Annotated in this window: 72 protein-coding genes, 21 pseudogenes and 1 riboswitch (1 of these 94 cut by a window edge); of the genes and pseudogenes, 39 read left to right on the top strand and 54 right to left on the bottom strand. The window is 56.2% G+C overall.

Translation table 11 applies throughout. From position 1 onward, the window contains the following. Together ampE and ampD are read right to left on the bottom strand one after the other, a co-directional pair. The coding region (ampE, locus tag GM30_RS18670; RefSeq protein WP_155484009.1) for a regulatory signaling modulator protein AmpE at nucleotides 1-490 on the bottom strand (490 nt) is incomplete at its 3' end. Then, nucleotides 487-1050, bottom strand: a complete 564-nt coding sequence (gene ampD, locus GM30_RS18665; RefSeq protein ID WP_049849848.1) for a 1,6-anhydro-N-acetylmuramyl-L-alanine amidase AmpD — start codon at nucleotides 1048-1050, stop codon at nucleotides 487-489. The genes ampE and ampD, both read right to left, overlap by 4 nt. 142 nt (nucleotides 1051-1192) lie before the next feature. On the opposite strand from ampD, the gene nadC reads away from it, so the two are divergent. From nadC to hofC, 4 genes and pseudogenes are all read left to right on the top strand, one after another. After that, a complete protein-coding gene (gene nadC / locus GM30_RS18660; RefSeq protein WP_049849847.1) occupies nucleotides 1193-2086 on the top strand; it encodes a carboxylating nicotinate-nucleotide diphosphorylase in 894 nt (297 codons plus the stop codon). A gap of 184 nt (nucleotides 2087-2270) precedes the next feature. Next, complete coding sequence (ppdD, locus tag GM30_RS18655) at nucleotides 2271-2669, top strand: prepilin peptidase-dependent pilin (protein WP_049849846.1); 399 nt, start codon at nucleotides 2271-2273, stop codon at nucleotides 2667-2669. An 11-nt stretch (nucleotides 2670-2680) separates the two neighbouring features. Then, on the top strand, nucleotides 2681-4066 hold the full coding sequence (gene gspE / locus GM30_RS18650) for a type II secretion system protein GspE (protein WP_049849845.1): 1386 nt from the start codon (nucleotides 2681-2683) through the stop codon (nucleotides 4064-4066). Next, nucleotides 4056-5100: pseudogene (hofC, locus tag GM30_RS24855) on the top strand (protein transport protein HofC); the annotation flags it as partial. The gene gspE and the pseudogene hofC, both read left to right, overlap by 11 nt. Here the strand turns inward: hofC and GM30_RS18645 are convergent. After that, a pseudogene (locus GM30_RS18645) lies at nucleotides 5099-6034 on the bottom strand (GMP reductase); the annotation flags it as partial. The pseudogenes hofC and GM30_RS18645 overlap by 2 nt on opposite strands. Before the next feature lie 228 nt (nucleotides 6035-6262). Between GM30_RS18645 and coaE the strand changes: the two are divergent. The 3 genes from coaE to yacG are packed head-to-tail and all read left to right on the top strand — an operon-like array spanning nucleotide 6263 to nucleotide 7830. After that, nucleotides 6263-6883, top strand: coding sequence for a dephospho-CoA kinase (coaE, locus tag GM30_RS18640; RefSeq protein ID WP_049849843.1), 621 nt, complete (start codon nucleotides 6263-6265; stop codon nucleotides 6881-6883). Further along, entirely contained in the window at nucleotides 6883-7626 is a 744-nt protein-coding gene (gene zapD / locus GM30_RS18635) for a cell division protein ZapD (protein ID WP_049849842.1), read from the top strand. The genes coaE and zapD overlap by 1 nt, the downstream gene beginning before the upstream one ends. Nucleotides 7627-7635: 9 nt before the next feature. Then, complete coding sequence (yacG, locus tag GM30_RS18630; protein WP_049849841.1) at nucleotides 7636-7830, top strand: DNA gyrase inhibitor YacG; 195 nt, start codon at nucleotides 7636-7638, stop codon at nucleotides 7828-7830. On the opposite strand, the gene mutT is transcribed toward yacG, so the two are convergent. From mutT to leuO, 23 genes and pseudogenes are all read right to left on the bottom strand, one after another. Then, nucleotides 7827-8219, bottom strand: a complete 393-nt coding sequence (gene mutT / locus GM30_RS18625) for an 8-oxo-dGTP diphosphatase MutT (RefSeq protein ID WP_049849840.1) — start codon at nucleotides 8217-8219, stop codon at nucleotides 7827-7829. The two genes, yacG and mutT, sit on opposite strands and share 4 nt — an antisense overlap. Nucleotides 8220-8277: 58 nt before the next feature. Beyond that, the gene (gene secA, locus GM30_RS18620) at nucleotides 8278-10983 is read right to left on the bottom strand and encodes a preprotein translocase subunit SecA (protein WP_049849839.1); all 2706 of its coding nucleotides are present in this window, start codon (nucleotides 10981-10983) and stop codon (nucleotides 8278-8280) included. Nucleotides 10984-11044: 61 nt separating this feature from the next. Continuing rightward, nucleotides 11045-11548, bottom strand: coding sequence for a secA translation cis-regulator SecM (gene secM / locus GM30_RS18615; protein WP_072094171.1), 504 nt, complete (start codon nucleotides 11546-11548; stop codon nucleotides 11045-11047). 260 nt (nucleotides 11549-11808) lie between these two features. Beyond that, nucleotides 11809-12726: a UDP-3-O-acyl-N-acetylglucosamine deacetylase gene (gene lpxC / locus GM30_RS18610; RefSeq protein ID WP_038155623.1), complete on the bottom strand. Its 918-nt coding sequence runs from the start codon at nucleotides 12724-12726 to the stop codon at nucleotides 11809-11811. A gap of 100 nt (nucleotides 12727-12826) precedes the next feature. Further along, entirely contained in the window at nucleotides 12827-13978 is a 1152-nt protein-coding gene (ftsZ, locus tag GM30_RS18605) for a cell division protein FtsZ (RefSeq protein WP_038155625.1), read from the bottom strand. A 108-nt stretch (nucleotides 13979-14086) separates the two neighbouring features. Continuing rightward, nucleotides 14087-15343, bottom strand: coding sequence for a cell division protein FtsA (gene ftsA, locus GM30_RS18600; protein ID WP_049849838.1), 1257 nt, complete (start codon nucleotides 15341-15343; stop codon nucleotides 14087-14089). Next, entirely contained in the window at nucleotides 15340-16167 is an 828-nt protein-coding gene (gene ftsQ / locus GM30_RS18595) for a cell division protein FtsQ (protein ID WP_049849837.1), read from the bottom strand. Before ftsQ ends, ftsA begins: the two co-directional genes overlap by 4 nt. A gap of 1 nt (nucleotide 16168) precedes the next feature. Then, the gene (locus GM30_RS18590) at nucleotides 16169-17089 is read right to left on the bottom strand and encodes a D-alanine--D-alanine ligase (RefSeq protein WP_049849836.1); all 921 of its coding nucleotides are present in this window, start codon (nucleotides 17087-17089) and stop codon (nucleotides 16169-16171) included. Then, a pseudogene (locus GM30_RS18585) lies at nucleotides 17082-18445 on the bottom strand (UDP-N-acetylmuramate--L-alanine ligase). The gene GM30_RS18590 and the pseudogene GM30_RS18585 overlap by 8 nt, the downstream one beginning before the upstream one ends. A gap of 57 nt (nucleotides 18446-18502) precedes the next feature. Then, a pseudogene (locus GM30_RS18580) lies at nucleotides 18503-19341 on the bottom strand (UDP-N-acetylglucosamine--N-acetylmuramyl-(pentapeptide) pyrophosphoryl-undecaprenol N-acetylglucosamine transferase). Further along, nucleotides 19338-20582, bottom strand: coding sequence for a cell division protein FtsW (gene ftsW / locus GM30_RS18575; protein ID WP_049849835.1), 1245 nt, complete (start codon nucleotides 20580-20582; stop codon nucleotides 19338-19340). The pseudogene GM30_RS18580 and the gene ftsW overlap by 4 nt, the downstream one beginning before the upstream one ends. Continuing rightward, nucleotides 20582-21898: a UDP-N-acetylmuramoyl-L-alanine--D-glutamate ligase gene (murD, locus tag GM30_RS18570; RefSeq protein ID WP_049849834.1), complete on the bottom strand. Its 1317-nt coding sequence runs from the start codon at nucleotides 21896-21898 to the stop codon at nucleotides 20582-20584. Before murD ends, ftsW begins: the two co-directional genes overlap by 1 nt. Before the next feature lie 2 nt (nucleotides 21899-21900). Next, nucleotides 21901-22983 carry a phospho-N-acetylmuramoyl-pentapeptide-transferase gene (gene mraY / locus GM30_RS18565; RefSeq protein WP_049849833.1) on the bottom strand — a complete coding sequence of 361 codons (1083 nt, stop codon included), beginning with the start codon at nucleotides 22981-22983 and terminating at the stop codon, nucleotides 21901-21903. Beyond that, nucleotides 22977-24192: pseudogene (locus GM30_RS18560) on the bottom strand (Mur ligase family protein). Before GM30_RS18560 ends, mraY begins: the two are co-directional and overlap by 7 nt. Then, nucleotides 24189-25356 (bottom strand): annotated as a pseudogene (locus GM30_RS18555) (UDP-N-acetylmuramoyl-L-alanyl-D-glutamate--2,6-diaminopimelate ligase). The pseudogenes GM30_RS18560 and GM30_RS18555 overlap by 4 nt, the downstream one beginning before the upstream one ends. Then, entirely contained in the window at nucleotides 25343-27109 is a 1767-nt protein-coding gene (gene ftsI / locus GM30_RS18550) for a peptidoglycan glycosyltransferase FtsI (protein ID WP_049849832.1), read from the bottom strand. Before ftsI ends, GM30_RS18555 begins: the two are co-directional and overlap by 14 nt. Before the next feature lie 15 nt (nucleotides 27110-27124). Further along, nucleotides 27125-27490: a cell division protein FtsL gene (gene ftsL / locus GM30_RS18545; protein ID WP_038155644.1), complete on the bottom strand. Its 366-nt coding sequence runs from the start codon at nucleotides 27488-27490 to the stop codon at nucleotides 27125-27127. Beyond that, nucleotides 27487-28400: pseudogene (gene rsmH, locus GM30_RS18540) on the bottom strand (16S rRNA (cytosine(1402)-N(4))-methyltransferase RsmH). Before rsmH ends, ftsL begins: the two are co-directional and overlap by 4 nt. Continuing rightward, nucleotides 28401-28859, bottom strand: coding sequence for a division/cell wall cluster transcriptional repressor MraZ (mraZ, locus tag GM30_RS18535; protein WP_049849831.1), 459 nt, complete (start codon nucleotides 28857-28859; stop codon nucleotides 28401-28403). It abuts the pseudogene before it with no gap. Nucleotides 28860-29427: 568 nt separating this feature from the next. Then, on the bottom strand, nucleotides 29428-30432 hold the full coding sequence (gene cra / locus GM30_RS18530; RefSeq protein WP_049849830.1) for a catabolite repressor/activator: 1005 nt from the start codon (nucleotides 30430-30432) through the stop codon (nucleotides 29428-29430). A 179-nt stretch (nucleotides 30433-30611) separates the two neighbouring features. Further along, on the bottom strand, nucleotides 30612-31103 hold the full coding sequence (ilvN, locus tag GM30_RS18525; RefSeq protein ID WP_049849829.1) for an acetolactate synthase small subunit: 492 nt from the start codon (nucleotides 31101-31103) through the stop codon (nucleotides 30612-30614). Nucleotides 31104-31105: 2 nt separating this feature from the next. Next, on the bottom strand, nucleotides 31106-32830 hold the full coding sequence (gene ilvI, locus GM30_RS18520; protein WP_049849828.1) for an acetolactate synthase 3 large subunit: 1725 nt from the start codon (nucleotides 32828-32830) through the stop codon (nucleotides 31106-31108). Nucleotides 32831-33202: 372 nt separating this feature from the next. After that, nucleotides 33203-34153: a transcriptional regulator LeuO gene (gene leuO, locus GM30_RS18515; RefSeq protein ID WP_072094170.1), complete on the bottom strand. Its 951-nt coding sequence runs from the start codon at nucleotides 34151-34153 to the stop codon at nucleotides 33203-33205. A gap of 790 nt (nucleotides 34154-34943) precedes the next feature. On the opposite strand from leuO, the gene leuA reads away from it, so the two are divergent. The 4 genes from leuA to leuD all read left to right on the top strand — a co-directional run bounded on the left by leuA (nucleotide 34944) and on the right by leuD (nucleotide 39445). Further along, a complete protein-coding gene (leuA, locus tag GM30_RS18510; protein ID WP_049849826.1) occupies nucleotides 34944-36515 on the top strand; it encodes a 2-isopropylmalate synthase in 1572 nt (523 codons plus the stop codon). After that, nucleotides 36515-37606 (top strand): 3-isopropylmalate dehydrogenase, encoded by a 1092-nt coding sequence (leuB, locus tag GM30_RS18505; protein ID WP_049849825.1) that lies wholly within the window; start codon nucleotides 36515-36517, stop codon nucleotides 37604-37606. The genes leuA and leuB overlap by 1 nt, the downstream gene beginning before the upstream one ends. Nucleotides 37607-37608: 2 nt before the next feature. Beyond that, nucleotides 37609-38829, top strand: a complete 1221-nt coding sequence (leuC, locus tag GM30_RS18500; protein WP_049849824.1) for a 3-isopropylmalate dehydratase large subunit — start codon at nucleotides 37609-37611, stop codon at nucleotides 38827-38829. A 10-nt stretch (nucleotides 38830-38839) separates the two neighbouring features. Beyond that, nucleotides 38840-39445, top strand: a complete 606-nt coding sequence (gene leuD, locus GM30_RS18495; RefSeq protein ID WP_049849823.1) for a 3-isopropylmalate dehydratase small subunit — start codon at nucleotides 38840-38842, stop codon at nucleotides 39443-39445. A gap of 77 nt (nucleotides 39446-39522) precedes the next feature. Here leuD and GM30_RS18490 read toward each other — a convergent pair. Together GM30_RS18490 and sgrT are read right to left on the bottom strand one after the other, a co-directional pair. Beyond that, nucleotides 39523-40588: pseudogene (locus GM30_RS18490) on the bottom strand (MFS transporter). Between the two features lie 104 nt (nucleotides 40589-40692). Further along, nucleotides 40693-40848, bottom strand: coding sequence for a glucose uptake inhibitor SgrT (sgrT, locus tag GM30_RS24850; RefSeq protein WP_072094169.1), 156 nt, complete (start codon nucleotides 40846-40848; stop codon nucleotides 40693-40695). Nucleotides 40849-40935: 87 nt separating this feature from the next. On the opposite strand from sgrT, the gene sgrR reads away from it, so the two are divergent. The 4 genes and pseudogenes from sgrR to GM30_RS24845 all read left to right on the top strand — a co-directional run. Continuing rightward, entirely contained in the window at nucleotides 40936-42591 is a 1656-nt protein-coding gene (sgrR, locus tag GM30_RS18485; protein WP_049849822.1) for an HTH-type transcriptional regulator SgrR, read from the top strand. A 35-nt stretch (nucleotides 42592-42626) separates the two neighbouring features. Next, a riboswitch (TPP riboswitch) is annotated at nucleotides 42627-42719 on the top strand. A 31-nt stretch (nucleotides 42720-42750) separates the two neighbouring features. Next, nucleotides 42751-43722: pseudogene (gene thiB / locus GM30_RS18480) on the top strand (thiamine ABC transporter substrate binding subunit); the annotation flags it as partial. A gap of 5 nt (nucleotides 43723-43727) precedes the next feature. Next, a pseudogene (locus GM30_RS18475) lies at nucleotides 43728-44744 on the top strand (thiamine/thiamine pyrophosphate ABC transporter permease ThiP); the annotation flags it as partial. Then, nucleotides 44728-45282, top strand: a pseudogene (locus GM30_RS24845) (ATP-binding cassette domain-containing protein); the annotation flags it as partial. The pseudogenes GM30_RS18475 and GM30_RS24845, both read left to right, overlap by 17 nt. On the opposite strand, the pseudogene GM30_RS18465 reads toward GM30_RS24845, so the two are convergent. After that, a pseudogene (locus tag GM30_RS18465) lies at nucleotides 45249-45881 on the bottom strand (DedA family protein); the annotation flags it as partial. The pseudogenes GM30_RS24845 and GM30_RS18465 sit on opposite strands and share 34 nt — an antisense overlap. Nucleotides 45882-46006: 125 nt before the next feature. Beyond that, on the bottom strand, nucleotides 46007-46852 hold the full coding sequence (gene araC / locus GM30_RS18460) for an arabinose operon transcriptional regulator AraC (protein ID WP_049849819.1): 846 nt from the start codon (nucleotides 46850-46852) through the stop codon (nucleotides 46007-46009). Between the two features lie 339 nt (nucleotides 46853-47191). Here araC and araB point away from each other — a divergent pair, with 339 nt between their 5' ends. From araB to rluA, 7 genes and pseudogenes are all read left to right on the top strand, one after another. Beyond that, on the top strand, nucleotides 47192-48883 hold the full coding sequence (araB, locus tag GM30_RS18455) for a ribulokinase (RefSeq protein ID WP_049849818.1): 1692 nt from the start codon (nucleotides 47192-47194) through the stop codon (nucleotides 48881-48883). Between the two features lie 10 nt (nucleotides 48884-48893). Beyond that, nucleotides 48894-50366, top strand: a complete 1473-nt coding sequence (gene araA, locus GM30_RS18450) for an L-arabinose isomerase (protein WP_049849817.1) — start codon at nucleotides 48894-48896, stop codon at nucleotides 50364-50366. Then, on the top strand, nucleotides 50359-51054 hold the full coding sequence (gene araD, locus GM30_RS18445) for an L-ribulose-5-phosphate 4-epimerase (RefSeq protein WP_049849816.1): 696 nt from the start codon (nucleotides 50359-50361) through the stop codon (nucleotides 51052-51054). The genes araA and araD overlap by 8 nt, the downstream gene beginning before the upstream one ends. Before the next feature lie 168 nt (nucleotides 51055-51222). Beyond that, nucleotides 51223-51645 carry a hypothetical protein gene (locus GM30_RS18440; protein WP_049849815.1) on the top strand — a complete coding sequence of 141 codons (423 nt, stop codon included), beginning with the start codon at nucleotides 51223-51225 and terminating at the stop codon, nucleotides 51643-51645. 82 nt (nucleotides 51646-51727) lie between these two features. Further along, a pseudogene (gene polB / locus GM30_RS18435) lies at nucleotides 51728-53907 on the top strand (DNA polymerase II). A 128-nt stretch (nucleotides 53908-54035) separates the two neighbouring features. Beyond that, nucleotides 54036-56942 carry an RNA polymerase-associated protein RapA gene (rapA, locus tag GM30_RS18430; protein WP_049849814.1) on the top strand — a complete coding sequence of 969 codons (2907 nt, stop codon included), beginning with the start codon at nucleotides 54036-54038 and terminating at the stop codon, nucleotides 56940-56942. Nucleotides 56943-56955: 13 nt separating this feature from the next. Next, nucleotides 56956-57615, top strand: a complete 660-nt coding sequence (gene rluA, locus GM30_RS18425; protein ID WP_049849813.1) for a bifunctional tRNA pseudouridine(32) synthase/23S rRNA pseudouridine(746) synthase RluA — start codon at nucleotides 56956-56958, stop codon at nucleotides 57613-57615. Between the two features lie 33 nt (nucleotides 57616-57648). Here rluA and djlA read toward each other — a convergent pair whose 3' ends face one another. After that, nucleotides 57649-58467, bottom strand: coding sequence for a co-chaperone DjlA (gene djlA / locus GM30_RS18420; RefSeq protein ID WP_049849812.1), 819 nt, complete (start codon nucleotides 58465-58467; stop codon nucleotides 57649-57651). Nucleotides 58468-58690: 223 nt separating this feature from the next. On the opposite strand from djlA, the gene lptD reads away from it, so the two are divergent. From lptD to apaH, 6 genes are all read left to right on the top strand, one after another. Beyond that, on the top strand, nucleotides 58691-61078 hold the full coding sequence (lptD, locus tag GM30_RS18415; protein WP_049849811.1) for an LPS assembly protein LptD: 2388 nt from the start codon (nucleotides 58691-58693) through the stop codon (nucleotides 61076-61078). Nucleotides 61079-61132: 54 nt separating this feature from the next. Next, nucleotides 61133-62419, top strand: a complete 1287-nt coding sequence (surA, locus tag GM30_RS18410) for a peptidylprolyl isomerase SurA (RefSeq protein WP_049849810.1) — start codon at nucleotides 61133-61135, stop codon at nucleotides 62417-62419. Then, the gene (gene pdxA / locus GM30_RS18405; RefSeq protein WP_049849809.1) at nucleotides 62419-63405 is read left to right on the top strand and encodes a 4-hydroxythreonine-4-phosphate dehydrogenase PdxA; all 987 of its coding nucleotides are present in this window, start codon (nucleotides 62419-62421) and stop codon (nucleotides 63403-63405) included. The genes surA and pdxA overlap by 1 nt, the downstream gene beginning before the upstream one ends. Further along, complete coding sequence (rsmA, locus tag GM30_RS18400) at nucleotides 63402-64223, top strand: 16S rRNA (adenine(1518)-N(6)/adenine(1519)-N(6))-dimethyltransferase RsmA (protein WP_049849808.1); 822 nt, start codon at nucleotides 63402-63404, stop codon at nucleotides 64221-64223. Before pdxA ends, rsmA begins: the two co-directional genes overlap by 4 nt. 3 nt (nucleotides 64224-64226) lie before the next feature. Beyond that, nucleotides 64227-64604: a Co2+/Mg2+ efflux protein ApaG gene (gene apaG, locus GM30_RS18395; RefSeq protein ID WP_049849807.1), complete on the top strand. Its 378-nt coding sequence runs from the start codon at nucleotides 64227-64229 to the stop codon at nucleotides 64602-64604. A gap of 4 nt (nucleotides 64605-64608) precedes the next feature. Next, nucleotides 64609-65460 (top strand): bis(5'-nucleosyl)-tetraphosphatase (symmetrical) ApaH, encoded by an 852-nt coding sequence (gene apaH, locus GM30_RS18390; RefSeq protein WP_049849806.1) that lies wholly within the window; start codon nucleotides 64609-64611, stop codon nucleotides 65458-65460. A gap of 33 nt (nucleotides 65461-65493) precedes the next feature. Here apaH and folA read toward each other — a convergent pair whose 3' ends face one another. The 8 genes and pseudogenes from folA to fixA all read right to left on the bottom strand — a co-directional run bounded on the left by folA (nucleotide 65494) and on the right by fixA (nucleotide 73139). Continuing rightward, the gene (gene folA / locus GM30_RS18385; RefSeq protein ID WP_049849805.1) at nucleotides 65494-65874 is read right to left on the bottom strand and encodes a type 3 dihydrofolate reductase; all 381 of its coding nucleotides are present in this window, start codon (nucleotides 65872-65874) and stop codon (nucleotides 65494-65496) included. 196 nt (nucleotides 65875-66070) lie between these two features. Then, a pseudogene (locus GM30_RS18380) lies at nucleotides 66071-67808 on the bottom strand (monovalent cation:proton antiporter-2 (CPA2) family protein). Next, nucleotides 67801-68331 (bottom strand): glutathione-regulated potassium-efflux system oxidoreductase KefF, encoded by a 531-nt coding sequence (kefF, locus tag GM30_RS18375; RefSeq protein WP_049849804.1) that lies wholly within the window; start codon nucleotides 68329-68331, stop codon nucleotides 67801-67803. The pseudogene GM30_RS18380 and the gene kefF overlap by 8 nt, the downstream one beginning before the upstream one ends. Nucleotides 68332-68406: 75 nt before the next feature. Next, nucleotides 68407-69732 carry an MFS transporter gene (locus GM30_RS18370; protein ID WP_049849803.1) on the bottom strand — a complete coding sequence of 442 codons (1326 nt, stop codon included), beginning with the start codon at nucleotides 69730-69732 and terminating at the stop codon, nucleotides 68407-68409. 69 nt (nucleotides 69733-69801) lie between these two features. Beyond that, entirely contained in the window at nucleotides 69802-70089 is a 288-nt protein-coding gene (fixX, locus tag GM30_RS18365; RefSeq protein WP_049849802.1) for a ferredoxin-like protein FixX, read from the bottom strand. Continuing rightward, entirely contained in the window at nucleotides 70086-71372 is a 1287-nt protein-coding gene (fixC, locus tag GM30_RS18360; RefSeq protein ID WP_049849801.1) for an FAD-dependent oxidoreductase FixC, read from the bottom strand. The genes fixX and fixC overlap by 4 nt, the downstream gene beginning before the upstream one ends. A 58-nt stretch (nucleotides 71373-71430) precedes the next feature. Then, nucleotides 71431-72354 (bottom strand): FAD-binding protein, encoded by a 924-nt coding sequence (locus GM30_RS18355; protein WP_049849800.1) that lies wholly within the window; start codon nucleotides 72352-72354, stop codon nucleotides 71431-71433. Between the two features lie 11 nt (nucleotides 72355-72365). Continuing rightward, complete coding sequence (fixA, locus tag GM30_RS18350) at nucleotides 72366-73139, bottom strand: putative electron transfer flavoprotein FixA (RefSeq protein WP_049849799.1); 774 nt, start codon at nucleotides 73137-73139, stop codon at nucleotides 72366-72368. A 445-nt stretch (nucleotides 73140-73584) separates the two neighbouring features. Between fixA and caiT the strand changes: the two are divergent. The 5 genes and pseudogenes from caiT to caiD all read left to right on the top strand — a co-directional run bounded on the left by caiT (nucleotide 73585) and on the right by caiD (nucleotide 79824). Then, nucleotides 73585-74978 (top strand): annotated as a pseudogene (caiT, locus tag GM30_RS18345) (L-carnitine/gamma-butyrobetaine antiporter). 42 nt (nucleotides 74979-75020) lie between these two features. After that, a pseudogene (gene caiA, locus GM30_RS18340) lies at nucleotides 75021-76158 on the top strand (crotonobetainyl-CoA dehydrogenase). 60 nt (nucleotides 76159-76218) lie between these two features. Next, nucleotides 76219-77439: an L-carnitine CoA-transferase gene (caiB, locus tag GM30_RS18335; protein ID WP_049849798.1), complete on the top strand. Its 1221-nt coding sequence runs from the start codon at nucleotides 76219-76221 to the stop codon at nucleotides 77437-77439. A gap of 62 nt (nucleotides 77440-77501) precedes the next feature. Continuing rightward, nucleotides 77502-79037, top strand: coding sequence for a crotonobetaine/carnitine-CoA ligase (gene caiC / locus GM30_RS18330; protein WP_049849797.1), 1536 nt, complete (start codon nucleotides 77502-77504; stop codon nucleotides 79035-79037). A gap of 20 nt (nucleotides 79038-79057) precedes the next feature. Further along, nucleotides 79058-79824 (top strand): annotated as a pseudogene (gene caiD / locus GM30_RS18325) (crotonobetainyl-CoA hydratase). A gap of 64 nt (nucleotides 79825-79888) precedes the next feature. Here the strand turns inward: caiD and caiF are convergent. The 6 genes and pseudogenes from caiF to GM30_RS18295 all read right to left on the bottom strand — a co-directional run bounded on the left by caiF (nucleotide 79889) and on the right by GM30_RS18295 (nucleotide 87612). Beyond that, a complete protein-coding gene (gene caiF, locus GM30_RS18320) occupies nucleotides 79889-80284 on the bottom strand; it encodes a carnitine metabolism transcriptional regulator CaiF (protein ID WP_049849796.1) in 396 nt (131 codons plus the stop codon). 209 nt (nucleotides 80285-80493) lie between these two features. Then, complete coding sequence (locus tag GM30_RS18315) at nucleotides 80494-80727, bottom strand: YgdI/YgdR family lipoprotein (protein WP_049849795.1); 234 nt, start codon at nucleotides 80725-80727, stop codon at nucleotides 80494-80496. A 140-nt stretch (nucleotides 80728-80867) separates the two neighbouring features. Further along, nucleotides 80868-84026 (bottom strand): annotated as a pseudogene (gene carB / locus GM30_RS18310) (carbamoyl-phosphate synthase large subunit). Nucleotides 84027-84043: 17 nt separating this feature from the next. Continuing rightward, a complete protein-coding gene (carA, locus tag GM30_RS18305; protein WP_049849794.1) occupies nucleotides 84044-85192 on the bottom strand; it encodes a glutamine-hydrolyzing carbamoyl-phosphate synthase small subunit in 1149 nt (382 codons plus the stop codon). Nucleotides 85193-85648: 456 nt separating this feature from the next. After that, nucleotides 85649-86470: a 4-hydroxy-tetrahydrodipicolinate reductase gene (gene dapB, locus GM30_RS18300; RefSeq protein ID WP_049849793.1), complete on the bottom strand. Its 822-nt coding sequence runs from the start codon at nucleotides 86468-86470 to the stop codon at nucleotides 85649-85651. A 134-nt stretch (nucleotides 86471-86604) separates the two neighbouring features. Further along, nucleotides 86605-87612, bottom strand: a complete 1008-nt coding sequence (locus GM30_RS18295) for a LacI family DNA-binding transcriptional regulator (protein ID WP_049849792.1) — start codon at nucleotides 87610-87612, stop codon at nucleotides 86605-86607. A gap of 188 nt (nucleotides 87613-87800) precedes the next feature. Here GM30_RS18295 and GM30_RS18290 point away from each other — a divergent pair. From GM30_RS18290 to GM30_RS18270, 5 genes and pseudogenes are all read left to right on the top strand, one after another. Next, nucleotides 87801-89364, top strand: a pseudogene (locus tag GM30_RS18290) (class I mannose-6-phosphate isomerase). A 2-nt stretch (nucleotides 89365-89366) separates the two neighbouring features. Further along, complete coding sequence (locus tag GM30_RS18285; protein ID WP_049849791.1) at nucleotides 89367-89795, top strand: PTS sugar transporter subunit IIA; 429 nt, start codon at nucleotides 89367-89369, stop codon at nucleotides 89793-89795. Nucleotides 89796-89805: 10 nt separating this feature from the next. After that, nucleotides 89806-90300: a PTS sugar transporter subunit IIB gene (locus tag GM30_RS18280; protein ID WP_049849790.1), complete on the top strand. Its 495-nt coding sequence runs from the start codon at nucleotides 89806-89808 to the stop codon at nucleotides 90298-90300. A gap of 10 nt (nucleotides 90301-90310) precedes the next feature. Then, the gene (locus tag GM30_RS18275) at nucleotides 90311-91108 is read left to right on the top strand and encodes a PTS mannose/fructose/sorbose/N-acetylgalactosamine transporter subunit IIC (RefSeq protein WP_049849789.1); all 798 of its coding nucleotides are present in this window, start codon (nucleotides 90311-90313) and stop codon (nucleotides 91106-91108) included. Beyond that, nucleotides 91108-91926: a PTS system mannose/fructose/sorbose family transporter subunit IID gene (locus GM30_RS18270; protein ID WP_049849788.1), complete on the top strand. Its 819-nt coding sequence runs from the start codon at nucleotides 91108-91110 to the stop codon at nucleotides 91924-91926. Before GM30_RS18275 ends, GM30_RS18270 begins: the two co-directional genes overlap by 1 nt. A gap of 34 nt (nucleotides 91927-91960) precedes the next feature. On the opposite strand, the pseudogene GM30_RS18265 reads toward GM30_RS18270, so the two are convergent. From GM30_RS18265 to GM30_RS27410, 8 genes and pseudogenes are all read right to left on the bottom strand, one after another. Beyond that, a pseudogene (locus GM30_RS18265) lies at nucleotides 91961-92694 on the bottom strand (glucose-6-phosphate isomerase family protein). Next, nucleotides 92687-93250: a glucose-6-phosphate isomerase family protein gene (locus tag GM30_RS18260; RefSeq protein WP_049849787.1), complete on the bottom strand. Its 564-nt coding sequence runs from the start codon at nucleotides 93248-93250 to the stop codon at nucleotides 92687-92689. Before GM30_RS18260 ends, GM30_RS18265 begins: the two are co-directional and overlap by 8 nt. A 127-nt stretch (nucleotides 93251-93377) precedes the next feature. Continuing rightward, nucleotides 93378-94328 carry a 4-hydroxy-3-methylbut-2-enyl diphosphate reductase gene (gene ispH, locus GM30_RS18255; RefSeq protein WP_049849786.1) on the bottom strand — a complete coding sequence of 317 codons (951 nt, stop codon included), beginning with the start codon at nucleotides 94326-94328 and terminating at the stop codon, nucleotides 93378-93380. Then, nucleotides 94329-94778 (bottom strand): FKBP-type peptidyl-prolyl cis-trans isomerase, encoded by a 450-nt coding sequence (gene fkpB, locus GM30_RS18250; protein WP_049849785.1) that lies wholly within the window; start codon nucleotides 94776-94778, stop codon nucleotides 94329-94331. Nucleotides 94779-94832: 54 nt separating this feature from the next. Next, a complete protein-coding gene (gene lspA / locus GM30_RS18245; protein WP_049849784.1) occupies nucleotides 94833-95333 on the bottom strand; it encodes a signal peptidase II in 501 nt (166 codons plus the stop codon). Further along, nucleotides 95333-98149 (bottom strand): isoleucine--tRNA ligase, encoded by a 2817-nt coding sequence (ileS, locus tag GM30_RS18240; protein ID WP_049849783.1) that lies wholly within the window; start codon nucleotides 98147-98149, stop codon nucleotides 95333-95335. The genes lspA and ileS overlap by 1 nt, the downstream gene beginning before the upstream one ends. A 37-nt stretch (nucleotides 98150-98186) precedes the next feature. Then, complete coding sequence (gene ribF, locus GM30_RS18235; protein ID WP_049849782.1) at nucleotides 98187-99125, bottom strand: bifunctional riboflavin kinase/FAD synthetase; 939 nt, start codon at nucleotides 99123-99125, stop codon at nucleotides 98187-98189. Nucleotides 99126-99132: 7 nt separating this feature from the next. Next, nucleotides 99133-99336 (bottom strand): annotated as a pseudogene (locus GM30_RS27410) (DUF2575 domain-containing protein); the annotation flags it as partial. 118 nt (nucleotides 99337-99454) lie between these two features. Between GM30_RS27410 and rpsT the strand changes: the two are divergent. Further along, nucleotides 99455-99718 carry a 30S ribosomal protein S20 gene (gene rpsT / locus GM30_RS18230; RefSeq protein WP_049849781.1) on the top strand — a complete coding sequence of 88 codons (264 nt, stop codon included), beginning with the start codon at nucleotides 99455-99457 and terminating at the stop codon, nucleotides 99716-99718. A 64-nt stretch (nucleotides 99719-99782) separates the two neighbouring features. Here the strand turns inward: rpsT and nhaR are convergent, their stop codons facing one another. Beyond that, nucleotides 99783-100680: the 3' portion of a transcriptional activator NhaR gene (gene nhaR / locus GM30_RS18225; protein ID WP_049849780.1), read on the bottom strand. It continues 2 nt past the right edge of the window; the window shows 898 of its 900 coding nt (coding positions 3-900); the start codon is cut by the window's right edge — 1 of its three bases falls inside, at nucleotide 100680; the stop codon is at nucleotides 99783-99785.

Here is a 100680-nt window from a genome sequence, read left to right as displayed (position 1 = left end):
CGGTGAGCGTCACCGGGCCGAGCGGCCCGCCAACCACAAACCAGAACAGCGGCGCGAGGTAAAAACGGTAGTTAATCCACAGCAAGGCGTTTTGCAGTTCACGGAGGTATTCGCGTTCGTCGCAGCCCGGCGGCACGCCGTGGATCAGCGTCAGCTCGCTCGCCATTGAATCGCAGGCATGGCTGTCTTTGCGCGCGGCGGCTTTCAGGTAAGCGTGATAATGCACCCGCGATTTCCCCGCCCCGATACACAGCAGGCCGAGCAAAATCCACATAATCAATAGCGGGACGTTAAACAGCAGGCCATACAGCGCGCGCTGCAACAAGTAAACCACTACCATCGCGACGAGGGTCATCAACAGTGTGCTAAAGAGGGAATACCGTTTAGTGCGGCGGAACAGGACTTCCAGTCGGTGATCGAGCTGCCAGTGCTCGCCCAGCTTGAACAACCGCTCGGCGATCAGCACCAGCAACGTAGTAAACAGCGTCATGTCATCTCCTTATCTGACGAGGGGGTGACCAGTGCACGAAACCGCGCCCAGTCGAACGCCGGACCGGGATCGGTTTTGCGTCCTGGCGCAATATCACTATGGCCTGTCATATTATCGGCAAGCGCGGGGTAAACACGGATTAATAATTGTGTTAACGCCGCCAGTTGCTGGTACTGCGCCGGGGTAAACGCCAGCGTATCCGTGCCTTCCAACTCGATACCTATCGAAAAATCGTTACAGCGCTCGCGCCCCTTATAGCTCGACACGCCAGCATGCCAGGCACGCTTATCAAAAGGGACGTACTGCACAATTTCGCCATCCCGGCGGATCAGGCAGTGCGCGGACACCCGCAAGTGGGCGACTTCAGCAAAAAAAGGATGAGCAGCAGGATCTATCGTTCCGGTGAATAGAGCGTCAATCCACGGCCCGCCAAACTCGCCGGGTGGCAGACTGATATTGTGCACCACCAGCAACGACGGGGTTTCATCATCAGGACGGCAATCCTGGTGCGGCGACGGCACACGTCGCGCGCCCACCAGCCATCCCTCTTCTAACTGCATGCAAAAATCTCCTCATTCAGACACAACATCATTCAGGACGCATCGACGCCGTGCGAAGGATGAAGTCTATATATGGTACTGATACCCGGTTCAGAGTAGCATGTTTCAATCTTATGATTCGTTACCATTTTGGAGTTTTATCATGCCGCCTCGCCGCTATAACCCCGAGCATCGACGTGACGCGCTGCTTGAACGCATCAACCTTGATATTCCCGCCGCGGTGGCTCAGGCCCTGCGTGAAGATTTAGGCGGAGAAGTGGATGCCAGTAACGATATTACCGCGCAATTGTTGCCGGAAAATACGCGCGCTCACGCAGTGGTGATCACTCGTGAAGAGGGCGTTTTCTGCGGTAAGCGCTGGGTAGAAGAAGTGTTTTTACAGCTCGCGGGCACGGACGTCTCCATCACCTGGCACGTCGCTGACGGTGACAACATCACCGTTAACCAGCCGCTGTTTGAGCTGGACGGCCCGGCGCGCGTCCTGCTGACCGGCGAACGCACATCGCTCAATTTCGTGCAAACTCTCTCCGGTGTCGCCAGCGAGGTTCGCCGCTATGTTGCGCTGCTGGAGGGCACCCACACCCAGTTGCTCGACACGCGTAAAACGCTGCCGGGCCTGCGCACCGCGCTGAAATATGCCGTGCTGTGCGGCGGCGGGGCCAACCACCGTCTGGGGCTCTCCGATGCCTTCCTGATCAAAGAAAACCACATCATCGCCTCAGGCTCTGTTCGCCAGGCGATTGAGAAAGCCTTCTGGCTGCACCCGGATGTGCCGGTGGAAGTGGAAGTCGAAACGCTGGATGAACTGAGCGAGGCACTGAAAGCGGGCGCTGACATCATCATGCTGGATAACTTCACCACCGAACAGATGCGCGACGCCGTGAAACTGACCAACGGCCAGGCGCGCCTTGAAGTCTCTGGCAATGTGACCGTCGAGACCCTGCGTGAATTTGCCGAAACCGGCGTGGATTACATCTCCGTCGGTGCGCTGACCAAACACGTTCGCGCGCTCGACCTGTCAATGCGGTTTAAATAAGCCTCGCCTTCTTTTCCCCTCTCTGCCTGAGAGGGGAGCTATTCTCCGATCCGCCTCGTATTTTTCCGTAACGCCGCTGCACAGATATAAAAACAGCTGAATCCGTTATCCTGATTTTTGTTTTGCCATTCGCACTGTGCCTGGGTTGCTGACAGAGTGGCTGCGACCAAAACAGGAGCAGCTTATGAGCAGACAACACGGATTTACGTTGATTGAACTGATGGTGGTGATTGGCATTATTGCCATTCTTAGCGCCATCGGTATTCCGGCTTACCAGAATTACCTGCGCAAAGCGGCGCTGACCGACATGCTGCAGGTGTTTGTTCCCTGCGTCTCCGGCTGCAACGGCAGCACCAACGGTATTCCCTCACCTGCCACCAGCCGCTACGTCTCCGCCATGAGCATTGCACAGGGCGTCGTCACGCTCAGCGGGCAGGAGAGCCTCAACGGACTGACGGTCGTGATGACCCCAAACTGGGATAACGCTAACGGCATCACCGGCTGGCAACGCGTTTGCGACGTGCAGAACGACAGCGCGCTACAACAGGCCTGTGAAGACGTTTTCCGCTTTGACGCACAGTAAAAGGAGATGTGATGAAACAGGAACAACTGGACGCGCTGTGCAAACGCCACGATGCCGTGCTGCTGAACAGCAGCGAACAGATGCTCAGTATCGCGGTCGTGGAAACCCCTTCGCCGGAACTGATGGAAGCCCTGCGTTTCGCCACACAAAAGCGGGTGGATATTGAATGCTGGAGCCAGGAAGCGTTGGATAAACACCGGCAGATGGTGTCGCAAACCCGGCTTCCGGCTGTCGCCGACGAAGGCGGAAATGCCGTTGAACTGATCAACCAGACGCTGCAACAGGCACTGGTGCAGCGGGCCTCAGACATTCACTTTGAACCGGACGATGAATACCTGCGCATTCGTCTGCGGGTGGATGGCGTCCTGCATACGCTACCACGGGTACCCGCCTCGCTGGCGCCAACACTTATCGCACGTCTGAAAGTGCTGGGAAATCTCGATATTGCCGAGCGCCGATTACCACAGGACGGGCAGTTTACGGTGACGCTGTCCGGCAAAGCATTGTCTTTTCGCATCGCGACGCTTCCCTGCCGCAACGGTGAAAAAATCGTGCTTCGCCTGCTGCACCGTCAGGAGCAGGCGCTGGATCTTCAGGCCTCGGGCATGTCGCCCGCACAGCTGTCAATGTTCACCCAGGCGCTGGAAAATCCGCAGGGGCTGATTCTGGTGACAGGCCCCACAGGGAGCGGTAAAACCGTAACGCTGTACAGTGCCATGCAACAGCGCAACACGCCGGACGTGAATATTTGCAGCATTGAGGATCCGGTAGAAATCCCCATCGTCGGGCTGAATCAAACGCAGATCAACCCGCGCGCGGGCCTGACGTTTCAGAGCGTGCTGCGTGCCCTGCTCCGCCAGGACCCCGATATTGTCATGGTGGGGGAAATCCGCGATGGCGAAACCGCAGAAATTGCCATCAAAGCCGCGCAAACCGGGCATCTGGTGTTGTCGACGCTGCATACCAACTCCACCAGCGAAACACTGATTCGCCTGCAGCAAATGGGCATTGCGCCGTGGATGATCTCCTCCGCCCTGCAACTGGTGGTGGCTCAGCGCCTGGTGCGCAAGCTATGCCCGCACTGCCGTAAGAAAATGCCCGACACCATCACGTTGCCGGCAACCCTCTGGCCCCGCCCGCTTCCCCACTGGCAGGCTCCCGGCTGCGAACGCTGCTATCACGGTTACTATGGCCGGATGGCATTGTTCGAACTGCTGCCTGCCAGCCCGGAAATGCGCCAGCTGATTGCCGCCGGGGTGACAGCGTCTGACATCGAACGGCAGGCTCGCCGCGCAGGAATGACCACGCTGTGGGAGAGCGGCTGTCAGGCCGTTGAACAGGGGTTAACCTCGATGGAAGAACTGCTGCGGGTGCTGGGAATGCCGCATGGCGAATAACCAGCTCTGGCGATGGCGCGGCCTCAATGCGGATGGCGAAGGCACTGGCGGCACGCTGTGGGCAGCGCATCGCACCGCGGTGCTGTTTCAGCTACAGGCGAGTCAGATANCACCCCAGCGCACAATGGCAGGCGCTGTTGCTCGCCCTTGCAGAGGAGCTACGTCAGGGCATCGCCCTCTCGGAAGCGTTAAAACAATGGCCTGCCGTGTTCCCGCCGCTGTTTGTGTCGATGATCCATACCGGTGAACTCACCGGTAAACTGGACGTGTGTTGCCTGCATCTCGCCGCGCAACAGAATGCACAGCAGCAGTTGTCCATGAAGGTGAAAAAAGCGCTGCGTTATCCGCTGATTGTCTTGTCTGTAGCCTTACTGGTGGTGGTGGCGATGCTGTGGTTTGTCCTGCCGGAATTTGCCGCTATCTACCAGACGTTTAACACGCCGCTACCTGCGCTGACACGCGGCGTGATGACAGCGGCAAACCTTCTGCATCAGGGCATGCTGCCGCTGCTGGTTTGCCTGGGCATCGTTATCGTACTGGCGCGGCGGTATAAAAATCATCCTCGCTGGCAATGGTTGCGGCAAAAGCATTTGCTGCGCATCCCGGTGGCTGGAGCCCTGGTTCGCGGGCAAAAACTCAGCCAGATTTTCACCATTCTGTCACTGACGCAAAATGCCGGCATCGCGTTTTTGCAGGGGCTGGAGAGCGTGGAAGATACGCTGGAAAACGGCTGGTGGCGGGATGTTGTTCAGGATGCACGGCAGGCGATCACCTTCGGTAGCCCTGTCTGGCAGGCGCTCCAAAAGACAGGCGCGTTTACGCCGCTATGCCTGCAATTAATCAGAACCGGTGAAACCTCAGGGTCGCTGGATCGTATGCTCGATAACCTTTCCCGCTACCATCGCGAGAAAACAGAACAGCTGGCGGATAATCTGGCGACTTTACTGGAGCCCATCATGCTGTTAGTCACAGGGATAATTATCGGGACGCTGGTGGTCGCCATGTATTTGCCCGTCTTCCGCCTGGGGGATGCAANCCGCCGAGAATATCGCGCGCGGTGTTTTCGACCGGGCCACGCAACGGCAGCTTCACCGTTTTGCCTTCTGCGGCACGATATCCGGCAACGCCACCCACGTGGCGCTTCATTGCGGACTCGGAGCTCATGCCGTAGAACAGCATGAATTTCTCGCCGTTCTCTTCGACGATACTGCCGCCGCTCTCTTCATGACCGGCCAGCATGCCGCCGAGCATGACGAAATCTGCGCCGCCGCCGAACGCTTTCGCGACATCGCCAGGCATGGTGCAACCGCCATCGCTGACGATCATGCCGCCCAGACCGTGCGCCGCGTCAGCACATTCGATAACGGCGGAAAGTTGTGGATAGCCCACGCCGGTTTTGACGCGCGTGGTGCAGACCGAGCCAGGGCCGATGCCGACTTTAACGATATCAGCGCCGGAAAGGACCAGCTCTTCACACATTTCGCCGGTCACCACGTTGCCTGCACAGATGGTTTTGGTCGGCCACGCCTGACGCGCTTTCGACACAAACTGCACGAAATGCTCGGAGTAACCATTGGCGACATCAATACAAACAAAGTTCAGTTGCGGGTTCTGATCGAGAATCTGTTGGGTTTTCTCAAAATCAGAGTCAGACGTGCCGGTGGAAACCATCACGTGTTTCAGCACCTTCTCAGAGGCTTCCTGAACAAATGCGTTCCATTCGGCGACACTATAGTGTTTATGCACTGCGGTCAGAATATCGAATTCGGCCAGCGCCGCCGCCATGGCAAATGTGCCCACGGAATCCATATTCGCCGCAATAATCGGCACACCAGACCATGTCTGACCGGAATGCTTAAAGGTAAATTCGCGTTCCAGCTCAACATCGGAACGGCTTTTGAGGGTAGAGCGTTTCGGGCGGATAAGAACGTCTTTAAAACCCAACTTCAGATCTTCTTCAATACGCATGTGCGGATTCCTGGGGTTAGAGGCAAAAATGGACTAAGCACAACTCCAGTGACGTTATCATACGCAGTAATCAGGGCTTCGCAAGACTGCGATTTTCACTTTTTTTACGCTACAATCCTATAAATTTACCTGGCGAAAGGTGTTGTTAACACTTGTCATCTGAGGTGAAAACGGTACTCTTTTTAAACGATTGATTTGTCTGGTTTATTAATCCAGTAAAAGGGCTTTATGACGTATACGGTAGCGTTAACCGGCGGCATCGGCAGTGGCAAAAGTACGGTTGCAGAGGCATTTTCTCGCCTCGGGGTTAACGTTATTGATGCAGATGTGATCGCCCGCCAGGTTGTTGAACCTGGAACACCCGCGCTGAAAGCCATTGCAGAACGCTTTGGATCACAAATATTGACTCCCGAAGGCGTTCTCAACCGCCGCGCATTACGCGAGCGCGTGTTTGCGCATCCGGACGACAAACACTGGCTCAACGCGCTGTTACACCCGCTTATTCAACAGGAAACCCAGCGTCAGATTGAAAAAGCCACCTCGCCTTACGTGCTCTGGGTTGTTCCACTTTTTGTTGAAAACCGGCTTTTTGATAAAGCCGATCGCGTTCTGGTGGTGGATGTCACACCGGAGACGCAGATTTTCCGCACCATGCAGCGCGATAATGTTACGCGCGAGCATGCGGAGCATATCATTGCCGCTCAGGCCTCGCGCGACGCGCGACTCGCTGCGGCCAACGACGTTATTGATAACAATGGCGCACCAGATGCGATTGCATCGGATGTTGCCCGTCTGCATGCGCATTATTTGCAGTATGCGCGTCAGGCTGTTTTACAGGAAAAATCGTAATGCACACCCACGTCCTTTTTGAACATCCTCTCAACGAAAAGATGCGTACCTGGCTGCGTATAGAATTTTTAATTCAGCAACTGGAAAGCAAGTTGCCCATTGTCGATCACGCCAGCGCCCTGCATTTTTTCCGCAATATCGGTGACCTGCTGGACGTGTTTGAGCGGGGTGAAGTCCGCACGGAACTGCTGAAAGAACTTGAGCGACAGCAGCGTAAACTGCAGGCATGGGTGGAAGTGCCGGGGGTGGATCAAAACCGCATTGACGCGCTGCGTCAGCAGTTGAAAAACAGCGGCGCGATTCTGATGACGGCTCCGCGCATGGGGCAGATACTGCGTGAAGATCGGCTGATTGGCCTTGTGCGCCAGCGGCTGAGTATTCCCGGCGGCTGCTGCAGTTTCGATCTCCCGACGCTGCATATCTGGCTGCACACTTCGCAAACCCAACGCGACGCGCAGGTACAACGCTGGATTGACAGCCTGCAACCGCTGAATCAGGCGCTGACGTTGATCCTCGATCTCATTCGCAATTCCGCCCCGTTTCGCAAGCAAACCAGCCTCAACGGTTTTTTTCAGGATAACGGCGACGATGCTGACCTTTTACGTCTGCAACTGGCGCTGGATGAGCAGCTTTATCCGCAAATTTCCGGCCATAAGAGCCGTTTTGCGATTCGTTTTTTACCGCTGGACAGTGAAAATGGCCTCGTGCCTGAGCGTCTGGATTTTGAACTGGCCTGTTGCTAAGGAGCGAGCATGTCTGAACACACTATCGTAAATTGCCCGACCTGCGGCAAAGCCGTTATCTGGAATGAACAAAGCACATACCGCCCCTTCTGTTCCAAACGTTGTCAGTTAATTGATTTGGGCGAGTGGGCGGCCGAAGAGAAAAGGATCCCCAGCAGCGGGGACCTGTCTGAAAGCGATGACTGGAGCGAGCAGCAGAACTAAGCCTGCGCGAGCAGTTTAGCAATTACCGGTTCGTTGGCAGGCGGAAACGCGTCTGCCTGCAACGCGTTCTGCGCTACCCAGCGCCCAGGTTGCCCCTCTTTTCCCCAGGGCTCGCCCTGCCAGTGTTCCACCAACCAGAACCACAGCGTAATGTGTCTGTCAGGGAACTGATATTCCAGCTTATCGAAGAACACCGGCGTTGCGGCTTCAATGCCGACTTCTTCAGCCAGCTCGCGCATGACCGCCTGTTCCGGCGTTTCGCCCTCTTCAATTTTACCGCCAGGAAACTCCCATTTGTTGGCCATATGGGCATCTGCGGCGCGCTGAGTGATGAAAATTTCACCTTGTGGATTGCGAATAATCCCCACGGCGATTTGCAGTTTTTTCATAGCGTCTTTCCATAAAAAAGGCGCAGATGTCTGCGCCTTTGTGTCTTTATCAGAAACCTTAGCTCAGACGGCCATGGCACTGTTTGTATTTTTTACCGGAACCGCACGGGCACGGATCGTTACGACCCACTTTGCGATCGCCGGTCTGTGAGGCGAGCGCCACGGCAGCTGCGGTATCGTCATCCTGATGACTCAGCTGCTGCATCTGTGCCAGACGCTCAGCTTCTTCACGACGCTGTTGCTCCATCGCTTCGACTTCTTCCGGCATGCGCACCTGTACTTTACACAGGGTGCTGATCACTTCGTATTTCAGTGATTCCAGCATCGCCGCAAACATAGAGAAGGATTCGCGCTTGTACTCCTGCTTCGGATCTTTCTGCGCGTAACCACGCAGATGGATGCCCTGACGCAGGTAGTCCATCGCTGCCAGGTGCTCTTTCCACAGGGAATCCAGCGTCTGCAGCATCACGCCTTTTTCAAAGTGACGCATCATCTCTGCGCCAACCACCTCTTCTTTGCGGTGATAAACGTCAATGGCGCTTTGCAGAATGCGCTCACGCAGCGTCTCTTCATGCAGCTCCGGCTCTTTGTCCAGCCAGTCGGAGATCGGCAGATCGAGATCGAAATCGTTTTTCAGGCGTTCCTGCAAGCCCGGGACGTCCCACATTTCTTCCAGCGACTGCGGCGGAATGTGTGCATCGATGGTGGCTTTGAAAACGTCTTCGCGAATACTGTTGATGGTTTCGCTGACGTCGGTTACGTCCAGCAATTCGTTACGCTGAGTGTAAATCGCGCGACGCTGGTCGTTGGCGACGTCATCGTATTCCAGCAGCTGTTTACGGATATCGAAGTTGCGACTTTCCACCTTACGCTGTGCGTTAGCAATGGCCTTCGTCACCCATGGGTGCTCAATTGCTTCGCCGGGTTTCATTCCCAGTTTACGCATCATGCCGGAAACACGGTCAGAGGCGAAAATACGCATCAGCGCATCTTCCATGGAGAGATAGAAACGTGAAGAACCCGCGTCCCCCTGGCGACCGGAACGGCCACGCAACTGGTTGTCGATACGACGCGATTCGTGACGCTCGGTACCGATAATGTGCAGACCACCTGCTTTCAGCACCGCTTCGTGACGAACCTGCCAGTCGGCTTTAACCTGCTCAATCTGTTCCGGTGTCGGATCTTCCAGCGCAGCCAGTTCAGCCTGCAGACTACCGCCCAGCACGATATCGGTACCACGACCCGCCATGTTGGTGGCGATGGTGACGGTTGACGGGAAGCCCGCCTGCGCCACAATCTCTGCCTCGCTGGCGTGGAATTTGGCGTTCAGGACGTTGTGCTTGATGCCCGCTTTATCGAGTTCACGTGAAACCAGTTCAGATTTTTCAATCGAGATCGTCCCCACCAGAACCGGCTGGCCGCTGGCGGTACGCTCTTTGATGTCTTCAATAATGGCCTGAATTTTTTCCGCTTCGGTCATATAGACCAGATCCGCCATGTCTTTACGGATCATCGGGCGGTTGGTCGGCACCACGACGGTATCCAGCTTATAAATAGAGCTGAATTCAAAGGCTTCAGTGTCCGCAGTACCGGTCATGCCTGCCAGTTTTTCGTACAGACGGAAGTAGTTCTGGAACGTGATAGACGCCAGCGTCTGGTTTTCGTTCTGGATCTCCACGCCTTCTTTGGCTTCAACCGCCTGGTGTAAACCATCAGACCAGCGACGGCCCTGCATGGTACGGCCGGTATGTTCGTCGACGATGATCACTTCGCCGTCTTTGACGATGTAATCCACGTCGCGGGTGAACAGCGCATGGGCGCGCAATGCGGCGGTGACGTGGTGCATCAGCATGATGTTAGCTGGCGAGTACAGGGATTCGCCTTCGTCCATAATGCCTTCGTTGACCAGCAGCTCTTCAATCAGCACCAGACCACGTTCGGTCAGGTTAACCTGACGCGCTTTCTCATCCACGGAGAAGTGACCGTCGCCCTGGAAGGTGTCGGAATCTTCTTTTTCCTGGCGAACCAGGTGCGGGATAATTTTGTTCACTTTGCGGTACAACTCGGAGCTGTCTTCCGCCGGGCCGGAGATGATCAGCGGCGTACGCGCTTCATCAATGAGAATGGAGTCGACCTCATCCACCAGCGCGTAGTGCAGTTTACGCTGTACGCGCTCTTCCGGGCTGAACGCCATGTTATCGCGCAGGTAGTCGAACCCGTATTCGTTGTTGGTACCGTAGGTGATGTCTGCCGCGTAAGCTTCGCGCTTTGCCGGAGCAGGCATGCCTGGCAGGTTGATGCCAACGGTCATACCAAGAAATTCAAACAGCGGACGGTTGTTTTCGGCGTCACGTTGCGCCAGATAGTCGTTGACCGTCACCACGTGTACGCCTTTACCAGACAGTGCGTTAAGGTACGCGGGCAGCGTCGCGGTCAGGGTTTTACCTTCACCGGTACGCATTTCAGCGATGCAGCGATCGTTCAGCACCATACCGCCCAGCAGCTGCACGTCGAAGTGACGCATGCCAAACACGCGCTTACTGGCTTCACGTACCACGGCGAACGCTTCCGGGATCAGGCTTTCAACGCTTTCACCTTTTTCCAGACGGGCGCGGAACTCGGCGGTTTTGCCCTTCAGTTCTTCATCAGAAAGCTTTTCGAATTCCGGCTCCATCGCGTTGATCTGAATAACTGCTTTGCGCATACGGCGCAGAGTACGATCGTTACGACTGCCGAAAACTTTAGTTAATAATTTGATTAGCATAATAAAATCTCAAACGCCCCGCGCTGCGGAGTCAAAAAATGTCGTTAAGGAATCCGTTTTTTTAGCTAAGGCGTTGAGGACCGGCGCGGATGCCCTGCACCTGGCTTATCCAGGCGGCAACACGGAAGGCGGAAGGAAGTGGGCTGGTATCCAGCGCAACTTGTTTAACAATGACCGGTGGTTTGCGCTCTTGCGTCAGCAGCGCACTGAGCGTGTCGAGCAGCGCCAGATGTTGCGCCTGCTGAAGCGGTGACGCCTCTTCTGCGCTCGGCAGCACCTGAGGGGCCATCGCAAAAGAGAGATGACGGATCACCGTCCGAATAGCATGCTGATGCCAGTAATCAACGGTAAACGTCGGGCGACGGTTCGCCTCCAGCAGCGCGAGCTGAGTGAAATTGACCGTCGTGGCGTTATGGTTGCTGGCGGAAGTGTTTGCGGGTGCGGTGGTCTCTGCACTTGCGTTTAGCGCAGGCAAACCGAAACTCGCCGCGACCATCCCCAACAGGAGATGCGGCCAGAAGTATCGTCTACCTAACTGTCGCCAGCGCGTCAGTATTCCGCTCACTTACGTCGTCACCTTGAATTAACCAACACCACGAGAATTTTTGCGCATAAATCTTACCATTAATAGACGAGCACAGCAGCAGGAATGAAAGATAACGCCCTGTTAAAATGGTTAATAAAACAGCGAACGCATCAAATCAGAGAGTTAGCGAAGAGAGTTATGCGCGAAAGTGACTAAACGGAATTGCAGAAATAAAAAACGACTGGTTTCCTGACCGGAGAGAGTGCCAGGTTGCCAGTCGAATTTTTAGGGGTTCAGGCTTACGCCAGAACCATTGAAGGTGCTTTGAATGCCAGCGGCAGTTCAGCTTCGTCTTCGTAGGTCACATATTCCCAGGCTTCCTGTTTTGCCAGGACGGCCTGCAGAAGTTTGTTATTCAGTGCGTGACCTGATTTGTACGCCGTAAATGCACCGATGATGTTGTGACCACACATAAACAGGTCGCCAATCGCATCAAGCATTTTGTGACGGACAAATTCGTCTTCGAAGCGAAGACCGTCTTCGTTCAGTACGCGATAATCGTCAACAACGATGGCACAATCGAAGCTACCGCCCAGGGCCAGGCCACGGGACTGCAGATATTCGATATCACGCATAAAACCGAAGGTACGTGCACGGCTGATCTGGCGCATGAACGCATCCGCAGAGAAGTTCATTGCATAGCGCTGGTTACTGGCATCAATCGCCGGATGGTTAAAATCGATGGTAAAATCCAGCGAAAAACCATTGAACGGTTTGAATTCAGCCCATTTGTCGCCATCTTCAACGCGAACGGTTTCTTTAATGCGCACAAATTTCTTGGCGCAGTTCAGTTCATCAATGCCGGCATCCAGCAACAGATAAACGAACGGTGCAGCACTGCCGTCCATGATCGGGATTTCCGGCGCATCGACTTCAACAATAATGTTGTCGATACCCAGACCCGCCAGCGCGGCGTTAAGGTGCTCAACCGTAGAAATCCGCACGTCATGCTCATTGACCAGGCAAGTACAGAGCATGGTATCACGCACAGATTTGGCATCGGCCGGAAAATCTACCGGTGGATTCAAGTCAGTGCGACGATAGATGACCCCGGTATTTGCCGGCGCAGGGCGTAACGTCAGTGTGACTTTCTTGCCGGTATGCAAACCGACGCCAGTCGCCTGAACGATACGTTTAAGAGTCCTTTGTTTGATCATCGTATAATCTCGCCAAATTAACTATCCAACCGAAGTGTACACCACATTCGGCAGGGCAGTTTAGCACAAAGAGCGCAGATTCCCAACTTCCAGCCAATTCTTAGTCAGCTTGCTTGCGCAGGAACGCCGGGATATCCAGATAGTCCGGTTCTTTCGTGGTTTGCGGCGTATTGTCGTTAACCACTTTAGCGGCCGGTTTCTGCTCTTGCGTCAACGGAGACATCCCGTGCTGCTGGTAGCGATCCATCACCGGTTGCTGCGACTGCTTGTTCGTCACCAGGGTAATTTCCGGACGTTTGTCCATACCAATACCGGTGGCAACAACGGTCACGCGCAGTTCGTCGTTCATGTCCGGATCCAGAGAAGTACCGATAACCACGGTCGCGTTATCCGAGGCAAACGCACGGATGGTGTTACCCACGGTTTCGAACTCATCCAGACGCAGGTCGAAGCCCGCCGTGATGTTGACCAGCACGCCACGCGCGCCAGACAGATCGATATCTTCCAGCAGCGGAGAAGAGATAGCCATTTCAGCCGCTTCTTCCGCACGGTCTTCACCGCTCGCCACACCAGAGCCCATCATCGCGTAGCCCATTTCGGACATCACGGTGCGCACGTCGGCGAAGTCGACGTTCATCAGCCCCGGGCGGGTAATCAGTTCCGCGATCCCCTGAACCGCGCCTTTCAGCACGTCGTTCGCCGCGCCAAACGCGTCAAGCAGGGAGATACCGCGACCCAGCACTTTCAGCAGTTTGTCGTTCGGGATGGTAATCAGAGAGTCCACGTGCTTGGACAGCTCGGTGATACCCTGCTCCGCGAATGCCATGCGCTTTTTGCCTTCAAAATTGAACGGCTTAGTCACCACAGCAACGGTCAGAATACCTAAATCTTTCGCCACTTCGGCGACAACCGGTGCAGCACCCGTACCGGTACCACCGCCCATACCTGCAGCGATGAACACCATGTCGGCGCCTTCCAGTGCCGTGCGCAGTGCTTCACGGTCTTCTTCAGCCGCATTGCGGCCCACTTCCGGGTTAGCCCCGGCGCCCAGACCTTTGGTGATGCCACCACCGATCTGAATCGTCTGGCCTACCGCGGTTTTACGTAGTGCCTGCGCGTCGGTGTTGACTGCAAAGAATTCAACACCTTCGATGCGCTCGCGCACCATGTGTTCGACAGCGTTACCGCCGCCGCCACCGACGCCGATGACTTTAATCACCGCGTCGTTGGTCAGTTCCATAGGTTCAAACATAGTTTCTCTCCGTCTTATACACTTCGCCCTTCAGGTAACCTGAACGACTGATGTATTGTGCCTGTTGTCGCCTGAGACCGCCAATTTTCTGCGCTCTCTTTAAAAAAATTAAAACTCTTTTCGCAGCCACGAGTTCAGTCGTTTGATCCACGACCCCACCGTGACGCGTTTTTCCACTTCCGCTTCACCACTCAAATGGGACTCTTTCCCGTAGTGCAGCAGGCCCACGGCCGTTGAGTAATACGGCTCCTGAGCGTAATCCGTTAAGCCAGTGATGTTCAGTGGCGCGCCAATACGCACCTGGGTATGAAACACCCGCTGAGCACAGGCGGCAAGGCCTTCAATCTGCGCCGCACCACCGGTAAGGACAATCCCCGCCGCCAGGTGATGTTTTACCCCTTGCTGGCGAAGCTGTTCCTGTAACTGCAAAATCTCTTCGTTCACCAGGTTCAGTAACTCGGTGTAACGCGGTTCGATGACTTCTGCCAGCGTCTGACGCTGCAGGCTGCGCGGTGGACGTCCGCCCACGCTCGGCACTTCGACGCTTTCGTCTTTGCCAACAATCGAACCCAGCGCGCAACCATGGCGCACTTTAATGGCTTCTGCGTCGCTGGGCGGCGTACCAAATGCATACGCGATATCGCTGGTCACCACGTTCCCTGCGTAGGGAATCACTTTGGTGTGGCGCAGCGCGCCGCCCGTATAGACGGCAATGTCCATCGTACCACCGCCAATATCGACCACGCAGACCCCTAATTCACGCTCATCTTCCGTCAGGACGGAATAGCTTGAGGCAAGTCCTGCAAAAATAAGTTGGTCAACTTTCAGGCCACAACGTTCAACGGCTTTGACAATGTTTTTTGCCATATCGTTGTGACATGTGATCAAGTGCACTTTTGCCTGCATACGCACGCCTGACAAGCCCACCGGGTTTTTAATCCCTTCCTGATAGTCGATCGCATATTCCTGCGGGATCACGTGGAGCACACGATGCTCGTCACGGACACGCACGGACTTCGCAGTATGGACGACGTTTTCAACGTCTTCCTGCGTCACTTCCTCTTCGGAAATCGGCACCATCCCGATTTCATTCTGACAGCTAATATGCTTACCCGAAAGCGCAAGATAGACAGAGGAAATCTGGCAATCCGCCATCAGTTCGGCCTGGTCAATGGCGCGCTGTACGCACTTAACCACGGATTCCAGGTCATTGACTCCGCCTTTATCCATACCGCGGGAAGGACAACTGCCTACCCCAATGATATTGACCATACCGTCGGGCAGAACTTCCCCTACTAAAGCGGCAACCTTCGCTGTGCCAATCTCCAGTCCAACTACCAGTTTTCTGTCCGTCGCCTTGATCATTGTTGTTCTGCCTGTGCCTGATTCTGTTGTTGATTAATGTCCTCAACGGGTGCAGGTTCCCAACCCACCGCCGCGCCTGAGTCATAGCGCAAATCAACGTAGCTTATCCGTTTTCCATCGGTCTGCGCCTGTTGCTGTAATACCGGATAGAGTTCAACAAAGCGCTGAAGACGTTTCATCGTGTCGCCTCGTCCCAGGTTGAGCCGAATATCGTTACTCAGCGTCAATTGCCAGGAACGGCGCGCGGTCATCGCCGCCATCTTTAGTACGAACTTCTCTTTCGCCAGCACTTGTCCCATGTCGCGATATCCCTGAAGCACTTCGCTTTCGCTGCCCTCAGGGCCGTACAACATCGGCAAATTTTGTTTACTGGTACGATCCGCCGGTACGCTGAAAGAGTTCCCTTCCGCGTCAACCATATGTTGATCATTCCAACGTGCAATAGGCACATATTCAACCAGATGAATCTTCAATTCGTCCGGCCACTGCTTTCTGACGCTCGCCTGCTTGATCCACGGCAGGCGTTCGATCTGGCTCTGAATGATATTCACGTCCTGCGTCATAAAGGTGCCAGGAGCCCCCAGCGCCAGAATCGACTGGCGAATATCATCATTGCGGGTGTAATGACGATCGCCTGTCACCACCAGCTTCGACAACGGCAACCGTTGCGCGTCTTCCATCCAGCCCAGCACCATCCAGCCACTCACTAGCACGGTACACAGCACCGCCAGCAGGAAGATGATCCCTGCCAGACGCGTTCCATTATTGCGTCGTGAAGAGGGTTCCTCTTCCCGGTTCCGCGTATTCAGCGCAGCCTGCGACATATCACCCCGCCAGGTCCAGAATCCGTACAACCAACTGCGAGAAGCTCATCCCTGCCTGACGTGCAGCCATCGGCACAAGACTATGGCTGGTCATTCCCGGCGAGGTATTGGCCTCCAGCAGATAAAACTGGCCATCATTGTCCAGCATCACGTCAATTCGACCCCAGCCACGGCAACCCAGCACATCCCATGCTTTGGCGACCAGCGACTGCATTTCTGCCTCCTGAGCCGTATCTTCTACACCAGGGCAAAAATATTTCGTCTCATCAGAGAGATACTTGGCCTCATAATCATAGAAGGTTCCCGCTGGCTGAATGCGGATTGATGGTAAAATTTCATCACCAAGCACAGCAACGGTAAATTCCGGCCCGCTCAGCCATTTTTCGATTAAAACCTCGTCATCGTGCTGAAATGCCAGCACTAACGCGTCATGCAGTTTGTCACTTTCGTTGACTTTCGACATGCCGACGCTGGAGCCTTCACGGCTCGGCTTCACAATCAGCGGCAGACCGAGCGCGGCAATTTGCTGCTCAACTTCAGCCTGTAATCCCTTAGCGAATTCAGACCGCGTCAGCGCCACCCACGGCGCGACCGGTAAGCCCGCGCCCTGCCACAGCAGCTTGCTGCGCAGCTTGTCCATTGAGATAGCTGAAGCCATCACGCCGCTACCGGTATAAGGCATGCCAATAAGTTCCAGCAAGCCCTGTAATGTTCCATCTTCACCGCCACGACCGTGCAGCGCAATAAACACTTTCTGAAAACCCATATTTTTCAGCTGGGTAACATCCACTTCACTCGGATCGATCGGATGCGCGTCCACGCCACCTTCGCGGAGTCCGGCGAGCACCGCCGCGCCAGAATTAAGCGAAACCTCACGTTCTGCAGAAGATCCACCCAGCAGAACAGCGATCTTATCAGTCATGATGCGGCTCCTCCTGGGTTTGCGGCTGCAGTTTGATTTCAGCTAAGTTACGCGCGATTTTGCCGACATTTCCCGCACCCTGAACCAGAATCAGGTCGTTGCCCGTCAGTACCGGTGCTAACATCTCGGCGACCTGCGCCGGATCGGAAACCAGAATCGGGTCAACTTTACCGCGACCGCGAATCGTCCGGCACAGCGAGCGGCTGTCCGCGCCCGGAATGGGCGCTTCGCCCGCCGGGTAAACATCCAGCATCAGCAACGCGTCAACCTGCGTCAGCACGTTGGCAAAATCGTCATACAGATCGCGCGTACGCGTGAAGCGGTGCGGCTGGAATAGCATCACCAGATTTTTGTCCGGCCAGCCTGCGCGAGCAGCTTTAATCGTTGCATCCACTTCCGTCGGGTGATGACCGTAATCATCCACCAGCATCGCCGTGCCGCTTTTACCGTTTACGTCCGTCAGCGGGAATTCGCCGAGGAAATCGAAGCGACGCCCGGTGCCCTGGAAGCTCGCCAGCGCGCGTAAAATCGCCTCATCGTCGATGCCTTCTTCCGTCGCCACGGCCACCGCGGCGGCGGCATTCAGCGCGTTGTGACGGCCTGGCGCGTTCAGCATCACGCGCAGATTCTCTTTCTCATGACGCACCAGGGTGAAATGCACCTGCGCGCCTACCTGCTGATAATCTTCCACGCGCACGTCAGCGTCATCGCTGAAACCGTAAGTGGTGATCTGACGACCCACGCGCGGCTGCAGCTCGCGAATTACCGGATCGTCCACACACATCACCGCACGACCATAAAACGGCAGGTTATGCAGGAAGTTGATAAACGTCTGCTTCAGATTCNCCGCTTCCGCAATCAGATAACGGCTGCTGCCCAGACGCGCATGCACGCCTGCGGCTTTCACCAGACCGCCATTTACGAAGGTCGGATCGAGTCCGGCTTCGGCGTAAATACTGGCCACCATCGCCGTAGTGGTGGTTTTACCGTGAGTACCGGCAATCGCGATACCGTGACGAAAACGCATCAGCTCCGCCAGCATTTCCGCATGCGGGCTTCGTGCGCCGCGACAATCTCCGGGTTATCGGCAGCGATCGCCGTCGACACAACAACCACGCTCGCATCGCGCACGTTTTCCGGGCGATGGTTGAAATAAATGGTGGCGCCCAACGCCGCCAACTGCTGCGTCACCGGATTCGGCGCCAGGTCGGAACCGCTAATCTGATAACCTTCGTTGGCCAACACTTCGGCAATACCGCCCATGCCAGCACCGCCAATGCCGACAAAGTGGATGTGCCGGACGCGACGCATCTCGGGCACAATGGAACGCAGTTTCGCCAGTTGTTGTGTATTCATTCTTTAAACGCCATCAACTTCTTCAAAATTCATGCAGCGCAACACGCGCTGCGAGGGTTAAGCCTGAGCTGCCAGGCTTACTTCTTTCGCTTCAGCCATCTCCAGCAATGTCTTTCTGCCCCAGCCGGCAAGCGTGGTCGCCACCGCGTCCACCGTAAACTGCGGCTGTTCGAAAATCTTCGCGGCGCCCGCTTTTTCCAGCGGCAGCGCATTCCAGTACTGCTGTCGGTCTTTGTGCTGGAACGGCACAAACAGCGCCGGGAGCCCTGCGGCGGCGATTTCGCTCACCGTCAGCGCGCCAGAACGGCACACCACCACATCTGCCCAGGCATAGGCGGCGGCCATGTCATCGATAAATTCAGTGACCTTATGCTGCGGTTGCCCTGCGTCGGCATAGGCCTGCTCAACGGTCTGCTGCGCGCCTTTNCATCGGCATTCGGGAAAGCGCCAGGAAACGCCTGCATCACTTTTTTGGCGATTTTCGCCAGCCATTTGTTGGTCAGGCCAGCAATGCCATTTTGTTCGTGCAGGACAACCGGAATGCCCAACGACCACGCTGCCAGACCGCCCGGGCCAGAGACGTATCCGCCCATGCCCAGCACCACGTCGGGTTTAAAGCGTTTCATGATCGCACGTGCCTGTCGCCAGGCATTGAAAATGCGGACCGGAGCCAGGAGCTGCGCTTTAATGCCCTTCCCGCGCAGGCCGGAAATACGGATAAAATCGATCCCGATACCGTGTTTAGGCACCAAATCCGCTTCCATACGGTCAGCGGTTCCCAGCCAGCGCACCTGCCAGCCTTCATCCATTAAATGGTGCGCGACCGCCAGCCCCGGGAACACGTGCCCGCCGGTACCGCCCGCCATCACCATTAACCGCTTCGCCTGACCACTCATCGAACACCCCGCGTAAACGCCTGAGCCTTTTCCAGACGCGTTTCATAATCAATGCGCAGCAAAAACATGATTGCTGTCGACATAATCAACAAACTCGAACCACCGTAACTGATCAGCGGCAGCGTCAGCCCTTTGGTCGGCAGCATGCCTGCGGCTGCACCGACGTTCACTAACGCCTGAAAACTGAACCAGATACCGATAGAACAGGCGAGGAAACCCGCAAAACGTTGGTTAATCTCCAGTGCTTTTCGCCCAATCGACATAGCACGAAAAGCGACGAAGAATACCATTAAAAGTGCCAGTACCACACCGATATAACCTAATTCCTCACCAATAATGGCGAAGATGAAGTCGGTATGCGCTTCCGGCAGATACTCCAGTTTCTGTACGGAGTTCCCCAACCCCTGCCCCCACATTTCGCCGCGGCCAAAGGCCATGAGCGACTGAGTGAGCTGATAACCGCTGCCGAACGGATCTTCCCACGGGTTCCAGAAGGAGGTCACGCGGCGGATACGATACGGCTCGGCGAGGATCAGCAGCACCACCGCTGAAATCCCCATGCCGATGATGGCAATGAACTGCCACAGCTTGGCGCCTGCAAGGAACAGCATTGCCAGGGTGGTGACAAACAGCACCACCACGGTGCCGAGGTCCGGCTGCGCCAGCAGCAGAATGGCCAGCACAAAAATCACCCCCATCGGTTTCAGGAAGCCGCGAAGGTTGTTACGCACTTCGTCAGCCTTCCGCACCAGATAGTTGGCGATATAGCAAAACAGCGACAGCTTGGTAAATTCCGCGGGCTGAATACGCAGCGGGCCAATCGCGATCCAGCGCGACGCCCCGTTAACCGAGCTTCCCACCACCAGTACGATAAGCAGCATGACAATCGAAATAATGAGCATGGTCGTACTGTGACGCTGCCAGAAATCCATCGGCAGACGCAGGGTAATCAGCCCCAGACACAGCGCCAGGATCAGGTACAGGCCATCACGTTTGGCAAACAGGAACGGATCGTTCGCCAGACGTTGCCCCACCGGCATCGAGGCCGAGGTCACCATGATGAAGCCGATAGCCCCGAGGCCCAGCGTCAGCCACAGCAGCGTACGGTCGTACATCACCAGGCTGTCGGTGTCTTTCTGCCGCGAGCCCATCACCCAACCTTTCAACGCGTTGAATACCCAGACCAGAATTCCTGATCCAGGCAGTCGCGGCATTCTCAGGCGAGGGAGAGATAAGCGCATCAGCCTAACTCCTTCGCCAGACGCGTAAAGACATCGCCACGCTGCTCAAAATTCTTGAACTGATCGAGGCTGGCGCAGGCCGGCGACAGCAATACCATGTCACCCGCTTTCACCTGCGGCGCGATCAGACGCATCGCCTGTTCCATGGTGTCGGTTTGCGTTGCCACCTCAGGGCGCAGTGCCGCCAGCTCGCCGCCATCGCGACCAAAGCAGTAGAGACGAACGTTATTACCGCCCAGATATTGCTTCAGCGCACTGAAATCGGCGGATTTGCCGTCGCCACCCAGCAGCAGATACAGCGTACCGTCAACATGCAGACCGTTCAGCGCCGCTTCGGTGCTGCCGACGTTGGTCGCTTTCGAGTCGTTAATCCAGCGCACGCCGTTGTGATCCAGCGCCAGCTGGAAACGGTGCGGCAGACCGGTAAAGGTCGTCAGCGCTTTCAGGCTGCTGGCGCGCGGTAACCCGACGGCATCCGCCAGCGCCAGCGCAGCCAGCGCGTTGCTGTAGTTATGCTGCCCGGAGAGCTTCATCTCTTTGACGTTCAGCACTTTCTCACCCTTCACCCGCAGCCAGGTTTCGCCCTGCTGGCGGTTCAGGTGATAGTCGCCCATGTTGACGCCAAAACTGACGCAACGCTCATCGGCGCCGCGTACCGGCATGGTCAGCGCGTCGTCCGCGTTCACCACGCAGACTTTGGCATTTTCATAGACGCGTAATTTAGCCGCGCGGTACTGCTGCAGACCTAACGGATAACGATCCATATGATCTTCAGTCACGTTCAGAATGGTCGCCGCAGCCGCCTGCAAACTGGTGGTGGTTTCCAGCTGGAAGCTGGAAAGTTCCAGCACGTACAGTTCACGAGTCACATCCAGCAGCATCAGCGCGGGCAGACCAATATTGCCGCCCACGCCAACGTTCACACCCGCAGCTTTCGCCATTTCGCCAACCAGCGTCGTGACGGTGCTCTTGCCGTTCGAACCGGTGATCGCCACGATCGGCGCCTGTGCTTCGCGGCAGAACAGCTCAATATCACCGACGATCTCCACACCGGCATCCGCCGCCGCGCTCAAAGAAGGATGCGCGAGTGCGATCCCCGGGCTTGCCACGATCAGATCGGCGTTCATCAACCAGCTGTCGTTCAGGCTGCCGGTATGATGTTCAACCTCTTCCGGCAGTTTATCGAGACCAGGCGGCGTCATGCGGGTATCCATGACGCGCGGCGTGACGCCACGCGCGAGGAAGAAATCGACGCAGGAAAGTCCGGTCAATCCGAGACCGATAATGACGACTTTTTTACCCTGGTAATCTGCCATGATTAACGTACCTTCAGCGTTGCCAGGCCAATCAGGACCAGCATCAGCGAAATAATCCAGAAGCGCACGATGACGCGCGGTTCTGGCCAGCCTTTCAGTTCATAGTGGTGGTGAATTGGCGCCATTCGGAAGATGCGCTGACCGCGCAGCTTAAAGGAACCAACCTGCAGGATCACCGACAGGGTTTCCACCACAAACACACCGCCCATAATCACCAGCAGGAACTCCTGACGCAGCAGCACGGCGATAATACCCAGCGCGCCGCCCAGTGCCAGTGAACCCACATCGCCCATGAAAACCTGGGCCGGGTAGGTGTTAAACCACAAAAATCCTAAACCTGCGCCGACAATCGCCGTGCAGACAATCACCAGCTCACCCGCATGGCGTAAATACGGAATGTGCAGATAGCTGGCGAAATTCATGTTACCGGTCGCCCACGCCACCAGCGCAAAGCCGCCCGCGACAAACACGGTTGGCATAATCGCCAGCCCGTCGAGGCCATCGGTCAGGTTGACGGCGTTACCGGTACCGACGATGACAAAATAAGCCAGCAGAACGTAAAACAGCCCCAGTTGAGGCATCACGTCTTTAAAGAACGGCACCACCAGCTCGGTGGCTGGTGTGTCTTTACCGGCGAGGTACAGTGCGAACGCTACGCCCAGCGCAATCACCGACATCCAGAAATATTTCCAGCGCGCAATGAGCCCTTTGGTGTCTTTGCGCACCACTTTGCGGTAGTCATCGACAAACCCGATGATGCCGTAGCCGATCAGCACCACCAGCACGCACCAGACGTACGGGTTAGACGGATAAGCCCACAGCAGCACCGACACCACAATCGCGGTGAGGATCATAATCCCGCCCATGGTGGGCGTACCGCGTTTACTGAAGTGTGATTCCGGACCATCGTTACGCACAACCTGGCCAAAAGAGAGTTTTTGCAGACGGGCAATCATGCGCGGGCCCATCCACAACGAGATGAACAGCGCAGTCAGCAGGCTGACGATGGCGCGAAACGTCAGATAAGAAAAGACGTTAAAGCCGGAATAATATTTGACCAAATGTTCGGCCAGCCACACTAACATGTCCCGTTCTCCTGTAATGCGCGTACTACCTCTTCCATGGCGGCACTACGTGAACCCTTCACTAAAATAGTTATCATTTGTTTTTCTTCTACGACGTCACGAAGACGGGCAATTAACGACGCCTTGTCGGCAAAATGTTCGCCCACACAGCTGGCCGCACTGATAGCCTGGCTCAGTTTGCCCACGCTCAGCACGCTGTCGAGACCGGCAGCTTTTGCCGCTTCACCGACCTGAACGTGGCAGGCGTCGCTTTCAGCGCCCAGTTCTGCCATATCGCCCACCACCAGCACGCGGTAGCCCGGCATTTCCGACAGCACCTGTACCGCAGCGGTCATCGAGCCGACGTTAGCGTTATAGGAGTCATCCAGCAGCAGCTTGTTCTCGGCCAGCGGGATCGGGAACAGACGCCCCGGCACCGACGTTAAACTTGCCAGCCCCGCTTTTACCGCCTGGAGATCGGCACCCANTGGCGGTAAAGTCGCTGTTCGCCGCATTCGGGGAAAAACGCCAGACTTTACGACTGCCAATCACGCTCTGCCAGTTCAGCCAGTCATTGTTATCGGCATTCATAATGGCGATGCCGTTTTCTGACAGACCGGTATAAATCTCACCTTTCGCTTTTGCCACACCGGCCAGCGAACCAAATCCTTCCAGATGCGCCGCCGCCAGGTTGTTGACCAGTGCCGCTTCCGGGCGAGTCAGCCCCACGGTCCAGGCGATTTCACCCTGGTGGTTTGCTCCCAGTTCAATCACCGCAAACTGGTGCGCTTTTGTCAGACGCAACAAGGTCATCGGCACGCCGATGTCATTATTGAGGTTTCCGGCGGTATAAAGCGTATTTCCGCACTGATTGAGAATGGCCGCCGTCATCTCTTTCACGGAGGTTTTGCCGGACGAGCCGGTCAGCGCCACCACGCGCGCCGGTACGTTCTGGCGCACCCAGGCGCCCAGTTCGCCAAACGCCAGGCGGGTATCTTTCACCACCACCTGCGGCAAATCACAGTCCAGTTTACGGCTGACCAGCAAGGCGCCGGCACCGCCCGCTTTCGCCTGATCGGCAAAATCGTGGGCGTCAAATCGCTCGCCTTTCAGCGCCACAAACAGGCAGCCTGCCGTCAGCTGGCGCGTATCGGTGGTCACGGCGTCGATCGTCAGATCCTGCCCGTGCAGTTCGCCGCGTAAAACATCGGCCAGTTGGCGTAGCGTCACGCAACTCCCAGCAGACGCGCCGCCGTAACACGGTCGGAGTAATCCAGACGACGGGTACCGACGATTTGATAATCTTCATGGCCTTTACCGGCAACCAGCACCACATCGTTCTCTTTAGCCTGCATGATGGCGTTGGTGACGGCTTCCGCGCGGCCCTCTTTGACCATCGCGCGCCCGGCATCAACCATGCCAGCCAGAATATCGTTGATGATCGCCCGCGGCTCTTCGGTGCGCGGGTTATCATCGGTCACCACCACGATATCGGCGAACTGTTCGGCAATTGCGCCCATTAATGGACGCTTGCCTTTGTCGCGATCGCCGCCGCAGCCAAAGACGCACCACAGCTTACCTGTGCAGTGCAGACGCGCCGCTTCCAGCGCTTTTTCCAGCGCATCCGGCGTGTGGGCGTANNCCCAGCCAGCGGCGGCCCACGTCGTCATCGGCGTTGATGATCGCCTGACCCGCATGGTGGGTCGAATAGAGCGTCCATTTCGCCGCTTCGTAATGTTCCATGTCGCCGTGATAATCGAGATGGTCACGGCTCAGGTTGGTAAACACCGAGGCGGCAAATTTCAGCGCCGCCACGCGATGCTGTACCAGACCGTGGGACGAGACTTCCATCGCGGCAAAGGTTGCCCCCTGCCCTGCCAGACCTGACAGCACGTGCTGCACATCGACGGCGGACCCGGTGGTGTTCTCTGTCGGGATCGCTTTGCCCAACAGACCATTGCCGACCGTGCCCATCACCGCGCTGGTTTCGCCCAGCAGTTGCGCCCACTGCGCCAGAAGCTGCGTTGTCGTGGTTTTTCCGTTAGTGCCGGTCACGCCGACAAGACGCAGACGATCGGAAGGCTCGTGGTAAAAACGTCCGGCAAGCGCGGATAAGCGCTCGTTTAACTGGCTGAGGTAGATAACCGGTACACCGTGCATTTCACGGATTTCGCCATCGGCGGCTTCATCTTTTGCCTCAGCAATAATGGCAGCAACACCTTGCGCAATCGCCTGCGGGATATATCGACGCCCGTCCGCCTGATGACCCAACACCGCAACGAAGAGATCGCCCGAAGCCGCCACACGGCTGTCGAGCGTCATCTCTCGCAGTGCTCGCTCCGGTGCGCCTGGCACCCACGGAGCAAGAAGGTCGCGCAAATTACGATCTGCCACCTGTTCCCTCGCCTTGATTAATCACAAATTCACTTTTCTCGCCTGTTGCCAGCGCATCCGGCTCGATGTTCATGGTGCGCAACACGCCGCCCATGATGGCACCGAACACCGGCGCGGAAACGGCGCCACCGTAGTATTTACCTGCCTGTGGATCGTTGATCACCACGACCAGCGCAAAGCGCGGCTGGCTCGCTGGCGCAACGCCCGCGGTGTAAGCAATATATTTGTTGATGTAGCGGCCATCAGGCCCTACTTTCTTCGCCGTACCGGTTTTAATCGCGATGCGATAGCCTTTGATCGCCGCTTTCACGCCACCGCCGCCGGGCAGTGCCACACTTTCCATCATGTGAACGACGGTACGAACGAGCGGTTCCGGGAAGACACGCTCACCCGGAACCGGAGGATCAACCTTGGTAATCGACAGCGGGCGGTAGATGCCATAGCTGCCGATGGTTGCGTAGACTCGCGCTAACTGTAACGGGGTTACCATTAGCCCATAGCCGAAAGAGAAGGTGGCCCTCTCTATGTCAGACCACCGTTGTTTTTGAGGATATAAGCCACTGCGTTCTCCGACCAACCCCAAATTGGTCGCCTTTCCCAGCCCAAAACGTGAGTAAGTATCTACTAACGCTGAGGACGGCATCGCTAACGCCAGTTTGGAGACACCGACGTTACTCGACTTCTGTAATACCCCGGTCAGGGTCAATTCGCTGTAGCGCGCCACGTCTTTGATTTCGTGGCCGTTAATTCGGTATGGAATCGTGTTCAGGACGCTGTTTTCATTGACGATGCCACGCTGCAGCGCCGTCATGACCACCATCGGTTTCACCGTCGAACCCGGTTCGAACACATCGGTGATGGCCCGGTTACGCATTGCGTCTTTCGCCGTACCGGTAAAGTTGTTCGGGTTATACGACGGGCTGTTGGCCATCGCCAGCACTTCGCCGGTGTTGACGTCCACCAGCACCGCGCTGCCGGACTCCGCTTTGTTGAAAGCCACGGCGTTGTTCAGCTCACGGTAAACCAGCGCCTGCAGGCGCTCATCAATGCTCAACGCCAGGTTGTGTGCGGCCTGGCTGTCAGTAGAGGAGATATCTTCAATGACGCGCCCGTAGCGGTCTTTACGCACGATACGCTCGCCCGGCTGGCCGGTCAGCCATTTATCGAAACTTTTCTCGACGCCTTCAATCCCCTGGCTGTCGACGTTGGTGAAGCCGATGAGGTGAGCGGTCACTTCGCCTGAAGGATAATAGCGGCGAGATTCTTCACGCAGATGAATCCCCGGCAGCTTCAGTTTTTTGATGTAATCCGCCATGTCCGGGTTAACCTGACGCGCGAGGTAGATGAAGCGCCCTTTCGGATTTGCATTTACGCGCGACGCCAGCTGATCGAGCGGAATTTTCAGCGCATCCGCGAGTGCCTTCCAGCGGTTATCGAGGCTAATGCCGCCAGCGTCATGTAATTCTTTGGGATCGGCCCAGATCGCCTTCACCGGCACGCTGACCGCCAACGGGCGACCGGAGCGGTCGGTGATCATGCCGCGGGAGGTCGCAACTTCCTGAACACGCAGGGAGCGCATATCGCCCTGACGTACCAGCATGTCAGGATTGACGATCTGCAACCAGGCCACGCGACCCAGCAGAAAAGCCAGCGCCAGCAGGATACAACCGCAAAGCAACGCAAAACGCCAACTGATAAAGTTGGCCTGTTCTTCCTGACGTTTTGGTTTTAGCGTCTTTGCCGCTGCTTTCATGCGTCGCCGTATTCCTTATTTCTGTACCACGATATTCTCTTGTGACGGATCGACATGCTGCATCTGCAACTTTTCTGTCGCGATCCGCTCAACCCGGCTGTGATCGCCGAGCGCGTTTTCTTCGAGGATCAGGTTGCGCCACTCGATATCCAGAGCGTCGCGTTCCAGAACCATTTGTTCGCGTTGCGCGGTCAACAGGCGCGTATGGTGCGCCGTGGTCACCACCGTCACCGCGGTCACAATGATGCAAATGAACAAGCAGAGTGGCAGCTTCCCAAACCGCAAAAGATCGTCACCGATCACGCCAGGCAAGGCATGGCGCTCGTTGCTTCCAATCGATCCTTTTACTTTGCTTAAGGCCTCTGACACTCTGCTGATCATGCGTTCGTCCTTTCTGCGATACGCAGCACTGAACTACGAGCGCGTGGATTCTCTGCCACTTCATCTTCGCCCGGCAACATCTTGCCTAATGCCCGCAAATGACGGCCACCCAGTTTCCTGAGTTGCTCTTCGGTCATCGGAAGCCCCGCCGGAACCTGCGGACCGCGGCTTTGTTCACGCATAAAGCGCTTCACAATGCGGTCTTCCAGCGAGTGGAAACTGATGATGGAGAGCCGCCCACCCGGGGCCAGCACGTCGATCGAGCTTTTTAGCGCCTGCTCTATCTCCTCCAGTTCACTGTTCACCCAGATGCGCACCGCCTGGAAGGTACGGGTCGCGGGATGTTTGAATTTGTCTTTCACCGGCGTGGCCGCGGCAACCACCTCGGCCAGCTCTTTGGTGCGGGTCATCGGTTGTTCGCGGTTACGCTCGACGATGGCGCGGGCAATACGCTTGCCAAAGCGCTCTTCGCCANTTCGTCAGCGCTCAGCAGCCATTCGGCGGCCGATTGTCCACGTGTCGGGTCCATGCGCATGTCCAGTGGACCATCGCGCATAAAGGAGAAACCGCGCTCAGCATCATCAAGCTGCGGTGAAGAGACGCCAAGATCGAGGAGGATGCCGTCGATCTTGCCAGTAAGATCGCGCTCGGCTACGTAGTCGCCCAGCGCGGAAAAAGGTCCATGTACAATGGAAAAGCGGGGATCGTCAATGCGCTGCGCTTCGGCGATCGCATGCGGATCCCGATCGATAGCCAGCAGACGGCCTTCCGCGCCCAGCTGCGAAAGAATCAGTCGCGAATGACCGCCGCGACCAAAAGTGCCATCAATGTAGATACCATCAGGACGAATATTCAGGCCATTTACGGCCTCATCCAGCAGTACCGTCGTATGTTTAAAATTTTCCATCATTTATAAGGACAAATCCTGCAGCCGCTCCGACAGCTCTCCGGATGCGGACTGCTCAGCGTCTATATCTTCCTTGACCCGTTGATACCAGGTCGTTTCGTCCCACAGCTCAAATTTGTTGAACTGCCCGACCAGCATCACTTCTTTGGTCAGTCCGGCGTGTTGCCGTAAAACCGGTGCAATCAGTAAACGACCGGCGTTATCCATCTGACATTCGCTTGCATGTCCAAGCAGCAAACGCTGTACGCGGCGCTCGGCCTGATTCATGCTCGACAGGCGCGACAGTTTTTGCTCGATAATTTCCCATTCAGGAAGCGGGTAAAGCAGCAGGCATGGGTGATGGATGTCAATGGTGCAAACCATTAAACCGGAAGCGTTTTCGACCAGCCGATCGCGATACCGTGTCGGCATCGATAAACGACCCTTGCTGTCGAGATTGACTAACGTTGCCCCACGGAACATGCCAGCCTCACCCCTTTTCTCCACTTTACCCCACAAATTCCCACCTAAAAGAGTTTACGGAGCGGAGGAAAAGCTTGTCAAGCCAGCACTGACGCTAACAGAGTTAAAAAACCCAATAATGGCGGCAGATATTCGCCCTGTTTAATTTATGTCCAACAAACGAGGCAAATTAACGCTATGAATAGTTGTAAGAAAAAAACAAATCTGTTCAAGCTCGTTAAAAAGAAACTCAATATCATCGAGCGAAAATATAAAGTGTCAGTTTGCGACGTGCGCGGCATTTTAGGACATTCCCGGGCACGTTAACAGCCCTTGTGACACACAGAAGCCGCCCTTTTTCTGCACTATGGCGTAAGCCGTCGGCAATTTTTCAGAGAAGTGTTTGTTAATTGGACAAATCCACGGCGGGTGTAACAAAACAATACAAAAATATTATCTTTCTGATTAACCCGTGCGGTGATTCTGGCGAGAAATAATCTGGTTTGAATGAGAACCCTGGTAAAAGTAAGGAATTATCTGATTATCAAATAATCCCTTACTTTTTTTCATTAGTCCGCGTTTATTTCGCTTAACGGCGGCTCAGGCTTCCGCGACGATAAAGATTACGACGAATGCGGCTCAGCCCCGGCTTCGGTTTACGCGGTTCATCAAGGCTCGCAAGGACAATTTCCAGCACCCGCTCGGCGACATCGCGGTGACGCTGGGCAACGGCCAGTACCGGGCATTGCAGGAAATCGAGCAGTTCGTGATCGCCAAATGTCGCAATCGCCAGTTCCGGGGGCAGCTTGCCTTCACGGCGCAGCGTGACATCCATCACCCCCTGCAACAGCGCAAACGAGGTGGTGAACAGCGCTTGCGGCATCGGGTTCGTTTCCAGCCATTTGTCGAACAGCTGCGCAGCGGCTTCGCGCTCGTAGCTGTTGGCGTACAGGTACTTCACTTCGCGCGGATCGTCTTTCCAGGCGGTACGGAAACCTTGCTCACGCAGGAAACTGACGGAGAGCTCCGGCAGCGCGCCAAGATAAAGGACGGTTTCCGCCGGGAATTTACGCAGCTCAGAAGCCAGCATTTCGGCATCGTCCTGATCCGCACCCACCACGCTGGTGAAATGTTCACGATCGAGCGCGCGATCCAGCGCCACAATCGGGAAGTTGTCATTCGCCCAGCGCTGATAGAAAGGATGCTCCGGCGGCAAGGAGGTCGAAACAATAATCGCATCCACCTGCCGCTGTAACAGATGCTCGATACAGCGCATTTCGTTATCCGGCTGATCTTCCGAGCAGGCAATCAGCAGCTGATAGCCGCGCTGACGCGCCTGACGCTCCAGATAATTAGCGATGCGGGTATAGCTGGTGTTCTCGAGATCCGGGATCACCAGACCAATAGAACGCGTGCGTCCTGCACGCAGCCCGGCAGCCACCGCGTTCGGATGGTAGTTATGCTCACGCACTACGGCCATCACTTTTTCGACGGTTTTATCACTAACGCGATACTGCTTAGCTTTACCGTTAATCACATAGCTCGCGGTCGTCCGGGAGACACCGGCAAGCCGGGCGATTTCATCCAGTTTCACAATTGCCCCTTGCTTAACTTGTACAATCCATAACCTTCGCGAAGGTATGGGTAAAATTTATTAACATCTAAACGCAGAATGATAACGGCGGCAACTGCTTTTATTGACTCTTCCCACTGGATTCGCAAAAAAAAGCCTGACCGGTGACGTCAGGCTGTTTTTTAATTCATCAGTAGGGCTTATCGCATTATCTTCTCGCCACGGGAAAGCCCGACGACACCAGAACGTGCCACTTCCACAATACGCGCCACATCACGCAAGGTGGCCAGGAACGCGTCGAGCTTATCGCTGGTACCTGCCAACTGGACGGTATAAATAGAAGGCGTGACGTCGATAATCTGCCCGCGGAAGATCTCGGTGTTGCGTTTTACCTCTTCGCGACCGTATCCGCTGGCCTGCACTTTGACCAGCATGATCTCACGCTCGACGTGCGACCCCTGCCCCAGCTCACTGACCCGCAACACATCCACCAGCTTATGTAGCTGTTTTTCGATCTGCTCAATGACCTGCTCATCGCCCACGGTCTGAATCGTCATGCGGGAAAGCGTCGGATCGTCCGTCGGCGCGACGGTCAGGCTTTCAATGTTGTAGCCTCGCTGTGAAAAGAGACCGATGACGCGCGACAGCGCGCCCGATTCGTTTTCCAGTAATACTGATAATATCCGGCGCATAATCAGGTTCTCTCCGTTTTGCTCAGCCACATTTCATCCATGCCGCCACCGCGGATTTGCATCGGATAAACGTGCTCACTTCCATCGACGGTAACATCGACAAACACCAGCCGCTGGTTGCGCACCGTGTCCAGCGCCTCCGCCAGCTTCGCTTCCAGTTCGTCGGGCTGGTTTATCTGAATGCCGACATGACCATAGGCCTGAGCCAGCGCCACAAAGTCCGGCAGGGACTTCATATAGGATTGCGAGTGACGGCCCGAGTAGATCATGTCCTGCCACTGCTTCACCATGCCGAGGTAGCGGTTGTTCAGGTTAACCACCAGCACCGGCAGTTCGTACTGCAGCGCCGTCGACAGCTCCTGAATGTTCATCTGAATACTGCCATCGCCGGTCACGCAGATCACCGTTTCGTCAGGCAGCGCCATCTTCACGCCAAGTGCGGCTGGCAGACCAAAGCCCATCGTGCCGAGGCCGCCGGAGTTGATCCAGCGACGCGGTTTATCAAACGGGTAATAGAGGGCGGCAAACATCTGATGCTGGCCGACATCGGAGGTGACATACGCGTCTCCGTTGGTCAGCCGCCAGAGGGTTTCAATCACCGCCTGTGGTTTGATGGCCGGGCTCTGCGTGTCATATTTCAGGCTCTGACGGGCGCGCCATTGTTCGATACGCTGCCACCAGTCGCGGATATCATCCAGCGGCTGCACCGCCTCCTCCTGCTCCAGCAATTCAAGCATCTGCTCCAGCACCTGCCGGGCATCACCAACAATCGGAATATCCGCCGGCACGGTTTTGGAAATAGAGGTAGGGTCGATGTCGATATGCAGCACGGTGGCGTCCGGGCAATATTTCGCCAGATTGTTGGTGGTGCGATCGTCAAAACGCACGCCCACCGCGAAGATCACATCAGAATTGTGCATCGTCATGTTCGCTTCGTACGTCCCGTGCATGCCCAGCATGCCGAGAGCATGACGATGCGTGCCCGGAAACGCGCCCAGCCCCATTAATGAAGAGGCCACCGGCAGATTGAGTTTTTCGATTAACGTCTTCAGTTGCTCGCCACATTCGGCATTGATCGCCCCGCCACCGACATATACCACCGGTCGCTTAGCGGCGATCAGCGTCTGCAGGGCGCGTTTAATCTGCCCTTTATGGCCGGTTGTCGTCGGGTTGTAGGAGCGCATGCTCACCGTTTCCGGCCAGACGTACGGCAGCTTGTTCAGCGGATTAAGGATATCTTTTGGCAGATCAACCACGACCGGCCCGGGACGACCGCTGGCCGCCAGCCAGAACGCTTTTTTCAGTACGCCGGGGATATCTTCGGTTTGCTTAACCAGGAAGCTGTGTTTGACCACCGGGCGGGAGATCCCCACCATGTCGCACTCCTGGAAAGCATCGTAGCCAATCAGCGAGGTCGCGACCTGCCCGGACAGCACCACCAGCGGCACCGAATCCATATAGGCCGTCGCAATACCGGTAATCGCATTGGTCGCGCCCGGGCCAGAGGTGACCAGCACCACGCCCACTTCCCCCGTCGCACGCGCCAGTCCATCGGCCATATGCACCGCTGCCTGCTCGTGCCTTACCAGTACATGATCGATACCGCCGAGGGTATGTAACGCATCGTAGATATCAAGGACAGCCCCACCGGGGTAACCGAACACTTGCTTCACGCCCTGATCGACAAGCGATCGGACAACCATCTCGGCTCCAGACAACATCTCCATGACTTGCCTCCAGGCTATTTTGGCGATGCAGAATTCATTTCCGCACACACTTGTGGCGAGACAACAGCGCTCACCGATAAACATATCCAATTAACATAACCGCTCACTTTCAGGCAGGCAATTCAGCCCGGCGTTGATAACGGCTGACGAAAAGAGGAAAAACAAAGGAAGCGCGAAGAAACTGGTGAAAAGCTTCAACGATAAGAAAAGAGGATAGTCATTACTCGGGATAACAGGAAAAGAACAGGAAATAATCCATTTTTTGCTATGCGCTAACGACAACCCGCACTTATAAACAGAATAAAATGCTGGTTATTTTCTTACATACAAAACAAACAGAGCGTGTGTGCGCCCTGTTTGTTTTCATGGTTATTAGCGCAGGCAAATAGAGGCCAGCAGCTCTTCCATCCATTGATGTCCTTTATCACGACCCGCCGCCTCATGCCATGAAAGATAACAGGTTCGGCTGTTGAGTTTTAACGGTAACGGTAATAACTGAAGATCTAATGATTCAGAAAACTCTTCCGCCAGCCAGCGTGGCGCAACCGCCACCATTTGGGTTTGCGACACGACATTCAGCACGCTGGTTAATGCCATTCCCTGGTAGGCGATGCAGGCTTGTTTATCTGCCGTGTCATACCATGGCTGACTAAATGAGGCGTAACGGTCGAGCGAAACAACAGCATGCTCTTCTTTATACACATCACTTTCTTTCAGCGGGCCGCTCAGTCGCGGATGTTTACGGCTGGCGACTAAAACCATTTCATCTTTAAACAGCGGCGTGCAGGAAAATTCCGGACGACGAAACTCTTCATAACCCAGCACAAATTCAATTTCCTGATAGCGCAACTGATGCTCAGTATTCTTATTTAAGGATGACTTAAATACGAGATGAATATTAGGCGCAATTTCTCTGACCCGATTAAAAATCAGCGAGGTTAAAAAATTATCCAGCGGGCTACAGACGCAGAGATTAAAAACGCGCTCGCTGCTAATAGGTTCGAATTCGGACCCCGGCAGTTCATTTTGCACCAGTTGCAAAGCCTGGCGGACGGAACCAAACAGCTGATATGCCCTTGCCGTAGGTTGAATACCGCGACCATAGCNGTTAAACATCACTTTGAGTCGCGCGACGGCGTTACTCACGGCGGGCTGCGACATCCCCAGCATGTGCGCGGCGCGCGTAATATTTTGCTCTTGCATGACCGCATCAAAGACGGTCAGTAAGTTTAAATCCACCATGCGAAGCTGAGGTTTTGTCACCTCCAGCTGTCTCGCCTGACGTTCAATTTTTTCCACGGGCATTTCTAACTCCACAGTCACGCTAAACTCCCTTTGCATTAATGCAATAATAAATTCTGACAATATGATTTACCATGCATATAAAATCTACAAAAGAGAAATAATAAAAATTAGGAAAACATAAAGAAACATCAGTGACAATAGACAGAAATGCGCGGAATACTGCCGCTTCGGGCCGACAAACTATAACTGCCACTTAATAAGATAAGTGTACCTATAAACCTGAGTAATAATCAACGTGTGAGAACCGCACCAGAAGCTTAGCAAAACTTAAATGTATATTAAGTAAAACACTCCGCTATTAACAATCAATTAGCATAATCGACAAAGTCTTTTTTGAGACTTATATTCGCAGAGAATAATTTTAAATGAATCATACGGATATAATTATCATATGCGATATTTTCCTTAACCCTGAATGCAAGCAAACTTATAAAAATGATTCAAAATATGAAAAGTGTCTCTGGAGGATAAACGCGTTATTCTGCGTGCCGCATGCTCATCAGCACAATAAGCTAAAACAGCACCGCAATTGACGTCATTCATCAGGTGGGTTTTCCTGGCCAGGGGTTGACATCAAACGGCGTATCCAGTACCACTAAACGCATATCGAATTCATCTGGAGTATGACATTAATGAATCGCACGTCACGTTTCACCAGCCTACTACTACTAAACGCCTCTTTTGCGCGCGGTAGTCTGGTGGGCGACGTTTTGCGATAGTCATCTTCCGGTAACGAATCAAACCCGCGCCATGCGCGGGTTTTTTTATGCTCGTAGCAAGGCGCCAAAGACAATCAAGGACCTAAACCATGAGCCAGCAAGTCGTTATTTTTGATACTACCTTACGTGACGGTGAACAGGCATTACAGGCAAGCCTGAGCGTAAAAGAGAAGCTGCAGATTGCTCTGGCCCTCGAACGTATGGGCGTCGACGTGATGGAAGTCGGGTTTCCGGTCTCTTCACCGGGCGATTTTGAATCAGTGCAGACCATCGCCCGCCAGGTGAAAAACAGCCGCGTTTGCGCGCTGGCACGCTGCGTGGAAAAGGATATCGACGTGGCGGCGGAGTCATTAAAAGTCGCCGACGCCTTCCGCATTCATACCTTTATCGCCACCTCGCCGATGCACATCGCCACCAAACTGCGCAGCACGCTGGATGAGGTCATCGAACGCTCCATTTATATGGTGAAGCGCGCACGTAACTATACCGACGACGTTGAATTCTCTTGTGAAGACGCGGGCCGCACCCCGATTGCGGATCTGGCGCGCGTGGTGGAAGCGGCGATTAGCGCTGGCGCAAAGACCATTAACATTCCTGATACTGTCGGCTACACCATGCCGTTTGAGTTCGCCAACATCATTACCGGCCTGTACGAACGCGTGCCGAATATCGATAAAGCGATTATCTCTGTGCATACCCATGACGATTTAGGTCTGGCGGTCGGCAACGCCATTGCCGCAGTGCATGCCGGTGCGCGTCAGGTTGAAGGGGCAATGAACGGTATTGGCGAGCGCGCCGGTAACTGCTCGCTGGAAGAAGTGATCATGGCGATTAAAGTGCGCAAAGACATCATGAATGTGCACACCAACATCAATCATCATGAAATCTGGCGCACCAGCCAGACCGTCAGCCAGATCTGCAACATGCCGGTTCCGGCCAACAAAGCGATTGTCGGCACCGGGGCATTTGCTCACTCCTCCGGGATTCATCAGGACGGCGTGCTGAAGAATCGTGAAAACTACGAAATCATGACGCCGGAGTCGATCGGCCTGAATCAGGTCCAGCTGAACCTGACGTCCCGCTCCGGCCGTGCGGCGGTGAAACATCGCATGGAAGAGATGGGCTACAAAGAGACCGATTACAACATGGACCACCTGTACGATGCGTTCCTGAAACTGGCGGATAAAAAAGGCCAGGTATTTGATTACGACCTGGAAGCGCTGGCGTTCATTAATAAACAACAGGAAGAGCCGGAGCATTTCCGTCTGGATTACTTCAGCGTGCAGTCGGGCTCCAGCGATATCGCCACCGCCTCCGTCAAACTGGCCTGCGGTGAAGAGATCAAAGCCGAAGCGGCGAACGGCAACGGCCCGGTCGATGCGATTTACCAGGCGATTAACCGCATCACTAACTACAACATTGAACTGGTCAAATATGGCTTAAGTGCCAAAGGCCAGGGGAAAGACGCGCTGGGCCAGGTGGATATTGTGGCCAATTACAACGGCCGTCGCTTCCACGGCGTGGGCCTGGCGACCGATATCGTCGAATCCTCCGCCAAAGCGATGGTTCACGTCCTGAACAGCATCTGGCGCGCCGCCGAAGTCGAAAAAGAGCTGCAACGCAAAGCTCAGAATAATGAGAACAACAAGGAAACCGTGTGATGTCGAAGAATTACCATATTGCCGTTTTGCCGGGTGACGGCATCGGCCCGGAAGTGATGGCGCAAGCCCTGAAGGTGCTGGATGCCGTGCGCCAGCGTTTTGCGATGCGTATTACCACCAGCCACTATGACGTCGGTGGTATTGCTATCGACAACCACGGCACCCCATTGCCGCAGGCGACCGTCGAAGGCTGTGAAAATGCCGACGCGGTGCTGTTTGGCTCGGTGGGCGGCCCGAAATGGGAACATCTGCCTCCCGCCGAACAGCCTGAGCGTGGCGCGCTGTTGCCGCTGCGTAAGCACTTTAAGCTGTTCAGCAACCTGCGACCGGCCAGGCTGTATCAGGGACTGGAAGCGTTCTGCCCGCTGCGTGCCGATATCGCCGCGCAGGGCTTCGATATTCTGTGCGTGCGTGAACTGACGGGTGGCATCTACTTCGGTCAGCCGAAAGGCCGCGAAGGCAGCGGTCAGTATGAAAAAGCATTCGATACCGAGGTATATCACCGTTTTGAAATTGAACGTATCGCGCGTATCGCTTTCGAATCCGCCCGCAAACGTCGCCATAACGTGACCTCCATCGACAAGGCCAACGTGCTGCAATCATCCATTTTGTGGCGTGAGATTGTTAACGAGATCGCCCGCGATTACCCGGACGTTAAGCTGTCGCACATGTACATCGACAACGCCACCATGCAGCTGATTAAGGATCCGTCGCAGTTTGACGTGCTGCTGTGTTCCAACCTGTTCGGCGACATCCTTTCGGATGAGTGCGCGATGATCACCGGCTCGATGGGCATGCTGCCATCCGCCAGTCTGAACGAACAGGGTTTTGGTCTGTACGAACCGGCAGGCGGCTCTGCGCCGGATATCGCGGGTAAAAACATTGCCAACCCGATTGCGCAGATCCTGTCGCTGGCGCTGTTGCTGCGCTACAGCCTGGGGGCAAATGACGCAGCCATCGCGATTGAAAATGCGATTAACCGCGCGTTAGAAGAAGGCGTCCGTACCGGCGACTTAGCGCGCGGTGGTGCGGCGGTCAGTACCGATGAAATGGGCGACATTGTTGCCCGCTATGTCGCTGAAGGGGTGTAATCATGGCGAAAACGTTATACGAAAAAGTGTTTGATGCTCACGTGGTTTACGAAGCGCCAGACGAGACCCCGCTGCTCTATATCGACCGCCATCTGGTCCATGAAGTGACCTCACCGCAGGCGTTTGACGGTCTGCGGGCGCACAACCGCCCGGTGCGTCAGCCGGGTAAAACCTTTGCGACGATGGACCATAACGTCTCCACGCAGACCAAAGACATCAACGCCTCTGGCGAGATGGCCCGTATTCAGATGCAGGAGCTGATTAAAAACTGCAACGAGTTCGGCGTTGAGCTGTATGACCTGAATCACCCGTATCAGGGGATTGTCCACGTGATGGGACCGGAACAGGGGATTACCCTGCCGGGCATGACCATCGTCTGCGGCGACTCCCATACCGCCACGCACGGCGCGTTTGGTGCGCTGGCATTTGGTATCGGCACCTCCGAAGTCGAACACGTGCTGGCGACGCAAACCCTGAAACAGGGCCGTGCGAAGACCATGAAAATCGAAGTGAAAGGTAAAGCCGCACCGGGGATCACCGCTAAAGATATCGTGCTGGCGATCATCGGCAAAACCGGCAGCGCGGGCGGCACCGGTCACGTGGTGGAGTTCTGCGGCGATGCCATTCAGGCGTTGAGCATGGAAGGTCGCATGACCCTGTGTAACATGGCCATCGAAATGGGTGCCAAAGCGGGTCTGGTCGCGCCTGATGAAACCACCTTCAATTATGTGAAGGGGCGTTTGCACGCGCCAAAAGGCAAGGATTTCGACGATGCCGTGGCGTACTGGAAAACCCTGAAGACCGACGACGACGCACAGTTTGATACCGTCGTCACGCTGCAGGCGGAAGAGATTGCGCCGCAGGTGACCTGGGGTACTAATCCTGGCCAGGTGATTTCCGTGACTGACGTNTCCTGCACCAACTCGCGCATTGAAGATTTACGCGCCGCCGCCGAGATCGCCAAAGGGCGGAAAGTGGCGCCGGGCGTGCAGGCGCTGGTCGTGCCGGGATCCGGTCCGGTGAAAGCGCAGGCGGAAGCCGAAGGGCTGGATAAGATCTTTATTGAAGCCGGTTTTGAATGGCGTTTACCGGGCTGTTCGATGTGCCTGGCGATGAACAACGATCGCCTGAACCCAGGCGAGCGCTGTGCCTCCACCAGCAACCGTAANNCGGCGGCCGCTGCCGTCACCGGCCATTTCGCTGACATTCGCAGCATTAAATAAGGAGCCCGACATGGCAGAGAAATTTACGCAACACACGGGCCTGGTGGTTCCTTTAGATGCCGCCAACGTGGATACCGACGCCATCATTCCCAAGCAGTTTTTGCAGAAGGTAACGCGTACCGGGTTTGGTGCCCACCTGTTTAACGACTGGCGTTTCCTGGACGATAAGGGTCAGCAGCCGAATCCGGAATTCGTGCTCAATTTCCCGGAATACAAAGGGGCGTCAATTTTACTGGCGCGTGAAAACTTTGGCTGCGGCTCGTCACGCGAGCACGCGCCGTGGGCATTAACCGATTACGGTTTTAAAGTGGTTATCGCGCCGAGCTTTGCCGATATCTTCTATGGCAACAGCTTCAACAACCAGCTGCTGCCGGTCGCGCTGAGCGATGCGCAGGTCGATGAGCTGTTCACGCTGGTACAGGCGAACCCGGGCATTACCTTCGATGTGGATCTGGAAGCGCAGGAAGTCCGTGCAGGCGACAAGTCGTACAGCTTCAGCATTGACGCCTTTCGTCGTCACTGCATGCTGAATGGCCTCGACAGCATCGGCCTGACGCTGCAGCATGAAGACGCCATCGCCGCTTACGAGCACAAACAACCTGCGTTTATGGGATGATTAATGGCCCGCCGTCGCGGGCCAGCATGCCTCACGTCGATTTAGCGTCGCGTGAGGCTTTCTTCTTTCTACCCGTATCACACATCTTTCACGCGGCTGGTGAGAAACAGCGTCAGCAGAGAAATCGCCGCGATCACCCAGTACACACGCCCATGCCCGTAGCTTTGCGCCAGCGCGCCCTGGATCACCCCGGCGAGGATCACACCGGTCGAAATACTGTTGGTAAACAGCGTCGTCGCCGAACCGGCGCGTCCGGGCATCAGATCCTGAAACCACAGCATGCCGATACCCGCAATAATGCCGATAAAAATGGCGTTAAACCCCTGTAACAACAGCAGCGCCGTATGGCTGTGGAATAAAATCAGTCCGATATAGAACATCACCCCGGCGATCACCGCCGTGATCACCATCCGCCGTTTGCCAAACCGTTTGACGTAATACCCGGCCAGGATCATCGCCGGGATCTCCAGCCCCGCCGCAGTGCCCATCAACACACCGGCGAGGCTATCCGGCAGCCCCAGATCACTGCTGATCCACAGCGGCATATCGATGATATACATGGTGTTGCAGGTCCACATCAGCGTGGAAGCAATAAACAGCATGCGCACGTTCTTATCGTTCCAGCCGCTGATTTGCGTGACCGCCACGGTGGCCGTGTGTTCCACTCTCGCCACCGAGGGCAGCGCGACGGCGATCAGCACCAGGCTCACCGCGAAAATCCCGGCAGCGATAGAAAACATGATGGTGAAGCCGTAGTTCAGCGCCAGCATGAACGCCAGCGGCGGACCAATCACCCACGCCAGCGACAGCTGGGCGCGCATGATAGAACTAAACATCACCACTTCGCGCGCCGAGCTGTCCGCGTATTCCCGCGCCAGCGCAAACAGTTGTGGCATCGCGGTATTCGCCAGCGATGNGGCTGTCGGAACGCTTTGCCAGCCACAGGCTGACCAGGATCCCGGCGATGGCGTTAACGGTATAAAACAGACCGACCCAGAAAGGCTGGGCACCTACTTCACGACTCAGAAAAAGACTCAGCGTTGGCGCCTGTAACGCCCCCGCAATGCCCATCATAAACGCCACCAGCATAAAAGCGGCATAGACCCCATTGAGGCGTCGCCCCATCGTCAACAACCACAGCATGCATCATCCTTAAGCGAAAAAGGGGTACGAAAAAAGGCCAGCAGAGACACTCTGCTGGCGTGGCAATGTAGCACCAATACTCAGTCACACATGATATGGGCAAGTCAATGAGGATCAGAAGTCGGTTTCGTAACTTCCCACTGCATCAGCTCCTCGAGCATTTTCAACCGCGCTCCTGCTAAGTGGCGGGCCAGCCATGACGCTTCCTGCGTCGCCAAAAAGTACTGGCGATAAAACTGGCGTGTGGATGACTTCTGCATATTCACCTCCTCGCTTCATCGGAAACCATTATTGGCTTAATATAGGGATTAATAAATTGCTGAGTTTTTGTCAGGAGTTCCCCTTTTATGTCTTCTGCTCGCCTGCAACAACAGTTCATCCGCCTGTGGCAATGCTGCGACGGTAAATCGCAGGAAACCACGCTCAATGAACTGGCTGAATTACTCAGTTGTTCGCGCCGTCATATGCGCACGCTGCTGAACACGATGGAAGAACGCGGCTGGCTGACGTGGGAGGCGGAAGCCGGGCGCGGCAAGCGTTCACGGCTGACGTTCCTCTACACCGGGCTGGCCTTACAGCAGCAGCGAGCCGAGGATCTACTGGAGCAGGATCGCATCGATCAGCTCGTCCAGTTGGTGGGCGATAAAGCCACCGTTCGCCAGATGCTGGTGTCGCACCTCGGGCGCAGCTTTCGCCAGGGCAGGCATATTTTGCGCGTCCTCTACTACCGCCCGATGCGCAATTTACTGCCCGGCACGCCGCTGCGCCGCTCGGAAACGCATATCGCCAGGCAGATTTTCAGCGCCTTAACCCGCATAAATGAGGAAAATGGGGAACTGGAAGCGGATATTGCGCACCACTGGCAACAGCTTTCGCCCCTGCACTGGCGTTTTTATCTGCGCCCCGGCATTCATTTTCATCACGGGCGCGAACTGGACATCGACGATGTCATCACCTCGCTTCAGCGAATCAATACGCTGCCGCTCTATTCGCATATCACACAGATCGTCTCGCCTACTGCCTGGACGCTGGACATTCACCTTTCGCAGCCCGATCGCTGGCTGCCCTGGCTGCTGGGACATATCCCGGCGATGGTTCTGCCGAAAGAGTGGGAGTCCCTGCCCCATTTTTCCTCGATACCGGTCGGCACTGGTCCGTACGCCGTTGCACGCAACAATCAGAACCAGCTCAAAATCCATGCCTTTGATGATTACTTTGGCTACCGCGCATTGATTGACGAAGTGAATGTCTGGGTGCTGCCGGAGATCAGCGAAGAGCTGACCTGCGGGTTGACGCTGGAAGGGCCGACTGAAGGCGAAAAAGCCGTGGAGAGCCGCCTCGAAGAAGGGTGTTATTACATGCTGTTTGATGCGCGATCGCGAAAAGGCGCGCGTCAGGACGTTCGGCTGTGGATCAGCCAAATCCTCTCCCCTGCGAGCCTGCTCTATCACGCCGACGAACAGTATCAAGGGTACTGGTTCCCGGCATACGGCATGCTACCCCGCTGGCACCACGCCCGGCCGGGCAAAGGCGAAAAACCGGCAGGGCTTGAGGTGCTGACGCTCAGCTATTACCGCGAACATATTGAGCACCATTATATTGCGAACATCATGGCGCACCTGCTGGCACAGCATCAGGTCAAACTAGACATTCAGGAACTGGATTACGAAGAGTGGCATCGTGGCGAGGTGGTGAGCGATATGTGGCTCAACAGCGCCAACTTTACGCTGCCGCTGGATTTCTCCCTGTTTGCCCATCTGTTTGAAGTGCCGCTGTTTCAGCACTGTATTCCCGCCGAATGGGACAAAGAGGCCGCACGCTGGCGCGCCGGAGAGATGAACCAGGCACACTGGAGCCAGCAACTGGTGCAACAGCGCGCCATCGTTCCGCTGATCCATCACTGGTTGATGATTCAGGGACAGCGCAGCATGCGCGGGGTACGGATGAACACGCTGGGCTGGTTTGACTTTAAATCAGCCTGGTTTGCGCCACCGGACCCCTGATGCTTTCCGAATACTGACAAAATCATTACACTAATGCGTGCTCAACGGGGTGCTGAAACAGGCTGAGAAAATACCCGTCGAACCTGATCCGGATAACGCCGGCGAAGGGATTTGAGGCTCTGCTCAAAATCCTTTGCCACTCTTTCTTTGAGGTGCAAAGTGTTAAAAAAATGTCTGCCACTGCTGGCGCTGCTTGCCGCGCCGGTCTTCGCTAAACCCGTACTGACCGTTTATACCTACGACTCGTTCTCCGCTGACTGGGGTCCCGGGCCTGCCGTCAAAAAGGCCTTTGAAGCCGACTGCAACTGCGAACTGAAATACGTCACGCTGGAAGATGGCGTCTCGTTGCTCAATCGTCTGCGAATGGAAGGGAAAAACAGCAAAGCTGACGTGGTGCTCGGCCTTGATAACAACCTGCTGGAAGCGGCGACGCAAACCAGACTGTTCGCGAAAAGCGGCGTGCCGATGCAAAACGTGAAGGTGCCGGGCGGCTGGAACGACGACACTTTCGTGCCGTTCGACTACGGCTATTTCGCCTTTGTTTATGACAAAAACAAGCTGAAAAACCCACCGAAAAGCCTGAAAGAGCTGGTCGAAAGCGATCAGAAATGGCGCGTGATCTATCAGGATCCGCGCACCAGTACGCCGGGTCTGGGTCTGCTGCTGTGGATGCAAAAAGTCTACGGCGATAACGCGCCGGGCGCCTGGCAGAAGCTGGCCGCAAAAACCGTCACGGTCACCAAAGGCTGGAGCGAAGCTTACGGTCTGTTCCTGAAAGGCGAAAGCGATCTGGTGATGAGTTACACCACTTCTCCGGCTTACCACATCATCGAAGAGAAAAAGGATAACTACGCCGCAGCGGCATTTACGGAAGGCCACTATTTGCAGGTAGAAGTCGCGGCGCGCACCGCATCCAGCAAACAGCCGCAACTGGCGGAACAGTTCCTGAAATTTATGCTGTCGCCAGGCTTCCAGAATGCGATCCCGGCCGGAAACTGGATGTATCCGGTCACCGACGTCACGCTGCCGGCCGGTTTCGACCAGTTGGTGAAACCGCAAACCACGCTGCAATTCACGCCGCAACAGGTCGCGGCTGAGCGTCAACAGTGGATCGGTACATGGCAACGCGCCGTNNCCTGTCTGCCCCCCCCGCCATTTTCCTCGCCCGCGCCCTCTACCGGCGGCGCTTCCCCGGCCGCGCCGCACTGTTGCGATTATGCGCAATGACGCTGATTCTGCCGGTGCTGGTCGCGGTGTTTGGCATTCTCAGCGTTTATGGACGTCAGGGCTGGCTGGCCGGGCTGTTCCACGCTGTGGGTTGGGAATGGACATTTTCGCCTTACGGCTNNTGGTGGAATGGCCCTGGCTGCGGCGGCAAATCCCGCCGGTGGCAGCGCTTATTTTTATGCTCTGCTTTGCCAGTTTCGCCACCGTGTTGTCGCTGGGCGGCGGTCCGCAGGCCACCACCATCGAACTGGCGATCTACCAGGCGCTGAATTTTGATTACGATCCGGGGCGCGCGGCGATGCTGGCGGTGCTGCAGATGATCTGCTGTNNGGTCGGCGGGTGTGCTGTGCGTGATCCTCACCCTGATGCTGCTGTGGAGCAGCCGCGAGCTGCGCATTCGCAATCAGGTGCTGGCCGGTCAGGCGATGGAGCTCAGCGGCATGCTGATTCTGGCAATGCCCGGCATCGTGCTGGCAACCGGCTTTTTCCTGCTGCTCAACAACACCGTGGGGCTGCCGGACTCTGCCGATGGCATTGTGATTTTCACCAACGCGTTGATGGCGATTCCCTACGCCCTGAAAGTGCTGGAAACGCCGATGCGCGATCTGACCGCCCGTTACAACACGCTGTGTCAGTCGCTGGGGCTGAGCGGTTTTACCCGTTTGCGGATTGTCGAACTGCGGGCGCTTAAACGCCCTGTCGCCCAGGCACTGGCGTTTGCCTGCGTTCTGTCGATCGGCGATTTCGGCGTTGTCGCCCTGTTTGGCAACGAGACGTTCCGCACGCTTCCCTACTATCTTTATCAGCAGATTGGCGCTTACCGCAGCCAGGACGGGGCGGTTACGGCCCTGCTGCTGCTGATCCTCTGTTTTCTGTTGTTCACCGTCATTGAAAAACTACCGGGGCGCGATGTTAAAACTGAATGATGTCACCTGGCTTTATAAGCATCTGCCGATGCGCTTCACCCTCTCCGTACAGCAGGGTGAGCAGGTGGCGGTGCTGGGGCCAAGCGGCGCGGGCAAAAGTACGTTGCTGAATCTGATCGCCGGGTTTCTCACGCCGGTGCGCGGCACAATGACGATCGAAAACCAGCCGCATACCAACACGCCGCCGTCTCGCCGCCCGGTCTCCATGCTGTTTCAGGAAAATAATCTCTTCAGCCATCTGACCGTACGGCAAAACATTGGCCTCGGGCTGAATCCGGGGCTGCGGCTGACGCCGGAACAGCAGCATAAGCTGGAGCTGATTGGGGCCCAGCCGGTACTGTTGCTGGATGAACCGTTTTCCGCTCTCGATCCGGCGCTGCGTCAGGAGATGCTGGCGCTGGTCGGCAACGTCTGTCAGCGTCAGCACATTACGCTGTTGATGGTGTCACACAGTGTGGAAGATGCCGCGCGGATCGCGCCGCGTTCGCTGGTGGTTGCCGACGGACGTATTGCCTGGGATGGCGCAACGGAAGANCTACGCCACAGTCGCCAGCACAGCCACACTGCCAGCCACAGCAGCACCGCCGTCAGCAACAGCAACCACTTAAAGCCGCCGCTTTGCACATCGGAAGGGATGTCGATCGCCGCGCCCGCCAGGATCCCCGGCATAAAATAGAGCGGCGGCCAGAACAGGCAGCCAATGATGTTTGGCACAACAAATTTAGAAACGGGTAGATCGAGCATGCCCGCCACCATCGGCACCAGCGGGCGCGTCGGGCCGACAAAACGCCCGATCAGAATGGTGATCATGCTGTGCTGATGCAGCGCGTGCTCGGTTTTATCGAGCAGCGCTTTGTTCTTTTTCATGAAGGACCAGCGGTGCAGCGGCTTTTTGAATCGCCACCCCAGCCAGAACGAGATCCAGTCGCCGAGCAGACAGCCGACGATACCCGCCATCCATGCCTGCCAGAAATTCACTTCGCCGCTGCCGATCAGCGCGCCAAGCCCGGCCATCATGACGGTGCCTGGCAGAATCAGCCCGACCAGCGCCAGCGACTCAAGGAGAGCCACCAGCGCCACTGCGATGAGCGAGTAAGTCGCCGATTGGGTAATGAAGTGCTCCAGCAGTGCCTGCATAACGCGTCCGGTAATTTAGGGAGTCAGGGATTCTCAAAGGGACTCGGTATTGAGTCAAGCTATGCCGTTACTTTCCTGTAACAAAATAATACACCATAGCGCCCCTGCCTGTACTCCCCGGTGGCTTATTCACACCCGGCGCGGAACTCGCTCGGGCTGGCCCCCGTGCACTTCTTAAATACTCGCGAAAAATAGAGCTGATCTTCAAAACCGACATTGCGCCCGACGCTGGCCACCGGCATGCGCGTGGTGCTGAGCAACAGTTTTGCCTGGCTGATACGCTGATCCTCGCGCCAGCTCAACACACTGACACCCAGTTGTTGGCGAAACAGATGTGACAGCCGCGACGGCGACAGACAGACGTGCTGAGCAACGCGTGCGATTTCAAAATGCGGATCCGCCAGGTGATCGCTGATGTACTGGCAGGCGTCGCGCACCCGGTTATCCATCGGCGGGAGCAAAGATTCGTTGATCGCCGCCATTCGGCGCAGCAGAAGTTGTTCCAGCAGGTTGATCGCCAGCAGTTCGGAGTAACGTCCGGCACCCTGTCCGGCATCGATAATCTGACCAAATAATTCGGCAAAACGGGTCTGGTGCGCGTCGTCCGGGCGATAAAACCCCGTCTGGCCGAAAATCGTGGGCCAACTCAGCCATTCGTGCCAGTAGGCGCGCGGCCGGAAATAGACCCACTGGTGATACCACTCTTTCGCATCCGCATGACGGCCATAGTGGTGAATTTCGCCAGGGGGAAACAGGACAATATCGCCAGGGCGGCAGACGAACTGTTTGCCATGATTATTAATCACCCCCTCGCCGCGGATCGTCAGATTGAGAATGTAGCCTTTCATGCCCAGCGGCCGGTCGATGAAAAAATCGAGATAACCCTCTGCATCAATCGGCGTTAAACCCGCCACCAGATGAGCGTTAAACGAATAGCCCGGCAGCAGGGGATCGTTTTGCGTTTCAGCCATAATTCCAGCACTCCCAAAGGACATTGTGGGAAACCAATTGTCCATATTGAATTTTCGGTTAACGGTACTGACGCTTACGCCGGGCTGCCGATGGCTGGATACTTCCAGACCCGCTCCATTCAACATTTTTTTCATCAGAAGCGGCAATCAGGCGCATTTTGGCGGGTAACGAAAGTGTCTATAAAGACGGCAGAAAAGTCCACATTGAATATTTGCACGACGTCACACTTTGCAACCCCATAGCGATTTAGTCCATAAGATTAGCGAATCCAACCTGACTCTTTTCAGTCACGCTATCTACTGTTTCTCCATACCCGTTTTTCTCTATGGAGTAACACGATGGCAATAGCAATCGGCCTCGATTTTGGTAGTGATTCAGTGCGCGCGCTGGCGGTGGAATGCACCACCGGCGAAGAGCTCGCCACCTGCGTTGAGTGGTACCCGCGCTGGCAGGAGGGGCGCTATTGCGATGCGGCCAATAACCAGTTTCGCCATCATCCACGCGATTACATCGACGCGATGGAAAGTGCGCTGAAAAATGTCCTCGCTGAACTGAGCGAAGGCCAGCGCCAGGACGTCGTCGGGATCGGCGTCGACAGCACCGGCTCCACGCCTGCGCCGGTGGATGCCGAAGGTCACGTACTGGCGCTACGCCCGGAATTTGCCGACAACCCGAACGCCATGTTTGTGCTGTGGAAAGATCATACTGCGGTGGAAGAAGCCGAGGAAATCACCCGTCTGTGTCATGCGCCGGGGAAAGTCGACTACTCCCGTTATATTGGCGGGATTTATTCCAGCGAATGGTTCTGGGCCAAAATTCTCCATGTCACCCGTCAGGATAGCGACGTCGCGCGCGCGGCCGCGTCATGGGTAGAGCTGTGTGACTGGGTGCCTGCCCTGCTCTCCGGCACCACCGCGCCGCAGGCCATGCGCCGTGGACGCTGCAGCGCCGGGCACAAATCGCTATGGCATGAAAGCTGGGGCGGACTGCCGCCGGCGAGCTTCTTCGACGAGCTTGATCCTTGCCTCAATCAGCATCTGACCTGGCCGCTGTTTACTGACACCTACACCGCCGACGTGCCGGTCGGCACGCTGAGCCCGGAATGGGCAAATCGCCTGGGGCTGGCACAAAACGTAGTCATTTCCGGCGGTGCCTTCGATTGTCATATGGGCGCGGTCGGCGCAGGCGCGCAGCCCAACGCACTGGTGAAAGTGATTGGCACCTCCACCTGCGACATCCTGATTGCCGACAAAAACAGCGTTGGCGAGCGTACGGTGAAAGGCATTTGCGGTCAGGTTGACGGCAGCGTGGTGCCTGATTTCATCGGTATGGAGGCCGGGCAGTCCGCGTTCGGCGATATCTACGCCTGGTTTGGTCGCGTTCTCGGCTGGCCGCTGGAACACCTGGCGGCGCAGCATCCGGAACTGAAAACGGAGATCAAAAACAGCCAGAAACAGCTGCTGCCTGCGCTGACCGACGCGTGGGCGAAAAATCCCTCTCTTGAACATCTCCCGGTGGTGCTCGACTGGTTTAACGGTCGCCGCACACCTGACGCCAATCAGCGCCTGAAAGGGGTGATTACCGATCTGAATCTGGCGACTGACGCCCCGGCCCTGTTCGGTGGGCTGATCGCCGCCACCGCGTTTGGTGCGAGAGCCATCATGGAGTGCTTCACGTCGCAGGGCATTCCGGTGAATAACGTGATGGCGCTGGGCGGCATCGCCCGCAAAAACCCGGTCATCATGCAGGTTTGTTGCGACGTCCTGAACCGCCCGCTACAGATTGTCGCCTCTGACCAGTGCTGTGCGTTGGGTGCGGCCATCTTCGCCGCCGTGGCAGCATGCGTGCATGCCGATATTCCTGCCGCGCAGCAGAAAATGGCGAGCCAGGTGGAAAGCACGCTGCAGCCACGCCAGCAGCAGGCGCAACGCTTCGAACAGCTTTACCAGCGCTACCAGCAATGGGCGGTCAGCGCAGAACAGCATTACCTTCCGACTAAACCCGTTTCTCAGGCAGCCCTGACCCAGTAAGGATTTCAACATGACGATTTTTAATAACTATGAAGTGTGGTTTGTGATCGGCAGTCAGCACCTCTACGGTGCGGAAACGCTACGCCAGGTCACCCAACATGCCGAGCATGTGGTCAACACCCTCAATGCGGAAGCAAAACTGCCCTGCAAACTGGTACTTAAACCACTCGGCACCACCCCGGACGAGATCACACAGATCTGCCGCAACGCCAATTACGACGACAAATGCGCGGGTCTGGTGGTGTGGCTGCACACCTTTTCACCAGCCAAAATGTGGATCAACGGGCTGACCATCCTCAACAAACCGCTGCTGCAGTTCCACACCCAGTTCAATGCGGCGCTGCCATGGGACAGCATCGACATGGACTTTATGAACCTGAACCAGACGGCGCACGGCGGTCGCGAGTTCGGCTTCATCGGCGCGCGGATGCGCCAGCAGCACAGCGTGGTCACTGGCCACTGGCAGGACAAACACGCTCACCAGCGCATCGGCGCCTGGATGCGTCAGGCGGTATCAAAACAGGATACCCGCCATCTGAAAGTGGTGCGTTTCGGCGATAACATGCGCGAAGTGGCGGTCACTGACGGTGATAAAGTCGCCGCGCAGATCAAGTTCGGTTTCTCGGTGAATACCTGGGCGGTGGGTGATCTGGTACAGGTGGTGAATGCCGTCAGCGATGGCGACGTTAACGCGCTGGTCGATGAATATGAAAGCCTCTATCGCCTGACCCCGGCGGCGCAAATTAACGGCGATAAACGGCAGAACGTGCTGGACGCCGCGCGTATCGAACTCGGTATGAAACGCTTCCTCGAACAGGGTGGATTCCACGCCTTTACCACGACGTTTGAAGATCTGCATGGTCTGAAGCAGTTGCCGGGCCTCGCTGTTCAGCGCCTGATGCAACAGGGCTACGGCTTTGCCGGTGAAGGTGACTGGAAGACCGCCGCGCTGCTGCGCATCATGAAAGTGATGGCGACGGGCCTTGAGGGCGGCACCTCCTTTATGGAGGATTACACCTACCACTTCGACAACGGCAACGATCTGGTGCTCGGTTCGCATATGCTGGAAGTGTGCCCGACCATCGCCACACCTGAAAAACCGATCCTCGACGTGCAATACCTCGGCATTGGTGGCAAAGCCGATCCGGCGCGTCTGATCTTCAACACCAAAACCGGCCCGGCCATTGTCGCCAGCCTTATCGATCTGGGCGATCGTTTCCGCCTGCTGGTCAATACCATCGAAACCGTCAAAACCCCGCACGATCTGCCGAAACTGCCGGTGGCTAACGCGCTGTGGCAGGCACATCCGGATCTCAACACCGCGTCAGAAGCCTGGATCATCGCAGGCGGCGCGCACCACACCGTCTTCAGCCACGCCTTAACGCTGGACGATATGCGCCAGTTCAGCGAACTGCATGACATCGAACTGACCGTGATTGATAACGACACTGCGCCACCGGCACAAGGAGCGCACAATGCTTGAAGAACTGAAGCGGCAGGTGCTGGAGGCCAATCTGGCGCTGCCGAAACACAATCTGGTGACGCTGACCTGGGGAAACGTCAGCGCGGTCGATCGCGAACATGGCGTGTTTATCATTAAGCCGTCCGGCGTCGATTACGGCGCGATGACGGCGGAAGATATGGTCGTAGTAAGCCTTGAAACGGGCGAGGTAGTCGAGGGGCGGAAAAAACCGTCATCCGACACGCCGACTCACCGCCTGCTTTACCGGTCTTTCCCGACCATCGGCGGCATCGTGCATACGCACTCCCGTCACGCCACCATCTGGGCACAGGCCGGGCTGCCCATCCCGGCGACCGGCACCACCCATGCAGACTATTTTTACGGTTCGATTCCCTGCACCCGCAAAATGACCGATCTGGAAATTAACGGCGAGTATGAGTGGGAAACCGGAAACGTGATTGTCGAAACCTTTAAACAGCGAGGCATCGACGCCGCCCAAATGCCCGGCGTACTGGTGCACTCCCACGGCCCGTTCGCGTGGGGAAAAAATGCCGAAGATGCCGTACATAACGCCATCGTGCTGGAAGAAGTCGCCTATATGGGCATTTTCTGCCGCCAGCTGGCGCCCCAGCTGCCCGATATGCAGCAAACGTTGCTGGATAAACACTATTTGCGCAAGCATGGCGCGAAAGCATATTACGGGCAGTAATTTCACAAACAGTGCCTGCGTTGCAGGCATCTGTTTAATCATATTCATTTTCAATCGGTTATTTTAAACGATAAATATATGGTATTTGTTTCGCCAGGCCGCTTTTGTTATAAAACCCCGCAAGCACGTTCTTCCATCCTAAATATGCCCAGGGAACCACGGGGTAAAATGAAAAAATGGATTTTATTGCTATCAGCCATTCTCCTGTTGCCACCCGTGTTGCTCTTCGGTTGGTTTGGGCTGACATCTGGAACTCACGCCTATAAACGTAGCGATACGTTTTCGTACTGGCTGTATACGCCTGACGCCTTAAAAAACGTACCCTCAGTGTCAAAGTATGTTGAATACAGTTACGCCTACGATCCGGATAATCAGCAGACCCGATTTATCATTACCTGGAAAGATATTGAGCATCGCGCCGAAAAAAAAGCATTACTCCTCGGTTTTCTGAAATCTATGAAGCGCCCGATTAAGTATGATTGTCTTTGGCTCTACCATGACCAAAGCGATTACGCGAACAGCTATCAACGCTATTGCATTTATCAGAAATGGAACACGCTTGAACTGGAGTTATTCGAAAACTCCCGTTAGCGTTTTGCACTGTATAAAAAATCAGTATATGGGCAAAAACCAGGTTATACTAACGCCTGGTTTTGTTTTGTGAGAATGCAGCGTGGCGCAGGCGCGAGAAGGCTTTTTACTCACCCGTCACTGGCGGGATACCCCTCAGGGCACAGAAGTTGATTTCTGGCTGGCGACGGATCACGGCCCGCTGAAAGTGACGCTGCCGCCGCAGGAGTCGGTGGCGTTTATTCCTGCCCGGCTGAGTGAAAAGGTCAACGNNTCGCCCCGCCGGAGCGTTTTCTGATGGAGCGGTTTATTACCGCACCGGTATGGGTTGAAGGTGACGTACGAGACGATGCGCTGGTAAACGCGCGAATGAAACCCAGCCCGCACTATCGCCCGCCGCTGAAATGGGTCTCGCTGGATATCGAAACCAATCGCCACGGAGAGCTTTATTGCATCGGTCTTGAGGGCTGCGGTCAGCGCACGGTGTACATGCTTGGCCCGCAAAACGGCGATCCTTCCGGGCTCGATTTCAAACTGGAATACGTCAACAGCCGCCCGCAACTGCTGGAAAAACTCAACGCCTGGTTATGACCCGGACGTGCTCATCGGCTGGAGCGTGGTGCAGTTCGATTTACGCGTGTTGCAAAAACATGCCGAGCGCTATCGTATCCCGCTTTTGCTCGGTCGCAACGGCAGCGAAATCGAGTGGCGTGAGCACGGTTTTAAAAACGGTGTTTTCTTTGCCCAGGCCGATGGACGGTTGATTATCGACGGCATCGAAGCGCTGAAATCCGCGTTCTGGAGCTTTTCCTCTTTTTCGCTGGAGGCGGTGTCTCAGGAACTGCTCGGCGAGGGTAAATCCATCGATAACCCGTGGGACAGGATGGATGAAATTGACCGCCGTTTCGCCGAAGATAAACCCGCACTGGCCACCTATAATCTCAAAGATTGCGAACTGGTGACGCGTATTTTCCATAAAACGGACATCATGCCGTTTTTGCTGGAACGCGCCACCGTCAACGGCTTGCCGGTCGATCGCCACGGCGGTTCTGTTGCTGCCTTCAGCCACCTCTATTTCCCCCGCATGCACCGCCTGGGCTACGTGGCTCCCAACTTAGGCGAAGTACCGCCGCAGGCGAGCCCTGGCGGCTATGTGATGGATTCACGGCCCGGGCTGTATGATTCGGTGCTGGTGCTCGACTACAAAAGCCTGTATCCGTCCATCATCCGCACCTTTCTGATCGACCCCGTCGGCTTAGTAGAAGGGATGGCGCAGCCGGATCCTGAACACAGCACGGAAGGTTTTCTCGGCGCCCGGTTTTCACGTGAAAAACATTGTCTGCCGGGGATCGTCAGCCAGATCTGGCACGGGCGAGACGAGGCAAAACAGCATAAAAATAAGCCGCTGTCGCAGGCGCTGAAAATCATCATGAATGCCTTTTACGGCGTGCTGGGCACCAGCGCGTGCCGCTTTTTCGATCCGCGACTGGCCTCGTCGATCACCATGCGCGGCCATGCGATCATGCGTCAGACCAAAGCGCTGATCGAGTCGCAGGGCTATGATGTGATTTATGGCGATACCGATTCCACCTTCGTCTGGCTCAAACGCGCGCACAGCGAAGAGGATGCGGCGCAAATTGGCCAGCGGCTGGTACAATACGTCAACGCCTGGTGGGAAAGCGAGTTGCAAAAAGAGGGGCTAACCAGCGCGCTGGAACTGGAATTTGAAACCCATTTTTGCCGTTTTTTGATGCCGACCATTCGCGGTACTGAAACCGGCAGTAAAAAGCGCTACGCGGGCATGATTCAGGAAGGCGACAGCCAGCGCATGTTGTTCAAAGGGCTGGAAACGGTGCGCACCGACTGGACACCGCTGGCGCAGCAGTTTCAGCAGTCGCTCTATCTGCGCATTTTCCGTAATGAACCTTATCGCGATTACATTCGTGAGACGATCGACAAGCTGATGGCCGGTGAGCTTGATGCGCAGCTGATCTACCGTAAGCAGCTCAGGCNNATCAGCGCAACGTCCCGCCGCACGTGCGCGCGGCGCGGCAGGCGGACGAACATAACGCCCGACTGGGTCGCCCGTTGCAGTATCAGCGTCGCGGTTCCATCAAATACGTCTGGACGACCAGCGGCCCCGAACCGGTGGCCTATCAGCAGTCGCCGCTCGATTATGAGCACTATTTGTCAAAACAATTACAACCGGTTGCGGATGGAATACTCCCTTTCGTCGACGACGACTTTGCTACAATACTGACAGGGCAAATGGGGCTGTTTTGACAGGTGACTAAGTCATCGGCTTCCAGTACCATAGCGCCCTTTCCATTCCTGGCCCCAATTTTGATTACCGTCAGCATCATCGACGGTGATGAACTATTGCCTGCAATTAAAGATAGAGCCGAATAAATATGCCTTTTACACTTGGTCAACGCTGGATTAGCGATACAGAGAGCGAACTGGGATTAGGAACCGTAGTAGCGCTGGATACGCGCATGGTGACCCTTCTTTTCCCGGCGACAGGTGAAAACCGTCTGTACGCGCGCAACGACTCCCCCATCACTCGCGTGATGTTTAACCCGGGCGACACCGTCACCAGCCATGATGGCTGGCAGCTCCTCGTTGATGAAGTTTTAGAAGAAAATGGCCTGCTGGCCTATGTTGGCACCCGCCAGGACACGCAAGAAAGCAACGTGACGCTGCGTGAAGTGCTGCTCGACAGCAAACTGGTTTTCAGCAAACCCCAGGATCGCCTGTTCGCCGGCCAAATCGACCGTATGGATCGTTTTGCCCTGCGCTACCGCGCACGTAAATACCAAAGCGAACAGTACCGCATGCCATGGAGCGGTCTGCGCGGCCAGCGCACGTCGTTGATCCCGCACCAGTTGCATATCGCGCATGACGTCGGTCGTCGTCACGCCCCACGCGTACTGCTGGCGGATGAAGTGGGTCTGGGAAAGACCATTGAAGCCGGGATGGTGCTGCATCAGCAGTTGCTGTCTGGTGCCGCCGAGCGCGTGCTGATTATCGTGCCGGAAACCCTGCAACACCAGTGGCTGGTCGAAATGCTGCGTCGCTTCAACCTGCGCTTTGCGCTGTTTGATGACGAACGCTACGCCGAAGCCCAGCACGACGCGTACAACCCCTTTGATACCGAACAGCTGGTTATCTGTTCCCTCGATTTCGTGCGCCGTAATAAAGAGCGCCTGGAGCATCTGTGCGATGCCGAGTGGGATCTGATGGTGGTCGATGAAGCGCACCATCTGGTGTGGAGCGAAGCCGCGCCGAGCCGCGAATATCAGGCCATCGAACTACTGGCTGCCCGCGTGCCGGGCGTTCTGCTGTTAACAGCAACGCCTGAACAACTGGGGCTGGAAAGCCACTTTGCCCGTCTGCGTCTGCTGGATCCGAACCGTTTCCACGACTTCGCCCAGTTCGTCGCCGAACAGCAAAATTACCGCCCGGTCGCCGACGCCGTTGCGCTGCTGCTGGCGGGAACGCGGCTGACGGATGAGCAACTGAACACCTTTGGCGATCTGATTGGCGAACAGGACATTGAGCCGCTGCTGCAAATGGCGAACAGCGACCGCGACGGCGCTGCAGACGCGCGTCAGGAGCTGATCTCCATGCTAATGGACCGACACGGCACCAGCCGCGTGCTGTTCCGCAACACCCGTAACGGCGTGAAAGGCTTCCCGAAACGCGAGCTGCATACCATTAAACTGCCGCTGCCGACGCAGTATCAGACGGCGATCAAAGTCTCCGGCATCATGGGTGCCCGTAAAAGTGCCGAAGAACGCGCCCGTGACATGCTCTACCCGGAACAGATTTATCAGGAATTTGAAGGCGACAGCGGCACCTGGTGGAACTTCGACCCGCGCGTCGAGTGGCTGATGGGCTACCTGACCAGTCACCGTTCACAGAAAGTGCTGGTGATTTGCGCCAAAGCCACCACCGCGCTACAGCTTGAGCAGGTGCTGCGCGAGCGTGAAGGCATTCGCGCCGCGGTGTTCCACGAAGGCATGTCGATTATCGAGCGCGACCGCGCCGCCGCCTGGTTTGCCGAAGAAGACACCGGCGCGCAGGTGCTGCTGTGCTCCGAAATCGGATCTGAAGGCCGTAACTTCCAGTTCGCCAGCCATCTGGTGATGTTCGATCTGCCGTTTAACCCGGATCTGCTGGAACAGCGTATCGGCCGTCTCGACCGTATCGGTCAGGCGCATGACATCCAGATCCACGTGCCATATCTGGAAAAAACCGCCCAGTCGGTGCTGGTGCGCTGGTATCACGAAGGTCTCGACGCCTTCGAACACACCTGTCCGACCGGCCGCGCGATTTACGACAGCGTCTACAGCCAGCTGATTACCTACCTGGCGGCGCCGGAAGAGACTGTTGGCTTCGACGAGCTGATCAAAGCCTGCCGTGAACAGCATGACGCCCTGAAAGCCCAACTGGAGCAGGGGCGCGACCGTCTGCTGGAAATTCACTCCAACGGCGGCGAAAAAGCGCAGCAGCTTGCGGAAAGCATTGAAGAACAGGATGACGATACCGGGCTGATTAACTTCGCCATGAACCTGTTCGACATCATCGGCATTAACCAGGATGATCGCGGCGAAAACCTGATTGTCCTGACGCCGTCCGATCATATGCTGGTCCCGGATTTCCCTGGCCTGCCGGAAGATGGCTGCACCATTACGTTTGAACGTGACGTTGCGCTGTCCCGCGAAGACGCGCAGTTCATCACCTGGGAACATCCGCTGATCCGCAACGGCCTCGATCTGATCCTCTCCGGCGATACCGGCAGCAGCACTATTTCACTGTTGAAAAACAAAGCGTTACCGGTAGGCACGCTGCTGCTGGAGCTGATTTACGTGGTCGAAGCGCAGGCACCGAAACAGCTGCAGTTGCACCGCTTCCTGCCGCCAACGCCAGTGCGTATGCTGCTGGATAAGAACGGCAACAATCTGGCCGGTCAGGTGGAATTTGAAAGCTTCAACCGCCAGCTGAGCGCAGTGAACCGCCATACCGGCAGTAAGCTGGTGAATGCCGTGCAGCAGGACGTTCATGCGATCCTGCAACTGGGGGAAGCGCAGGTGGAAAAAGCCGCCCGCACGCTGATTGATGCGGCCCGCAGTGAAGCGGATGATAAGCTGAGCGCGGAACTGTCGCGTCTGGAAGCGCTGAAAGCCGTGAACCCGAACATCCGTGACGATGAACTGGCAGCCATCGAAAGCAACCGTCAGCAGGTGATGGAGAGCCTCGCCCAGGCCGGCTGGCGTCTCGATGCGCTGCGTCTGGTTGTGGTGACACACCAGTAACAGGAGCCCCTGCATGGGAATGGAAAACTACCATCCGCCAACCGAGCCATGGCTGGTCATTCTCTACCAGGATGACCATATCATGGTGGTCAACAAGCCCAGCGGCTTGCTGTCCGTGCCTGGTCGTCTGGAAGAGCATAAAGACAGCATCATGACCCGCATTCAGCGTGATTATCCGCAGGCGGAGTCGGTGCATCGTCTGGATATGGCGACCAGCGGCGTGATTGTCGTCGCCCTGACCAAAAACGCGGAACGCGAGCTAAAACGCCAGTTCCGCGAGCGCGAGCCGAAAAAGCAGTACGTGGCGCGCGTGTGGGGGCATCCTGAAAAAGCCGAAGGGATCGTGGATTTGCCGCTGATATGCGACTGGCCGAACCGGCCAAAGCAGAAGGTGTGTTATGAAACGGGGAAAGCGGCGCAAACCAGGTATGAAGTGGTGGAATACGCGAGCGACAACACCGCGCGCGTGGTGCTCAAACCGATTACCGGACGCTCCCATCAGTTGCGTGTGCACATGCTGGCGCTGGGCCACCCTATTCTGGGCGATCGGTTTTATGCCTCGCCAGAGGCGCTGGCCATGGCGCCGCGCCTGCTGCTGCATGCTGAAATGCTGACCATTACCCATCCGGCCTACGGCAACAGCATGACGTTTAAAGCGCCGGTCGATTTCTGAGTCCAGTGCCCGGTGCCTGCCGGGCCTGTCTGATTATTTAATCCCTTTCTGCTCTTTAATCAGCTCGTACGCTTTCTGAATTTCCTGCGCTTTTTGCTTCGCCATCTCCATCATTTCCGGCGGTAACCCTTTTGCCACCAGCTTGTCCGGGTGATGCTCAGCCATCAGCTTGCGGTACGCCCGTTTGATAGTGGCGTTATCGTCCGACGGTTTCACCCCCAGCACGTTACAGGCGTCTTCCAGCGTCGGGCCGCGCTGCGCCTGCTGCCAGCCACCGCCACCTTGCGATTGCTGCTGATAACCGCCGCCAAACTGTGCGCCGCCCTGCATCATGCGCAGGAACATTTCAAACTGCTGGCGAGAGATGCCGAGCTCGTCGGCGATGACAAACAGCACCTCGCGCTCGTTCGGGTGCAGACTGCCGTCGGCAAACGCCGCCTGGATCTGAATTTCCAGAAACATCCGAATCAGATCAAATCGGCCAAAACAGACGCTGCGCAGCTGGCGCATCTTTTCCCGCAGCGGGTAGTTATCCGCTTTACCGACGCGAAACGCCTGTTGTGCCGCTTCGCGGGATTCGCCATGAAGATTCATGCGATCCATCAGCTGCGTGGCGATATGGATATCCGCTTCGGTGACGCGACCTTTCGATTTGGTCAGGTGTCCCATGACTTCAAAGGTGGTCGCGAAAAATAAGGACTGACGCGCCTGCTGGCTGGCAAAACCATTCAGTCTACGAGCGCGAGCCTGATCGAACATATGTCCGACAAGAAAACCGAGTACGACACCCCAGAAGCCGCCACCCATCATCAATGCGATGGCAACACCGATCACTTTTCCCCAATACTGCATATACTCCCCAAATCGTCCAATTCGTCATGCCAGCGGCTAAAATTTGCATTATCATACTCGTCATTCGACACGGTGCCTAACACCTCCGGTGTGAAACGGACATATATACAGCATCATTTGGATGCCAACGGCGAGTATAAAGACTAGCGTCATGATGATGAGTACGTTAGTCTCTGACCGTTTGCCAGCAATGCCACAGATGACGGAACAACAAATACAACGTATGAAAAAACGTATTCCCACCCTCCTGGCGACCATGATTGCCAGCGCCTTATACAGCCAGCAGAGTCTGGCTGCCGATCTCGCATCACAATGTATGCTGGGCGTACCAAGTTATAACCGTCCTCTGGTGCAAGGCGATACTAACGATCAACCCGTCACCATTAATGCCGATCACGCGAAAGGGGATTACCCCGATAACGCGGTATTTACCGGCAATGTGGATGTGAATCAGGGAAATAGCCGCCTGCAGGCGGATGAGATCCAGCTTCACCAGAAACAGGCGGAAGGCCAGCCCGATCCCGTGCGCACGGTCGATGCGTTGGGCAATGTACACTACGACGACAATCAGGTAATCCTGAAAGGTCCGAAAGCCTGGTCGAATCTGAATACTAAAGACACCAACGTCTGGGAAGGCGATTACCAGATGGTGGGTCGTCAGGGTCGTGGTACCGCTGACGTCATGAAACAGCGCGGCGAAAACCGCTATACCATTCTGGATAACGGCACTTTTACCTCTTGTCTGCCAGGTTCAAACACCTGGAGCGTGGTGGGGAGTGAAGTTATCCACGATCGCGAAGAGCAGGTTGCGGAAATCTGGAACGCGCGCTTTAAGCTCGGCCCGGTGCCGGTCTTCTACAGCCCTTACCTGCAGTTGCCGGTGGGTGATAAGCGTCGTTCAGGCTTCCTGATCCCTAATGCGAAATACAGCACCACCAACTATTTCGAATTCTATCTCCCGTATTACTGGAACATCGCGCCTAACTTCGATGCCACCATTACGCCGCACTACATTCATAAACGTGGCAACATCCAGTGGCAGAACGAATTCCGTTACCTGACGCAAGCCGGTTCGGGTCTGGTCGAATTTGACTACATGCCGTCGGACAGCGTGTATCAGGACGAATACAATGCCGGACAGCATCCGGGCGAAGACAGTAAACACCGCTGGCTGTTCTACTGGCGACATGCCGGAGTGATGGATCAGGTGTGGCGCTTCAACGTTGACTACACCAAGGTCAGCGACTCCACCTACTACAACGATTTTGACTCTAAATACGGCTCCAGTACCGACGGCTACGCGACGCAAAAATTCAGCGTCGGTTATGCGCTGCAGAACTTTAACGCCACAGTGTCAACCAAACAGTTCCAGGTCTTCGACAGCCAGTCCCGCAGCAGCTATTCCGCGGAACCACAGCTGGATGTGAACTGGTACCAGAACGACGTCGGGCCGTTTGATACGCGCATTTACGGTCAGGCGGTTCACTTTGTGAATACCCAGTCCAATAAGCCGGAAGCGACTCGTGTGCACCTCGAGCCGGTCATTAACCTGCCGCTGTCGAACGACTGGGCCAGCCTTAACACCGAGGCCAAGCTGATGGCGACGCACTACCAGCAGACTAACCTCGACACGTGGAACGCAAGCAGCGACAACAAAAATAACCAGCTAGATGAGTCCGTCAGCCGTGTGCTGCCGCAGTTTAAAGTTGATGGCAAAATGGTCTTTGAGCGTGAGATGAACTGGGAGGAGGGTTATTCCCAGACGCTGGAGCCGCGCATGCAGTACCTGTATGTGCCGTATAAAGACCAGAGCAATATTAATAACTACGACTCCTCGTTGCTGCAGTCAGACTACAGCGGCCTGTTCCGCGACCGTACCTATGGTGGTCTCGACCGCATCGCGTCTGCCAACCAGGTCACGACCGGCGTCACAACTCGCGTTTATGATGCAGCTGCAGTTGAACAATTTAACGTTTCAGTAGGTCAAATCTACTATTTCACCGAGTCTCGCACCGGTGATGACAATATCAACTGGGAAAAAGACAACAAAACCGGCTCGCTGGTGTGGGCGGGCGATACCTACTGGCGCATCTCCGATCGCTGGGGTCTGCGTGGTGGCGTGCAGTACGATACCCGTCTGGACAACATCGCCAACAGCACCGCGACCGTGGAATATCGTCGTGATGAAGACCGTCTGATTCAGTTTAACTACCGTTACGCCAGCCCGGAATATATCCAGGCGACGTTACCAAAAAACGCGCAAGATCTGACCTGGCAGTCTGCCCAGTATAAAGACGGGATTTCTCAGGTAGGCGCGGTGGCAAGCTGGCCGTTGGTTGATCGCTGGTCAATCGTCGGCGCTTACTACTTCGACACCAATGCGAATAAACCTGCTGACCAGATGCTGGGCGTGCAGTACAACTCCTGCTGTTATGCGATCCGCGTCGGTTACGAGCGCAAACTTAACGGCTGGGATACACAAAACAACCAGAGCAAATACGACAACGTTATTGGCTTCAACATCGAGCTCCGCGGCCTCAGCTCCAACTACGGCCTGGGCACGCAGCAAATGCTGCGCTCGAATATTCTGCCGTATCGTAGTTCCTTGTAATGACATTAATTTGCAACGAAAACCGCCCTTGCGGCGGGTAAAAATGGAAAAAGTATGAAGAACTGGAAAACGCTGCTTCTTGGTCTCGCTATGATAGCGAATACCAGCTTCGCGGCCCCGCAGGTTGTCGATAAAGTAGCTGCCGTCGTCAATAACGGCGTCGTACTGGAAAGTGACGTTGATGGTTTGATGCAATCGGTGAAGCTTAACGCCGGTCAGGCCGGGCAGCAGTTGCCGGATGACACCACGTTGCGCCATCAGATCCTCGAACGTCTGATTATGGACCAGATTGTTTTGCAGATGGGCCAGAAAATGGGCGTCAAAGTGACTGACGAACAGCTGGATCAGGCTATCGGCAACATCGCCAAACAGAACAACATGTCTATGGATCAGATGCGCAGCCGTCTGGCCTATGACGGGATCAACTACAACACCTACCGTAGCCAGATCCGCAAAGAGATGATCATCTCCGAAGTGCGCAACAACGAAGTGCGTCGCCGCATTACCGTGCTGCCGCAGGAAGTCGATGCGCTGGCGAAACAGGTGGGCAATCAGAATGACGCCAGCACAGAGCTGAATCTGAGCCACATCCTGATCGCGCTGCCGGAAAACCCGACCTCCGATCAGGTGAACGAAGCCGAAACCCAGGCGCGTTCGATTGTCGATCAGGCGCGTAACGGCGCGGACTTCGGCAAGCTGGCGATCACCTACTCTGCTGACCAGCAGGCGCTGAAAGGCGGTCAGATGGGCTGGGGCCGTATTCAGGAGCTGCCGTCTATCTTCGCCCAGGCACTGAGCACGGCGAAGAAAGGCGACGTTGTCGGTCCAATCCGTTCTGGTGTCGGTTTCCACGTGCTGAAAGTGAACGACCTGCGCGGTCAGTCGCAGAGCATTTCGGTCACTGAAGTGCATGCCCGTCACATTCTGCTGAAGCCGTCGCCGATCATGAGCGACGACCAGGCACGCGCGAAAATCGAACAAATCGCGGCGGATATCAAGAGCGGCAAAACCAGTTTTGCTAACGCGGCGAAAGAGTTCTCCCAGGATCCAGGCTCTGCCAACCAGGGCGGCGATTTAGGCTGGGGCGCGCCAGACATGTACGATCCGGCGTTCCGTGATGCACTGACCAAGCTGAACAAAGGCCAGATGAGCGGCCCGGTTCACTCCTCTTTTGGCTGGCATCTGATTGAACTGCTGGATACCCGCAACGTCGATAAAACCGACGCCGCGCAGAAAGACCGTGCTTACCGCATGCTGATGAACCGTAAGTTTGCGGAAGAAGCCGCGACCTGGATGCAGGAACAACGCGCCAGCGCGTATGTGAAAATTCTGAGCAACTAATGACGCATCGTGTCGTAATCACTCCNNCCGGCGACCCCGCCGGGATTGGCCCGGATCTCGTGGCCCAGCTCGCTCAGCGCGACTGGCCGGTCGAGCTGGTGGTCTGTGCCGATGGCGATTTACTCATAAACCGGGCGGCAACGTTCGGTTTGCCGTTGACGCTCCTGCCGTATCAACCCGGGCAACCCGCTACCCCGCAGCGCGCGGGGACGTTAACACTTCTCCCGATTGTCCTGCATGCTCCCGCCGAGCCCGGCGTTCTCAACGTGCTTAACGGCCCCTATGTGGTCGAAACGCTGGCCCGCGCCTGCGATGGTGCGGTGAGCGGCGAATTTTCCGCGCTGATTACCGGGCCGGTGCATAAGGGCATCATCAACGATGCAGGCATCGCCTTTACCGGCCACACCGAGTTCTTTGAGGAACGTTCGCGGGCCAGCAAAGTGGTGATGATGCTGGCGACCGAAGAGTTACGCGTTGCGCTGGCTACCACGCATCTGCCACTGAAAGCCATCAGCGACGCTATCACGCCGGATCTGCTGCGGGACGTGATCACCATTTTGCACGATGATCTGCAAAGCAAATTTGGTATTGCACAGCCGCACGTGCTGGTTTGCGGTCTGAATCCGCACGCCGGTGAGGGCGGCCATATGGGAACGGAAGAGATAGACACCATCATTCCGGTGCTGGAAGAGATGCGGGCAAAGGGGATGAATCTGAGCGGCCCGCTGCCTGCCGATACGCTTTTCCAGCCGAAGTATCTCGACCATGCGGATGCCGTGCTCGCAATGTACCACGATCAGGGCCTGCCCGTGCTAAAATACCAGGGCTTTGGCCGTGGCGTAAACATTACGCTGGGTCTGCCTTTTATTCGAACTTCCGTTGACCACGGTACCGCCCTTGATCTGGCGGGCAAAGGGGAAGCGGAAGTCGGCAGTTTTATTACGGCGCTTAATCTCGCCATCAAAATGATTGTTAACTCTCAATGAATAATCGAGTCCATCAGGGCCACTTAGCCCGTAAACGTTTCGGGCAAAACTTCCTCAACGATCAGTTTGTGATCGAAAGTATCGTCTCGGCCATCAATCCCCAGAAAGGCCAGGCGATGGTCGAAATCGGCCCCGGCCTCGCGGCGCTGACCGAACCGGTTGGCGAGCGCCTGGATAAACTCACCGTTATCGAGCTTGACCGCGACCTCGCCGCGCGTCTGAAAACGCATCCGTTCCTCGGGCCGAAGCTGACCATTTATCAGCAGGACGCCATGACCATGGACTTCGGCACGTTGTCGCAGGAGCTGGGTCAGCCGCTGCGCGTCTTTGGTAACCTGCCCTATAACATCTCCACACCGCTGATGTTTCATCTGTTTAGCTATACTGATGCGATTGCAGACATGCATTTCATGCTGCAAAAAGAGGTGGTTAATCGTCTGGTTGCAGGACCAAACAGTAAGGCGTATGGTCGATTAAGCGTCATGGCGCAGTATTACTGCCAGGTGATCCCGGTGCTGGAAGTGCCGCCAGGCGCGTTTACGCCGCCACCAAAGGTGGATTCCGCCGTGGTACGTCTGGTTCCGCACGCGGTGATGCCGCATCCGGTAAAAGAGGTGCGCGCGCTGAGCCGCATCACCACCGAAGCGTTTAACCAGCGTCGTAAAACGATCCGCAACAGTCTGGGAAATGTCTTCAGCGTTGAGGTCCTGACAGAGCTGGGAATCGATCCGGCCATGCGCGCCGAGAATATTTCAGTGGCGCAATATTGCCTGCTGGCGAACTGGCTGACCGACAATGCCCCCCCGAAGGAGAGCTAAAGTATGAACGATAAGCCCCTTGTTTGTGTGCAGGTGCAAAGCGTCTACATTGAATCCCAGTCCTCCCCGGACGAAGACCGCTACGTTTTCGCTTATACCGTCACCATTCGCAATCTGGGGCGATCGTCCGTTCAGCTTCAGGGACGTTACTGGTTAATCACCAACGGCCACGGTCGGGAAACCGAAGTCCAGGGTGAAGGCGTGGTCGGCGAACAGCCGCATATCGCCCCTGGCGAAGAATTTCAATACACCAGCGGTGCCGTCATTGAGACGCCGCTGGGCACCATGCAAGGCCATTATGAGATGGTCGATTTACACGGGAACGCATTCCAGATAGACATTCCCGTATTCCGTCTGGCTGTACCAACTCAAATCCACTAATACAATGTCGACATACTTAATCGGTGACGTTCATGGTTGCTACGATGAACTGATCTCACTGTTGAAACAGGTAGATTTCTCGCCTGAACGTGACACCCTTTGGCTGACTGGCGACCTTGTTGCTCGTGGCCCTGGCTCGTTAGAAGTTCTGCGTTTTGTTAAATCACTCGGTGACAGCGTCCGGATGGTGCTTGGCAATCATGACCTGCATCTGCTGGCGGTGTTCGCCGGGATCAGCCGCAACAAACCGAAAGACCGCCTGACGCCATTGCTGGAAGCGCCGGATGCCGACGAGCTCATCAACTGGCTGCGCCGCCAGCCGATGCTGCAAATTGATGAAGAGAAGAAGTTGCTGATGGCGCACGCCGGGGTCACGCCGCAGTGGGATATCGAAACCACAAAGCAGTGCGCCCGCGATGTCGAAGCCGTGCTGCGCAGCGACTCCTACCCCTTCTTCCTTGATGCGATGTATGGCGATATGCCAAACCACTGGTCGACGGAGCTGACCGGCCTTGCGCGTCTGCGCTTCATCACCAATGCCCTGACCCGCATGCGCTACTGTTTCCCGAACGGGCAACTGGACATGTACAGCAAAGAGTCACCGGAAAACGTCCCGGCACCGCTGAAACCGTGGTTTGCCCTGAAAGGGCCGGTGACGGATGAATACAGCGTGGTGTTTGGACACTGGGCGTCACTGGAAGGCCAGGGTACGCCGGAAGGGATTTATGCACTGGATACCGGCTGCTGCTGGGGCGGCGTGTTGACCTGCCTGCGCTGGGAAGACAAAGCGTATTTTATCCAGCCGTCGAATCGCCAGATAGATCTGGGCGAAGACGACGAGGCAGTAGCCTCATAATTGCCCCTCTCCCGCCAGGGAGAGGGAAACACATTAACGGCGTTCCAGAATCTCGAAGCAGTAGCTGTGCGAGTTCTGTCCATCGGCGTCGTGGAATTCGCTGAATACCGATTCCCATTCATCCGGATCGTAATCCGGGAAATGGGTGTCAACGTCGCCGCAGGCCGCGATGGCGTCTTCCACCGATTTAACCCACTGCACGCGATCGTCGGTGCCCGGCTGGCTACTGATAACAATATTCTTCCGCCCTGGCAGTGGACGACCAATGGATTCCCACGTCAGACGCCCCATCACCACCGGTTTGTTTAAGGTGTTACGCTTAAACCAGGCGAGATCGGCTGGCAAATTCCACGGCATGGCGTTTTCCATACCAANTACGCGATCCACCGCTAATGCCGCAATCAGACTGATCATTGAAAGTTTCCCGGATGCAAAAAATTGCCGCCACTATACGGAAAGCAATATCTTTCGTCGACTGGGGTCAGAGTAAAGAAAGCGAAAAATTCTCGATTTGCTGGCGAGTCCACGTCCCTGAAATGGACCGCCAGCAATACAGTGGTTAAGAAACAAAACCTTAGCCGTAAAGTGTGCGTAACATCACACTTTACTTTTACGTCGTTGGCCTGGCCTCGGGTTCATCATCGGTATTACCGGAGTGTTTTCCCTCTTCCGTTCCCTGCCAGCCATGGCGCTGAATAATCGACAGATGATTGCGGTCTTCGTTGATGATGTCGGTCAGCATCGCACTGGTGCGCTTATACGCCGCGGCAAAGGACGCATCGTCTTCTTCCGCCATATCCACCATCTCCTCCACCATTCGCTCGTTAAAGCGACGGAACAGGTCAGCGCGCTCGCGTGCTTCGTACGGCCCGAGTCCCAGCGCTTCCAGCGTCATACGGCCGGATTTCAGCGCGCTCTCAAAGGTTTCACGCTCAGGCGCTTCAACCCCCGCCTGACGCAACTGGATGTAATGATCCACATCGCGGGCGCGGGCGATGATTTTCAGCGTCGGGAAGTGCTCCTTCACCAGCGCTGTCAATTGCAGGCTGGTTTGTGGATCGTCAATGGCGTTGATCAGCACTTCGGCTTTCGCGGCACCGGCGGATTCAAGCAGATCAACCCGCGTCGCGTCGCCGTAAAAGACCTTCATGTCGAATTTACGCAGGGTATCAACGTGGTCAGGATCGTGATCGAGGATGACCATTTTCACACCGCTGGAGAGCAGCAGACGACCGGCGATCTGCCCGTAGCGGCCAAACCCGGCGATGATCACGCGCGGTTGTTCTTCGTCGATCTCATCGGCTTCGCGCTCCTGGCCGCTGCCGGATTGCTCAAGGCGGGTCAGCAGCACCAGTAGGATCGGCGTCGCCGCCATCGATAGCGCCACCGCCAGCGTCAGCGCTTTCGCCCACTCAGGATCGAGTACATTTGCCATCTGCGCCGCGCCAAACACCACAAACGCGAACTCACTGCCCTGCCCTAACAGCACGGCAAACCAGCGACGCTGCGCCTTCGGCACGCCCAGCGGACGCGCCANGCCCTTTGAACGGCTCGATATCGCTTTCCAGCGCATGGCGGTATTCCGAGCTGGCCAGCAACACGCCAGCCAGAAACGCGCCCATCGCCATCGACAACCCGACCTCTTCCAGCAGCAGGCCGAAACCAAATACCAGGAACAGCGCCACGGCGCTGAACACTTCCCGCAGGCCGGAGCGGGCCACAAAGCGCAGCACCGGGCGGGTCACGTAACGGCCCAGCAGAACCACCAGCACCAGCGCCGCTGTCACTTTCAGCGCCGACAGGGCGAAAGCGCCCAGGGTGGTTGAAGCACCACTGGCCGCCAGCAGCGGGATCATCGCCACTAACGGGATTGCGGCGATATCCTGAAACAGCAGAACGGCGAACGCACCGCGCCCCATCGGCGTCAGGGTCAGATTGCGCTCGTTCATCGCCTGCATGGCGATGGCCGTCGAAGAGAGCGCCAGCGTCATGCCAATAAGCTCAGCCACTTTCCAGTCAAGGCCGAGCAGCATGCAGAAGCCGCCGATCAGCACGCCGCAGGCGACCATCTGCAGCGCACCGCCGCCAAATACCGAGGCGCGCAGTTTCCACAGTCGCTGCGGGTCAAGTTCCAGCCCGATGACGAACAGCATCAGCACCACGCCAATTTCCGCAAAATGAAGAATCGACTCCGCGTCGGTGACCAGTCGCAGCCCCCATGGCCCGATAATACACCCGGCGATCAGATACCCGAGCACCGATCCCAACCCCAACCGCACGGCGATCGGTACGATCAGCGCCGCCGAACCGAGATAAATCAGCGCCTGTATCAGCGTATGGCTATCCATGATTCGCCTCCTGCCAGTCGAGTAACCGCTGCTTAAAGTGGCGCGCCTGCGCCTGCAGCGTTTCGTCGTCGCAAACAAAGGTGCAGTGCATGGCAAACGGCGGCAACCACTTCAGGCCGCAGTACAGCGCCGTCGCCTGCAGCGGTTGCGCCAGCACGTCAAACCCGGGATGGGAACCGATGTCGAAATGACTTTCACCGCCGCCGGTAGTGACCGCCCACATCAGGCTTTTACCGTGCAGCGCCTTGCCGCCGTGACCGTAAGCCCACCCGTGGGAAAGCACTTTGTCGATCCACAATTTGAGCAGCGGCGGCGTGCTGTACCATTGCATCGGATGTTGCCAGACGATCAGGTCGGCGCGGGAAAGCGCCTCCTGCTCGGCGGCAACATCGATATTAAAATCGGGGTAGAGATGATAAAGCGAACGGATTTCGACGCCGTCGAGCTCCCTGATCTGCTCAATCATCCGTTTATTCGCATGCGAGTGATGCGGATAGGGATGGGCATAAATTATTAGAATCATGACGTTCTCAGCAGGCATTAATGCGTAAGGTAATGATAAGCGATTGCCGCTGAAAACGACACGAGCAGCGTGCCGTCAGTGATATTTCTGCATAATGGTCATTTGCGCGGTTTTGGTTAACGACATCCCACGGGTTTCCGGCGCAAATATCACCGAGACCGCTAAACCCACCAGCGAAATGAACGCGCCCATCAGCATCACGGCGTTGATGCCATATTCGGTAATAAAGACCGGCAATGCCCAGGTGGAAATCACCGTCCCGATACGGCTGATTGACATGATGACCCCGACTGCCGAAGCGCGTATTTCCGTCGGAAAGAGCTCATTAGGATACAGCCACTGTAATATCCCCGGACCGCCAGAAAAGAAGGCATAAACCGCGAAGGCGATGACCACCAGCCAAATACCGAGATTACTCACCAGCCCTAACACCGCCAGCGCCAGCGTCATCATGGCGAAACTGCCAATCAATAACGGACGCCGCCCGATTTTATTCAGCCAGTACATCGCCGGAATACAGCCGAGCATAAAAAACAGGCTGATCACTACATTGCCTAATGCCGCATCGCGTCCGTGATCCCAGCCTAATAACCCAACAATTTGCGGGCCGAAGGTATAAATAGCGAACATCGGAATGACCTGACAGGTCCAGATCACCGCCACGAACAGCACAAAGGGAAAATGGCGTTTATTGAACAAGGCCATAAAACGTGTTTCCTGTTGCGTCTCTTCGTCGAACACCACCGGTTCGCCAAACAGCTTCAGCATCATCTGTTCGCACTCTTTGATCCTGCCTTTACGCAGCAACCAGCGCGGCGATTCAGGGAGATCAAAGCGGCCAATCAGGATCAGGACGCAGGGAATAAACGCGCTGCCCAGCATCCAGCGCCATCCGCCTTCGACGTCGTGCAGCCAGAAGCCGACCAGATCGGCGCAGGTGGCACCGACATACCACATCGCGGCAATAAACCCGACGGCGAACGCGCGCTGTCGGGTATTAGAGAATTCGGTAATCATCGACGTCGCAATAGGATAATCCGCACCGATGACGATACCAATCAGCACGCGCATCACCAGCAGTTCAGCGGGCGTCGAGACAAACATGGTGGCAATCGAAATCAGGCCGATGGCGATAATATCGATGAGAAACATCTTACGGCGGCCCACGCGGTCGCAAATATAACCAAACAGCGAGGTACCAATAAATAACCCGGCCAGCGTTCCCGCTCCGAGTAAACCAATCCATTCGGCATCCAGTTTTAATTCTGGCGTCAGTTGCCCTAGCGCAACCCCAATAATCACCAGCACGTAGCCATCAAGAAACGGGCCGCCGCTTCCCCACAGCATGATTCGCCGGTGTATTGAGGTAAAATGAATGTCGTCGAAATTCCTGGGCTGCATTGCTGCCTCCAGTCTCACTGACAAAAATAAAGCTCCCGCCGCAGACGCTAACGGGAGAACAGGGATGTTTTAGCCGTAGCGATATTCCACACCGAAGGTGCCGCGCGGGTATTCCCATTTTTCCAGCGCGCTATCGAGGCCAAGAATTCGGCAGGTGCCGCATTCCAGACATCCGGCATAATCAAAACGCACCGAACCGTCGTCCTGCTTTTTATACAAACCTGCCGGGCAGGCTTTGACTAATATGTCCATCACCTGCATATCAGGTTGCGATTTCACGATGATGTGAGGATTTTCTTCATCGACATTGAATTTATTGATGCCGAGTTTAACGTCCACATTCACAGGCGTACTCATATTGCAGTCACTCCCTTAATACCGTCCTTAATCAGATTTATAAAGCCCACGCGCTTCGCGTGCTGCAGGACGGTTTTACGCAACGGAACCGGCGCTTTTCCGCTCACGGTGAACAGTGTTTTCGCAATACCGACCGCCATTTCCGGGTATGCGGTGAACATGCGGGGATTATCGAGAAACGCGGGCATGCGCTGGTACATTTTCATGTCCCGCAGCGGCCCTTCTTCCAGATGCTGCAGATAGGCGCTCAGGCTTTGCTTGCTAAAATCCTCCTGCGCCATTGCCGACAGCACGGTTTTCGCCGCCGCCTCCCCGGAAGCAATGGCTAAATCCATACCGCGAATGGTAAAGCCGAGATTCATACACATGCCTGCGGCGTCGCCAGCGATCAACACGCCATCGCGAACCCGTTCCGACTGCATGCGCAGCCCGGCTTCCGGCACCACATGTGCGGCGTATTCGATCATCTTGCCACCGGCAATCAGCGGGGCGATGGCCGGGTGCTGTTTGAAATCTTCCAGCATCTGCGGCACGGATTTCTTCGCCTCTTTGATATGGTGCAGGCCGCAGACCAGCCCGAGGGAAATCGTGGAGTCGTTGGTATAGAGGAACCCGCCGCCCATCAGACCGTCGGTGGGTGAACCGGCAAACAACCAGGCCACGCCTTCGTTGTTCTGCAGATTAAAGCGGTTTTCCAGCACCTCTTTCGGCAGTTCGATCAGCTCCTTAACACCGACCGCCACGTTTTCCGCCGCCACCCGTTTCGTCATGCCGAGTTGCTCAGCGAGGATCGAGTTCACGCCATCCGCGAGGATCACCACTCTGGCTTCCAGCACGTCACCATCGGCTTCAACGCCGATCACTTTGCCGTCTTTTTCCACCAGCCGATCGACGCGAATACCGGTAATGCATTGCGCGCCGGCATCCTCGGCCTGCGCCATCAGCCAGGCGTCGAATTTCCCACGCAGCACCGACCAGGAAACCTCGCCCGGCTTGCGCTCGTCGCCGTTGAAATAGTCGACGGTCACGGCACCGCTTTCGGTCATAAAAGAGAGTTTTTCGCGGGTGATCACGCGTTCCACCGGGGCGTGTTCAGCAAACCCTGGAATGATGCGTTCCAGACTGTGGGCATACATTCGCCCACCGGTGATGTTTTTCCCGCCAGCGACATTTCCGCGCTCTATCAGCAGAACCTGCGCTCCTTCCCTGGCGAGCATCAGCGCAGCGACGGAACCGGCCAGCCCCGCGCCAACGATGATGGCATCGAAGATATCTTCGGACATAACGACTCCAGTACAGACAGTTCACGGCAGAGCGCGTGTGCCGCTCTGCCGTTAAGGATCAATTCGCCAGCTGGCGGGTCAGGGCCGGAAGGATCTTAAACAGATCGCCTACGATGCCGTAATCCGCATACTGGAAGATGGGCGCATTCTTATCTTTGTTAATGGCCACGATCGTCTGAGCGCCACTGGCCCCCACCATATGCTGGATCTGCCCGGAAATACCGATCGCCAGATACAGTTCAGGTTTGAGGATCAAATTCGAAATGCCAACATAGCGCTCGTGTTCCATCCACTTCTCGTTTTCCGCCACCGGGCGCGAGCAGGCCAGTTCGGCACCAATGGTTTCGCACAGCGCTGCGGCGATAGCAATGTTCTCTTTGCTGCCAATACCGCGACCGACGCTTACCACCAGCCGGGCTTTGTCCAGATCCACGGCAGTGCTTTCCNGACCCCCCGCCGTTGCCGGAGCAATCCACTGCACCGGCTGTGCCGTTCCGCTGCGTGAGGCGTCCGGCTGCGCGGCATCAAACGCGCCAGTACCAAGCGTCACTACCTGAAAGGATGAATGCAACGTCTCTTCACCAAACGCCAGGCCGCCATACACCATATGCCGGGCGGTCACCTTGCCGCCGTCAGCGTTCATGCTGGCGATGTCGTTCGAGACCGCCGCGTTGAGACGCGCACCGAGTCTGGCCGCCAGCAGCTTACCGCGACGGGAGTTTGGCAGCAGCATCAGCCCGCCGTTCTCCTCACCTTTTAAGGTTGACGCCATCGCATCGGCATAATCCTCAACGATGCGGTCGTCCGGTTTGCCGGTCAGTTGCCACACCTGCGTGGCACCCAGCCGGAACGCGCTGGCGCTCTGTTCATCGTTGAGCGTAAAGACCTGAACGGCGTCGCCAAGAACGCTTGCGCCGCCCATCAGTTCCGGCAGGCGGGAAAGGGTGTCACTGAAAACCCAAACACTGGAAAATTTGCTCATAACACCCCCTTTTATTTGATGAGCTTGCGCAGATGATCGGCGAAGGCCGCGATGTGATCGTCACCATCGCCTTCAATGATGATGTGCTGACGGGCTTTCTGTTTCGGCGCGGTGACCTGTTGTGCTGAAAGCGCCTCAATCTGCCCAAGGCCTGCATCGGCGGCGCTCCATGCCTGTACCGGTTTTTTCGCCGCGCCCAGAATCGCCTTCATCGATGGGATCTGCGGCGCGTTAATATCGGTGGAAACCGCCAGCACCGCCGGTAACGGTACCGTCAGCGTTTCGGTTTCCTCTTCCAGCTCGCGCATCACCACGACGGCATCCTGGGTTAATGAGATAATCTGGCTGATGCCGTTGAGCGCGGGCACCTGCAGCGCCTCGCCAAGCAGCAGGCTCACCTGCTGGGCATACAGATCGGCGGAACCATCGCCGCAGAGGATCAGGTCAAAGCCCAGTTTATTCACCGCCGCTGCCAGCCCGGCCGCAGTCTGGTGGGGTAACGCCTGTTCAAACTGAGGGTCAACGACCACCACCAGCTCATCGGGGCCGCGGGAAAGCACGTCTTTACGCCCTTTGGCGTTGTTCAGCGCCTCGCCCCCCACGCTAAGCGCAATCACCTGTGCGTCCGGCATCTGCTGTTTAAGCTGATTCGCCGCTTCAATGGCGTTCAGATCGTACTGGCTGATTTTGGCGGCGGCGCGGGAAAAATCCAGCGAACCGTCAGCGCTATTCACCGTAATATCCTGCTCATCGGCAACGCACTTATAGCATGTAATAATCTTCATTACATCTCCTGATATATTAATCTACTGTCTTCAATGGCGGCAATGAAAATACAAGTACCATGAACACACGCGAAAAAATAAAACCTCAGTCACCAATATTGAACAGGTTATTCTTTTTGAGGATTAACGTTCAATATTGTTAAAGCACTCACCAATATTGAAAGACATTCAGGCCATTTTCAGCCACCAAAAAATACAACTATTTGTTTTTACATAAAAATAATGCAATACCTCAAACAGAGTAGAGAGCGCAAATTCAGCGCCAGCCAGAATGTGACCGTCATAACAGAATTAGCACTTGTTAATACCCATCATAATCTCAGGTATGTTGTGATTTATGTTAATGAATATTTAAAACCTCGTTATTTCCCAGGTAAAAACGCCAGCAGGATAATGTAATGCACATTAATTTACGTCATCCGCAAAATGAAACTGGAATCTATTTATGAACAAAGAAAAGAAAAAAGTGGGAATAGAGCCAAAAGTATTTTTCCCACCCTTAATTATCGTCGGCATATTATGTTGGTTAACGGTCCGCGATCTCGACGCAGCAAATAACGTGATTAATGCGGTCTTCAGTTATGTCACCAATGTCTGGGGATGGGCATTCGAGTGGTATATGGTCGTGATGTTTGGCGGCTGGTTCTGGCTGATTTTCGGTCGTTATGCCAAAAAACGCCTCGGCGACGAGCCGCCGGAGTTCAGCACGGCCAGCTGGATTTTCATGATGTTCGCCTCCTGTACATCAGCCGCTGTCCTGTTCTGGGGTTCGATTGAAATTTACTACTACATCTCCTCGCCGCCGTTCGGCTTTGCGCCTTACTCCGTCCAGGCGAAAGAGATGGGTCTGGCTTACAGCCTGCTGCACTGGGGACCGCTACCGTGGGCAACCTACAGCTTCCTGTCGGTGGCCTTTGCCTACTTCTTTTTCGTGCGCAAAATGGATGTGATTCGCCCCAGCAGCACCCTGATCCCGCTGATCGGTGAAAAACATTCGAAAGGCCTCGTCGGCACCATTATTGACAACTTCTACCTCGTCGCGCTGATCTTCGCGATGGGCACCAGCCTCGGCCTGGCGACGCCGCTGGTCACCGAGTGTATTCAGTTCCTGTTCGGCATTCCGCATACCCTGGAGCTGGACGCCATCATCATCTTCTGCTGGATCGTGCTCAACGCGATTTGCGTGGCCTGCGGTCTGCAGAAAGGGGTGAAAATCGCCAGCGACGTGCGCAGCTACCTGAGTTTCCTGATGCTCGGCTGGGTGTTCATCGTGGCAGGTGCCAGCTTCACCATGAACTACTTCACGGACTCCGTGGGTACGCTGATGATGTACCTGCCACGCATGCTGTTCTATACCGACCCGATTGCCAAAGGCGGGTTCCCGCAGGGCTGGACCGTCTTCTACTGGGCCTGGTGGGTGATCTACGCCATTCAGATGAGTATCTTCCTCGCGCGCATCTCGAAAGGGCGCACCGTGCGTGAACTCTGTCTGGGGATGGTGGCCGGTCTGACCGCCGCGACCTGGCTGCTGTGGACCATTCTCGGCAGCAACACGCTGCTGCTGATCGACCAGAACATCATCAATATTCCGCAACTGATTGAACAGCATGGCGTTCCGCGCGCCATTATCGAAACCTGGGCGGCGNNGACGACCCGCCGTTACTGGTGCGTATCGGCTGGTCCATCCTGGTCGGCGTGATTGGCATCGTGCTGCTGGCGCTGGGCGGATTAAAACCGATTCAGACGGCCATTATCGCCGGGGGCTGCCCGCTGTTTTTCGTCAACATTATGGTCACGCTCTCCTTTATCAAAGACGCCAAAGTGCACTGGAAAGACTGATTCTCTCCACGGACAACACGACACATTTAAGAGGTTATTGAGATGGATTTTAGACTGAATGACGAGCAGGAACTGTTTGTCGCCGGTATTCGCGAGCTGATGGCCAGCGAAAACTGGGAAGCGTATTTCGCTGAATGCGACCGCGATAGCATTTACCCGGAGCGCTTCGTTAAAGCGCTGGCGGATATGGGTATCGACAGTCTTCCCGGAAGAGCACGGCGGACTGGAGGCCGGTTTCGTCACCGTGGCGGCGGTGTGGATGGAACTGGGCCGTCTGGGTGCCCCAACCTATGTGCTGTACCAGTTGCCCGGCGGGTTTAACACCGTGCTGCGCGAAGGGACGCAGGCGCAGATCGACAAGATCATGGCGTTTCGCGGAACGGGTAAACAGATGTGGAACTCGGCAATCACTGAGCCGAGCGCGGGCTCCGATGTGGGCAGTCTGCAGAGCCATTATACACGCAAAAATGGTAAGGTTTATCTTAACGGCAGCAAGTGCTTCATCACCAGCAGTGCGTACACTCCATACCTGGTGGTGATGGCGCGTGATGCCGCCTCACCGGATAAACCCATCTTCACCGAGTGGTTCGTCGACATGACGAAGCCAGGCGTGAAGGTCAACAAGCTGGAAAAGCTTGGCCTGCGCATGGACAGCTGCTGCGAAATTACCTTCGACAACGTTGAGCTGGACGAAACGGACATGTTTGGCCGCGAAGGCAACGGTTTTAACCGTGTGAAAGAGGAGTTTGATCATGAGCGCTTCCTCGTGGCGCTCACCAACTACGGTACGGCGATGTGCGCGTTTGAAGATGCGGCACGCTACGCCAATCAGCGCGTGCAGTTCGGCGAGACCATTGGCCGCTTCCAGCTGATTCAGGAGAAGTTTGCGCACATGGCCATCAAGCTGAACTCGATGAAAAACATGCTGTACGAAGCTGCATGGAAAAGTGATGAAGGCACCATCACCTCGGGCGATGCGGCAATGTGCAAATACTTCTGCGCCAACGCGGCGTTTGAGGTGGTCGATACCGCGATGCAGGTGCTGGGCGGCGTGGGGATTGCCGGTAATCACCGCATTAGCCGCTTCTGGCGCGATCTGCGCGTCGATCGCGTCTCCGGCGGATCGGACGAAATGCAGATCCTGACACTCGGCCGCGCGGTGCTGAAACAGTACCGTTAACCATCAAAGCCTCCGGGGACGGTCCCGGAGGCCTCAGGGATATCATTACGAGGTGAAGTTATGACAGCGCATTTACCCATGCCCGAATTTGGCCCTCTGGCCGGGCTTCGCGTGGTCTTTTCCGGGATCGAAATCGCCGGTCCGTTTGCCGGACAGATGTTTGCCGAATGGGGCGCGGAGGTTATCTGGATAGAGAACGTCGCATGGGCTGACACTATCCGCGTACAACCCAACTACCCTCAGCTTTCACGCCGCAACCTGCGCGCGCTGTCGCTGAACATTTTCAAAGACGAAGGCCGCGAGGCGTTCCTCAAACTAATGGAAACCACCGATATCTTCGTGGAAGCCAGTAAAGGCCCGGCCTTCGCCCGCCGCGGCATCACCGATGACGTGCTGTGGGCGCGCAACCCGGCGCTGGTGATCGCGCACCTGTCCGGCTTCGGTCAATTCGGCGATCCGCAGTACACTAATCTTCCTGCGTATAACACCATCGCCCAGGCGTTCAGCGGCTATCTGATCCAGAACGGCGACAAAGACCAGCCGATGCCCGCGTTCCCCTATACCGCCGACTATTTCTCCGGCATGACGGCCACCACCGCCGCCCTTGCCGCACTGTATAAAGCGAAAGCCACCGGCAAAGGCGAGAGCATTGATATCGCGATGTACGAAGTCATGCTGCGCATGGGGCAGTACTTCATGATGGACTATTTCAACGGCGGCGAGATTTGCCCGCGCATGACCAAAGGCAAAGATCCGTACTATGCCGGTTGTGGTCTTTACACCTGCCAAGATGGTTACATCGTCATGGAACTGGTGGGGATTACGCAAATTGAAGAGTCCTTTAAGGATATTGGTCTGGCACATCTGCTCGGCACGCCGGAAGTCCCACAGGGTACGCAACTGATTCATCGTGTCGAGTGCCCGTACGGCCCGCTGGTGGAAGAGAAACTGGATGCATGGCTTGGCGCGCGCACCATCGAAGAGGTGCAGAACCGCTTTGCGGAGCTGAACATCGCCTGCGCGAAAGTGCTGACCATCCCGGAGCTGGAGCACAACCCGCAGTATGTGGCCCGCGAATCCATCACCCAATGGCAAACCATACATGGCGACACCTGCCGCGGGCCGAACGTAATGCCGAAATTCAAGAATAACCCGGGTCAGATCTGGCGCGGCATGCCGGACCACGGCATGGATACCGCCGCCATCCTGCAGAATATCGGCTACAGCGCCGCAGAGATTCAGGCGCTGGTCGAAAAAGGGCTGGCAAAAGTCACAGAGTAATCGTCTGTAGCCGCCTGGCCGGGGGGCCGGCGGCGCAGCGACATAGCGTGGAAACAGAACGAATGGATCTGATTGGTGAGCAGAATTTGCGTCAGATGTGGGACGATCTGGCGGAAGTTTATGGCGACAAAACAGCGTTGATTTTTGAATCCGCCCTCGGCGACGTGCGGCAGTTCAGCTACCGCGGCCTGAATGAGGACATCAACCGTACCGCGAATCTCTTCCACTCTCTCGGTATTCAAAAGGGAGACCGGGTTGCCCTGCATCTGGATAACTGCCCGGAATTCATTTTTTGCTGGTTCGGGCTGGCAAAAATCGGCGCCATTATGGTGCCGATCAACGCGCGTCTGCTGTGTGACGAAAGCACCTGGCTGCTGCAGAATTGCCAGCCGCGCATGGTGGTGACCACCGATAACTTCTGCGCCATGTATCAGGGCATTCTGGCGCAGCAACACACCTCGCTGGAAAACGTGCTGCTGATTAGCGACACCCCCTGCCCCGGCACTATGCTCGATTTTCGCCAGCGTCACGCACAGCAGCCCGCCACGCTGCTGCATGTCGAACCGCTGTCGACCTGCGATACGGCGGAGATCCTGTTTACGTCCGGTACCACGTCGCAGCCGAAAGGGGTGATCATCACCCATTACAACCTGCGCTTTGCCGGCTATTACACCGCCTGGCAGACCGCCTTGCGGCAGGACGACATCTACCTGACCGTGATGCCCGCGTTTCACATTGACTGCCAGTGCACGGCGGCGATGGCGGCGTTCTCCGCCGGGGCCACCTTCGTGCTGCTGGAAAAATACAGCGCCCGCGCCTTCTGGGGGCAAATCATCCGGCACCAGGCGACCATCACCGAATGTATCCCGATGATGATCCGCACGCTGATGGCGCAGCCGCTGGCGGTAAACGAAAAGCAGCACCGTCTGCGTGACGTGCTGTTCTATCTCAACCTTTCTGTAGAAGAAAAAGACGCGTTTATTTTCCGCTTCGGCGTCAGGCTGCTGACCTCGTACGGCATGACGGAAACCATCGTGGGTCTGATTGGCGATCGCCCCGGTGACAAGCGCCGCTGGCCGTCGATAGGTCGCCCCGGTTTTTGTTATGAAGCGGAGATCCGCGACAGCAACAACCAGCGGCTGCCGGACGGGCAAACGGGCGAGATCTGCGTCAAAGGCGAACCGGGTAAAACCCTGTTCAAAGCCTATTACACCCCCGCAAAAGCCTATGACAACGGCTGGCTGCACACTGGCGATTACGGCTATCGCGACGCCGAAGGCTTTTTCTATTTCGTCGATCGCAGTAGCAACATGATCAAGCGCGGCGGCGAAAACGTCTCCTGCAGCGAAATCGAAAACATTCTCTCGTCGCATCCGCAAATTATGGAGGCGGTGGTGATCGGCGTGGCCGACAGCATCCGCGATCAGGGAATCAAAGCCTTTATCGTGCTCAACGAAGGAGAAACGCTGAACGAAAGCGCGTTTTTCTGCTGGTGCGAGAAAAAAATGGCGAAATTCAAGGTGCCGTCATTACTGGAAATTCGTCAGGATCTACCGCGCAACTGCTCGGGAAAGGTAATCAAAAAACACCTGAAATAATGACCGAAAGGAATGAAAACATGAGCGATTCATTACACCTGACTCGCAATGGCGTGATTCTGGAAATTGTCCTCGACAGACCGAAAGCCAACGCCATTGACGCCAGAACCAGTTATGAAATGGGCGAGGTCTTTCTGCAATTTCGCGACGATCCCGAACTGCGCGTCGCCATCATCACCGGCGCGGGCGAACGGTTTTTCTCTGCCGGTTGGGATCTGAAATCTGCCGCCGAAGGCGAAGCACCGGATGCCGACTTTGGCCGCGGTGGCTTCGCCGGACTGACTGAAATTTTTAACCTCGATAAGCCCGTCATTGCCGCGGTTAACGGCTACGCCTTTGGCGGCGGTTTCGAACTGGCGCTGGCGGCGGACATGATTGTCTGCGCGGAAAACGCCAGCTTTGCGCTGCCCGAAGCCAAACTCGGCATCGTGCCNNCCTGCCGAAACATCTGCCGCCGTGTATCGTCAACGAAATGGTGATGACCGGACGGCGAATGGATGCCCAGGAAGCGCTGCGCTGGGGGATCGTCAACCGGGTGGTCAGCGCGGATACGCTGATGGAAAGCGCCCGCGAGCTGGCGTCGCAAATCACCGCCAGCGCCCCGCTGGCCGTTGCGGCGCTGAAAGAGATCTACCGCGCCACCAGCGAACTGACCGTTGAAGAGGGCTACCGGCTGATGCGCAGCGGCGTGCTGAAGCATTATCCTGACGTGCTGCACTCCGAAGACGCCAGCGAAGGCCCGCTGGCGTTCGCTGAAAAACGCGAGCCGCAGTGGAAAGGCAGATAACCCGCGCTATGCTCCGGCTCGCCCGGAGCATTTCCGCAGACAGGAGTCAGTCGTGGATGTCACCTTAGCGGCGCATGGATTTTGACAGCATCCACTGCCACTTTTGCTCGCGGTTAAGCTCACCCGGCGGCACGACGGACAGACGCGGCGTGTTATCGCACACCACCTCTTTTGCCAGACGGCTGGTTCTCAGCCGGGAATAGAGCGCGGGGCTGATGTTCTTCACTTTCACCAGACGCTGACACTGGCAGCCGCGACCGGCCAGCTTATTGGGGATCATTTTGGTTTCACATTCGATTTCGCCCACTTCGGCGAGAATGTAGGAGAGGGTATTAATTGCTTTGCTATGTTCGATGTCGAATTCGATAGAGATTTCTCTGGCAGTAATCCAACGATTTTGCGCCATCATCCAGTCGGCAATTAACAAATACAGCGGTTTATCGATATATTCTTCACACATAGATACTCCATTCTATCAAGCCAACAATTCTCTGGCGGGGCTTAAGCCACGGTAGTATACCGCATCAAAGCCATGCTAAAAGTAAGGTTATTGGAAAGATAATAACGAAGCAACCCGGTGATTTTTGTGAACCGCGACGTCCCTGGAACAATATTGAAAATTAGCGGCAGTAAACGACAGAAAGCAGTGGCAAACGCCACTGCACAGGGTTAATTATCCAGTTCACCCATCGTTTTAACCTGATCACGGTTAATTTGTTCTGTCTGGCCTGTTTCTGCATTTTTGTACGATACCAGGCCGGTATCATCATCCACTTGCGGTTTACCGTCGGTCACAATCGTACGGCCATCGGTGGTTTTCATCGCCTGGTTGGATGAACAACCCGCCACGGTGAACAGTGCAGCTGCTGCCAAAATGGAACTCATCAGTAGTTTATTACGCATGGTGTTTCTCCCTGCTTTTTCGTTAAAAATAATGATCTGTCTAACCATTTTAGGCTAACGGACACACTTAAGCGGGAAAACCAGAACACTCTGAAGAGGGGGAATCGCCCGGCGAACGAACGCCCGCCGGGGTGTAACACTTACTTCATGATTTGCGCGTGCATTTCCTGAACCGAAATCACTTTCTCGGTGGCGTCGGAGTTCAGCGCCATGGCGGTGGCGAAACCGCCATTCAGCGTGGTGTCGTAATGAACTTTGTACTGCAGCGCGCTGCGGCGAATCAGCTTGGAGTCCTCAATCGCCTGGCGTCCTGCGGTGGTGTTGATGATGTAGGTGTATTCGCCATTCTTGATACGGTCCTGAATATGCGGACGCCCTTCATGCACTTTGTTCACCAGACGCGGGTTGATACCGGCTTCACCGAGCACAATCGCCGTGCCGTGGGTCGCATCGAGCTCAAAGCCCTGTTTCAGCAACTTGGCCGCCAGATCCACCACGCGCTCTTTGTCGCCTTCGCGAACGGAGAGCAACGCGCGACCGTTTTTCTTCATCGTCGAGTTGCTGCCGAGCTGCGCTTTAGCGAACGCTTCCGCGAAAGTGCGGCCCACGCCCATCACTTCACCCGTGGAGCGCATTTCTGGCCCTAACAGCGGGTCAACGCCCGGGAACTTGTTGAACGGCAGCACCACTTCTTTCACTGANNGCGGGATCACCTCTTTGGTGACGCCCTGCTGTGCCAGCGTTTTGCCTGCCATCACGCGCGCCGCCACTTTCGCCAGCTGTACGCCGGTGGCTTTGGAGACGAACGGCACGGTACGCGCCGCACGCGGGTTGACTTCAATCAGATAGACTTCGTTGTCTTTCACCGCAAACTGCACGTTCATCAGGCCGCGCACCTGCAGTTCGAAGGCCAGCTTCTGCACCTGCTGGCGCATCACGTTCTGGATTTCCTGACTCAGGGTATACGCCGGCAGTGAACACGCGGAGTCGCCGGAGTGCACGCCCGCCTGCTCAATGTGCTCCATGATGCCGCCAATCAGCACCGTTTCGCCGTCGCAGATAGCGTCAACGTCCACTTCCACCGCGTCATCGAGGAAGTGATCCAGCAGCACCGGCGCGTCGTTGGAGACGCTAACCGCGGTCAGGAAGTAACGGCGCAGATCCGCTTCGTCGTAGACGATTTCCATCGCGCGGCCGCCCAGCACGTACGATGGGCGCACCACCAGCGGATAACCGATTTCTTTCGCTTTCTCCACTGCCTGCTCAATGGCCGATACGGTGGCGTTGGCAGGCTGTTTCAGCTTCAGACGTTCAACCGCATGCTGGAAGCGCTCGCGGTCTTCGGCGCGGTCAATCGCGTCCGGGCTGGTACCGATAACCGGAACNNTGCACGATAACGCCTTTCGGCTTCTCAATGCGGACGATTTCCAGTACGTCTTCCAGCGTCACCGGCTCGAAGTACAGGCGGTCGGAGGTGTCGTAATCGGTCGACACGGTTTCCGGGTTACAGTTGACCATGATGGTCTCGTAACCGTCTTCGCGCAGCGCCAGTGAGGCGTGTACGCAGCAGTAGTCGAACTCAATGCCCTGACCGATACGGTTAGGACCGCCGCCGAGCACCATGATTTTTTCGCGGTCGACGGACGGATTCGCTTCGCACTCGTCTTCATACGTGGAGTACATGTACGCCGTGTCGGTGGCGAATTCCGCCGCACAGGTGTCGACGCGCTTATAAACCGGGTGCAGGTCGTACTGGTCGCGCAGCTTGCGGATTTCCGCTTCGCGCACGCCTGCCAGTTTTGCCAGACGCGCATCGGCAAAGCCTTTGCGCTTNNGAAGTCAGCGTCGAGGCCGTTGATGCCGACATTGGCTACTTTCTCTTCCAGACGCACCAGCTCTTCAATCTGCACCAGGAACCAGCGGTCGATGTTGGTCAGGTTGAACACGCCGTCAACAGACAGCCCCGCACGGAAGGCATCAGCGATGTACCAGATACGCTCGGCGCCTGCGTCTTTCAGCTCACGGCGGATTTTGGTCAGCGCTTCCGGGTCGTCGAGGCTGACTTTCGGGTCGAAACCGGTCGCGCCCACTTCCAGACCGCGCAGCGCTTTCTGCATCGATTCCTGCTGCGTGCGGCCAATCGCCATCACTTCACCGACCGATTTCATCTGCGTAGTCAGGCGGTCGTTGGCACCGGCGAATTTTTCGAAGTTGAAGCGCGGGATTTTGGTGACGACGTAGTCGATGGACGGCTCGAACGAGGCCGGGGTACGACCGCCGGTGATATCGTTCATCAGTTCGTCGAGGGTGTAACCCACCGCCAGTTTCGCCGCCACTTTGGCAATCGGGAAGCCGGTGGCTTTAGACGCCAGCGCTGAGGAGCGGGAGACACGCGGGTTCATTTCGATCACAATCAGGCGGCCGTTTTTCGGGTTCACCGCGAACTGCACGTTAGAGCCACCGGTTTCCACGCCGATTTCACGCAGTACCGCCATCGAGGCGTTACGCATGATTTGGTATTCTTTGTCGGTCAGGGTCTGCGCCGGGGCGACGGTGATGGAGTCACCGGTGTGAATGCCCATGGCGTCGAAGTTTTCAATGGAGCAGACGATAATGCAGTTGTCGTTTTTATCGCGCACCACTTCCATTTCATACTCTTTCCAGCCGATCAGCGACTCATCAATCAGCAGCTCGTTGGTCGGGGAAAGGTCGAGACCACGTTCGCAAATCTCTTCAAACTCTTCGCGGTTCCAGGCGATACCACCACCGGTGCCGCCCATGGTGAAGGACGGACGGATGATGCACGGATAACCCACGTCAGCCGCCACGGCCAGCGCTTCGTCCATGGTGTGAGCGATGCCGGAACGCGCGGTGTCGAGGCCGATTTTCTTCATCGCGACGTCGAAACGGCGACGGTCTTCGGCTTTATCAATCGCGTCGGCGGTCGCGCCAATCATGGTGACGCCAAACTCCGCCAGCACGCCCTGACGTTCCAGCTCCAGCGCGCAGTTCAGCGCCGTCTGGCCGCCCATGGTCGGCAGCACCGCGTCCGGACGCTCTTTTTCGATGATTTTGCGCACCACTTCCCAGTGAATCGGCTCGATGTAGGTCGCATCAGCCATTTCCGGGTCAGTCATAATGGTCGCCGGGTTGGAGTTCACGAGGATAACGCGGTAACCCTCTTCACGCAGCGCTTTACACGCCTGCGCACCGGAATAGTCAAATTCGCAGGCCTGGCCGATCACAATCGGGCCAGCGCCAAGGATCAGGATGCTTTTAATATCGGTACGTTTTGGCATTTTCTCTCAGCTCCTGATTATTTAGCGGTCTTACGGTAGGTCTCGATCAGTTCGATGAAGTGATCGAACAGCGGCGCCGCGTCGTGCGGGCCCGGGCTCGCTTCAGGGTGGCCCTGGAAGCTGAACGCCGGTTTGTCGGTGCGATGAATCCCCTGCAGGGTACCGTCAAACAGCGATTTATGGGTGACGCGAAGGTTGGCGGGCATCGACGCTTCATCCACCGCAAAACCGTGGTTCTGCGCGGTGATCATCACGGTGTTGTTATCGATATCTTTCACCGGGTGGTTGCCGCCGTGGTGGCCAAACTTCATTTTGACGGTTTTCGCACCGCTCGCCAGCGCCAGCAGCTGGTGGCCGAGGCAGATGCCGAATACCGGAATCTCGGTTTCGAGGAACGATGTAATCGCCGCGATGGCGTAATCGCACGGTGCCGGGTCGCCGGGACCGTTGGAGAGGAAAATGCCGTCCGGGTTCATTTTCAGCACGTCTTCGGCAGAGGTCTGCGCTGGCACCACCGTCAGGCGGCAACCGCGATCCACCAGCATGCGCAGGATGTTGCGCTTGGCGCCAAAATCGTAGGCGACGACGTGAAACGGCAGTTCGTCGTCTTTCTTTGCTTCCGGCAGGTCACCGGCCAGCGTCCAGCTTCCCTGGGTCCAGCTGTAGTTCTCGGCGGTGGTCACTTCTTTCGCCAGGTCCATGCCGTTCAGGCCCGGAAACGCCCTGGCTTTTTCCAGCGCCAGGGTAGCGTCAGGGTTATCACCGGCGATGATGCAGCCGTTCTGGGCGCCCTTCTCGCGCAGCAAACGCGTCAGCTTACGGGTATCGATATCGGCAATCGCCACAATATTGTGACGCTTCAGGTAAGAAGAGAGATCTTCGGTGTTGCGGAAGTTGCTGGCAATCAGCGGCAGGTCGCGAATGACCAGACCTTGTGCATGTACCTGAGAGGATTCTTCATCAGCGGCGTTGGTGCCGACATTACCGATATGAGGATAAGTAAGAGTGACGATTTGGCGGGAGTAGGAAGGATCAGTGAGGATTTCTTGATAACCGGTCATTGAAGTATTGAAAACGACTTCCCCAACCGCCGTGCCTGTTGCCCCTATGGCCCGACCGTGAAACTGGGTTCCGTCTTCCAGAACCAATAGCGCTGACTTTATCAAAACACCCTCCAAAGAATATTCACTCACTTTATCTGCATATTAATTCACAACTATAGCATGAATCAATGCAAATCTGCTGCCCGCGAATTTCTGGCAAACGGCGGCATTCTGGAGATTCGAGGGGTAAAAGTCAACTCAAAACACCAATTTTGATGCTTATTTTGCGCCACTGGTGATGTTATGTCTTTTTAACAGGCAAAAAGATCGTCAAAGTCAGTTCGGAAAACGCTTGCGCGGCAAAAAGAATGTGAATCATGCGTCGTGAACGTAAAAAAGTGGACCATTTGGTCAAAATTTACAATTTATCAACACAAAACAAAGAGGAAATACAGAAAAACAGGCTTTTAATACAGAAACATTAGCGTAACGGAGAAAAATAAAAGGGCAATAAGACTATTGCCCTATGCAATCAAGCAATTATGACTGCTAATACCACATCACGATGGGTAACAACTACTACAAATTTTTCAAATCCAGTACATCACGCATGTCAAAAAGTCCGTTTTTCTTGCCTTTCAGCCACAACGCTGAACGAACCGCACCATTGGCGAACGTCATTCGGCTGGAGGCTTTATGCGTGATCTCGATACGCTCGCCGATATCGGCAAACATGGCGGTATGTTCGCCGACAATATCGCCCGCCCGGACGGTGGCAAAACCGATGGTGCCCGGCACGCGTTCGCCGGTGTGCCCTTCCCGGCTGTAAACCGCGCAATCCTTCAGATCTTTATCCAGCGCCTGCGCAATGGCTTCGCCCATCGCCAGCGCGGTGCCTGACGGCGCATCCACTTTATGGCGATGGTGTGCTTCAATGATTTCAATGTCGGTGTAATCGCCCATCACCTTCGCCGCCTTCTCCAGCAGCTTGAGCATGACGTTAACGCCCACGCTGAAATTCGCGGCGAATACGATGGCGATATCCTGCGTAGCGACCTGAATGGCCTGTTTGCCAGCGTCGTCAAAACCGGTGGTGCCAATGACCATGCCTTTGCCGTTTTCACGGCAGAATGCCAGATGCGCCAGCGTGCCTTCCGGGCGGGTAAAATCGATAAAAATGTCAAAATCGTCTTTTACCGCCTGCAAGCTGCTTTGCACCGTGACGCCAGTTTTCCCAACCCCTGCCAGCTCACCCGCATCGCTTCCGAGGAGGGAAGATCCTTCACGCTCCAGCGCTGCGCCCAGCTGTACACCATCAAGTTGTGCCGCCGCCTGAATTAACTGACGCCCCATACGTCCGCCCGCGCCCGCAATGGCGACGCGGATTTGTGCATCATGCATATCTATTCTCTTGTGTTGATTTCAGGTAAACCGTTTTTCAGAGTAACCAGCCTCTGCTGAAGTCGCCATCTGAAAACGCCAATAATTAGAATTTAACGTGAAGCAGCATGTGATATCAGTAAAAAACATCACCTTCAGCGAAAACCGCAGGATTCCCTGATAACCAGCGCCGGTGGCAGGATGATGCGTTTCGGTGGCTCGTCATTGCCCTGAATCCGACTGTAAAGCAGCTCTCCTGCCTTACGACCGATCTCTTTTGCCGCAACCGAGACGGTGGTCAGCGCCGGTTGTACCAGCGCGGCTTCGGTGATGTCGTCGAAGCCCACGAGCGCAAAATCACGCCCGACCTCTCGCCCCATTTTGCGCAGCGCCTGCATCACGCCCAGCGCGACAATGTCCTGATAACACACGGCAGCCGTAATCTGCGGGAACTGGCTGAACAGCATTTCCGCCACCCGCGCACCGTCGCTCTGGCTGGCCTGCGAGGTGACTATCCATTCAGGATTAGGCGAAATGCCACTCTCCAGCAGCTTGCTGGTGTAACCGCCAATGCGCTGCGAACGGGTACCGGAACTGAGGCTGCCGCCGATAAACGCGATATGCTTATGCCCCAGCCGCAACAAATGCGTGGTCGCCATCTGCGTGCCGAGAAAGTTATCGGTGCCGACAAAATCAAAATCAGGATCGTTTAACGGGCGCACCACCATAATGGCCGGGATATTGCGCCGTTTGAGCCCGTCGAAAAACGCCTGCGGAGTTTCTCGCGCAGCGCACAGCACCATGCCGCAGGCGTTATTGCGCATGAGTGAGTCGACAAACTTCTGCTGCCGCTCTTCGGATTCTTCACTGTTCGCCAGAAACAGCAGCATTTCATGGCGTTCCATTTCATGGCTTAAGCCAGCTGTCATTTCACCGTAAAACGGGTTGGTGATGTCGTGCAGCAGCAGACCGACCTGATTACTGCTGCGGTTGCGTAAATTAGCGGCGGTCTGGTTGTAGACATAACCGGATTCGTCCAGCGCCTTCAGCACCCGCTCCCGGGTCGCCTGCGAAATGCGCCCGCGGTTGCGCAGCACCATCGACACCGTGGCGGTTGAGACACCTGCTATTCCGGCGACCTGCGCCAGCGTCACTGTGGTCATAACATCCTCCTTCATTCCCTCCAGATTAATCGAATAACCTGTAAATTGCATTTTTCCTTGTGAAGCACTTCACACTCTCTGTTTGAGAAGGCCATTTCCTGCGGGATTTGACAGGTTAATCGCGTTAACCACTCTTCCACATTAAGGTTAATCGATTAATCTTATTTTAACGACGATGGAGTTGGCTAATGAAAAAGACGACCTACGATAAATATCCCGAAGTGGCCGTGCAGGGCTACGAGCAACACGCCTGCCGCGGTTGGGAAGCGATTATCGCTGAACTACGCCCTCGCCTTGCGAAACAGGCGAAAAACGTACTGGTGATCGACTGCTATCCTGGCGTCCGGCTCGAAGAGCTGGAGCAGGCGCTGAAGACTGAATTCAGTACCGCCACCTGGATCAACGCCGAAACCGCGCGCCGTGATGAACAGACGTTGCACACGCTGCTGGCCCGCAACCTGACTGACGATCGGGTGTTTGGCGTGCTCTCCTGTCACCAGTTGCCTGAATTTTTCGACCCGGCTGCCCTCGCCGCGCTGCAAAAACAGGTGGAAATGTCCGCTAATCAACTGGTGATTGTTTATGGCCCGGGTGCTGCGCTGGTCCACTCTGGCGATGTGCTGGTGTATGCCGATTTGCCACGCTGGGAGATCCAGCAACGCATGCGCAGCGGTGAGCTCGGCAACTGGGGTGTGGNNCCGGGCTGGAACAGCTCCCCCGCCGTCCCTTCCGCGTCGTGCCGTTTTTCGACCCCGGCGTCTGGGGTGGCCAGTGGATGAAACAACAATTCGATCTCGATCCCATGAAGCCCAACTACGCATGGTGTTTTGACTGCGTGCCCGAGGAAAACAGCCTGTTGATGCGGTTTGGCGACGTGCGGATCGAGATCCCCTCTCTGGACCTGGTGCTGCTGTACCCCCGCGCGCTACTGGGCGAAAAAGTGCATGCGCGGTTNATTCCCGATCCGTTTTGATTTTCTCGACACTATTGGCGGGCAAAATCTGAGTTTTCAGGTGCATCCGTTGACGGAATACATTCAGCAGCAGTTCGGGATGCACTACACCCAGGATGAGAGCTACTACATTCTCGATGCCGAACCCGGTGCNGCGCAGCGGCCCCGAGCCGCAGGCGATGTTTGACGATCTACGTCAGGCTGCGCGGGGCGAGAAAGCGTTTGATGACGCGCGCTTCGTCAATCAGATCCCGGCACGCAAGCACGATCATTTTCTGATCCCGGCGGGGACCGTACACTGCTCCGGCGCAGGCACCATGGTGCTGGAAATCAGCGCCACGCCATACATTTTCACCTTCAAGCTGTGGGACTGGGGACGGCTTGGCCTCGACGGGCTGCCGCGTCCGGTGCATCTCGACCACGGCGAGCAGGTCATTGACTGGCAGCGCGATACCGAATGGGTGCATCAGCATCTGGTGAACCGCATTGATGCCATCGCAGAAGGCGACGGCTGGCGCGAAGAGCGAACCGGGCTGCACGAACGCGAATTTATCGAAACCCGCCGCCACTGGTTTACCGGCCCGGTCACCCACCATACTGACGGCGGCGTGAACGTCCTCAACCTGGTGGAAGGGGCGGAAGCGCGTGTGGAAAGCCCGAGCGGCGCGTTCGAACCGTTTGTGGTGCACTACGCCGAAACGTTCATCATTCCAGCATCCGTCGGCGAGTACCGTATCACGCCGTGGGGCAAAGGGGTTGGTCAACCGCTGGCGACGGTGAAAGCCTGGGTAAGGGGATAACGATGATTCATGTGATTGTGGCTTCTCATGGCCCGCTGGCGACCGCGATGCGGGAGAGCGCCGAAATGGTTTACGGCGCGTTACCGCACGTGTTTACCGTGACGCTGACCGGTGAAAAAGGCATTGAAGGCTTTAAGCAGGACTTCGCTCAGGTACTGGATACCGCCAGCCGGGGCGCTGACGGCGTGCTGGTACTGTGCGATATGCAGAGCGGCACGCCGTGGAACGTCGCCTGTCAGTATGCATTTTCCCCGGAGGTGGCACCACCAGTGAACGTCATTGGCGGAGTTAATCTCCCGATGCTGCTGCAGACCGATGAGGTACTGAATTTGCGGGATGTTAACGCTGCGGCAGCACAGTTGCTCGCCCTGACTCAACCAACGCTGGTCGTGGCCGAGGCCAACACCCGCGTCCAGTCTGACGATTTTTAAGGAGCCCATCATGAGCATTTCCTTTGTACGTATTGACGACCGCGTCATTCATGGGCAGCTCGTCACACGCTGGGCCAAAGAGCTGCCCTGTGATGGCATCGTGGCGATAGATGATGCCGTCGCGGCCGATCCGCTGCTCTCTTCGGTCATGAAAGGGGCGGTTTCCGATACCAAAGTGTGGCTGTTTGATACCGCCACCGCGATCGAGAAACTGCCCAAGGTGATTGCCAGCGATAAGCGCTATTTCGTCATCGGCAAATCACCAGTCACGCTGCAAAAAATAGAACAGGCAGGCATTAGCCTCAAAAACAGCAACGGCAAAATCAATGTTGGCCCGATGAGCGCCCGCGCTGACACGGTCACCATTGGTCCGAATCAGTCAGTCAATGCCGGGGAAATTGCCGCTTTCGACTGGTTGAGCGCCCATGGCCATCACATTGAATTCCGTCTGGTACCGGACGCCAGCTACTACAGCTGGCAGGACGCCCGACAAAAAATGAAATAAGGAGCAGACGATGTTTATCGAAGCGGCATTAATTGGCGTGCTCTGCTATTTGGGCGCGCTCAGTAGTCCCTGGCTGTTTGGCCTGACGGGCGGCTGGTATCTCATCACCCGCCCGCTGGTCTCTGGCATGCTGGTGGGGCTGATCCTCGGCGATATCAAAACCGGGATCATGATTGGCGTGGCAGTGCAGGCGGTGTATATCGCCATGGTAACGCCCGGCGGCTCAATGCCTGCCGACCTGAACTTTGTCGCCTTTCCGGCCATAGCGCTGGGCATTTTGTCCGGCAAAGGCCCGGAAGTGGCGGTGGCGCTGGCGGCAACTATCGGTATCGCCGGGACCATTCTGTTCAACGCCATGATGGTGCTGAACTCGTTCTGGAACCACCGCGCCGATACAGCGCTGGAGCGCGGCGACGAGCGCGGAATTTACCTCAACAGCGCCATCTGGCCGCAGGTGACCAACTTCCTGCTGCGTTTTGTGCCGACGTTCATCGCGGTATATTTCGGCGCGCAGTACATCAGCGAGTTTATGGACAGCCTGCCAAAAGTGGTGCTCTCCATTATGAACGTGCTGGGCGGCATTTTGCCTGCGGTGGGTATCGCCATTCTGCTGAAGCAAATCATCAAAAACTACACCATGCTGATCTACTTTCTTGTGGGCTTCGTGTGCATCGTTTTCCTGAAGCTGAACATGGTCGCCCTGGTGATCGTCGGCGCGCTGCTGGCGCTGATCCACTACAACTATAAACCGGAAGCGCCTCAGGCTGCGCCGTCGGCGCCGGTGGCTGATGATGAGGATGAATTCTGATGGAAGAGCGTAAACTGACCCGTAAAGATCTGCGCCGCTGCTGGCGCGCGTGGATGATGCACAACCTGTCGTCGATGAGCTTTGAACGTCTGGAATCGTTCGGCTTCTGCCTGAGCATGTTGCCCGTCGCCCGGAAACTCTACCCGGACGCCGCCCGGCGCACCGAAATGCTGCGTCGTCACGCGTCGTTCTATAACACCGAGCCGCAAATCGGTGCCATTGTGAACGGCATGGCGCTGGGCCTGGAAGAGAAAAAGGCCAACGGCGAGCCGATCGACGGTGACACGATTAACACCCTGAAGGTCGGGCTGATGGGGCCGCTCGCCGGGATCGGCGACTCAATGATCCCCGGTATGCTGATCCCGATCCTGCTCAGTATCGGGATGGCGCTGGCGGCTGGCGGCAGCGTTTTAGGCCCGCTGTTTTATATCGTCGCCTGGCTGGCGATTATCATTCCCGGCTCCTGGTATCTGTTTTTAAAAGGCTACCAGATGGGCTCCGGCTCCGTGGAAATGCTGGTGAGCAGCAAATCCGCCCGCCTGCGCGAAGCGCTCTCGTTGCTCGGGGTTTTCGTCATGGGCGGCGTGGCGGCGAGCTACGTGAAACTTGGCACCGGGCTGGAGTTCATCACCAAAGACGGCGTGAATATTCACGTCCAGCAGATGCTCGACGGTATCTTCCCGCAGTTGCTGCCACTGGTGGTGGTGCTCGGTACCTGGTATCTGATGGCGAAACGCGGCGTGTCGCCGGTAAAAGCGATGATCCTGCTGCTGGTGCTGGCAGCGATTGGCGTCGCCAGCGGATTGTTTGCCGGATAACAATGAACAACACCGGGGCGCGAGCCCCGGTCTTTCAGGGATGAAAATTCTGCCACAGCGCGGCGACCTTATCAGGCCGCGAAATGAACTGGAAACGGGCGGGATCGTCAATAAATTGCTGATAAATCGGCGCTGGCGTAATGCCGAACTCTTCATACTGCCGGGGCGCGATGACCTGTAACCGACCTGCCGCATAATGCGGATTGTGCAGCCAGACAATTTGTGATTCCTGCACCAGCGGATACCACGCCAGCCCTTTATGCGCGCGCACCGCGTCATACTCAAAACCATATTCCCGATCGCACCAGGCACCAAACGTCAGCGGCTCGTCCGGGCTTGCGGAAATCGTGGCGTGGCCCCAGCCTGGTGGCACCAGCACTTTATCTCCGGGACCGGCAATCACCGCAAAACAGCGCCCCGGATCGTCCTCGACATACTCCTGCANNCCGGCGGCGCCCAGCCGCTGTGCTGGCTGATACGGTGTACATGCCCCTGGCTGCGGATCGGCTCTTCGCCCAGTTGCCCGGCGGCGTAAGTGACCACGCCAAACAACAGCATCCGCTTTTGCAGCTCGTCGCGATCCTGAATCCGCGCCACGTCCATGGCGATCGCATATACCTCATCCGGCCCGTCACACTGCGGATCGCGCAGCGACGATCGGATCTGATCGAGATAGCGGATCTCCGGCATCGGGCCGGTAACGTCGTCGCCGTAGGCAAACCCCATCGGCTGATGGTGGATGATCATGTCCAGGCCGTAATCAGCCATTTTGCACCTCCCGGATCTGCACCTGGTGATCCTCTTCCACCACCCGCCAGGCGAATCCGCCCGCCAGCGCGGCATAGTCATGCCCGGCATTGGATGACCAGACCGCCAGCGCCGAGAGGATTTCCGTGCCGGTGTTAATCAGCCGATGCGCGGTAAAGCCCGGAATGATATGTACTGAGCCAGCAAAAACCGGTTCAAGCCGCATCTCTCCCTGCTCATCCTGCAACAACAGCAGCCCGCTGCCGCGCAGGCCGAAATAGACTTCACCCTGTTCACGCAGGGCGTGGAAGTGGCCGCGGGTCATAAAAAATTCATCACCGACTTTGCCGGGGTAAAGGTGGGTCACACCGGTAAACAGCTCTCCTGAGCCGGACGGCGTATCAAGCATTTCAACGTCATAAACAACCTGTTGAGGATCGGCGTGCCGCCAGCCGGAAACATCGGCAAAAACGCCGGATAAATCCGCGAGGCGCGTGGTTTTACGTAGCAGTGGCGTGCGCGAAAACGCACCCGTCAGCCAGTCGACATGCGGCGGCTGAGAAAAGGTAGGTTTCATGTGTTTCTCCGGCCCGAGGAGAACAACAGGGTAAGCATAGCAGATTAATCGATTAACCTTGTGACAGGATCGACGCTTTGCAGCAACAGTCACATTTGCCGTGACTGTTGCTGTTCAGGAAAAGGAATTACTGGATTTCGCGGATGTCCATCCGCAACTCTTTCGGCACTTCGAAAACGATATTTTCTTCACGGCCTTCCAGCGGAACCGCCTCGCCGCCGCCCAGTTCCTGCAAGCGTACAATGACGTTTTGTACGAGGATATCCGGGGCCGACGCACCTGCGGTGACGCCGACGCAGTTCGCGCCCTTCACCCAGCTTTCCTGGATGTCGGTGGCGTCGTCGATCAGAAACGCGGTTTTGCCCATCCGCTGCGCCAGTTCGGCGAGGCGGTTGGAGTTTGAGGAGTTTTTGGAGCCAACCACCAGCACCACGTCAGCCTGTTCCGCCAGCGCGCGCACCGCTTCCTGACGGTTGGTAGTGGCGTAGCAGATGTCGTCTTTACGCGGGCCGACGATTTTCGGGAAGCGCTGACGCAGAGCGTCAATCACGTCGGAAGTATCATCAACCGACAACGTGGTCTGGGTCATAAACGACAGTTTGGTTTCATTCTTGACGTCGAGCTTCCAGACATCATCCGGGGACTCCACCAGATACATGCCCCCCTCCGGATTGCTGTACTGGCCCATTGTCCCTTCCACTTCCGGGTGCCCGGCATGGCCGATAAGAATCGACTCTTCGCCGCGACGGCTGGCGCGGGCGACTTCCATATGAACTTTGGTCACCAGCGGACAGGTGGCGTCAAACACGGTCAGGTCGCGGCTTTTCGCTTCGTTGCGCACCGCCTGCGACACACCGTGTGCGGAGAAAATCAGGATCGCGCCGTCCGGCACTTCGCTGATCTGCTCGATAAAAATGGCCCCGCGTTCGCGCAGGCTATCCACCACGTAGCGGTTATGCACCACTTCGTGACGGACGTAAATCGGCGCGCCGTAAATCGCCAGCGCGTTTTCAACAATGCTGATAGCGCGGTCTACACCGGCGCAGAAACCGCGCGGGTTGGCCAACAGAATCTGCATTTAAACCTCCAGCGCCGGATCAATTTCCAGCACTTCAACATCAAAATGGACGGTCTGGTCTGCCAGCGGATGGTTAAAATCCACCGTAATGGAATCACCGTTAATCTCGCGGATCACACCAGGCATTTCGCTGCCATCCATTGCGGTAAAGAGCATAATCGCGCCGATTTCCGGCTCGCCGGCATCCATAAATTCGCGACGTGAGAAGTACTGGATGAGATCCGGGCTGGAGACGCCAAAGGCGGCATCCGGCTCCAGCGAGAAGGTTTTTTTCTCCCCCTCTTTCAGCCCCAGCAGGTGCTGTTCCAGACCTTCAGACAGAGACGCGTCGCCCAGACGAAACAGCGCCGGTTTGCCATTGTTGCGGGTCGATTCGGCGGTTGAACCGTCGTCGAGTTTCAGCGTGAAATGCACCAGGACGGCGCTGTTGCTCTGTACAGATTTAGACATTCAAATGTGCCTGTAGTTTTGCCCGGTGGCGCTATGCCGACCGGGCAGTAGGTATTACGCCTGTTTCTTCGCGGCGGCGGAAGGCAAAAAACCTTCCAGTACAATCAACGCTGCGCCGATGCAAATCGCGGTATCGGCGAGGTTAAAGGTCGCGAAGTGCCAGTCGCCGACGTAGAAATCGATCATATCGACGACAAAGCCGTGCCACAGACGGTCAAACAGGTTGCCCAGCGCCCCGCCGATGATCAAAGCATAGGCGATGTTGTTCAGCTTCTGCGACGCTTTTGAACGGTACATCAGTACCGCCAGCACCACGCAGATGCCGATAGCGATACCGGCAAAGAACCAGCGCTGCCAGCCGCCGCTGTCGGCGAGGAAGCTGAACGCCGCGCCATAGTTGCGCGCATAGTGCAGGTTAAGCGACGGAAACAGCGATACCGTATCCCCCAGAACAAAGTTCTGGAGGATCAGGTACTTGCTGCCCAAATCGATAATCAGCACCGCGACGACCACCCATAGCCAGCGCAGCCCGGTAGAACAGACAGAGTTACTCATCAGGCAAACTTACGTTTTTCACCGTCACCGGCGACGTTGCTGACACAGCGTCCGCAGAGATCTGCGTGTTCCGCCACCTTGCCGACATCGGTGGTGTAATGCCAGCAACGCGGGCATTTCTCACCTTCGGCTTTGTTCAGGGCGATTTTCAGCCCTTTCAGCAGTTCGCTCTGTTGAGCGTCTGCCGTCGCCCCGGCATAATCCGCAACTTTCGCGCCAGAGGTCAACAGGACAAATCGTAATTCATCGCCCAGCGCGGTGAGCTTCGCAGAGAGTTCCGGTTCAGCAAACAGCGTCACCGCCGCTTCCAGAGAACCGCCGACTTTCTTATCCGCACGCGCCTGTTCGATAACTTTGTTCACTTCGCCACGCACTTTCAGCAGCTCGTCCCAGAAAGCATCGTTCATCGGCTCGGTGGTCGCCAGACCAAACAGCCCTTCGTACCATTCACCGGTAAACACATACTTCTCACGCTCGCCCGGCAGGTAGCCCCAGATTTCATCTGCGGTGAAGGACATGATCGGCGCCATCCAGCGCACCAGTGCTTCGGCGATGTGGAACAGTGCGGTCTGGCAGCTGCGACGCGCCACGCTGTCTGCTTTCGCGGTGTACTGGCGGTCTTTGATGATGTCGAGGTAGAACGAGCCCATTTCGATGGAGCAGAAGCGCATCAGGCGCTGCACCACTTCGTGGAAATCGTACGACTCGTACGCTTTAACGATGTCTTCCTGCGCCGCTTTCGCGCAACCCACCGCCCAGCGATCCAGTACCACCATCTCTTCCGGTTTCACCATGTCTTTTACCGGGTCGAACCCGTTCAGGTTCGCCAGCAGGAAGCGCGCGGTGTTACGGATACGACGATAGCTGTCGGCAGCACGTTTGAGGATCTCGTCAGACACCGCCATTTCGCCGGTGTAATCAGTGGATGCAACCCACAAACGCAGAATATCCGCGCCCAGCTTGTTCATGACATCCTGCGGGCTCACGGTGTTGCCGATGGATTTGGACATTTTGCGTCCCTGTCCATCAACGGTGAAGCCGTGAGTCAACACCTGACGGTACGGCGCTTTGCCTTTCATTGCCGTGGAGATCATCAGTGAAGACATGAACCAGCCGCGGTGCTGGTCAGAGCCTTCCAGATACATATCAGCGGCGTGACCGGCGAATTCCGGGCGCACATCGACCACGGACGCGTGGGTTGATCCGGAATCGAACCAGACGTCGAGGGTGTCCGGCACTTTTTCGTAAACGTCGGCGTCAGCGCCCAGGATGTCGCGCGGGTCGAGATCCCACCACGCCTGGATGCCATCCACTTCAACGCGTTTCGCGACTTCTTCCATCAGTTCCAGGGTGCGCGGGTGCAGGTCGTGTGTCTCTTTATGCACGAACAGCGACATCGGCACGCCCCAGGTACGCTGACGGGAGATACACCAGTCAGGACGGTTGGCAACCATCGATTCGATACGCGCCTGGCCCCAGTCCGGGATCCACTGCACGCCTTTGATTTCCGCCAGCGACTGCGCGCGCAGACCTTTTTGATCCATGCTCACGAACCACTGCGGCGTGGCGCGGAAGATGATCGGCGACTTGTGACGCCAGCAGCACGGATAGCTGTGCTGCAGTTTTTCGACGTGCAGCAGCGCACCGCTGTCGCGCAGGATGTTGACGATGATGTCGTTCGCTTTGAAGACATTGATGCCGTCGAGCGCCGGGTAAGTCCCTGGCAGATAAGCACCGTCCGGGCCAACCGGGTTGGCGATTTCCAGACCATATTTCAGGCTGATGCTGTAGTCGTCCGGGCCGTGACCGCCGGCGGTATGCACCGCACCGGTACCGGCTTCCAGCGTCACGTGATCGCCAAGGATCGCCGGGACGTCGAAGTCGAGGAACGGGTGCTTAAAGCGCAGCAGCTCCAGGGCATCGCCTTTGACGGTGCCGAGCACGGTGTAATCGGTGATGTTCGCGCGCTTCAGTACGCTTTCCAGCAAATCTTTTGCGAGGATCAGCGCCTGGCCTTCAACCTGCACCAGCGCGTAGTCGAATTCTGCCGACAGCGCGATCGCGCGGTTGGCGGGCAGCGTCCACGGCGTAGTGGTCCAGATCACCAGCGAGATCGGGCCGCTGACGCCTGGCAGGCCGAATTTGCCCTTAATCGCGTCCTGATCGACCGCCTCAAATTTCACGTCGATAGACGGAGAGGTTTTGTCGTAATACTCGACTTCCGCTTCTGCCAGCGCAGAACGGCAGTCCACGCACCAGTGCACCGGTTTCGCCCCTTTCAGCAGGTGGCCGTTGCCGATGATTTTCCCCAGTGCACGGATGATGTTGGCTTCGGTTTTGAAGTCCATCGTCAGGTACGGATGCGACCAGTCGCCCAGGACGCCGAGGCGGATAAAGTCTTTGCGCTGACCGTCCACCTGCCCTGCGGCATATTCGCGGCACTTGGCGCGGAATTCGGCGGCGGTGAACTTCTCGCCCGGCTTACCGAATTCCTGCTCGACTTTCAGTTCGATCGGCAGACCGTGGCAGTCCCAGCCAGGAACGTAAGGCGAGTCGTATCCCGCGAGTCCTTTGGACTTCACGATAATGTCTTTCAGAATCTTGTTGACCGAGTGACCAATATGAATGCTGCCATTCGCATAAGGAGGGCCATCATGCAGAATGAAGGTTTTTTTGCCTTTTTTCGCCGCACGGATGATGCCGTACAGGTCATCATCGGTCCAACGCGCCAGCATTCCCGGTTCGCGCTTAGCGAGATCGCCGCGCATCGGGAACCCTGTTTCCGGCAAATTCAGGGTCGATTTATAGTCACTCATCAGATTCTCGGTTCCGTATTTAAAACTCGTTCAGGCATTACGCCGGGTTTGATAGCCCAAAAAAATCACGGGCGGTTAATTCATCACGCGCAATCTGCGCTTTTAGTTCATCCAGCGACGCGAATCGCTGTTCATTGCGTATTTTCTTACGCAGTATGACATCTATATGGCGACCGTAGAGGTCCATTGCAACGTCTAACAGATGTACTTCGAGCTGTTGGCGCACGCCAGACACCGTGGGCCGGGTGCCAATATTAGCGACGCCGGGCAGGAGCGTGTTGCCTAATCCTGCGACTTCCACCGCATATACCCCTTTTACCGGGGAGACCTGACGACGCAGCGGTAAATTCGCCGTCGGGAAACCGATGGTGCGCCCAAGCTCATCGCCATGCACCACGCGGCCAGAAATAATAAAAGGATGGCCCAGCAGTTTCTCGGCCTGCAGCAAATCATCATCCGCAAGCGCCTGACGCACCGCGGTGCTGCTGATACGCACGCCGCCTTCGCAGAAGGTTTGCGTGCTGGTGACGCTGAAACCAAACTCCGCGCCGGCCTTCTGTAATAACAAGAAATCCCCCTGGCGGCCCGCGCCAAAACGGAAATCATCGCCCACGGCGAGATACTGTACACCAAGACGTTTCACCAGCAGATCACTGATAAACGTTTGTGCCGTCAGGGCGGCAAAGCGACGGTCGAAGCGGACGCATAACACGTAATCCACGCCGCTCTCGGCCAGATAGCGCAGTTTTTCACGCAGGCGCGTCAGACGCGCGGGGGCCTTTTCAGCCGAAAAAAGCTCAAGCGGCTGCGGTTCAAAAATCATAACCACCACCGGCACGCCACGCTCGCGACCTTCCTCACGCAGACGTTGCAGCAACGCCTGATGCCCACGATGCACGCCGTCAAAATTACCAATGGTCAGCACACACCCGTGCGGGGCCTGACTCAAATTATGTATGCCGCGTATCAGCTTCATGTCTGGCTCAAAACAGTGAAAATCGTCCGAGTATACCTTGTACAGCAGTCAAGGTTAACCCGCGATTACACTCAGCAACAGAAAGAGATAAGGATTTCATCAACCTCGGGCAGAAAGGCGAGAAAAACTGCGGTTATGCTGCGATTTTTGTGCCAGAAAAGCTGTATTCGGCAGGCGCAAGCTGTTAGAATCCTGCGCCATCACTACGTAATCAAGTGTCGTCACATTAACGGCGCTTATTTGCACAAATCCATTGACAAAAGAAGGCTAAAAGGGCATATTCCTCGGCCTTTGAATTGTCCATATAGATCATATTTGGGAGTTGGACCTTGGCTAATATCAAATCAGCTAAGAAGCGCGCCGTTCAGTCTGAAAAGGCTCGCAAGCACAACGCTAGCCGTCGCTCTATGATGCGTACTTTCATCAAGAAAGTATACGCAGCTATCGAAGCTGGCGACAAAGCTGCTGCACAGAAAGCATTTAACGAAATGCAACCAATCGTGGACCGTCAGGCTTCTAAAGGTCTGATCCACAAAAACAAAGCGGCTCGTCATAAGGCGAACCTGGTTGCTCAGATCAACAAACTGGCTTAATCGCCCGATTGTTGTCCGCTTTGTAAAAAAGCCCGCTTAATGCGGGTTTTTTTATGCCTGTCATTCAGCGCTTCGGCAACGTAAACAGCGCCGTGTAGTCGCGATGGCAGATGCGCTGCACCGCCGGGTGCTGAATCATCCGTTCGGCAAAAATGGCGTGATACTCTTCCATCACGTTATCCAGACGCCCCATCTCCACAATGTTTTCATCGGCGTAAAGATCATTGGCGTACAGCGTCGGCGCAACAAAAATCGCGTTGTGTGCAGCACCAAATGCCTTCATCAGCGCAGCATCATCGAACTCGCCGAGAATCTCCACCTTCAGCCCCTGCGTGTTGATCCAGTTTAGTAGCTTGCGCCCCAGCATGGAACGACGGCCAGGGATCAGCAAGCGTCGTGCCTCCAGGCACGCTGGAAACGGTTTTTCCGGCGGCGGACTCATGCTCCAGAAACTGACGCTGCACTCGCCGATTTTGACCGAAAACAGACCTTCCTGCTGCGTGGAATCGATGGGGCAATCGGAGATAATCATGTCGAGCTTGTGCTGGCTGAGCTGCTCAAGCAGCATCTCGTGCGTGGATTCAAAACAGCGCAGATGAATTTGTTCATCCTCCACCACCGCCGCATCCAGAATGCCGCTTACCAGCCGTTTCGACAGTGCGTCCGCCACGCCGACGTCAAACAGCAGATTCGCCTCTTTGCGATAGTTGACGATATCCAGCATCTCCTGGCTGAGCGTGAACATTTTGTCTGCGTAGCGGAACACCAGTTCCCCTAACTCGCTCGGCTCGAGCCCCCTGCCTTTACGTTTAAACAGCCGCCCCTGCAGCCGCTCCTCAAGGGCTTTGATCTGCCCGGTGATGGTTTGTGGCGTCAGATAGAGGACTTCCGCTGCGCCGACCACAGATCCTTCTTTATAGACATGCCAGAAATAATAGAGATGGTTGTAATTGATATGAGAC

The organism is Trabulsiella odontotermitis (assembly GCF_001188485.1).
In the GTDB taxonomy this organism is placed as follows: domain Bacteria; phylum Pseudomonadota; class Gammaproteobacteria; order Enterobacterales; family Enterobacteriaceae; genus Trabulsiella; species Trabulsiella odontotermitis_A.
The sequence above is the reverse complement of the archived record's forward strand: the minus strand, read 5'-3'. Positions and strand labels throughout refer to the sequence as shown.

Bases quoted from the DNA above. Each gene is read 5' to 3' on its own strand.
- ampD (WP_049849848.1), bottom strand. From the start codon at position 1,050: ATGCAGTTAGAAGAGGGATGGCTGGTGGGCGCGCGACGTGTGCCGTCG.
- nadC (WP_049849847.1), top strand. From the start codon at position 1,193: ATGCCGCCTCGCCGCTATAACCCCGAGCATCGACGTGACGCGCTGCTT.
- ppdD (WP_049849846.1), top strand. From the start codon at position 2,271: ATGAGCAGACAACACGGATTTACGTTGATTGAACTGATGGTGGTGATT.
- gspE (WP_049849845.1), top strand. From the start codon at position 2,681: ATGAAACAGGAACAACTGGACGCGCTGTGCAAACGCCACGATGCCGTG.
- coaE (WP_049849843.1), top strand. From the start codon at position 6,263: ATGACGTATACGGTAGCGTTAACCGGCGGCATCGGCAGTGGCAAAAGT.
- zapD (WP_049849842.1), top strand. From the start codon at position 6,883: ATGCACACCCACGTCCTTTTTGAACATCCTCTCAACGAAAAGATGCGT.
- yacG (WP_049849841.1), top strand. From the start codon at position 7,636: ATGTCTGAACACACTATCGTAAATTGCCCGACCTGCGGCAAAGCCGTT.
- mutT (WP_049849840.1), bottom strand. From the start codon at position 8,219: ATGAAAAAACTGCAAATCGCCGTGGGGATTATTCGCAATCCACAAGGT.
- secA (WP_049849839.1), bottom strand. From the start codon at position 10,983: ATGCTAATCAAATTATTAACTAAAGTTTTCGGCAGTCGTAACGATCGT.
- lpxC (WP_038155623.1), bottom strand. From the start codon at position 12,726: ATGATCAAACAAAGGACTCTTAAACGTATCGTTCAGGCGACTGGCGTC.
- ftsZ (WP_038155625.1), bottom strand. From the start codon at position 13,978: ATGTTTGAACCTATGGAACTGACCAACGACGCGGTGATTAAAGTCATC.
- ftsA (WP_049849838.1), bottom strand. From the start codon at position 15,343: ATGATCAAGGCGACGGACAGAAAACTGGTAGTTGGACTGGAGATTGGC.
- ftsQ (WP_049849837.1), bottom strand. From the start codon at position 16,167: ATGTCGCAGGCTGCGCTGAATACGCGGAACCGGGAAGAGGAACCCTCT.
- GM30_RS18590 (WP_049849836.1), bottom strand. From the start codon at position 17,089: ATGACTGATAAGATCGCTGTTCTGCTGGGTGGATCTTCTGCAGAACGT.
- ftsW (WP_049849835.1), bottom strand. From the start codon at position 20,582: ATGCGCTTATCTCTCCCTCGCCTGAGAATGCCGCGACTGCCTGGATCA.
- murD (WP_049849834.1), bottom strand. From the start codon at position 21,898: ATGGCAGATTACCAGGGTAAAAAAGTCGTCATTATCGGTCTCGGATTG.
- mraY (WP_049849833.1), bottom strand. From the start codon at position 22,983: ATGTTAGTGTGGCTGGCCGAACATTTGGTCAAATATTATTCCGGCTTT.
- ftsI (WP_049849832.1), bottom strand. From the start codon at position 27,109: ATGAAAGCAGCGGCAAAGACGCTAAAACCAAAACGTCAGGAAGAACAG.
- ftsL (WP_038155644.1), bottom strand. From the start codon at position 27,490: ATGATCAGCAGAGTGTCAGAGGCCTTAAGCAAAGTAAAAGGATCGATT.
- mraZ (WP_049849831.1), bottom strand. From the start codon at position 28,859: ATGTTCCGTGGGGCAACGTTAGTCAATCTCGACAGCAAGGGTCGTTTA.
- ilvN (WP_049849829.1), bottom strand. From the start codon at position 31,103: ATGCGCCGGATATTATCAGTATTACTGGAAAACGAATCGGGCGCGCTG.
- ilvI (WP_049849828.1), bottom strand. From the start codon at position 32,830: ATGGAGATGTTGTCTGGAGCCGAGATGGTTGTCCGATCGCTTGTCGAT.
- leuA (WP_049849826.1), top strand. From the start codon at position 34,944: ATGAGCCAGCAAGTCGTTATTTTTGATACTACCTTACGTGACGGTGAA.
- leuB (WP_049849825.1), top strand. From the start codon at position 36,515: ATGTCGAAGAATTACCATATTGCCGTTTTGCCGGGTGACGGCATCGGC.
- leuD (WP_049849823.1), top strand. From the start codon at position 38,840: ATGGCAGAGAAATTTACGCAACACACGGGCCTGGTGGTTCCTTTAGAT.
- sgrT (WP_072094169.1), bottom strand. From the start codon at position 40,848: ATGCAGAAGTCATCCACACGCCAGTTTTATCGCCAGTACTTTTTGGCG.
- sgrR (WP_049849822.1), top strand. From the start codon at position 40,936: ATGTCTTCTGCTCGCCTGCAACAACAGTTCATCCGCCTGTGGCAATGC.
- araC (WP_049849819.1), bottom strand. From the start codon at position 46,852: ATGGCTGAAACGCAAAACGATCCCCTGCTGCCGGGCTATTCGTTTAAC.
- araB (WP_049849818.1), top strand. From the start codon at position 47,192: ATGGCAATAGCAATCGGCCTCGATTTTGGTAGTGATTCAGTGCGCGCG.
- araA (WP_049849817.1), top strand. From the start codon at position 48,894: ATGACGATTTTTAATAACTATGAAGTGTGGTTTGTGATCGGCAGTCAG.
- araD (WP_049849816.1), top strand. From the start codon at position 50,359: ATGCTTGAAGAACTGAAGCGGCAGGTGCTGGAGGCCAATCTGGCGCTG.
- GM30_RS18440 (WP_049849815.1), top strand. From the start codon at position 51,223: ATGAAAAAATGGATTTTATTGCTATCAGCCATTCTCCTGTTGCCACCC.
- rapA (WP_049849814.1), top strand. From the start codon at position 54,036: ATGCCTTTTACACTTGGTCAACGCTGGATTAGCGATACAGAGAGCGAA.
- rluA (WP_049849813.1), top strand. From the start codon at position 56,956: ATGGGAATGGAAAACTACCATCCGCCAACCGAGCCATGGCTGGTCATT.
- djlA (WP_049849812.1), bottom strand. From the start codon at position 58,467: ATGCAGTATTGGGGAAAAGTGATCGGTGTTGCCATCGCATTGATGATG.
- lptD (WP_049849811.1), top strand. From the start codon at position 58,691: ATGAAAAAACGTATTCCCACCCTCCTGGCGACCATGATTGCCAGCGCC.
- surA (WP_049849810.1), top strand. From the start codon at position 61,133: ATGAAGAACTGGAAAACGCTGCTTCTTGGTCTCGCTATGATAGCGAAT.
- rsmA (WP_049849808.1), top strand. From the start codon at position 63,402: ATGAATAATCGAGTCCATCAGGGCCACTTAGCCCGTAAACGTTTCGGG.
- apaG (WP_049849807.1), top strand. From the start codon at position 64,227: ATGAACGATAAGCCCCTTGTTTGTGTGCAGGTGCAAAGCGTCTACATT.
- apaH (WP_049849806.1), top strand. From the start codon at position 64,609: ATGTCGACATACTTAATCGGTGACGTTCATGGTTGCTACGATGAACTG.
- kefF (WP_049849804.1), bottom strand. From the start codon at position 68,331: ATGATTCTAATAATTTATGCCCATCCCTATCCGCATCACTCGCATGCG.
- GM30_RS18370 (WP_049849803.1), bottom strand. From the start codon at position 69,732: ATGCAGCCCAGGAATTTCGACGACATTCATTTTACCTCAATACACCGG.
- fixX (WP_049849802.1), bottom strand. From the start codon at position 70,089: ATGAGTACGCCTGTGAATGTGGACGTTAAACTCGGCATCAATAAATTC.
- fixC (WP_049849801.1), bottom strand. From the start codon at position 71,372: ATGTCCGAAGATATCTTCGATGCCATCATCGTTGGCGCGGGGCTGGCC.
- fixA (WP_049849799.1), bottom strand. From the start codon at position 73,139: ATGAAGATTATTACATGCTATAAGTGCGTTGCCGATGAGCAGGATATT.
- caiB (WP_049849798.1), top strand. From the start codon at position 76,219: ATGACAGCGCATTTACCCATGCCCGAATTTGGCCCTCTGGCCGGGCTT.
- caiC (WP_049849797.1), top strand. From the start codon at position 77,502: ATGGATCTGATTGGTGAGCAGAATTTGCGTCAGATGTGGGACGATCTG.
- caiF (WP_049849796.1), bottom strand. From the start codon at position 80,284: ATGTGTGAAGAATATATCGATAAACCGCTGTATTTGTTAATTGCCGAC.
- GM30_RS18315 (WP_049849795.1), bottom strand. From the start codon at position 80,727: ATGCGTAATAAACTACTGATGAGTTCCATTTTGGCAGCAGCTGCACTG.
- dapB (WP_049849793.1), bottom strand. From the start codon at position 86,470: ATGCATGATGCACAAATCCGCGTCGCCATTGCGGGCGCGGGCGGACGT.
- GM30_RS18295 (WP_049849792.1), bottom strand. From the start codon at position 87,612: ATGACCACAGTGACGCTGGCGCAGGTCGCCGGAATAGCAGGTGTCTCA.
- GM30_RS18285 (WP_049849791.1), top strand. From the start codon at position 89,367: ATGATTCATGTGATTGTGGCTTCTCATGGCCCGCTGGCGACCGCGATG.
- GM30_RS18280 (WP_049849790.1), top strand. From the start codon at position 89,806: ATGAGCATTTCCTTTGTACGTATTGACGACCGCGTCATTCATGGGCAG.
- GM30_RS18275 (WP_049849789.1), top strand. From the start codon at position 90,311: ATGTTTATCGAAGCGGCATTAATTGGCGTGCTCTGCTATTTGGGCGCG.
- GM30_RS18270 (WP_049849788.1), top strand. From the start codon at position 91,108: ATGGAAGAGCGTAAACTGACCCGTAAAGATCTGCGCCGCTGCTGGCGC.
- GM30_RS18260 (WP_049849787.1), bottom strand. From the start codon at position 93,250: ATGAAACCTACCTTTTCTCAGCCGCCGCATGTCGACTGGCTGACGGGT.
- ispH (WP_049849786.1), bottom strand. From the start codon at position 94,328: ATGCAGATTCTGTTGGCCAACCCGCGCGGTTTCTGCGCCGGTGTAGAC.
- fkpB (WP_049849785.1), bottom strand. From the start codon at position 94,778: ATGTCTAAATCTGTACAGAGCAACAGCGCCGTCCTGGTGCATTTCACG.
- lspA (WP_049849784.1), bottom strand. From the start codon at position 95,333: ATGAGTAACTCTGTCTGTTCTACCGGGCTGCGCTGGCTATGGGTGGTC.
- ileS (WP_049849783.1), bottom strand. From the start codon at position 98,149: ATGAGTGACTATAAATCGACCCTGAATTTGCCGGAAACAGGGTTCCCG.
- ribF (WP_049849782.1), bottom strand. From the start codon at position 99,125: ATGAAGCTGATACGCGGCATACATAATTTGAGTCAGGCCCCGCACGGG.